General features: G+C 42.9%; 73 protein-coding genes (1 of these 73 running past the window's edge). 8 read left to right on the forward strand and 65 right to left on the reverse strand.

Annotated features, from left to right (window positions below):
* Positions 1-165: 165 nt before the first annotated feature.
* The 10 genes from BM156_RS15820 to BM156_RS15865 form a co-directional block, all read right to left on the reverse strand.
* Positions 166-1653 carry a sulfatase gene (locus BM156_RS15820; protein WP_093920875.1) on the reverse strand — a complete coding sequence of 496 codons (1488 nt, stop codon included), beginning with the start codon at positions 1651-1653 and terminating at the stop codon, positions 166-168.
* Between the two features lie 30 nt (positions 1654-1683).
* Positions 1684-2772, reverse strand: coding sequence for a glycoside hydrolase family protein (locus tag BM156_RS15825; protein WP_139218311.1), 1089 nt, complete (start codon positions 2770-2772; stop codon positions 1684-1686).
* Between the two features lie 74 nt (positions 2773-2846).
* On the reverse strand, positions 2847-4415 hold the full coding sequence (locus BM156_RS15830) for a sulfatase family protein (RefSeq protein ID WP_093920877.1): 1569 nt from the start codon (positions 4413-4415) through the stop codon (positions 2847-2849).
* Positions 4416-4529: 114 nt separating this feature from the next.
* Positions 4530-5216: a vitamin B12 dependent-methionine synthase activation domain-containing protein gene (locus tag BM156_RS15835; RefSeq protein WP_093920878.1), complete on the reverse strand. Its 687-nt coding sequence runs from the start codon at positions 5214-5216 to the stop codon at positions 4530-4532.
* Positions 5213-6109 carry a CobW family GTP-binding protein gene (locus BM156_RS15840; RefSeq protein WP_093920879.1) on the reverse strand — a complete coding sequence of 299 codons (897 nt, stop codon included), beginning with the start codon at positions 6107-6109 and terminating at the stop codon, positions 5213-5215. Before BM156_RS15840 ends, BM156_RS15835 begins: the two co-directional genes overlap by 4 nt.
* Complete coding sequence (locus BM156_RS15845; RefSeq protein WP_093920880.1) at positions 6106-7455, reverse strand: uroporphyrinogen decarboxylase family protein; 1350 nt, start codon at positions 7453-7455, stop codon at positions 6106-6108. Before BM156_RS15845 ends, BM156_RS15840 begins: the two co-directional genes overlap by 4 nt.
* Before the next feature lie 5 nt (positions 7456-7460).
* Entirely contained in the window at positions 7461-8132 is a 672-nt protein-coding gene (locus BM156_RS15850; RefSeq protein ID WP_093920881.1) for a cobalamin B12-binding domain-containing protein, read from the reverse strand.
* Positions 8133-8203: 71 nt separating this feature from the next.
* Positions 8204-8527 carry an L-rhamnose mutarotase gene (locus BM156_RS15855; protein WP_093920882.1) on the reverse strand — a complete coding sequence of 108 codons (324 nt, stop codon included), beginning with the start codon at positions 8525-8527 and terminating at the stop codon, positions 8204-8206.
* A gap of 98 nt (positions 8528-8625) precedes the next feature.
* Positions 8626-9894, reverse strand: a complete 1269-nt coding sequence (locus tag BM156_RS15860; protein WP_212733533.1) for a uroporphyrinogen decarboxylase family protein — start codon at positions 9892-9894, stop codon at positions 8626-8628.
* Positions 9895-9907: 13 nt separating this feature from the next.
* The gene (locus BM156_RS15865) at positions 9908-10951 is read right to left on the reverse strand and encodes an L-rhamnose/proton symporter RhaT (protein WP_093920884.1); all 1044 of its coding nucleotides are present in this window, start codon (positions 10949-10951) and stop codon (positions 9908-9910) included.
* Positions 10952-11310: 359 nt separating this feature from the next.
* On the opposite strand from BM156_RS15865, the gene BM156_RS15870 reads away from it, so the two are divergent.
* On the forward strand, positions 11311-12114 hold the full coding sequence (locus tag BM156_RS15870; protein ID WP_170846985.1) for an AraC family transcriptional regulator: 804 nt from the start codon (positions 11311-11313) through the stop codon (positions 12112-12114).
* A gap of 243 nt (positions 12115-12357) precedes the next feature.
* Here BM156_RS15870 and BM156_RS15875 read toward each other — a convergent pair whose 3' ends face one another.
* From BM156_RS15875 to BM156_RS15985, 23 genes are all read right to left on the reverse strand, one after another.
* Positions 12358-14772, reverse strand: coding sequence for a right-handed parallel beta-helix repeat-containing protein (locus tag BM156_RS15875; RefSeq protein WP_093920886.1), 2415 nt, complete (start codon positions 14770-14772; stop codon positions 12358-12360).
* Between the two features lie 137 nt (positions 14773-14909).
* Positions 14910-16397 carry a Gfo/Idh/MocA family oxidoreductase gene (locus BM156_RS15880; RefSeq protein ID WP_093920887.1) on the reverse strand — a complete coding sequence of 496 codons (1488 nt, stop codon included), beginning with the start codon at positions 16395-16397 and terminating at the stop codon, positions 14910-14912.
* A 5-nt stretch (positions 16398-16402) separates the two neighbouring features.
* On the reverse strand, positions 16403-17830 hold the full coding sequence (locus tag BM156_RS15885; protein WP_093920888.1) for a sulfatase family protein: 1428 nt from the start codon (positions 17828-17830) through the stop codon (positions 16403-16405).
* Positions 17831-17892: 62 nt separating this feature from the next.
* On the reverse strand, positions 17893-20154 hold the full coding sequence (locus BM156_RS15890; protein ID WP_170846986.1) for a DUF4091 domain-containing protein: 2262 nt from the start codon (positions 20152-20154) through the stop codon (positions 17893-17895).
* A 117-nt stretch (positions 20155-20271) separates the two neighbouring features.
* A complete protein-coding gene (locus tag BM156_RS15895) occupies positions 20272-21813 on the reverse strand; it encodes a sulfatase (RefSeq protein ID WP_093920890.1) in 1542 nt (513 codons plus the stop codon).
* A gap of 20 nt (positions 21814-21833) precedes the next feature.
* Positions 21834-22916: an endonuclease/exonuclease/phosphatase family protein gene (locus BM156_RS15900; protein ID WP_093920891.1), complete on the reverse strand. Its 1083-nt coding sequence runs from the start codon at positions 22914-22916 to the stop codon at positions 21834-21836.
* 11 nt (positions 22917-22927) lie between these two features.
* Entirely contained in the window at positions 22928-25159 is a 2232-nt protein-coding gene (locus BM156_RS15905; protein ID WP_093920892.1) for an alpha-L-fucosidase, read from the reverse strand.
* 196 nt (positions 25160-25355) lie between these two features.
* Positions 25356-26258 carry an alkaline phosphatase family protein gene (locus tag BM156_RS15910; RefSeq protein ID WP_093920893.1) on the reverse strand — a complete coding sequence of 301 codons (903 nt, stop codon included), beginning with the start codon at positions 26256-26258 and terminating at the stop codon, positions 25356-25358.
* Positions 26259-26271: 13 nt separating this feature from the next.
* Positions 26272-27228 carry a metallophosphoesterase family protein gene (locus BM156_RS15915; protein ID WP_093920894.1) on the reverse strand — a complete coding sequence of 319 codons (957 nt, stop codon included), beginning with the start codon at positions 27226-27228 and terminating at the stop codon, positions 26272-26274.
* An 89-nt stretch (positions 27229-27317) separates the two neighbouring features.
* Positions 27318-28898, reverse strand: a complete 1581-nt coding sequence (locus BM156_RS15920; RefSeq protein WP_093920895.1) for an endonuclease/exonuclease/phosphatase family protein — start codon at positions 28896-28898, stop codon at positions 27318-27320.
* Between the two features lie 79 nt (positions 28899-28977).
* A complete protein-coding gene (locus tag BM156_RS15925; protein ID WP_093920896.1) occupies positions 28978-31473 on the reverse strand; it encodes an outer membrane protein assembly factor BamB family protein in 2496 nt (831 codons plus the stop codon).
* Positions 31474-31537: 64 nt separating this feature from the next.
* The gene (locus tag BM156_RS15930; protein WP_093920897.1) at positions 31538-33304 is read right to left on the reverse strand and encodes a DUF4091 domain-containing protein; all 1767 of its coding nucleotides are present in this window, start codon (positions 33302-33304) and stop codon (positions 31538-31540) included.
* 23 nt (positions 33305-33327) lie between these two features.
* Positions 33328-34872: an arylsulfatase gene (locus BM156_RS15935; protein ID WP_212733534.1), complete on the reverse strand. Its 1545-nt coding sequence runs from the start codon at positions 34870-34872 to the stop codon at positions 33328-33330.
* Between the two features lie 74 nt (positions 34873-34946).
* Positions 34947-36617: a beta-N-acetylhexosaminidase gene (locus tag BM156_RS15940; protein ID WP_212733535.1), complete on the reverse strand. Its 1671-nt coding sequence runs from the start codon at positions 36615-36617 to the stop codon at positions 34947-34949.
* A 183-nt stretch (positions 36618-36800) separates the two neighbouring features.
* Complete coding sequence (locus tag BM156_RS15945) at positions 36801-38543, reverse strand: RagB/SusD family nutrient uptake outer membrane protein (protein WP_093920898.1); 1743 nt, start codon at positions 38541-38543, stop codon at positions 36801-36803.
* 19 nt (positions 38544-38562) lie between these two features.
* Positions 38563-41937 carry a TonB-dependent receptor gene (locus BM156_RS15950; protein WP_212733536.1) on the reverse strand — a complete coding sequence of 1125 codons (3375 nt, stop codon included), beginning with the start codon at positions 41935-41937 and terminating at the stop codon, positions 38563-38565.
* A 224-nt stretch (positions 41938-42161) separates the two neighbouring features.
* On the reverse strand, positions 42162-43172 hold the full coding sequence (locus tag BM156_RS15955) for a FecR family protein (protein WP_093920900.1): 1011 nt from the start codon (positions 43170-43172) through the stop codon (positions 42162-42164).
* Positions 43173-43278: 106 nt separating this feature from the next.
* Positions 43279-43836 (reverse strand): sigma-70 family RNA polymerase sigma factor, encoded by a 558-nt coding sequence (locus BM156_RS15960; RefSeq protein ID WP_093920901.1) that lies wholly within the window; start codon positions 43834-43836, stop codon positions 43279-43281.
* Positions 43837-43991: 155 nt separating this feature from the next.
* Positions 43992-45491, reverse strand: coding sequence for an alpha-L-fucosidase (locus BM156_RS15965; RefSeq protein ID WP_093920902.1), 1500 nt, complete (start codon positions 45489-45491; stop codon positions 43992-43994).
* Between the two features lie 12 nt (positions 45492-45503).
* Positions 45504-46520, reverse strand: coding sequence for a zinc-binding alcohol dehydrogenase family protein (locus BM156_RS15970; RefSeq protein WP_093920903.1), 1017 nt, complete (start codon positions 46518-46520; stop codon positions 45504-45506).
* Between the two features lie 140 nt (positions 46521-46660).
* The gene (locus BM156_RS15975; RefSeq protein ID WP_093920904.1) at positions 46661-47497 is read right to left on the reverse strand and encodes an amidohydrolase family protein; all 837 of its coding nucleotides are present in this window, start codon (positions 47495-47497) and stop codon (positions 46661-46663) included.
* 10 nt (positions 47498-47507) lie between these two features.
* Positions 47508-48551: an aldo/keto reductase gene (locus tag BM156_RS15980; RefSeq protein ID WP_093920905.1), complete on the reverse strand. Its 1044-nt coding sequence runs from the start codon at positions 48549-48551 to the stop codon at positions 47508-47510.
* Complete coding sequence (locus tag BM156_RS15985; RefSeq protein ID WP_093921007.1) at positions 48544-48939, reverse strand: L-rhamnose mutarotase; 396 nt, start codon at positions 48937-48939, stop codon at positions 48544-48546. Before BM156_RS15985 ends, BM156_RS15980 begins: the two co-directional genes overlap by 8 nt.
* Before the next feature lie 191 nt (positions 48940-49130).
* Between BM156_RS15985 and BM156_RS15990 the strand changes: the two genes are divergently transcribed.
* From BM156_RS15990 to BM156_RS16000, 3 genes are read left to right on the forward strand one after another with little or no spacing between them, the layout of a single operon-like run.
* Positions 49131-50180, forward strand: coding sequence for a LacI family DNA-binding transcriptional regulator (locus BM156_RS15990; RefSeq protein ID WP_093920906.1), 1050 nt, complete (start codon positions 49131-49133; stop codon positions 50178-50180).
* A gap of 24 nt (positions 50181-50204) precedes the next feature.
* Positions 50205-50657 carry a bacteriohemerythrin gene (locus tag BM156_RS15995; protein ID WP_093920907.1) on the forward strand — a complete coding sequence of 151 codons (453 nt, stop codon included), beginning with the start codon at positions 50205-50207 and terminating at the stop codon, positions 50655-50657.
* Positions 50654-51745 carry a hybrid sensor histidine kinase/response regulator gene (locus BM156_RS16000; protein ID WP_093920908.1) on the forward strand — a complete coding sequence of 364 codons (1092 nt, stop codon included), beginning with the start codon at positions 50654-50656 and terminating at the stop codon, positions 51743-51745. The genes BM156_RS15995 and BM156_RS16000 overlap by 4 nt, the downstream gene beginning before the upstream one ends.
* A gap of 60 nt (positions 51746-51805) precedes the next feature.
* Here the strand turns inward: BM156_RS16000 and galB are convergent, their stop codons facing one another.
* The 10 genes from galB to BM156_RS16050 all read right to left on the reverse strand — a co-directional run bounded on the left by galB (position 51806) and on the right by BM156_RS16050 (position 71989).
* Positions 51806-54241: a beta-galactosidase GalB gene (gene galB, locus BM156_RS16005; protein ID WP_093920909.1), complete on the reverse strand. Its 2436-nt coding sequence runs from the start codon at positions 54239-54241 to the stop codon at positions 51806-51808.
* An 82-nt stretch (positions 54242-54323) separates the two neighbouring features.
* Positions 54324-57380 (reverse strand): glycoside hydrolase family 2 TIM barrel-domain containing protein, encoded by a 3057-nt coding sequence (locus BM156_RS16010; protein WP_093920910.1) that lies wholly within the window; start codon positions 57378-57380, stop codon positions 54324-54326.
* Positions 57381-57508: 128 nt separating this feature from the next.
* Entirely contained in the window at positions 57509-59548 is a 2040-nt protein-coding gene (locus BM156_RS16015) for an alpha-L-fucosidase (RefSeq protein ID WP_093920911.1), read from the reverse strand.
* Positions 59549-59674: 126 nt separating this feature from the next.
* Positions 59675-61222 carry a sulfatase family protein gene (locus BM156_RS16020; RefSeq protein WP_093920912.1) on the reverse strand — a complete coding sequence of 516 codons (1548 nt, stop codon included), beginning with the start codon at positions 61220-61222 and terminating at the stop codon, positions 59675-59677.
* Positions 61223-61322: 100 nt separating this feature from the next.
* The gene (locus BM156_RS16025) at positions 61323-63617 is read right to left on the reverse strand and encodes a glycoside hydrolase family 20 protein (protein ID WP_093920913.1); all 2295 of its coding nucleotides are present in this window, start codon (positions 63615-63617) and stop codon (positions 61323-61325) included.
* Positions 63618-63735: 118 nt separating this feature from the next.
* Positions 63736-64536 (reverse strand): glycoside hydrolase family 16 protein, encoded by an 801-nt coding sequence (locus BM156_RS16030; RefSeq protein WP_093920914.1) that lies wholly within the window; start codon positions 64534-64536, stop codon positions 63736-63738.
* A 126-nt stretch (positions 64537-64662) separates the two neighbouring features.
* Positions 64663-66654 (reverse strand): RagB/SusD family nutrient uptake outer membrane protein, encoded by a 1992-nt coding sequence (locus BM156_RS16035; protein WP_093920915.1) that lies wholly within the window; start codon positions 66652-66654, stop codon positions 64663-64665.
* A 12-nt stretch (positions 66655-66666) separates the two neighbouring features.
* Complete coding sequence (locus BM156_RS16040) at positions 66667-70104, reverse strand: TonB-dependent receptor (protein ID WP_093921008.1); 3438 nt, start codon at positions 70102-70104, stop codon at positions 66667-66669.
* Between the two features lie 171 nt (positions 70105-70275).
* Positions 70276-71340 carry a FecR family protein gene (locus BM156_RS16045; protein ID WP_093920916.1) on the reverse strand — a complete coding sequence of 355 codons (1065 nt, stop codon included), beginning with the start codon at positions 71338-71340 and terminating at the stop codon, positions 70276-70278.
* Positions 71341-71395: 55 nt separating this feature from the next.
* The gene (locus tag BM156_RS16050; RefSeq protein WP_093920917.1) at positions 71396-71989 is read right to left on the reverse strand and encodes an RNA polymerase sigma-70 factor; all 594 of its coding nucleotides are present in this window, start codon (positions 71987-71989) and stop codon (positions 71396-71398) included.
* A 356-nt stretch (positions 71990-72345) separates the two neighbouring features.
* On the opposite strand from BM156_RS16050, the gene hrpB reads away from it, so the two are divergent.
* From hrpB to BM156_RS16065, 3 genes are all read left to right on the forward strand, one after another.
* Positions 72346-74832 carry an ATP-dependent helicase HrpB gene (gene hrpB / locus BM156_RS16055; protein ID WP_093920918.1) on the forward strand — a complete coding sequence of 829 codons (2487 nt, stop codon included), beginning with the start codon at positions 72346-72348 and terminating at the stop codon, positions 74830-74832.
* Between the two features lie 90 nt (positions 74833-74922).
* Positions 74923-75618 carry a DUF2293 domain-containing protein gene (locus BM156_RS16060; protein WP_093920919.1) on the forward strand — a complete coding sequence of 232 codons (696 nt, stop codon included), beginning with the start codon at positions 74923-74925 and terminating at the stop codon, positions 75616-75618.
* The gene (locus tag BM156_RS16065; protein ID WP_093920920.1) at positions 75611-76009 is read left to right on the forward strand and encodes a YchJ family protein; all 399 of its coding nucleotides are present in this window, start codon (positions 75611-75613) and stop codon (positions 76007-76009) included. Before BM156_RS16060 ends, BM156_RS16065 begins: the two co-directional genes overlap by 8 nt.
* Before the next feature lie 24 nt (positions 76010-76033).
* Here BM156_RS16065 and cysQ read toward each other — a convergent pair whose 3' ends face one another.
* The 21 genes from cysQ to BM156_RS16170 form a co-directional block, all read right to left on the reverse strand.
* The gene (gene cysQ, locus BM156_RS16070; RefSeq protein ID WP_093920921.1) at positions 76034-76861 is read right to left on the reverse strand and encodes a 3'(2'),5'-bisphosphate nucleotidase CysQ; all 828 of its coding nucleotides are present in this window, start codon (positions 76859-76861) and stop codon (positions 76034-76036) included.
* Positions 76862-76889: 28 nt separating this feature from the next.
* The gene (gene cysC / locus BM156_RS16075) at positions 76890-77414 is read right to left on the reverse strand and encodes an adenylyl-sulfate kinase (RefSeq protein ID WP_093920922.1); all 525 of its coding nucleotides are present in this window, start codon (positions 77412-77414) and stop codon (positions 76890-76892) included.
* A 374-nt stretch (positions 77415-77788) separates the two neighbouring features.
* Positions 77789-79015, reverse strand: coding sequence for a chromate efflux transporter (gene chrA, locus BM156_RS16080; protein WP_093920923.1), 1227 nt, complete (start codon positions 79013-79015; stop codon positions 77789-77791).
* Positions 79016-79105: 90 nt separating this feature from the next.
* Positions 79106-81346: a M1 family metallopeptidase gene (locus BM156_RS16085; protein ID WP_139218312.1), complete on the reverse strand. Its 2241-nt coding sequence runs from the start codon at positions 81344-81346 to the stop codon at positions 79106-79108.
* Between the two features lie 3 nt (positions 81347-81349).
* Complete coding sequence (locus tag BM156_RS16090) at positions 81350-84364, reverse strand: glycoside hydrolase domain-containing protein (RefSeq protein ID WP_093920924.1); 3015 nt, start codon at positions 84362-84364, stop codon at positions 81350-81352.
* Positions 84365-84541: 177 nt separating this feature from the next.
* Positions 84542-87661 (reverse strand): DUF5107 domain-containing protein, encoded by a 3120-nt coding sequence (locus tag BM156_RS16095; protein WP_093920925.1) that lies wholly within the window; start codon positions 87659-87661, stop codon positions 84542-84544.
* A 96-nt stretch (positions 87662-87757) separates the two neighbouring features.
* Complete coding sequence (locus BM156_RS16100; protein ID WP_093920926.1) at positions 87758-88780, reverse strand: sulfotransferase family protein; 1023 nt, start codon at positions 88778-88780, stop codon at positions 87758-87760.
* A 20-nt stretch (positions 88781-88800) separates the two neighbouring features.
* Positions 88801-90291 (reverse strand): aryl-sulfate sulfotransferase, encoded by a 1491-nt coding sequence (locus tag BM156_RS16105; RefSeq protein ID WP_093920927.1) that lies wholly within the window; start codon positions 90289-90291, stop codon positions 88801-88803.
* Between the two features lie 111 nt (positions 90292-90402).
* Positions 90403-91926, reverse strand: a complete 1524-nt coding sequence (locus tag BM156_RS16110) for a RagB/SusD family nutrient uptake outer membrane protein (RefSeq protein ID WP_093920928.1) — start codon at positions 91924-91926, stop codon at positions 90403-90405.
* 39 nt (positions 91927-91965) lie between these two features.
* Entirely contained in the window at positions 91966-95274 is a 3309-nt protein-coding gene (locus BM156_RS16115) for a SusC/RagA family TonB-linked outer membrane protein (protein ID WP_212733537.1), read from the reverse strand.
* Positions 95275-95490: 216 nt separating this feature from the next.
* Positions 95491-96510: a FecR family protein gene (locus BM156_RS16120; RefSeq protein WP_093920929.1), complete on the reverse strand. Its 1020-nt coding sequence runs from the start codon at positions 96508-96510 to the stop codon at positions 95491-95493.
* A gap of 90 nt (positions 96511-96600) precedes the next feature.
* Positions 96601-97176 (reverse strand): RNA polymerase sigma factor, encoded by a 576-nt coding sequence (locus tag BM156_RS16125; protein WP_166642760.1) that lies wholly within the window; start codon positions 97174-97176, stop codon positions 96601-96603.
* Positions 97177-97475: 299 nt separating this feature from the next.
* Positions 97476-98474 (reverse strand): L-rhamnose/proton symporter RhaT, encoded by a 999-nt coding sequence (locus BM156_RS16130; RefSeq protein WP_093920931.1) that lies wholly within the window; start codon positions 98472-98474, stop codon positions 97476-97478.
* Positions 98475-98552: 78 nt separating this feature from the next.
* Entirely contained in the window at positions 98553-100112 is a 1560-nt protein-coding gene (locus BM156_RS16135; RefSeq protein WP_093920932.1) for a RagB/SusD family nutrient uptake outer membrane protein, read from the reverse strand.
* Positions 100113-100161: 49 nt separating this feature from the next.
* On the reverse strand, positions 100162-103173 hold the full coding sequence (locus BM156_RS16140; RefSeq protein ID WP_093920933.1) for a SusC/RagA family TonB-linked outer membrane protein: 3012 nt from the start codon (positions 103171-103173) through the stop codon (positions 100162-100164).
* Positions 103174-103692: 519 nt separating this feature from the next.
* A complete protein-coding gene (locus BM156_RS16145; RefSeq protein ID WP_093920934.1) occupies positions 103693-104616 on the reverse strand; it encodes an SMP-30/gluconolactonase/LRE family protein in 924 nt (307 codons plus the stop codon).
* Between the two features lie 130 nt (positions 104617-104746).
* The gene (locus BM156_RS16150) at positions 104747-105535 is read right to left on the reverse strand and encodes an SDR family NAD(P)-dependent oxidoreductase (protein WP_093920935.1); all 789 of its coding nucleotides are present in this window, start codon (positions 105533-105535) and stop codon (positions 104747-104749) included.
* A gap of 139 nt (positions 105536-105674) precedes the next feature.
* Positions 105675-106835 carry a mandelate racemase/muconate lactonizing enzyme family protein gene (locus BM156_RS16155; protein ID WP_093920936.1) on the reverse strand — a complete coding sequence of 387 codons (1161 nt, stop codon included), beginning with the start codon at positions 106833-106835 and terminating at the stop codon, positions 105675-105677.
* 117 nt (positions 106836-106952) lie between these two features.
* Complete coding sequence (locus tag BM156_RS16160) at positions 106953-107651, reverse strand: RraA family protein (protein WP_093920937.1); 699 nt, start codon at positions 107649-107651, stop codon at positions 106953-106955.
* A gap of 5 nt (positions 107652-107656) precedes the next feature.
* Positions 107657-110566: a glycoside hydrolase family 2 protein gene (locus BM156_RS16165; protein WP_093920938.1), complete on the reverse strand. Its 2910-nt coding sequence runs from the start codon at positions 110564-110566 to the stop codon at positions 107657-107659.
* 66 nt (positions 110567-110632) lie between these two features.
* Positions 110633-113560: a glycoside hydrolase family 2 protein gene (locus BM156_RS16170; RefSeq protein WP_093920939.1), complete on the reverse strand. Its 2928-nt coding sequence runs from the start codon at positions 113558-113560 to the stop codon at positions 110633-110635.
* Between the two features lie 252 nt (positions 113561-113812).
* On the opposite strand from BM156_RS16170, the gene BM156_RS16175 reads away from it, so the two are divergent.
* Positions 113813-114700 carry an AraC family transcriptional regulator gene (locus BM156_RS16175; RefSeq protein WP_093920940.1) on the forward strand — a complete coding sequence of 296 codons (888 nt, stop codon included), beginning with the start codon at positions 113813-113815 and terminating at the stop codon, positions 114698-114700.
* Between the two features lie 85 nt (positions 114701-114785).
* On the opposite strand, the gene BM156_RS16180 is transcribed toward BM156_RS16175, so the two are convergent.
* Positions 114786-115343 carry the 3' portion of an alpha-L-fucosidase gene (locus BM156_RS16180; protein ID WP_093920941.1) on the reverse strand. The gene runs 495 nt beyond the window's last position, so only the last 558 of its 1053 coding nucleotides appear in the window; the start codon falls outside the window, past its right edge; the stop codon is at positions 114786-114788.

Here is a 115343-nt window from a genome sequence, read left to right on the forward strand (position 1 = left end):
AATACCAAATCGGGCTTCGGTGTACCAACTTGGAAACTCATATTGATCCCTTAATTCTTCCCAGGAACGTTCCTGCTCTTGCGAAAAACACGGAATACTTAAATAGGAAACCAATAATAAAATCAAAATCAACTTACGTTTCTTCATAGTATTCGTCTTATCTTTTTAGTTTCTTCCAGGATAAGCAAAACGCTTATTACTTCGTTTATCCACAGGGACCGTGGCCTGTACCTTCTTCAGATACTCTCCGAGCCTGCTTTTTAAATCAGCGGCTATCTGTGGTTTAATCTCAGCCAAATCATTTTGTTCTCCGATATCGTCTGGAATATTGTACAATTCAGACTTCCCATTTTTATACCAATAAATCAGTTTCCAATCGCCCCTGCGAATAACACTGTATGGCTCAAAATCGTAATTGTGTGGGAAATGCCATACAAAATCACGCTTCATAGCATTTACATTCTTCTGTTTCAGGAGAGGCACAAAACTTTTTCCATCCACTTTTCCGCCGGCTTGTCCATATTTTCTCACCCCAGCCATTTCCAAAATTGAAGGGAAAAAATCTTCAATGATAACAGGGACATTGGTCGCACTTCCCGGCTGTACTGTTCCCGGCCATCTCACAATCATCGGATCACGAATTCCCCCTTCATACGGACTTACTTTATGACCGCGCAGCGGCAAGTTTTGCGGACACTGTGAAGGCGAACCGTTGTCGGACATGAAAATAACAATGGTGTTCTCTTCAATTCCCAGCTGCTCCACTTTATTTAGAATATCTCCCAACGATTGATCCATACTCTCAAGCATGGAGGCTAAGGTTGCCTCAAAATCGGTCAGTCCCTGATCGATATACTTTTGATAGAAACGCTTGTCCTTTTCCCAGGGAGCATGCACCGCATAGTGAGACATGTATAAATAGAATGGCTCATTTTTAGCGACACTGCCCTCCATCTCTGTCAATGCTTCACGAGTCAACGCTTCGGTGAGGTTGATGTCCTTTCCATGATATTTTTCGAGTCCCGGCACATCCCAAATACGAGCTCCATTGCGCCAAACGGCACTATAATTCTTCTCGCCATGATAAGACCCGGGACCACCGGCTGCATGCCCGGCAATATTTACATCAAACCCTAGTTTCAAAGGATCTTCTCCAGGAGTATCCATGGCTCCCCAGTGGGCCTTCCCAACGTGGATGGTTCGGTAGCCAGCCTCCTGTAAGAAGCTCGGCAGCGTATTGGCAACGCAAGTATTTTCGATTCCTTCAACCGGACTTAGTCCATTTAGGTTCCAATCCGGAGCTCCAAAAATCTCATGCTGTTGATCGGGTGATTTTCCTTTGCGCAAGGTCCAATTTGTAACACCATGCCTGGCGGCGTTCATACCAGTCATTAAACTAACCCGCGATGGCGAGCACAATGGGCAGGCATAAGCTTGCGTAAATTTCATTCCTTGACTGGCCAAACGCTCCATATTTGGCGTCTGGTAGCGTTCATTCAACTTGGTCTTCTTAGTCCAAAATGGCACTGAAGTTTCCTGCCATCCCATATCATCCACTAAAAAGAAGATGATATTGGGCTTTTCCTGTTTGTTCTTACTACTGGCAGGCTGCCAAAAGAAAACAAAAGGAAGTAATGCGAGTAATTTATTCATAGTTCTTTTCCCAATTCACGCTTTAATAATCTATTCTACATACTTCAAGACATAGCTAACCGTGCAATCATCGCCATAAATGTTGGTTCCTGACGGCAGATACACATAAGCTGGCTTCCCGTCTTTCAGCAGCACTTGCGGCCGTTCAAACTTGGCATAGTTCTGCCCCCCAGGTCTATAGATTCGATTTACTTTTGACATCTCAACCGTTGTATAATCATTGATGTGATGAAAGCCTTTTTCAAACTCCGTAAAACGAATACCATTTTCCGAAGTCCACAAAATACCCCCTCCTTCTTCAATCATTCCATGGTTGTCGGTGGTAAGCAGCGCAAACTTTCCCTCATACATAAAAGCATAACCATCCTCAATATTCCGATCATTGGCGGTTACCGGAAAAGGAAGTTGGACATAAGGGCCCTCCAGGTTTTCGGCAACTGCCAATCCCATACGAGCTTTTTCTGACTTGAAATAGAGAAAATATCCCCCATCGGGATGCTGTAAAAATGCCGGATTATTAACGCCATTGCTGGCCTTGTAAGTCCAGTAATCAGGATTCTTTGAAGTCCTAAGAATCACCCCGTCATCACCGGCTTTTTTCCAAGGGCCAAATAAACTTTCTGAGGTCGCCATGCATATGTATTGGTTCGAAGGATGTTTTTCAATACCATCGTTAACAATATAAAGCAAAGCATACAAGCTGTCGACTTTATGAATGGCAGGATTATGCGGTGCATAAACTTTATGAATGGCGGGATTACAAGGAGCCTTGTCGTTGATATCTCCTTTTACCGCTACTTCTGAAAAGACAAACGGTCCTTCGGGCGAATCGCCAACATAATGGGCAATTTCGCTGTGTGTGCGCCATCCCGGGTCTACTTTTAGTTCTCCGGGCCAGCGAGCTACAAAAAGGTGCACTTTCCCATCATCTCCCCAAATAGGCGAAGTGCCCCAAATGGTATATCCCGGCTCTTCTACCGCAGTTCCGACAAATTCCAACTGATCAGCAAAACTTGTCTTCTCTCCAACAGATTGACATTTAGCATCACTAAAAACCATGGTCCCAGCAATAAGCAGCAAACCTGCAAAGAGCAAGGGATTAAACATTTTTCTTATCATTGTCTTTCTTTATTATCCTAAACTTATTTTTACACTATTGAGTAGAATCCAAGCGAATTAATGACTCTCACCCTCTAAAGATACCGCACAACTTCTACATCATTATCCTGCACTTCCCCGGGTGTACTTCGACCGCGCACAATCAGCTCTTCCAGCAACTTTTTCATCTCCTCCGCCTTTTCTGGATACTCCAATACCAAATTGGTTGTTTCGCCCGGATCGGTCGTAAGATTATAAAGCTGGATTTCCTGATCACTCTCACCTTTGGTCCAACCACCCGAGCCTGAATCCAGAATCAGTTTCCATTCTCCCTGACGTACTGAAGGCACTCCACGGATAGAGCTATTTACTGCATTATCTCTTACAGGCCGATCATTTCCTTTCAATAAAGACATCAAACTGAAACTATCTTCGCCTGCATTATCCGGCAGTTTCACACCAATAACATCCGCCAGCGTAGCCATAATGTCGACCTGTTGAACGAGCTGATCACTAGTACTTCCGGCTTTTACCACGCCCGGCCACTTCACTATAAATGGCACGCGATGTCCTCCTTCCCATACATCCGACTTATAGCCACGCCACGGACCACTGGGGAAATGGCCTTTAGCTTCCAATTCTTTCGCTCCAATATAAGGGGCACAGCCATTATCGCTTGTAAAAATAATCAGGGTATTGTCACTTTCGCCACTTTTCTCAATTGCATCCAACACTCGCCCAATCTGGGCATCCGTTTCCATTACAAAATCAGCATAGCGGTTCAGCTTGCTTTTACCATCCCAAGCTTCATTTACAGCCAAAGGCGTATGTGGAGAAGTCAAGGGTAGATAAAGCAAAAATGGCTCGTCTTTTTGAGCGGATTTGGTAATATACTTCGCCGCACGAGAACATAATTCAGGTAAAATATTTTCCAGTTTCCAATCGCTAACCGCGGGCCCAGCCATACTTGCCATATTATTCCCCAGCAGTTCTTTAGGAAGAAATTCGCTCGGAATTCCAATGGTACGATCATCCTCAATAAAGCAGTAAGGTGGCCAGTTAGGAACATCCGTTCCAAAATAGTGATCAAACCCAACGGCTGTAGGGCCACCATCAATCGAGTTAGCGTATACACTCTGCCAAGCCTCTTTTTGTTCGTCCGTAGCGACAAAGGACTCATCATCTTCGCCTTCGACTGTTTTATTCACTTTCCAAAGCGGACGCATCGCGTCATCAATTGGCCAGTCCCAGCCAAGATGCCATTTTCCAATACATGCCGTTTGATACCCCTGCTGCTTGACTAAACCGGCCACCGTAAGTCGATCAGGCGTAATCAGAGGATCATCGAAAAGCCCGACAATTCCTTTCTGGAGCCGCGAGCGCCAATGATAACGACCGGTGAGCAAGGAGTAACGCGAAGGTGAGCAAACAGCTGAAGATGAATGCGCATCCGTAAAACTCATTCCCTGTGCTGCCAGCCGATCAAGATTCGGTGTTGGGATTTTTCCACGTTCCGTATTGTAGTGTTGAAGATCTCCATATCCGAGATCATCAGCCAGGATAATAACAATATTGGGATCCTGAACAGCATCTGGTGCCTTTTCAGTGTTACATGCAACAGCTAAAGCGCCAATTGCCAACGTATAAATATTTCGTCTTCTCATTCTTTAAAGATTTTTGTAGCTATTCGTGTTTACTTCACGATACCTCCGGTACCGACCAAACTAATGGATTTTTAACACATTTTCCTAAAAAGCCCAATCAACGAACTCTCTGTTTTATTCATCTGACCTGTAAACGCAGTCTTTCATTGCACATAACGAACATTGATAATCCTGAAACTCCACATTTCGACCAATCCCAATTACTCCACTAACCGATTTCACCGGATTCATCAAGGCGGACTCCGTCAAAGAAACACCACATGGGTTCTCGTCGAACAGTGAAAATAGTTTATGCTGATCACTTACATTCCAATGACAATATCCCGGGCTATATCGGTTCGTTACTTTCGCTCCCAAGGGTAACATTTGTTGTTCAATATGGTGCTGAACTTCGTCAGCAACCGCTTCGGCAATGGCGCTTCCCATAATATCATAAACGTAACCCAACACCGGATCCTCGCCTTTTAGCAATGAGGAAGCTTTTTCACTGATTGTTTTTCCTGCCGTGCAAACAAAGAAAGCCATTTTATCAGCTTTCCGCAGTTTTTGAGCTATTGTTCTTCCAACTTTAAACTCTGTTCCACCTGCGAAAAACGAGCGTTTATTAGCTGCAAACTGAAGATCCTGACAAATGTAAAAAGCGCCGCAAATGTCATTTAGCTCCCGGCAATCTTCCTTTACTTTTTCCAAATAGTCGATAAAAAGCTCTGGAATTGGCTCTTCGGAATACCCTAAGCCTTTCCGAAGTCGATCCATGTCAATGACAAGTTCCTCATACTGATAAGTAAATTCAACCTTCATATTCCAACATATTCATCAAACACAATTTGAAGATTCTTCGTTCTGTCAAAATTACCGATCATCACCAGTTCCGCCGGACCTACAAAATGACGATGTTCTTCAATTCTAAATTCATCAAAAACGCCCTGTACAAATACCATTCTTCCACCCTCAATTTTTACAAAGCCCTTTGTTCGAATACAATCTTTTTTCATTTCCTGTAAAAACTGTTTGAGTCGAACTAAACTAATTTCCCGACTACTGCGGATAACTCCCGAAGCAATATCCGGACGTCCTAAGCTCTTATCCTCGGCAAGGTAAAAGCTTAAGGCTTTTTTTAATCCGTCTAAGCTTACCTTACCATATTCCCCCTGTAATAGGCGAGCAAAAGGGTTTATTTCTTGCACCTGAGTAATCACCTCATCTAATTTAAGCTTAGCCAAATCAACCTTATTAATAATGATCGTATCGGCCGTTCGTAACTGATGGTTCATTCGGAGTTTCAAGGCCGGTATTCTGTTATAGTTACAAGCATCAACTAAACACCAAACATGCTCCAGAAAAACCGTTCCTTTCAACTTTTGCGCCTGAAAAATTTGTCCTACACCAATAGGGTCAGAGAGTCCTGATGCCTCCATGATAATAAGATCCGGCTGTTTATTCTTTATAAAATCAGCCAGCGAATCGATAAATGCCCCCAGCAGGCAAACACAAAACACCGAACCATTATTAATCTCCAACAGATCGTAAGACACTGTTTCCCTTAGCTCCGGCCCATCCACATTAACTTCAGAAAATTCATTCTGAATCACTGCAATTTTCCCTTTGCCTTCAAAGCTTTTAAGAAAATGCTTGAGAAAGGATGTTTTTCCACTTCCCAGAAAACCAGTTACCAAATGCAATGGAATACTCATTCGGTCAATTCGTTCTTAATGGCCTCCTCAATTTCTACTTTAGGCGGAATTTGGCTAATAAACTTTACTTTGCCATTGATACAGGTCGTTGGCACATTTTGAACACCTAAGGCCAGCATCATCCTGATACCATCTACGTCTTTTATTTTGTGTTCGTTCACCATCACCCTATCGCCAAAACTCTGCGAAGCCTTTTTTACGGCCTCCACCATGTACTGGCAAGGAGCACAGGAGGCAGAATCCAGGGTAATGATATCAATCACCACTTTGCCTGTTTCAAAATGACCATTCAAATCAGCCGGCTCCAAAGTCGACTGATGATCCATCTTTTTAGCCACCTGACGGGCATAGTCATCATAAACAATTTCGGCTACCGCCTGTAAGTTTGCAACTGGAGTGTCCATCGGCAGGTCACATCCCGGAGCCAGCACAAATCCTTTATTTCCCCCTTGTTCAAGACAGGCTACCGTTTCTTTTTTTGCATCCATTTCATTACCCAACAAAAGGACACTGGTTAGTTTCATATTCCCCCCAAAGCTGATGCCTTTAGCAAGTGCCACATTCTTGACATAGTCCAAAGGAATATTTTCATCGATCGACACATTATCTGGCTTGCAATCACACATCACCTCAATGTTCTGCTGAGCATGGCCACACACGAAAAAAGAACTGTACTTATTTTGAGAGCGAACAAATTCAAAAATATTCGTTGCAAACGGGCTTACAAATGTTTCAAATGATAACGGATCGATTTGGCTGGTCATAGGATCAACAACTGCAATAACATCACAACCAGCATTCATCAACATTTCGGCGTGTTTACTTCCAACCTGGCTGCAAAATTCCATCAGCTCATTTACGTATTCCGGATCCTCAAACAGTTTCATGAATATGTCGGTCCCCAACAAGTGCAAAGCCAAGGTAAAAGGGCCTGTTATCAAGCCATATAGTGCCAGATCCGGAAATTTTTTACGCAAAGTCATAGCAGCATCCAAAACAACAGGAATGCGCCCGTCAGTCTCTTTGGGCAGCTGAAGTGAACTAAGCTCCACCCCTTCGCTTAACGGATGAGAGACCACAGCTGGAGGGTTATCTTTACTCCACACTAACTTGCAGCCCAATACTTCTGCCTCAATTTGTAGGTCGAAAGCAACAGGAATGCCATCAGGATGATACAATTCCACGGCCTTACTGATACCAGCAACAAGCTTTTCTGCATCCTTCAAATAGCTTTCTGCATCAACCCCAATTAATTTGCCTCCATGAACTCCCACAAAAGGGACCCAAGGCACTCTCTCAAGTTCTTCTAAATGAAATGCCTTCTCAAGCAACTTAAATCCTTCCATGATAACTATGCTATTTTAGTGTTCAAGAAATCGACCACTCCCTGAGGATCAGCCGAGTAATTATCAGCTCCTATTTTCAAGCAAAAATCATCATTAACAGGAGCTCCTCCAATGGTTACCAGTGTTTCCGGAAAGACAGCCTTAATATCCTTTGTTATCTGCTCCATGTTTACCATCGTTGTCGTTAACAAAGCTGATAGGCCAACTGCAGCACCCGGATTTTCCTTTATCGCAGCAATGTATTTCTCAGCCAGACAATCAGTCCCCAGGTCAATGACTTTGTACCCACTTCCTTCAACCATCATGGCCACCAGGTTTTTGCCAATATCGTGCAAGTCGCCTTGAACAGTTCCAATAATAAACGTTCCTTTTTGCTTGGCTGCCCCTGATGTGAAGAATGGTTTTAAATGAACCATCGACATACCCATGGCCTTTGCCGACATCAATACCTGAGGTACAAAAATTTTATTCTCCCGAAACTTAATTCCAACTTTCTCCATTCCTGGCATCAAGCCTTCCGTTAATATCTCTTGTGCGCCAACGCCTACATCAAGCAATTGGCTGGTAATTTCATCCGCTCCATCCTCGCCTTTCATTTGCGGTGGATAAAGCGCGGCCTTGTTCGTCTTTCCAAACTCAACACAAGCCGATAGTTTCTTCAATAGTTCATCTTTCATTAGGTATTCAATTTAGATGTTAGATTTTAGATGATCTGAATTGTCAAAGAGACGATATCGCCTGTAAACGATTAGTCTAAATGAAAAACCTCTTCCATATTGGCCCACCATTCACCCTCCGAGCGATTTTTCACAGGTTTTTGCATCGGTTCCATGATGGCCCACCATTCTTGTGTTTTTGCATCTGCAGCCATTTTCTTCATGTCCGCTTCAAAATCATCGCCCGTATATTCGAAGTAGGCAAACAGCTGATTATCCTTGTGGAAAATAGAATAGTTTGAAATATTACACTCTTTGATTTTTTCAAGCACTTCGGGCCATACCTCTGCATGGTATTCACAATATTTTTTGAAGTGCTCGGGCTTTATTCCTATTACTTGTCCAAAACGTTTCATCTCTAAATATTTATAAATTTATCAATCACCGACTGTCCGAAATTTTCATTGTGCAAGTCCTACTTATCCTGCTGTCAATGCTAAAATTATTCTCCGTGCTATCGGTTGTTAAACTCTTGAATAGCATCAAACATAGCAACAATGTTCTGCGGAGGAACATCGGGTAAAATATTATGCACCGTATTAAATACAAAGCCCCCTCCATTGGAGAAGGTTTCCAATCGCTCAAGAACCTGCTCCCTGACTTTCTCCGGTGTTTCAACATTCAACACTCCAGCCGTTTCAATTCCACCACCCCAAAACGTACAGTCTTTACCAAATTCCTTTTTCAGAAATTCAGGCTCCATTTGCCAGGCATTGGTTTGTATGGGGTTAAAAATCTCGATTCCCGCCTCAATCAGATCCGGCATTAACGATGAGATGGAACCACATGAATGAATGAAGGTGTGCATCTGGCTGTGTTCTTTCACATAATCGCACAATATTTTATGACGTGGTTTAAAAAGCAACCGGTAAGTATCAGCATCCATAAACGGACCGGAAGTCATTCCCAAATCATCGCCAAAACGGATGATATCCACTAGATCTCCTACGGCATTGCATACTTTCTCTAAGGTTGCTAAATGACGCTTCAATAATTCATCCAACAATCTTTCGACATTTGCCGGATCGCACAGTAAATCCATTAGGAAGTTATCCATACGCCTGAGAAAAGTTCCCCATTCAAACAGGTTGCAGCCGCAAACCACCAACAAAGCCTTATCCGTTGTTTCGCGTAAACGCAAGGTTCGCTCTCGCAGTTGTTCCCAAAAACGATCTTCTCCTGCATGATCCCAGGGGCTATGAGCATCACGCGCCCACATGATCCGTCCCATTTCAGCATCGAGGTTCTCATAGCTATCCGGATAACCGTCGACATACGGAAAATAAGTTTGATCAAAAAAGGTTGCTCCCACAGGCATTCTTGAAAGCATTGTTTCACCGTCATCATCAAACGTTACGTACGAACCATCTTCCCTTTTTACGGGCTTAAACCATTTGGGGTAAAAAGCAGGCGCTCCGTTAGCCAAAATCGTAGGTTCCCAATCCGTCGGTTTTTCATTAAATGTTCGGCCAATATCCAAAACATCAACACTAAACCGATCAAGAATCGTCCTATCCGGTTGCGCCAGCTGTTGCACTACGTCGTATATTTGCACAGGCAATTCGGTGTTCCCGATATGGTTTACCAGATTACTGTACGCAATCGCAGAAATACCAGAACTGGGAGTGGCCCCCAAGTCCACCGGAATCCTATCGGGAGTTTGGTGGTTGATTGCTGCCAACACTCTTTCCCTTGATGTCATTGATTTTTTATTGCTCATCATATCATTTACTTTATTATTCTGAACCACTAATTCCGATCATAAATGAGGCTGCTATAAGGATTAACAGCGAACAGGCCATCAATACATATACTTTTACTGAAGCTCCCTTCCATTCTTTTCGGATAAGCCCCCAAACCGTAGCAAAGGCAATTGTAAGCGCCATTAAAATTCCCCACGAGGTAAAGGTAAACGGCCCCATCTTGCTCTTTCCCATACTGAAAAATATGAATTGACTGAACCACAAAAATCCTGCGAGTAGGCCAAAAGCATAGTTCAGCGTTAATATCCGTTTGTTTTTAGGCCTTACATAGTTTTGGAGCGATTTATTTTTCACGCCAAGAAAAACACACCAAATAAGGGTCGTAATCAATGTGCCAACAAGAAAAACAACGTAGACGGGCATCATCGAAAAAAGAGGATCAATCCCAGATTCTTCAGCAATGGTAGCGATTGGCATACCTTCTTCAAACCCAAGAGCCATAGCCGAACCGGCAAAGCCAACCAGCAGAGCTGACAAGATTCCTTTTACAAGGTTAAACTCTCCAATGTTTTCCTGCTTCTTTTCGGCAGACAACGTTTTGTCTTTTAATATTCCGGCCCAGGCCGAAAAAATAATCCCCACTACAGCAACCACCACACCAGCGATAAGCAAAGTGCCTCCCGAAGATTGAAGCATTAACTGTAAGCGGCCATCTAAAAGAGGAGGAATTAAGGTTCCAATAGCCAGCATTAATCCGAGCGAAAGCGCATAGCCCAATGAAAGCCCCAGGTAGCGCAAAGCCAATCCAAAAGACAGGTTTCCAACTCCGTAAACAGCTCCTAATAGAAAGACTGAGAGTAAAACTCCGGATCCGGTTTTAGCAAATACCGAAAACATTCCCGGTGCAAAAATGCAGCAGGCAATCCAAGGGAAGATAATATACCCTCCGAAGCTGAAGATCATCCAATAAGTTTCCCAGTTCCAGCTTTTTATTTTGCTAAACGGAACGGCAAAGCTTCCAGATGAAAAAGCGCCGATAGCAATCAGCAAAATTCCAAATACCACGCTAATACTCATCAAGTTTGGTTTTAATTAGTTAGTTGACTAAAGTTTTTTCTTTGCTCTATGGTTTGAACTCCTTCATTCTGTTGCTAGTTTCCTTTCGAAACGGGTGATTAAAAGCTTCGAAAGGAACACGTTCACAAGAAGTCAGCTCCATGGAACTGAGTTTTTTAACTTTAGTTCATAAAATTAAGAACGCAACCAATGATATTACTGCATTAACCCGTCGCTTTATTGCACAAATGCGACTTTCACAATCCCACATAAATTCTGTAATTTTGAAACTCGAGGCTATAACTATTTTATTTTAACAGGAAATGCACATAGAGAAGATTGGGCAATCGATAAATTTTCAACTAAGAAATATTGCATTATTGAAGTTTAGTACAGATTCGCACTATAACAATATTGTGAGTCCGTTTACTCGGTTGTATCTTATTACCAAAGGGACAGGGCTGCTAGTTTTGGATAGTAAAAAATATGAATTAACAGCAGGGCACATGTACCTGGTTCCGAGCTTTGCCCCTTGCTCCTATTTTTTCCATAAAGACCTTGCTCATTACTACATTCATTTTAGCATGGAAATGCCTTCCGGACTAACACCTTACAATTTGTATTCGATATCGAAACAGGTTGAAGCAACTGCTTTAGATGAAGTGTTATTTCAACGTTGCGTTGAGTTGAATCCGGGGTCTGAGTTACCGCATCACGACCCAAATGTTTACCAAAGTAAACCGTGGGTAAACAAGCAAATGCGTTTTAATTCGATGGGACACTATCTGGAAACAACCGGAATTATCAGGCAGCTCTTTTCCCGCTTTATCTGCGACGAACTAAATACCGACATCAGTCAATTGACAAACCACAACATGCAGGTTATTCTTAAGTACATACAGGAAAATATAGCCAATGAGATCCCCGTAATTAAGTTGGCTGAAATAGCTTGCTTGTCAAAAGATCACTTTACCCGTTTATTCAAATCGATTACGGGATTACCCCCCAGTGAATTTATCATTCTTAAACGGATTGAGAAGGCTAAGTTATTATTATTGACAACCGACTACCCTCTTGATGAAATCATCACGCAAACGGGATTCAAAACATCGGCCTATTTTTGCCGCATATTTAAGCAATGGACCTCATACACGCCCATGGCCTTTCGAAAAAACAGGGAATAAGAATCAAGATGATAGACATTAGATTTTCGGATTCTCAGATTTTCAGAACCAAGAGTCAAGGACCAAGACTTTGAAACTTTAAACTGTGGCCTGTGCACTCCGGACAACAGAGACAACAGAAATCTGAAATTCCAAGCCCTCCAAACTATTTCAAATAACCTCAAACAATATCAAACTTGAAACTTGAAACTTTGAACTTCGAACTTTAATCCAACTTCCCTGTTTGGCACTGACTTGTCCGGCTTAGAAACTAACTGTTAGATCTTTTGCTTGCTGATTACGCATCATGTTGATGGTGCAGTTCTTTTTGGATTGTAGTCCTTGAAATAACTGCAACAATTGCTCGAAAGTTTTTACTTCCTGTTTGTTCACCCCAACAATCACATCGCTGGTATTAAACCCTCTTTGGCCTAACTCGGAATTGGCTGGAACATCCAGCAACAAGACACCACTCATGGATGAAAGTCCATTAGCCGACTGCTCGCCAAGAGTCTCAACATTTTTCACTTTAGCTCCTAACCAAGTGTAAACTTTGCCGGTAACGGTATTTCCTGATACGATTTTCTGTGGGATATTCGGCGTTTTAGCAATTTTTCTCAGCTTTTCAGAAACAACCCCAAATTGGGTCATATCGAAGTTTTTAAATCCAATCTTTAAGGCCGGAGAATCCTCTTTCACCGCGAAGTTTCCTTCTTTCGGATTAATAAACATCGGATCGCCAACCATAGAGTTTTGATCACATCCATTAACTTGGAACTTCTCCCTATCTTCCTGGTTGGTTGCAAACAGGTTGTAATCCAATTCCTGTCCCCATTTGCCATCAGCGGCAATTGCCCGCTGCATAACTGCTGGTCGGTATGCGCCAAAAACAATGTTATGCATAAACACATCGCCACTTTCAGGATACCAAACATGAGGATGCAAACTGTTATTTATAATGATGTTATTGGTAGCTGTGCGATGATAGCCTTCGCGCATTTTCAAGCCACCATTCAACAACAGGTTATTGTAAATCGTGTACCACGATGAGCCATCATCCAAGTCAATATCCCAGCCATGATCACAACGCCAGCGACTGTTTCGGATCGTATTTGGAGCAAGCATATCGAGCTTGAAAAGATTCGGATCCTTTTTCATTTCTGCATCAGTTTCCCGGATATCCGGTGTCCAAAAACGGTCGCGCCCCCATGAGTTAAAGCTCCCATGATCTCCGGTTTCCAACACCGTATTGAACACATCGCAGTATTCAATAACATGCCCACCAAAGGTTCCTTCACTAATGTTTATTCCGGCACGCGGAACATCATAAATAGAGCAATGGCGAACGGTAATTTTATGCGCCATCGAAATCTGCACAGGTGATGTTTGCTTTTCATCGCGTCCGGTCATGGTTATCAGGCAATCTTCCACCAGACAATCTTCTGGATAGTTGTCTCCTTTTGGTCCAGGCGTACGATCAATCTTTTCAAAATCCTGCTTTCCATAGCGGAACAACGGACTGCGTACCATAGCCGGATCACCAACAAATGCGATTCCGTTAGCACCTCCATGATGAATGTAGCACGACTTAAACGAAAGCCGGCGGTTGTAGTTATTCACGAAAATGCTGTTCCCACCCAATTGATCAAACTCACAATCCGTCACAGAACAGTCCTCAGCTCCATAATAGACAATGGCTCCTCCACGATAAACAGTCCAATCGCTTCGTAGCAGCTGCTCTTTATTCTCCATAAAACTACGGGCAGCATGCTTAAATACCAACCCCTGCAGATTAATAAAACGTACAGGTTTTTCTTTAGTCCCACGAAATTCAATCAAGTGTTTTAGCCGAACAATTTCAACCTTTGCTGAAGCAAGATTCATTTCTTTTGAAGGATAGTAATAAAGCATTCCTTCTGCTTGATTGAAAAACCACTCGCCCGGAACGTCCAGCTCTTCAAATACATTTTCAACCATCCGGTAGCGTGGATGCATTGGCGAGGGACGGTTGTTTTGCCAGCCACCTTCCAGGTCAAGCGAACCATCTTCATTCTTTCCGTTGACCAACCAATGCATGTCGCCCCACAAAGCACTATGCATCGCATGGACATAAGCTCCCTCTGGATTGCTCCAAGAGGCAATACGTTCCGGATTTAAAGGATCGTTTTTAGGATCTGGTTCTTTGGTGTGAACCAACTCCCAAGTGTCAAACACATTTTTCCCTTCAACGGCATTAGGAAAACGAGCCATCCGCTGACGCTGCCCATTGATGTAGAGCTGGTCAATATTGATATCACCATTTACCTTCGCTTGGTATATTCCATTCTGGTATGATTGCCAGCTCAGGTTTAGCTCTTTTCCTCCGCTTACAACTGCTTCTCCTTCATGAGCCGCTCGAAAGTTTATGGGGAATTCCTCAGTCCCGGAATCCTTAAAATCAAATACCAATGTTTCATCCAGGTAATAAGTCCCATCTTCCAAAATGATGTTTACCTTTTGTTTCCCAGCATAGCTTGATGCAAGGTCTTTGGCCTTTTGTAAGGTTTTTATTGGCTTCTCTGCCGAGCCATTCTGATCATCATTCCCTTGAGGAGAAACGTAAATGTCTAGAGTTTTTGGTTGGCAAGCCACCAGGCCAATCAAAAAAAGAAAAGAGAGAAAACGAAAGTTTAGTCGCATGAGTTAGTAGTTTTAATAGGTCACACAAGATAAGCAGAAGTGTAGAACTTCTATAAAAAAAATGTTTCGAAAAAGTTTCTGATATGCATTGCAATCAAAAACTTCTTCGAAACAAAAGAGTAGTTTACCATTCGTTATTAATGAACGTTCAATTGTCCTTTAGAGTTAGCATCTTTCAGGTTACGAACTCCCGTTGTGCCACCACCGTTTAAGGTGATATCTAAAGGTTTATTCGTTTTCCATGCACCGCGAGTAAAGTCAGGAATATCAATTGGTTTCGAACCATTGGCAATTGACCATTCACTCAATGGAGTAATACAGCTCCAAGCCGCAGCGTCGTATACATCCATATCCATTGGCAGACCATTACGCAAACAGTCGATCAAACGCCAATCCATCATGAAGTCCATTCCTCCGTGGCCACCCACTTGTTTTGCCATTTCTCCTACTCGACTTACGATTTCTGGTTGGTATTTTTCCTGCAGTTCTTTCATTTTTGCTTCATCAGCTACATTGTGACCGAATGCAATGTGTTGCAAAGGCCATTTTTGAGCAAAACACTTGGTTCCGCTTAGCATGTGAATACGTGAGTAAGGACGAGGAGAACTAATGTCATGCTGAATCATGATCGTCCGCCCTTTTACGGTACGAATCATCTGCATATCCATATTTCCACGCATCTCTTTACCAAGGAACTGTTTTAAATCTGGACGCTCTGGAGCCAATTCTTTAATCCGTCTTTCCAAGGTAAAATCATCCGACATCATAGCGGTCAGGTAGTCCAAACGGTCACCACGGTTGATGTCCATCGCTTGACAAATTGGACCTAAACCGTGTGTTGGATATACGTTGGCTTTACGGGTATTTTCGTGCAAACGCCACAATTTATCGTAAGCACCATCACCACCTGGCTTATCATCTTTTGGCTTATTGAAATGCCAGTAATCCAAATCGTGAATGTAAGCACCTTCACCATGAATCAAATCACCAAAAGCCCCTTGGCGAACCATGTTCAAAGTCAACAGTTCGAAAAAGTCGTAGCAACAGTTCTCCAAAATAACACAGTGCTTACGTGTACGTTCTGAAGTTTCCACCATTTCCCAGCATTCATCCATGGTTTTAGCGGTTGATACTTCGATGGCCGTGTGAGCACCTCCATTCATAGCAGCCAACCCAACAGGTACGTGCCATTCCCAAGGAGTAGCCGTGTACACTAAGTCTACCAATCCACTCTCACACAGGTCTTTGAAAGCCGTGTCGCTACCGGTAAATTCCTTTGCTTTAGGCAAACCTGCTTTTACTAATTTAGCTTGAGCTCCGTCCAAAGCAGCTTGACGTGTGTCACAAATTGCTGTTATCTCAACACCTTCGATATAAGTCATGCGCTCCACAGCGCCGATACCACGGTCTCCAATACCAACAAAGCCAACGCGTACTTTATCTAATTTTGGAGCAGCATAACCGCACATGTTAAAACTCATAGAAGGTACACGTTCCGCAGATTTACGGATGAATTTCATTTCTTCTTTTCCTGCCGGAGCAGATGCAGACATTAGAGAAGTTGCAGCTACGGCCCCTGAACCCAGCGCAATATTCTTTAAAAAATCTCTCCTGTTGTTGCTCATAATTTCTATTTTAAAGGTTGATTATTTTTAATTGCTATTTTAGCGTTTTCCGCCATTTTCATGATCTTCTTTACCACTCCCGGATGTTCAGAAGCCACATTGGTTGCTTCTCCCATATCCGCTGTTAGATCATATAATTGAGGTGAATCAAAATTTCCAGTCCAATGTTTTCCGCTCAAAATCAATTTCCAATTCTGATAACGAACACTCATCAATCGACCTGTTGCCGTGAAACCATAAACTGCCTCGTGTGGAGATTTAGCACCTTCCTTTCCGAACATTAAGTCCCGGATATCTTTACCGTCGATGACACGATCGGTCGGGATTTCGGCCCCTCCAATGTGTGCAAACGTCGTGAACAAGTCCATTCCGGTAATCGGCTCATCCGACTCAGTTGCAGCCGGAATATGCCCCGGCCATTTCATGATACACGAAACTTTTATCCCTCCTTCAAATCGCTCTTGATACTTTCCTTCGCGAAGCACATGCTCCCGATCAGGATCAGTAAATCCGAATCGGCCATAGCAGTTTTCAAGCTCCTCATCTTTATGGACCAACGGGCCATTATCCGAAGTAAAAACAATAATGGTATTGTCCTCTATTTTCAAGCGTTTCAAAGTATTCAGAATGATCCCCACGGAGGTATCCAGGTATTCAACCGCATCGCCATAAGCAGCCGCCTTGCTCCTGCCTTCAAATCCTTTGGGTACAAACCAAGGCGTGTGCGTTTCAATATTTGCATACTGCAGATAAAACGGTTGGTCTTCCTTCGCGGAGCGGTAGATAAACTTACAGGCTTCGCGCGTAAAAAGTGCCGGCAGCTCAGCTAAATCATTGTTATCGCATCGTTTGATTACCTGCGCCTGTTCAATTAATGGAATCGCCGGATCGCTGATTCCATTGGGACGCCAACCGGAATTACCGATACGTTCAGGCCCGTGATCATTCGGATAAGGGATTCCAAGGAACTCATCAAAGCCATGCACACAAGGCAGGTATTGAGGCAAATGCCCCAGATGCCACTTTCCATACAGGCCAGTCCGATAGCCCTGCTCCTTCAACAGCTCTGTAATCGAAACTTCCAACTCATCTTCCAAACCATGTTTTGAATGAGGGAAAAGCACATACAAGCCAGTGTTGTTGTTAACACGTGGCGCATAACGCCCCGTCAGAAGCGCCGCCCGAGAAGGCGTACAAGTTCCATGCGGTGCGTAAAAACTGGTAAATTTAATTCCACTTTCAGCCAACGCATCCAGATTAGGCGTGTGGATATCTTTTGAGCCAAAACAGCTCAAATCATCATAACCAACATCGTCGGCCACAATGTGGACAATATTAGGTTTTGATTGATTCTGGGCAATTCCAGAGAACGCAATTGCAGTCAATGCAAAAACACTTAAAGAAGTCTTTGGTAGTAGTAGGGTTTTGTTCATTTTGTTCTATTTGTATCGTTCATTTTCTATTGTTACAGCTTCTACCCAAAAATATTGCTCAATTACCATTTTTCGGAACCTGCACCCAACAGTTCGATGTATTGGGCTAACTTCTTCCGATAGGTCAACATATCTTTCGGGTTTTTAGAATAGGTTTGTTCATCTGTTATAATTGAGGCCGGAAGCGTTAATAGCTGTGCAGCTTCTTTCGCTAATTCTTTATCTTTTCCTGAGGCTTTTTTAATGGCATTTTGCAGCAAAATCAGATAGTCATAATCTTCCAATCCGTCTCGCAGGATTTCAAGTCTCAGGGATGGAATAGGACCAGCAATCCACGGTTTGCTTTTTTCATTGGGCTGTTTATTGGGTGGATAAAAGAACCGGCCATCTCCATTTCCCCAAATCGTTTGCTTTCCCTGTGGCCAGCCGTAACCGGTCACAAAAGACATCGGTTCTTCCCATGGATTCTGGAGGTAATCTTTAGGCGATGCAGAGCGAGAATTCCAATAGTTGGTTGACCAAATCAGGATCCCTTTAAATTGAAACTTCCACGAAGCCCAAACCCACATTCTGAGATTTACGGCGTCATGATCAATAAACTCTGAAATCCATGGAGACTTTGGCCAACAACAGAGGTAAGTCCAATACTCCAACCCGCGTTCGTTAAGTTTTCGAGCTTTCTCGTGATCCAGCTTATGCCAGATTGTACAGCTAATATCGGTTACATCCGAAAGGTCCTGTCCCTCCACATGTTCCGTTAGAAAAGTCGTTAGCTTGGGCGCATACTTTTTGATCGTCTCGTTGCCTTCCCTCACAAAAGGGTAATCTTTAGCATTGGGTTCATCAAACCAATAAATATACTCTTTACCCAACCAGCCTTTTTCTTCGAGGTGCTGTTCTATTTGCACCAAGTAGCGCTGCATGAGCTTCTCATATTCTTCTGTTCCTTGCTCAAAGCCTTCAAAAACACCCGGTGTCCGGTCGTAGTAGGTTCCACTTCCCATGCCCTTCAGTGCCAAACGAAAGCCATTAAATCCAAAATCGTCTAAATAACGCTCGCCTGCCCGATCAAAGTCACTAAAGTCCAGTTCAATATTAATCTGATCCAAATCGACTTCGAAATTGCCGGCCGTTAACTGATTCTTCTGTGTTTCATCCTTCAACGTTACTTCATCAAACCAGCTCACTCCGGTATGTTCTCCGGTGTAAGAATGAAAAACTGGGTATAAAAAGACTTTCACATATCTAATTTCGTCAGCCAATTTGCCCAAGTTGAGCGAATACGCTTTCCAAGCTTCATTCCCTGTGAAAACTTCCATCCGGTTTTCGTAAACCAACAACTTCTTCTCCGCATTATAACAGGCTACTTTCACACAAAACTGCTGTTCTTCTTCCTGTGTCTTAGTCCACCACGATAAGTCATATTTATCACGGTTAACCTCAATAAAGTCTGATTCGGCATAGGTATCCTCGCTTCGATTTTCGTCTTCAACTTTAAACGCATATTTTCCGGCTTGTTTTTCCTGACTATCGTAAAAACCGCCCTGCCAGAAAACACCAGAGATACTTTCTCTTATAGGAGCAAATTCGAAGGGATTGTATGGAGCAACCTTGTAATTCTTAAATGCTTGCATGTACCGATCAAATACCTGTTTTGAATCGGCTGGATTGGTTAATTGATGATACTCATTAACCGTATTCATGTTTAAGCCAAAGCCCGACCGCATGCTCGTTACTTTGGGAAGTGTAAAATCCCACACATTCAATTGGATAGGAATACTTAGGTTCCACCCTTCAGCACCTAGATGCAAACTTCCATGATAAGTCCCTGCGGGGGTTCCCTCCGGCGTTTTGATGGTCACCCAAAAAGGCTGATTCTCGGCACCAAAAAGAATTGCCGGTTCATCATACAACGGCAAGGGATCAGGCCACCACCCTTTAAAACTGTAATCATCCGTTGGCTTAGTCACCTTCACATAGTCCACCTTTCGAATACTAGCCTGCTCGGCCTCGACCCGACTTCCATCTTCATTTGTTAAGGAAGAAACGGTCAATCGAAAGTTCTCTAACCGTTGATTAGGCTTAATAACCACCAGAAATGATTCATACTCATTCTTCGCAGACCAAATTTTAATGGTATCACCATCTTGATCTGGAACAGGCGTATTCCGCATCACCTTATAAGCACCTTCAGCCCACCAAACGGCACACTGCTCATTGTTTTCAATTAAATATCCATAGCCACCAACATCACGATGATAAGGATCAACTAAGGTATTTTCTTGTGCCAAGCCCGAAGATGAGTAAGCTACTAAACTTAGCACGAAGCATAAAATATTTAGGTTTTTGAAGATTAGCATGGTGTTTATTCTTTTCTGAAATTGAATTGCTGGCCAGACAAATAGTGCCGGCCAACATCAAAAAACAGTACTCCCGAAACCTTAAAGAGCTCTGGCCTCATCAGGCCATGGCACTATCTTTCCGGTAGCTTTCAGAGTCGGACGCTGAGCATCTACACTTCTTAGGTAGTCGCTCAACTTTTGAGCCAGTTCATTGACTTTCTCAGGATTTGATTCCACTAGATTTTGCTTTTCACCAATATCCTGAGGAATATTAAACAGTTCAAAATGCTGATCGCGATAGTAATAAATCAACTTCCAATCGCCACTTCGAATGGTACTTGTTGCTCCAATTCCAGGACCAGTTGGGCCCCAATTGTTTGGGAAATGCCAGAAAAGATCGCGGCCATCTGCCGTAGTTCCCTCATTCAGTAGCATGGGCACAAAACTTTTTCCATCAACAGTTTGTACTGTTTGGTAATCGTTTACTCCAGCCATTTCTAAAATAGAGGGGAAAAAATCTTCAATCAGCAGGTAGTCATCACAGCTTGATTTTGGCTGCACTTTTCCGGGCCATTTAACAATCATTGGCTCCCGGATACCCCCTTCGTAAGCAGAGCCTTTACCGCTTTGCAAAGGGCTGTTATGGGTAAATAATTCTCCGGCTCGTGGACGAAGACTAAAACCACCATTATCGGACATAAACAGTACGATCGTATTATCGGCAATCCCTTTTTCATCCAGATAGTCCATCAAATCGACCAAGCTCTTGTCCATCGCTTCAACCATGGAAGCGTACTTTGCCTCAGACTCCGGCAAGCCCAGATCCAGGTATTTCTGATAAAAACGTTGATCAGCATTCAACGGAATATGCACAGCATAATGAGCCATGTAAAGGTAGAAAGGCTTTTCTACCGACAATGCTTGATCCATCGCCTTCTTGGCCTCTATTGTCAAAGCTTCGGTTATAAAAATCGAATCGCCATGGTATTTCTCCAATCCGGGAACTCCCCATGGCTCGGTATGAACACCTTTTTCTTTATTGCCAAAATTCTGCTCACCTAAATAACTTCCTAAGCCTCCGGCAGCATGTCCTGCAATATTTACATCAAACCCACAGGTTAGCGGATTGGCTGATGGTGTTGTCATAGCTCCAAAATGTGCCTTCCCACAATGAATGGTAAAGTACCCGTTGTCCTTCAATATTTGTGGCAGCATAGTTGCCTGAATCGAATTTTCGATACTATCAACCGGTTGCACCCCATTGACATTCCATTCAGGATACTCCAACAGCTTGTGTTGTGCATCAACAGAGGCATTTAGGCGCAATGTCCAGTTGGTTACCCGGTGCCTTGCAGCGTTCATTCCACTCATCAAACTTACGCGCGTGGGCGAACACACCGATGAAGCATAAGCTTGTGTAAAAAGCATTCCTTCCGATGCCAAACGCTCCATTCCTGGCGTATGATAACGTTCATTAAATGCTGTTTTTTCTTTCCAAAAAGGCACTGAGGTATCTTGCCACCCCATGTCATCAACTAAGAATAAGATGATATTTGGTTTTTGAACTTCCGGCTCGGAACATCCTGCCAACAGTGAGGCTGCTGCCAAACAAGCTCCAGAATAGGCTTTAAGTAGTTTCATTTTGAGTAGTTATTTTGGGTTTAATTCAGTTCAAAGGTAGCTAAAACTGCTTTATGATCTGTTGCCCAAATACCTTTTGGTACCATTATTGGGTCTTCTGTTTTATCAGGCACCCGCTCATTTCGCTCAATAGATCCCTTGGGTCCCACAATAATAACACGTTTCAATTTTATTTTAGCATTCGGTTTATAAAAGATAAAATCGATCCGATCCCGATCATCCGCATCCGGGCTCCAAGCCAATTTGCGAATGTCCACCAACGGGTTATCTGCCGGAAAGGTAAATCCAGGATGCGTAACCGGATTGGGATAGACTTCCCGATAAACATCCTTAAAACCTGCGCGTTCCAGAGCTTTGGTATTGTGCCACTCCATGACCACACCATGATGGTCAAACAAGTCTTTTGTCGCTTCTGTCCAGTCGAGATGAGAAGGTTCATTAAAGTCGCCTCCCAGCATAGCCAGGCGTCCATTTCTTTGTTCCTTTTCAGCATCTTCAATGACCGCCCGAATCGCTTCATCACGCATTGATTTCAGGTTGTATTCAGCAATCACCGCCGTATCGGTAACAATTGCATCCAACTTTTTCCAGGTTGATCCATCATATCCACGGGGTAGGTAAAGGCTACAATGCCTGTAATCGAGATGGGCACTGTAAAACGCGATTTCAGTACCCTCCACATCAATGATTGCCTTGGTTACTGATCCCTGATCATTTTTAACCGGAAATAAAGCCTCTTGCTTAACAATTGGATAGCGCGATAAAATACCCGTGTCCTGGCTTCTCTGAGAATAAAAGGTATAACCACGATCTTTCAAATCCTTGACTAGCCGTCCTGCTAAACTGATGTCGTCATAGTTTCGAACCTCACTTAGTGCAATCAGATCAGCATCCAGTCGAATCACTTCATCTAAAATGGCAGGGTAACCATTTTCGACCACAGTACCTTCCTGCCAAATATTAAATTGCAAGACTTTCAGTTCTCGTCCTTGAGCGGTATTTAAATAACCGCTCAAGGCAAAGAACAATAACAAAAAGAATGTTTTTATATTATGAGAAGCAAACCATTGTTTTCTCCTCGAAGAATCTATTTTTTCGAACATCTCCCAAACAATTACTTCGTTTTCAAAAAGTCAATTTCGGCAATCGCTGCAGCTTTATTTCCTCCGGCAATAACCCGAGATTCAATCCGGAAAAAACGTGTAGATACGGACGCATTAAAATAATGAGTCCTGGGAGTCGGATCATTGATCAAGTTCCCAAACTTGAAGGTTTCAAGCGTTCTCCAGCTTTTACCGTCCGTGCTTGTTTTAATCAGCCCTTCTTCAATCATTCCATCAGCATTGGCTGTTTGAGGCGTATAAACGAAACCTGTCAGGGTTTGTTCCTGTCCCAAGTCAATAGCTAAAAAGTGAGCTCCATTTCGTGTCGAAGTCCAGTAGGTTTGGCTATTTTCATCGAAAGCCATTGTTCCGGCATGTCCGTCAGCTTCCTGATCGGCACCAACCAGTTTCCAGTCTTTCTTGATAATACCGAAGGTTTTTTCGGCCACACTACCTGACTGGTCTTTGGTGAATGAGCGGGCTTTTACTTGTCCTGACTCATGTAAGAATGGAGCGGTATACAATTTTGAAGTGTTGGTCGGCTCACTTCCATCCAGAGTATAACGAATTTCCAGGTCACTATTGATATTTTTTGAAATGTCCTCACCATGAGGTTTCCACCCAAAATCATGTTTCTTCGGCTCAATGGTCAACTGACCATCAATGCTTCGGGTGAAAGCGAGTTGTGGTGGACGGTTTTTATAATAATGAACAGAAACTTTGGCAATAGCTGGGACCATACGCGATTCTAAGATTCGCAAACGCCATTTTGAAGTGGTCACTGTAGGGAAACGTAAAATACGTTTGTAGCCCACATTGGTCGCCGATGCAACTTCTTGCCACTGATTATCAATCCAAGCATCCAACGCGTGTTTCTCAATACGCTCGCTATGGCTGGCTATAGCCTCCTGAATAACAAAGCGGTTAGCTTCCACTTCCGAAGTCATGGTAATTTCAATGGCCTTTTCATCATCTGCAAGCAGTTCGTATGAGTTTGGATCATCATCCAACACCTCTGCAGGACCTTTAGCTCCTTTTAGCAGATCGGTGCCATAGGTTTGCTCAATGCGTTTCCCCACTTCTTCCAAAACCTGAACATCCTCGTCAGAAAAACGACCTTGACGATTCGGTGGAATGTTAAGTAAGAAAATGGAGTTTCCACCAACTGAACGCTCGTACATGTCAAACACATCATCGGCACTGCGCACTTTTTGCTTGGTGTCATCGCGATAGAACCAACCTTCGCGAATAGACGTATTGGTTTCTGCTGGTTGATAATGCAAAAATTTGCCTTTGACCAGATCATCACGGCTACCCAATGACTTTGCAGTAAGATCGCCAAAACGCCCCATCTTATTAGGATCTTCTTGATAAGGAATCACGTTCCATTCAGTATCGCGCGTTTGTCCGGCTTCGTTACCACACCACCGAATATCTTCACGGCCAAAAATAACCGCTTCTGGAGCCAATTTATGAATTAGCTCTTTCCAAGCCATATAATCGTAGGTTTGACCGCCTTTACGCTTTGGGTGTGCCCCATCAAACCACACTTCATGCACTGGACCATATTCAGTCAGCAACTCAAACAATTGGTTCAGGAAATATTCATTGTAATCGTCCACCGTGAATTTAAAGGTGGTTTTATTGTCGAACGGACGTCCTTCTACCGGGCGAGGAATGACACGCTCCGTCTTTTTACTCAAGTTTCCATACAATCCTTCCGAGTTTTCAATCTGGAACAAATCGGCAGGAGAAAGGTAAACCCCCAGTTTTAAATCATGCTTTTTACATGATTCAGCCAAACTCTTTAACACATCGCCTTTACCATTTTCAAATGGAGAAGACATGATTCCATGCTCGGTATATCGGCTTTGCCACAGGCAAAAACCATCATGGTGCTTGGCCGTAAAGATCACTTTGGTCATTCCGGCTGCTTTCATCGCATTACACCATTGGTCGGTATCCAGTTCCCGAAGATCAAAAATCTTAGGATCCTCCATCCCATTTCCCCACTCCATTCGGGTAAAGGTATTGGGACCAAAATGAATAAAAGCAATGAATTCATCGCTCAGAGCATCCATTTGGTTGGGCGTAGGCACCACATGTGCAGCTTTAGCAATGATTGAATCTTTGGTATCGTTGGTTTCAATTGGAATGGTACTAGCGGTCTTCATCGTAAGCCCCGAAGGCTTCGAACAGCCTATAACAAGGGCTAGAAGAAAAAGAGGAATTATTCTTTTCATTGAGTAGTTATTTGTTGAGTAGTTTGAGCCTATAAAACTATCTTTCTATTTTCAATTTTCAAAAATAAAATCAGGGACTTTACCTATCTTTAGTCCGAGATGCTTATAATCAAATTAGTATACACTAATTCGAAGTGAATTTTTGATGCTGTTCGAAGCTTTCTCTTTGCTGCAAGACAAATAAAACTCCACTAATCTATTCAAATGCATCTTCAGCGATTTCGCCAATCCAGGCAGCAGGTAAATCGCATTGAAACAAGTAGGCAATGGTTGCAGCAGTATTCACGGTATTGTTGGGAGCTGTCATTTGTGCACCTCGCTTGATTCCCGGACCAGCAATACACCAAGGGACTTCCATCTCTGTCGGACTTACGCCACCATGGCCATTTCCTCTACCACCATGATCAGAAACAAACAGAAAGTGAGTATCCTCATACAAGCCTTTGGCTTTGAGCTCGTCCAGAAATTCCCCAATATGTACATCTGCCTCTTCAATAGATTGAATGTATTCAGGCGACATCCAGCCATGTCGATGTCCGGCATGGTCAGTATGGACCGAGTATAAAAACACGCAGGTTGGCAACTCCTTATTGGCATCAATGAAATCCAACGCTTTCTGATAGTTCTCCACATAACCATCGTTTTCTAAAAAGCTAACTTCATCAATATAGTCTTGATTATAGGGAAATACCAGCGGCCCCCAGTTGTAGTAAAAAGCCGTTTTGGCTTCGGGAAGCTGCTTTTTCAAAACTTCAAAAATTGAAGGGTAATAACCCGCATTGTCCTTCTGAACGGCAGGCAGTTTAATATTTTCAAGCGTCCAGTCATTTCCAACAACTCCGTGTTGTTCAGGGCCACTGCCCGTTAAATGGCTGGTCCAGTTTGGAAGTGTTACCGACGGCATGACAACACGTGTAGCGAGAGACAATACGCCCTCTTTGGCTAAACGGTCAACATTAGGATGTTTAGCCGTTTGGTAGCCTTCAACGCTAATGCCATCCAAAGCAATCATCACCACCCGCTTTGCTGTGGGCTGTTTCGTACAAGAAGTCAGTATTGCGATACCAACCAGTAGTCGTAAAATAGTTTTTGTTCGCATTTGATTTATCGTTTTAGTACTTAATTTTTCGATTAGATATTACCGGCACTACGGGACTGTTTTTCGCCTGCTCGGGAAAGCCCAACTCGTTCGGACCTGGACCAACAAACTGGCTCTTAGCCCCTTCAATTTGAATATTTCTTTTGTCAAGTTCAACAAAAGCAAACAAAGGTTTCTCGTATGGTACCGTATACTTTATCCAAGGATATTTTTCATCAATCTCCTTGCTGTAGCGGATCGTTTGATAATCGCCTCCCAACCAACTGTACGACATGCTGTTTATCTGGATGTAGTATATCCCATTGATGGAGCATGCATAGTCGGTATGGTGATGCCCACTGAAACAAGCCACCACTTTATTCGCTTTTTCCAGAATAGCCCGAACTTGCACTTGATTTTCAATGCCCGAATCTTCGTTCTCAAAACTTTGATGTGAAAATACGACACAAGGCAAATTGGTTGCACCCAAATCGTTTTCCAACCACTGAAGTTGTTCTTTCCCCACAAAACGGGCATAGCCTTTCGCCTTATCAGGAGATGGATTTTGATCATTTCCATCCAGTACAATGAAGTGAAAGCCGTTATGGTCAAACGAATAATATTTGGAGTCTGCTCCCCAAAAATCCAGCACCTGCTCTCTGGAGAAGCCACCGTCCATATCATGGTTGCCAATTACATGATATTTTGCTCCCTGATACCCGTTAAAAATATCAAGAAACTCTTTGTTGTGCTGATAAGGCCGGCAAAAATCACCCAACTGAATGATAAAATCCAGGTTTTGTTTGGAGGCTTCGTCGATAAAAGTTTGCAAGCGCTCATCCGTGTCATGCATGATGTCTTTATGGACATCAGCACACACCCCAAATCGAACCCGTTTTTTGGAACCACTTGTCAATGCATTTACTCCAAGAGGCAGCATCAGAATACTTGCCCCTCCAAAACTATATCGTATAAATTCTCTTCTTTTCATATTTTTTATAAGTCTGTAGATTTTGGGACTTTAAAGATCTGACACCTAGCACATCAATCAACCCCAAATTTTTATTAGTATTCATCCAACTAGTCCAACTCAAAGACCGTCAACACCGCTGCATGATCGGAAGGGAACATGATTGGGTGGTAGTCGATCACGTTGGATTCAATTGGGCTTAAATTACCTTGATAATAGATGTAGTCGATACGATCACGTAAACCATATCGATCAGAGGATGTGGCAGCACGTGGCGTCCACGTAAAGCCAGGATCCAACAAAGGGTTAATGTGAAGTTCACGGTAACTGTCTTTAAATCCGGCTTTCAACATTTCCTGACTAACCGGCCATTCAACCGTGTAATCGTAGTGCAGCTTTTTAGTGGCTTCTGTCCAATCGAGATGAGAGCCACTATTAAAATCGCCCAACATGATCACCGGCCGTTTTGATGCTTCAGAATATATTGGCTTAATTTCCTTCAGAATACTTTTTACTTCAGCATGCCGCGTTTTCCCCTCAGCCTGAATTAACGCTTGAGAAGACAGCTCCATTTTAGCTACATCAGCACAATAATCGGGAAGATAATGCAACCAGGTATCCAGAACAGTTAACTCTCGGTTACCGCCAAGATGAAGGATGGCACCCCCGAAATTAAATGGACGAAAAGCTTTCACCGTTTCTTTGATCGGAAAGCGGCTCATAATGCTCAGGTTAGAACTAATCAGGTAAAAATAATACCCCAGCGAATCAGCAATCGCCTCCCCAGACCCGTAAGTCTCAATCAAGCCAACCACATCGGGTTGAGCCTCTTTTATTGTTTCAATGACCCGCTCCAAGCCAACATGCTTACCATAGCGTCGTCCGCCATGCCAAATATTCCAAACCATCACCCGAAGTGGAGCGATGAGTTCTTCTGGACGTTCTAAAGTTTTAAAGCGATCATAATCTGCCTGAATCATCTCAGCAGTCATCAATTCATTATCGATCACTACTTCATCCAAGAGCCCATTAAAAGCCGTCCACTGGCCAAAGGAACCATACTCCCAATACTCATCGGTTCCTCCAACCACTGTCCTGTTTGTATTTTCCAGGCTTCCAATTCCCGGACTATTGTAAATGGCTACATTCTGCCCATCCATATAAAACCAAAGCTCCCCTTTTTCCCTATTCAAAACGAAAGCTAGTTGGTGCCATTCGCCATTGTTAATCGCCTGACGAGGAATATTGGGCTGATAAGTGTAGCTGTTCTTTCCATCAGAAATTACAGCACCCCACGCACCTGTTGGCTGGGTAAAAATACTCCAGCCTACTCCTTTTAAATCTCCATCTGTCTTATTGCCAATAATTGCTGTTCCCTGCTTGGCGCCGGGCAAAGTCTTCACCCACACACAAACAGACAAATCAACTGATGCGCTGTAATCCGGTGTCTCCAAACTATCGATAACCAACGGCTGACGAAGCACTGCATTTTCAGACAAATCGAGCGCACGCCCCGATACGCCATCAGCCCATGTTGGTCGCTGCAATTCGGTGACATATGCAGCCGCTTCCTTTTCAACTTTGGGATAGTACTTTTCGGCATCACCTTCAAACCCCGTGTAAAAACGTGTTTGAGCAGAACAATATAGGGCCAACGCAAACAGAATCGTTGTAAAAAGTAGCTTTTTCATTTTAAATTATATTTGAAAATCAGGATGTTAGATCCTATAAATTAGAAACATATACTTTAGTCAGCTCATTCTATCTTTTTTAGTTTGCTTGGAAGCAATATACATTTCCGGCAAAGTCGCAGATATAAAACCGTTTTCCATCTACGGCAGCCGATGTTACCACCGGTGCTCCCAATTCTGTTTTCCACAACAGCGTCCCGTTGGTCGCATCCAAGGCATAAACCCGGCCATCCATCGCTCCAAAAACCAGTTTATCGCCAATCAACAAGGGCGTTGATTCAATACTTTGTTGGCGATCGGCATAATATGAAGGCGTGTAGAGCAAAGCCGGCTCCACTTCAAACCGCCAAAGCTGTTCTCCTGTTTCGCGGTTAAGAGCAGCAACTCCCGGGTGAGAACCAGCAACAATAAAACGATCCTTCAAAATAATTGGTGCCGATGTTCCACTTTGCTGCATGCCTGTTTCATAGGTCTGAATTGTTTTTCCGGTTTTCAGTTCCAACTGGTGCAAAATGCCTGGAACTGCTTTCTCCGTTCCCTTTCCGGTTACCCAAAACGAACCATCTTTATAGCTTAAAACGCCATCGCGAAACCGCAAGCCCGCATCGCCTCGTTTCCACAATAATTCGCCCGTGTGCCGGTTATGGGCGTAAATAGCCCCCCATTGGCTTGATGCAATCAACACATCATCGGCAATGGTCATGGTTGGCGTTGTTCCGTTACCACCACCCCAGGCTTTATTTCGCCACAGCTCATCTCCCGATTCCACATCCAACGCACAAAGAGCTTTTCCAAAGCCGGAGTAAACCAGTTGTCCATCAGTTACGATGCCATTGACAATCCCCGGCAAACGATCATGGTTCAAATCTCGCTTCCAACGCAGTTTTCCGGTTAAAACATCAACTGCATAAGTAACTCCCAGCATATCTACCGCAATGGCAATTCCCTGTGCCACGACTAGCTGATTTTTTACACTATTTTGAGTCTGGTAGCGCCACCGCTCAACTCCGGTTGTTGCATCCATTCCGACCAGGTAACAATTTTGAGCATCGCCATCATCAAAGCTTGCCATAACCAGCATGTTTTCATACAATACCGGTGAACTCATGAAAATGTTACTTCCGATATTGCTTGTCCACAGCAATTGGTAAGGCATTTCATGTTCCTCATCAACCACCGCATGATGAGCCGGATTTCCAGCCAGGTTAAACCATTCGCCATTTACATTGGTCTTTTTCGGTTGTTTAGCCGAAAAAGAATGTTTGGCATTGAGTATTTCACCACTGTGTAAAAAAGCGTTGACCACCAAGGTATAACTGTCGCTTTCTTCGGGTTTTAATGTTGTTCCCCACGTCCAGTCAGATTTCTGAACCATCTTTTGCCATTTGCTCTGATCCAGTGCTGAATTCCAATTAAGTCCTTCATCGCCATAAAGCGCATAATGTACGCTGTCAACAGCCGATCCGGTATGATAAACATTCACCGCAAGCTGAATTTCTCCCGCTGCATTCTGAATTGCCACGTTCTTTTGTGGACTCACAATTTTAATTTCTCGATTGAGGTTGGTCCACTTAAGATGAGAGGACGTATTTCCTTGCTTATCCACATCAACCACCCGGAATCCCGAGGGAGAATGATCAATCCCTCCCGCAGCCAAGGTTGATGTACCATATGACATGACACCCGACGAACCGTGTTCTTTAGCCATGTTGTTATGCCAATGCCCATACAACCAAGCTTTCAAGTTAGACTCATTCAAGCTGATTACTTCGTGTTCATTCACCTTAAAATCGAAAGCTTCGCCATTGGTTAGTAAATCATGATTGAAGAAAATTTTGGGTTGCTCTGCAGGATAAGCTTTCAGCAGGTTCTTCAACCAAGTACCAATATCTTCCCGATTAAAAGAAGGCTTATAATCTCCTCCCATCATAGGCGTAACAATGAACAAGGTATTAGCCTCCTCAAAGGCATACCATGCGGGGCCGAAACACTGTTCAAAAAACTGTTCGCCATAATCACCTTTAATCAGATCGTGATTCCCCAAACAGTAATAGACCGGCACCCCAAACTTCTGGGTCGTGATGTTTTCTGCATGCCAGGCCATCCCACTTTGGTAGCAAATATCACCGGTATGAATAATAAAATCAGGCTGATGTACCTGCGTATACTGCTTCAACTGATCGGCCCAGTCCCGGTATTCATAAGTTTCTGTATCGGAAATCTGCACAAAGCGAACTTCCTTTTTTCGCTCTTTTGGAGTAATGGCAAAAACATACTCCTTTTGCGACTCAACGATTGGATAAAATGATTGAGTGCAATTAAAATCAGCACTCGGATATAAGGTCACAAAGCGTTGTTTATCCCATCCGGGCAAACTGAAGTTTCCCTTTTTATCTGTTTTTACAATATGGAGACCATCCGACACGACACAATCCACTGCGCTACGCTCGCCAGCATCCATTTTCCCGTTATTGTTGGTATCGACAAACACGCGTCCGTTGAGTTGTGCCCACGATACGGACACACTCAATAAGACAAATAAAACTGCTAGTCGTACTCCTATAAGTTTATTCATGATCAATTTCTTTATTCGGTTTTTAATTTATCAGACAAATTTTCCCGTAGGAAATGACTGAAAACTACTTTGAAAGATCTTTTAAGGTTTGTTTTCCTTCATTCATCAATTCATTGAAATGAGCTGGTTTTTGAGTTACATTAAATCGAGCAACAAGCTCATTCAACCTCCGCAGTTTGTCCTTGGATTCAGCTGATGAATCATCCTGAAACTCTTCTCGCAACAGGCGAATCTTTTCAGCATCTTGAATTCCTTCACGCAAACGTTCAAAGCGAATCGAACTTCTTGCATCAGGATAAACGATGTAGGTATCTCCAGCAGGCCAAGCCCGGAACCGCGAATCTAGTAGAGGATCTTTTACCCAACTGTTGTATGCCCAACGTAAAAAGCCATCGAAGTCAGCCGCCAGGGTGTACCAGCCAACAAACGCAGCTTCGGCAGGCTCAGAGAAGGTAAATACGTTTGGAAACTTGTCGGTGCAACATACATACCAAGTTGAGATATAGCCGCGATCTTTACGATATTGTCTAATTTCCGGTTCAATTTCTGCTCCAAAAGCGATGCTCAAATCAGTTAATTGATCCGGGAATTTTTGGTAATTGCGATGGTTGTCTGCAAAGCCAACTCCTAACTCCGGTGCTTGCTCTTTAAGCAACTTCATGGTGGCGCTCATTTCGGCGGGTGAACGTTCATCCATTGACATGCAAGTAATGTCCATCCATCCCTTTTGTTCCAAGTGATTAAGAAAGTCCTTCAGAAAAGGAGTCCAGACTTCTTCAAACTCTTTGGTTCCGGCCTTTGCCACCATTTTTACTTCTTCACCACTGGCAACATCATAGTAGTAAAGCTCATTTCCCCATGGAACCATTGAATAGCAACTAATTTGTTTGTCAATTCCCAAATCCATCATGAATTGTACCCACTGGTCAAAGATGGAGTAGTCATATGTCCAGCTTCCATCGGCCTGCTTATTCCAGGCAATCATAGAGCCAAAAGCATCTTCGGTTTGTCCACCCCAAGGACGGTTATTTAAGGTTGCCGTGATCACTTTCTGCCCGGCATCGGCCAACATCTTCATCAGAGGCTTTAGCAAGTCCCAGTGTGCTTCCGACCACAGCTCCACCTTGTGCACCCGAGCCACAGCATAAGGGTTTTGCCATAAATCCAAGTGGAATTTCCACTCCGACGTTTCCGGCAGTAGGCGATCTGAAATTTCAATGGTGAAGGTAAACTGACTATGTTTCTTTCCATTTAACTTCAATTGCATGGTTGATGTATACGTTCCAGGGGCAGCATCAGCAGGAATGTCAAACGTAAGCCAAACTGGCCGGGTTGATTGAGCTTCCATTTCAAAAGCAGGAAGCAGATCAAGTGCATCCGGACTAATTCGGGCAATAAAATCTTCAGGTTTGCGATAGCCACATCCGGGCCCAAACTCATCGGTTAAAACATAACGAACATAACGTGCCTGAGCAATCTCTGCAGGCAAAGTATTTCCATCTGTTGATTTGAAATCAGCAAATTGGCACTCCACAATTCCTGCTGATTCATTATTCCACAGAACCAGTTGTGCCGAAATTACTTCGTTACGCCAGGCAAATCCACTCCATGCGGATTCCGAAGCCAAGTTTGGAATGGAGCTCTTTTCGTAACGAGAATCGATTGATCCGATGGAAGCATGCAAACCTGCTTTCACGTCATTCCAATTGGCTAAAGTGTCCGGAGCCGGGTCAAGTGCCTCGGCATATGTCTGGGGGCGTTCAACCTTTGTGTTTGTTGAACATCCCAATAAAAAGACAAAAAATACAGCTAGTAGTAATACGTTCTTCATTTTATTTCGGGTTAAATTTATTATCAATCAATTGCAGGAAACGGATGAACTTCGGAGCGTTCATGCTCTTGCTTCATAATCTTCTCAATCTGTGCTACAATTTCCGGGTGTTCAGAAGCAAGGTCCTGCTGTTCCTGCGGATCTGTTTTCAGGTTGAACAGCTGAGTCGTCAGGTTACCATCATTCATTTGAGAGCGATAGCCTTTCCAATCTCCCATTCGTACCGCTTGTTGTCCGCCATAAGCTTTCATCGGAAATTCCCAGTAAAGAAACTCTTTTTCGCATTGTGTCTCTCCTTTTAGTGTTGGTAAAAAACTAGTGCCATCCGTTTCTGTCTCAGTCTGGAGACCAGCAATTTCATTCAAGGTCGGCATCACATCCCAAAAAGCAAATGGACTGTTGGTTTCTGATCCGGGGGCTACCACTCCGGGCCATGAAACAATTAAAGGAACCCGGATTCCGCCTTCCCTCAGAAAGCCTTTTCCCCAGCCCCATTCACTTTTAAAAGGCTTGGCACTATCGAAAAACGGAGAGTCTGTTCCCCCGTTAAAAGTTGGGCCATTATCGCTGGTAAACATGATTACCGTATTTTCATAAAGTCCTTCTTTCGTCAGTTTGTCAATCAGTTTTCCAACCTGCATATCCAGGTAACTAACCATGGCAGCGTAAGTTGCATGTGGTGTCCGGTTGGGAAAATATCCTTTTTGCCCCAAGTAAGGCTCTTCGTCACCGAACTGCTCCTGGTAGTAACTTAGGAATTCAGAATCAGCTGGCACTTGCAGCGGTGCATGTGGCAAGATTGGAGCAAAATACAGGAAAAACGGATTGGCTTTGTTCTGCTCAATAAACCGAAGGGACTCATCCAGCATCAGGTCAGGAGCATATTCTTTGGAAGTATACTTTTTATAGCTCGCCGGATCAAGTGGGTCACTCCCTTTGTCTAATGAAGTCCAAACTGGCGTGTACTCATTATCTAACAAAACTTGCTGATCATTCTTCCACAAATGTAGGTTGTAATAATTATGCCCTTGCCGCTGACACATGTCTCCATAGAAAAGATCAAAGCCCTGCTTATTCGGATGTCCTTCTGTTAACGGGCCTCCCAATCCCCATTTTCCAACACAGGCTGTACGGTAACCAGCTTGTTGCATTAATTCTCCAACAGTCACAATCGTATCCGGAATTGGACGTTGTCCTTCCAACCTGGGATCTGTGATCACTTCCCGAAAATCCCAGTTTTTCTTTGTGGCTCCCATCTCATCGTTGTTCCTTACATACGCATGACCGGAGTGTTTGCCCGTAAGCAGCACACCCCGTGATGGTGCACAAACCGGGCTTCCGCAGTAAAAGTCAGTGAAGCGAATTCCCTGAGAAGCCAACTGGTCAATATTGGGTGTTTTAATTTTTTGCTGACCATAGGCACCGAGTTCGGCATAGCCTAAATCATCAGCCAAAATAAATATGATATTGGGTTTAGTCTGCTCCTTTTCCTGCACTGCACATGAGTTGGCAGCCAGAGCTATGGGCATCATCAAAAAACCGAATGAACTTGCTTTTCCTAATCTCATTTCTTTTTGTTTTATATAGTCCAAGGCAAATCGCTGCAAAGAAAACTTCTTTCCTCGAAAAACTATATTATTTGTTATTCCCAGCTATAATCAGCTCCAATTTCGTCTTTCATGCCAGGACCAATATCAATTCCTTTTTCCCTTAACACGGGATATTTTTCTTTTACAATACGATAGAACGCATCAAAGGGCAATCGCTCCCCGCTGTTCCACATTTGTAATGCCAATGCAAATACGCGGGGAAAAACCCGTCGATCAATCATGTGTTCGTACACATACCAATCAGTCCACAAAGCACATCCCATGCCAAGAACCAAAGGATCAGGATCATCCAGATCCGATGGATTATTTTCATAAACGGTGCGCATATCAAATGTTCGGTCAGCAAAATACTTGGACCATGGACTTACCGGAAAGTTTAAATAACTATAATAATTGGTGTTCGCGATAACTTGGTAACCGTGTTGAATGGCATTCTTTAACGCCAGATCTTTGTGTCCTCGCCAATTCCACCAGTGAATAATCACATTATCCGGTAACTGGATATCATCTTGGTAAATAATATCGCCCCAAAAGATAGCTTTTTTATTTTTCGTTTTTAAATAGCTAGCTAATCGAGCTGAAAAATACATTTGAAGCTCATGGCTATTGGCCAAACCTTCCTCTTTAATTTTCCCCTGACAATGAGGACATCGGTTCCATCTTCCCTTTGGTGCTTCATCGCCTCCTAAATGGATGTATGATGACGGGAAAAGCTCACAAACTTCATCCAACACGTTTTCTAAAAAGGTATATGTTTCTTCTCTTCCCCCGCAAAACAAAACGTCTGAAAAGCTCATCACTGTTTTTGGAGTTTCTCTAAAACAACTTAACTCTGGATATGCTGTCAATGCTGCCTCTGAATGTCCCGGAACATCAATTTCCGGCACAACGGTTATGTGTAACTTTCGGGCATATTCAACAATCTCTTTAATCTCTTTCTGGGTATAAAATCCTTGCTGTTCTTTTCCTTCAGCCACCTTCGAACCAATCTCGGTTAGCTTTGGGTATTTCTTTATTTCAATACGCCAGCCTTGTCCCTCGGTCAGGTGCCAGTGAAAAACATTCATTTTCAGCATGGCCATGTGGTCCAGGTAACGCTTGATAAATTCAGGCGTTTGGTACTGCCGGCCAGAATCCAGCATAAAACTGCGCCAGGCATATTTGGGAGCATCAGAGATGAGGACTCCCGGAATCTGATAGCCAAGCAAGGAGTATTCATTTCCTGCCTGAACTTCTGCGGGCAAAAGCTGAAGCAAACTCTGTACCCCATAAAATAGTCCGGCCTCCGTGTTGGCTTTAAGCTGAATGGCTTTTTCATCAATTTTTAACTGATAGCCTTCCTTTCCAAATTCCTGCGGCAACTCGGTTAGTTGCAACTGAATGTCGCAAGAGGTACCCGATGTTCTTTTAATAGTTACATAGGCTTTCAAGCGTTCTGTCAGGTATTTTGCTACTTCTTTTTCTTTACCAGTGTAACCAATTGACAACTTTTCGCCAAACTGGTAAGCACTGGACGACATTTCAGTTTTTAAAGGGGTAGGTAGCACATGCTGCCCAAGAGCTGCAAAAGAACTAGTTATCATTAAAGCTCCAAGAAATAACCATTTTCCAAAACTCTTTGGTAAACTCAAGAAACGACTACCCCCATCATTGTATTGATGTAGATACAGTAGTCTATCAATAAAAATAATCAACCTTTTCATAATAGATTTAACAAACAGAAAGGACGAGCTCCAAACTCCTCCTTCATTTTTTACAATATCTTTTCTAACACAAGACTATGCTTGCCTTTTCTCCCCAATAACAGTTGACATCAACCTAACAGTCGATGCCTTTTATTTACAAGTTTAGGAGAGCTAAAAGCCCTCCCAAACTTTGAAGATTTACTATTCCCAACCGGGATTCTGTCCCAATTCAGGATTAAGCGTCAATTCGTTAGTAGGAATTGGTATAAGATAGTCACGTCCTGGTTTAAATTGATAACCAGACGGTAATACTTTCAGATAAGGATCGATGTAACCATCGCCATCAACCAACAAGGTTTCACCAATCACAATATCATATTCATTTTCCAAGTTACTTCCGATAAATTTAAAACCTTTCAGGCGTTTTCCCACAAAAAGATCGTGTGCACGCCAACGCATCAAGTCGTCAAAACGAAAACCTTCGCAAGCCAACTCAACTCTCCGCTCTCTTCTAATCTCATTGATAATTGGACTCAGACTTGGGAATTGCCAGTTTGAGTCGTTCGCAATATTATCCAATTGCAGGTGAGGCATGTTAACGCGGTCACGAAGCAGATTGACAGTCATGTCTAGATCTGCTTGAGTCAAGGTTCCCAACTCGGCCTTAGCTTCAGCATAAATCAACAGAATCTCGGCGTAACGATAAATGATCGAAGCTGTGGTTCCAACGCCTCCGGCTTTTTGTTGCTCATAATCAGGGCTACCTCCTTTGCGCAGTTGGAAACCGCTTGTATTACGGGCACTTCCTGTTTTTTCCAGGTCAGGCTTTTCAAAAACGACAGTCAATTCACCATTTTTAATTTCTTTAGCTGCTCCTGGCAAGTAAAGCGTTTGAGACAAACGAGGATCACGATCAGCAGTGATATCTTCCAGGCTTCCTTCACCTTGATATAAACTACTTGAAGCGATTGGTTGTCCGTCCGTATCCAAATAACTATCGACTAGCGACTTTGATAAGCCAGTATTTCCACCAATACGAGGGATATAGCGATGAACATTATGCGTGACGCCCAAATCGACATCATACTTTTTCCAGAAAATAACTTCACTATTTCCGGACAGGTCAACTTGATTGAAAAGCGTGTAGTAAGTATCATCTACATTCCCTGTGTTGTATAATGAATAATGACCATCATCAATGATCTTCTTAGCAGTTTCTGCAGCCAATTCCAAGTAATTTGTTCCATCAGATCCACTAACACCATAGTCCGTCCCGGCATGGTATTTCTCCCATGTTCCTTCAAAAAGGCAAATTCTGGCTTTCAAAGCCAAAGCAACATCTTTGTTTACCCGAAAAGCTTCCGCCTTATCTACAGCCGGTAGTTTTGCAATCGCTACATCCAAGTCAGCGATAATTGAATCTACAACAGCTTTCCTTGGTGTTCGCGCATCATATAATTCTTCTGAATCCGTTGACAAAGCTTTACTATCAAAAGGAACATCGCCGAACTTCTTAACCATTTTAAAATAAAGCAGAGCTCTAAAGAAATGGCCTTCACCAACGTAATTGTCAATGAGCGTTTGATCTCCTTCTACCGTAGCTGCACTTGTCAAGTAATAGTTTACCGAACGAATGTCTCCCCACTTCCAATCATCATCAGAGGTTGAAATATTCCAGTTGCCCGCCAAGCGGCTGTTGTAGGTTCCCGGAATCATGTTATCACTATTATTATCGAACCAGAAAACGCCACCACTCCAGCCACTATGAACCGGAAAGGCTCCATAAAAGCTATTGGCATACAACTTTAAATCGTTGGGTGTTTTCCAGAATGTCTGCGGAGCAATCTCATCCAACGGATAGCGATCTAAATAATCTTCAGTACAAGCAGACAAAACCGCCATAAATGCAATAGCTAAACCGATATATATTCGTAATTTCTTCATAATTATCAAGTTTTATAGATTAAAAGGATACATTCATTCCAAATGCTACACTTTTCTGTAAAGGATAGATTTTACCTGCTCCCCAAGAACCTCCCGTTGTTTCAGGATCAAAAACATCGCTCAGATCGGTGATTGTAAACAGGTTTTCGCCTGTGACATAAAAGCGAACTTTCGATAGCTTCAACTTCTGAACAAACATCTTAGGCAAGGTGTATCCCAATTGAATATTTTTTAGACGAACGTATGCTCCATTTTGCAAATAACGGGTTTGCTTATTTTGGTTTTTTCCACCGTTGGTTAAGTATGGACGAGAATAATAAGCATCTGGGTTATCTTCTGACCAGTAATCCAAGTGTGATTTGAAACCAGCTGACTGCCATACACCGCCGGTACCTCCCCAGAAATATGGGCCAGTAATCCAAAGATCACGTTTAGCAACTCCGGTCCAAAGCATTGAGAAATCAATCCCTTTCCAGTTTCCACCTGCTGACAGTGCATACTGGTATTGAGGCGTGCTATTACCAATGACCTTTTTATCACCAGGATTACCAACGGTATCATCCCCCCAATCAATCACACCATCGTCATTCAGGTCTTTGTACATGATATCTCCAGCTCTCCACTCTTGTCCACTAAGCTTTGACTGATCATGCCAATTATCAAAATCACTATCCTTTTGGGCGATACCTTCAGTTTCGTATCCCCAAATATCGCCTAACTCCTGACCTTCGTAGTAGGTAGTAAGAATACCAGTTGGGTTGCGGTATTTAGCGACTTTGGTTTTCGCGTTTGACAATGTTGCTTTTACGTAGTATGAGAACTCACGAATCTGATCTTTCCAACCCAATACCAACTCGAATCCACGTCCTTTCAACTCAGTGTTGTTTACCAAAGGAGCACTTGTTCCTAGTACTCCAGGCAAAGCTTCGGCTGGTCCAGGTAAGTCGCTAATGTAACGTTCAAACACATCTAACGAACCAGTTAAACGGTTATTTAACATTCCCCAATCCAAACCTACGTTAGTTGTTTTAACTTTCGTCCAAGTTAGGGTTGGGCTAATCAAACCAGGTAAAGAAGCATAGTTTGGTCGGCTATCTCCCATAATCCACCAGTTGTTAGTCTTAACAGGAATTGTTGGCACATACAGGTAAAGGAACTGGCTTTTATTGCCCAGTTGATCACCAAGCGATCCCCATGAACCTCTTATTTTCAGAATATCAATTGGTTCAACATTAAAAAAATCTTCTTTAGCCAGGTTATAACCTACCGATACAGAAGGGAACAATCCCCAACGTTCATCTCCTGGGAACTTAGAAGAGCCATCATAACGAGCATTCACTTCCAGCAGATACTTCTCTTTGTAGTTGTAATTGATCCGGCCAAAGAAACCACGGGTAGCCCAATGCCATTTGCTGTCGTTTACATCATCTTGCTCACTTGTTGCAGTGCTAATTGATGGTACTTCATCCGTAATCAAGCCTTGCTTTGAAGCAGACACCCACTCGTATTGTTCCAGTTCTTGTTGGAAACCAGCCAAAACACTAAAAGCATGTCCTGAGTCAAATTCTTTATCGTAAGTTGTAAAGATGTTTGGAGAAGAATAGGTCTTTTTACTGGCACTAGCTGAATAACTCGTATTTGTTCGACCAGTATACGTCAAATCGTTAGGACCATGCAGAATAACTGATCCATAGTGATTGTTGCCCATGTTCGACCTTACTGACCAGTTGTAGTCCAAGTTAATTTTCCAGTCCTTAATAGGCTCCAAAACAGCACCTGTTGAAATCAAAAAGTTATCTGTTGAGCTTTTACTCCGTCCTGACAAAAGGAAGGGAATCTCAGAACTTTGATGGTAATCCCCATCAGGCGTGTATAATGGGTTGGTTGGCCAGCGACGGGCAATATTGTGATAAAATAGAAACCGGTCATAGCTCGGACGATCGGTTACACTCCGTGTGTATTTTACATTGGCACGCAATGACAAAAAGCTATTCACATCACTCGTGATTTTTGAGTTCATCGTGTAGCGTTTGTACTCATCATCGCCATACTTCAACAGTCCTTTCTCATCATAGTAACCTCCGGATACATAGTAATTTACTTTATCCTTTTTCCCTGAAACACTCAAGGTATGGTTTTGGCGAGGGCTCGAATCTTTATAAAATACATCAAACCAATTGGTATTGGCATTGGCCGTCATGTAAGCTCCCCAACGATCAGGGTTTCCTGGTTCAGGGAATGTTCCATCAATGCTTGACGGATCCTTTGCGTATTGCTTAATGCGGTCAAGTACTTCATCGGAAAAAACCGGAGCAGAATCGCCGTCATTTAAACTAGCTTCGTTAAAATACCCTGCAAACTCCAAAGAGTTCATCATCTCTGGCAGTTTTAGCGGAGATGAAAAAGTAAAGGTGTTTGAATAGCTTACCTTAACGCCTTCTTTTCCTTCTTTTGTTGTAATAAGCACAACCCCATAAGCGGCGCGAGCACCATAGATTGCGGCAGAGGCAGCATCTTTCAAAACAGAGATGCTTTCAATATCATCAGGACTGATATCGTTGATGTTGTCAACAGGAACACCATCAACCAAAACATATGGGGCATCGGTTCCTTCAAGTGATCCAACCCCACGAATGCTCATTCCCATAGACGAACCGGGCTCTCCACCACCATCACCTACGCTAAAGTTCATACTTGGCAAAGCCCCCTGAATCGCCTGCTGCACGTTAGCAACCGGGCGGTTTTCCAAGGTCTCAGAAGTAACTTGTTCTACAGCTCCTGTTAAGTTCACCTTCTTCTGCACACCATAACCAACAGCAACCACTTCCTCAATGCCAATGGTTTCCTCTTCCATAACCACATTGATAACAGAATTACCTGACACAATGGTTTCGTAACTTCTCATTCCTACAAACGAGAATAATAAGGTAACGCCCTGTTTTACATCTTTCAAGACGTATTCTCCGGCATCGTTGGTGATTGTTCCCGAGGTCGTTCCTTTTACCATAACGGTTACACCAGGCAAAGGCAAACCAGAACCATCGGTAACTACCCCTGATATTGTTTTAGGTTGTTGGGTTGCTAACCATGCCTTTTCAGTGCTCAAGGCAATTTGGCGGTTGTTAATGATGTAAATGACATCAGAGTCTGTAAATAATTGATCCAGGACTTCATCAACAGTCCTGTCCTGTACGGAAATATGCACCTTCTTATTGACATCAATCTTACTTGCTTCATACATGAAGTAATATTCCGTTTGATTCTCAATTTCACTCAATACATTTTTGATGGTTACATCAGACATCTTAAGACTCAATCGGCTGTTTTGCGAATACGAGTCGATGGCGAATGTTTGACCAATAAAGATGCAAAGCATTATCAGCGTTATTCTCATTACCATAAACGGTTTAGAATCCCAGAAACTTCGTCGTTCTGAGATCGATAAAAAATCTTTTTTTTTCATAAATTTGTTTCGATTTGGAATTATTATTCAAATTGAATTATGCCTTCTGTTCGTCCAAAAGCTGAAGGCATGATGAAATCAAAGGGAGATGTTGTCGCATCTCCTTTTTAGTTGTTTTTGTGTTTTTTCACATAGGCAATCACGTTTTACACTTGTTAATACATGGTTATTTTAATGGGTGTATCTGGGTCTTGACTTAAAACGATGTTATAATTGATCGAGCAACTAAACCGAATTAGTTCCAGAATCTCTTCCACATCTTCGTGTAGAATTGTAGCAGTAAATATCAGTTCATAGATCTCTGGATTTCTAACATCAATTGAAACATTATACCAACGCTCTAGCTTTTTAACGACTTCCCTCATCGTCTCACCTTTAAAAATGAGCAAGCCTTTTTTCCATGAAGTAAATTGGTAAGTATCAACTTTCCGAATTGTCAAATCTTGTGTTTTCCGATTGTAATCTGCTTTTTCGCCAGGCTTCAAGTCATACTTTTGCGACTTGAGTTCCGGGCTTAGCTCAACAGCTCCCTGCTCCAGCACAACGCTTATGGTTTCATCATCAGCATAATTGCTAACATTAAAACTAGTTCCTAAAACGCGCACTTTTAGACCGTCGCAGTCAACCACAAAAGGAAGTTTCCGATTCTTGGCTACCTGAAAATAAGCCTCTCCATCAAGCGAAATCTCCCGGTTATCAGCAGAAAAATCGGTACTATATTGGATTGATGTTCCTCCGTTCAGCCAAATTGTAGATTGATCAGGCAAAGTTATTTTGGAGCTCTCACCATTGATTGTCGATACGGTTGTAAAATTGGAGGGCGTATCTTCGAAAGATGCGTCAATAATGGCATTTCCAATAAGGCCCCCGATCCCGATGATAAAGAACAGAATGGCAGCAATTCGCCACCTGAAAAGGCTTTTCTCAAGCTTGTACTGCCTAATTCGCTCTCGATACTTGTTCCAAGCCCTTGAAGTATTCACCGAATCATACTGTTCTAGCTGAGTGGCAATTTCAGAATGACTCGTTAGCTTTTTAAAAAGCTCTTTGTTGGCAGAACCAGCTTCTGTCCAACTCTTCAGTTCTTGGTGCTCTTCCCTTGTTTCCTTTCCAGTAATGTACTTTCCGAGAAACAGTCCTTTCCTTATCGCATCCTGTAGTTTCATTCCTTCTTTAAAAAAGTGTATCAATCCTAATTTTGTATGTACAACGACATCAAGAATGAAAAGGACTACAAGTGAAGAAAAAAAATTCTTTTTTTTAGAAAAGATGTTATTTCCCTCTAATCCAAGAGATAAAAAGCAACAATAAGTTATCCAATCGTTCGCGAAGAATTTTCATTGCGCGGGCTTTATGTGTTTTCACAGTGCTAATGGCAATCCCAATTTTATCAGCTATTTCTTTGGTTGAATAGTCTTTCAAAACCAATAGTAGCACCTGTTTCATTACTTTTGGAAGTTTATTGACTTCCTCATAAACAATATTAAAGGCTTCAACCCGCACCATCTCCCCAAAGAAGAAATCTACTTCTGCCTCCCCTTTCAGCTGATAGTCTTTATATTTGTTAGTTACTTTCTGATGTTTTATATGATCCAAACAATGATTACGAATGGAAGTGTAGAAAAAAGATTTGACCTGATACAGATTTTCAAAGATTCTTGGCTTCTCATAAAATGCCAGGAACACATCCTGAACAATGTCCTCGCATACAGCAAGGTCAGGAATGTATTTTGAAGCAAATGATGTAAACCCGGCATAAGTAGAATGGAAAAAGTCATGGATATCGACCTGTTCTCCCCCCTTTAACCGGATCCTGTTACTACTAATCATGTCAACACGTTCTAACTGAATTCATGTTCTACCTTAAGCAAGAATAAGCAAAGCTTCAAATATAATTCACTTTTCCTATTCTACCACAAAAGGGCCTCACTCTTCTCCAAATCAGTCACCACCTTTCATCTACAGCTAGTTTGACTAGCAGGTCTTTAAAACTGAATTTTAAAAACTTGCGCCATATCATCAACCACAGGAAAACCTCTTTCAATTTGCAAACCTTCAGTGGTCATTTTCCAAACAACATCCTGCTCTGAACCTAAAACAGACACATTTTTGATTTTCAAATTTGTTTTGGCAAACGCTTTCATCAGCAAGGATTCTTCAGCATTTGGACTTCCCAAAGTAGTTGCATAAACAACATCATTTTTCATTGTATAGCGAATGTCTTTTTCCGAATACTTCACATTCAAAAAATCCTGGTGATTATTGAAATGCCCTTCCGGTTGCACCGTTGGTCCTTCGCCATACGAAATCCAAAGACGGGTGTCATAAATAGCTTCACCATATTTTTTAAGCCAATCTCCCATTGATAGCAAAATTTGCTGTTGTCCATTGGGAATGGTTCCATCCGATTTTGGAGAAATATTAAGTAGCAATACACCATTCTTACTAACGATATCGATTAGCACATGAAGCACATCCGCAGCAGGCTTCAGAACCAAGTCTTCGGTGTAGCACCAGCTTCCTGTGCTCAATGTCTCATCAGTCATCCAAACCTTCTCACCCATCTTGTTTTTGCGCGACTTTTCCAGATCATCAACACTAACGGTCAGCGGCAAATCATCCTGCTTCCGGACAATGACAACTTCCTTATCCTGCTTTTGCGCTTCATTCAAGTAATAAGCGCAAAACTTTTGGCGATAGCTTTCCGGGATTTGGTCTAACCACGAATCAAACCAAATAATATCGGGTTGATACTTATCGATGACTTCTTTCAACTTTCCAAACCATACTTCTTCCAGCCACTTCTCTTCCGGAATGTTGCCATACAAATAATCCAGCTCTGGATCATGTTTGGATTGAGGCATTCCTTCAATCAGCGGATAATGGCTATTCTCAAAGTTCTTCTCTCCTTCCTTTCCCCAATAACGTTGAAGATTTCGGGCATGATGGAAGGTTGTAATAAACTTCATCCCCCGCGCTTTAATCTCCTTTCCCAACTCCCCGGTTATATCTTGATGCGGTCCTTTATTCATCGCATTCCAGGGAGTAATTTCGCTATCCCACATCGAAAAGCCATCATGATGCTCGGCTACCGGACCAGCAAAACGAGCGCCCGCCTTTTCAAACAGATCAGCCCATTGGCTAGCATCAAAATGCTCGGCTTTAAACATGGGAACAAAGTCGTGATAGCCAAATTCGGATGGATGTCCATACGTTTTTAGATGATGCTTATAAACGAGTCCATCAGACCAACCATGTTCAAAATGCATGTGTCGCGGATACCACTCCGTTTTAAAGGCTGGCACCGAATAAACACCCCAATGAAAATAGATGCCAAATTTGGCATTTTTAAACCAGTCAGGCTCCTCATTGTGCTTAGCCAATGATTCCCAGCTATCCTCATAACTTGAGGTTTGTTCCGATGAGGTTGTTCCACAACCAAAGAGAACAACCAGCATTATCAATAGAAAACTATTTCGTTTCATTTATCAATATATCTAGAATTGCACTAAAATCTTCAATAGTGAGCCGGGGCTTTCTGCCCATGTTTTCATCATCAATCCAGCTTTTTGCACCGTCACCACTTTCGACACTAACAGATCCAAGTTGGGTGACGTTTTGCTCAGGTATTTAATGACCGCTTCAAAGTCAGCCGGATTAGCATTGCGTGAGCCCATAATCTCCAATTCTTTCTGCACCCACAGTTTGGTCGGAATGGGCACATCGGTTCCGGCATAGCCAATACATACCACTCGACCAGCGAAAGCAACTTCTTCAATGGCACTTCGATAAGTATGTGGATCTCCTGCAGCCTCCACTGCTACGGAAGGGCCATCGCCATGAGTCATTGACTGAACTTCGTCGTGCAAATCTTGTGTCCGAGAGTTGATTGTAAAGTCAGCTCCCAACTGTTTTGCAACGGTCAGTTTCTCATCGTCAATATCAACGGCAATTACTATTGCGCCTCTACGTGCAGCCCGAACAATTGCACCGGCCCCAATCATCCCACATCCAAAAACCATGACTGTATCCGAATCTGTCACCCGGGCATTGTCAATGGCGTGAAAGCCCACTGTCAAAGGCTCCACTAGGGCTAATTGAATTGCATTCAATGCATTAGCGACCAATACCTTCTCCCAAGGAACAGCAATAAATTCAGACATGGCACCATCGCGCTGTACTCCAAGCGTTTGGTTATACCGACAAGCATTATATCGTTTCTGCTTACACGATGTACATTGCCCACAATGAGTGTATGGAACGACCGTTACATTTTGCCCAATAGCTAATGAATCTGGCACCTGATTCCCAAGAGTAACAATCTCAGCAGAAATCTCATGGCCAGGAATCCGGGGGTAAGTCACCATTGGATTCTTTCCTAAAAATGTACTCAAATCTGATCCACAGAATCCAACGTATTTCACTTTCAATAAAACATCCCCGCTTCCAACTTCCGGCAATGGACGTTCAACGATCTTTATTTCACCAGCTTTCGCTATTTCTATTGCTTTCATTTATTTATTAAGACATTAGATGTTAGAATTTAGCTATTAGATGCGCTATCCATACTCCGAAACCCAAAGCCCAAGCTTCAACCTTTCAAGAAACTATTGCCCTCCAGAATGAGCTTTGCTTCTGGGTATTTCCGGACTTATCATGAGGCCGACAACTGATAAATCTTCACGGCATTTTCATAAAAAATCTGATGCTGTTCCTCGCTGGTTAACTGCTTCATCGCTTTGTTAACTACTTGAATCCAACAAGCATATCGAGTAGCTACCAAGCATACCGGCCAGTCAGAACCGAACATCAAGCGTGAAGGTCCAAATGCCTCCAATACCATATCAAAATATGGCTGTAGCTGGGCTTCGGTCCAGTGCCAGTAATCTGCTTCGGTAACCATCCCACTGAGTTTACAGGCAACATTAGGGCGAAGTGCCAACTCCCTCAGATTTTTACTCCAGTTTTCAATTTCATTATTTCGAATATTGGGTTTGGCTATGTGATCCACGACAAACTGCTGCTCTGGATGTTGATCGACAAACCGGATTGTTTGTGGTAACTGATGTTCAAAAATCAGGATATCATACACCAAACCATAGTTCTTCAATAAGGCCACCCCTCGATTAAACGCTTTCCCCAAGATAAACTCAGGATCAGGTTCTCCCTGTACCACATGCCGTACCCCTTTTAACCAAGGATTGTGCGAATACTTTTCCAGAAGAGATTCAATTGCGGCATCACGCAAAGGCATCCACCCAACAACTCCTTTCATGAATTTATTTTCGATCGCCAGTTGCAGCAACCAAGCTGTCTCTTCCATGCTTTGCCTGGCCTGAACGGTAACAACACCTTCAACACTGTTCTCATCCAATTCAATTGCCAGATCTTCTGGAAAGTAGTTTCTCCGAATCGTTGCCATGTCGTCATCAATCCATCCAAATTCTTCGGAATTATAGGACCAAAAATGATGATGTGAATCAATTATCATAGTCTCAGTTTTATACGAAAGGATACGTAGGATCAATCACTCCTCGTGTTTTAAGCTCGTCCCAAAAAGCCCGCGGCAATTCAGTTTCCAACACTCGCTTATTATTGGCCATTCGCTTGGGCTTACTCGGATTAAGAGCTACGGCCTTAATCTGAGGTGCAGACAAGGCAAACTTCAAGCAGGCATCGCCAGGCTTCACCTGATACTTTTGGCAAACCTTGAAAAAGTTTTCTCGCCATTTAAAAAGTTTTTGGTCAGCAAGATTCGTTGGATTCGGAATGCGGTAATCGAAATAGGCTCCTCCAGTTAGAAATCCGGCATTAAAAATTGCCGAATTAATCACACAGGTTCCATTGTCATCCAGTTGCCGAATAAAATCAACGATAGCCTGAGGATGATGATAAAGCGTAAATTTATTGGCAAACATCACCCAGTCAAAATTGACGTACTGGTACAGCTCCAAAATAACAGACCAATCCTTTGCACCAATTCCAACGGCCTTAACTTCTCCCTTTTCCTTTAGCTCAAACAAAGCCCGATAAGCACCTAAAATATCGGTCATCCGTTGCTGACGGTCATTTTCATTTTTGGCGGCCGCTAAGTACTCATCCGGATCATGAACAGATACCACTTGCTGTTTATACTTCGGCCCCAGTAGTTGAGCTCCTTGCTGCCAACATTCCAGGATACCATCGTAACTGATCTTCTGAACAGCATCGTATTTCAAATTAGCCCACGCCCCCGGCTCGAATGTTGGTTCAGTGGTTTTCAAGGGTACCCGATACCAAGCTAACTTATTACTAATGGTAATCTGCCGGGGATCAATTCCCAATTCATCCAATCCTTGACCAATGACTTCCAAAGCCAATCCAGCTCCGTATTTCCCTGCACTATCAATCATCACAGGGCCATCCGCTACCTTGAACCATTCCTTCATCAGGGCTAGTTTCTCACTCTTACTTAACGCTCGATACAAATTACCTAAATAGCTTGTCCCATAAATTATTCGCGGGAAATTCAATTGGCAATTAGCCTTTGTATTTATCTTACTCATGGGCTTGTTTTTGCCGGCCATCAATCGCATCAAAAGTCTGCCGTTGATCCATCTCATAAATACGTTCCATCAACACCCACTTTTCGCCAGCGGTTGCCTCAGAACTGGTGCGTTGAAACTGAGAAACGTAAGCCTCCCATTCCGCTTGTCTTGGTTTCTCCGCCAAGGCCTTCATTGCCGCGTCATGATCAAAATCCGCAACTGTATCCATAATCATAAACAGCCTGTTTTCGTGGATGTAGATTTCCATATCGAGGATTCCAATCTCCTTCATCCCTTGGCTTATTTCGGGCCAAGACGCTTCAGGCTGATGCACTTTTTTATAGGCTTCAATCAATGCTGGATCATTTTCCAGTTGAATTGTTTTACAGTATCTCTTAAACTTCATTGCAACCTGTTTTATCAACTTCAAATTTTCAATAAAGAATTCATTGATTCCAAACGACATATCCAGATATTATCATGCAAAGCTTTGCGCTAAGCTTTGCAATTTAAAAAAACTACTAAAGAACATATGCAGTTGCTTTTCAACACCTCTTCATTGAAAGAAAAAACTATTTTTGTGAAAAGAGGATGACTATGACGAGCAGGCACATTTCATTAAAAGACCTGGCTAAAGAACTAAATGTATCCATCTCCACGGTTTCGAGAGCGCTGAGAGATCATCCCGACATTAGTTCTGAAGTGAAAGAGAAAGTAAAGCAATTAGCTCTCTCCAAAAACTACACGCCCAACCCGCTAGCAATGGGTTTACTAAAACAGGAAACCCGCATGATTGGTGTGATTGTTCCTGATTTGGTTACTCATTTTTATGCTTCCATTATTTCAGGGATTGAGCAAGTAGCCAATGAGATGGGCTATTTTATTTTACTCGCCAGCTCAAATGAATCGGTTGAAAAAGAGAAACAAGCCATTGAGAATTTGTTAAAAGCCAGGGTTGAAGGTTTTATTATTTGTCAGACACAGGAAACCCAGAGCACAGAGCATTTCGAAGCCTTGATCGAACGGAGTATTCCCTTGGTCTTTTTTGATCGTATTTGCCTTTCCGATCGGGTTCCTACGGTGACTGTTGACAACAAAGCCGCAGCCCAGAAAATTACGCAGCATTTTTATCAGCAGGGCTATCGCCGAATTGCCTTTATATCAGGACCCGACCAGCTAAATATTACGAAGGAGCGTATGGCTGGCTACCTGGAAGGGCTAAAACAATCTGGTCTTCCCGAAGATCCAGAACTAATTGAGCACTGCAACCTATCATTTGAATCAGCCAAACAAGCAATGGCCCGACTGCTGGATACTGCCAATCCTCCTGATGCTGTATTTGGCATTAACGACACAGTAGCTTTTGCAGCGATGCAAAAAATTAAAGAACGGGGATTAAAAATTCCCGATAACGTTGGCTTAGTTGGGTTTACAGACGATTTTCATGCGATGGTGGTTGATCCTCCCTTAACCTCAATCACTCACCCTACTTATGCTATTGGGCAAGAAGCAGCTCGCCTGTTCTTCCAAAGCAAGGACAACAAGCAGTATTCCACACCCGTTGTATTACAAACCCAATTGATCATTCGGAAATCTTCTCAAAAGACATGTCATGGAGATCATGATGATGCAGAAACGGCTTGGTGATAATAGAGAACTAAACACAACGATATGACTACAACTACTAACGACAATGAAAAACGGTTAAAGTGGCATAAAGCTTACGAAACCGGAATTGAAAGAATTGACTTTGAACACAAAGTTTTTCTGGAGTTGATTAACTCCTTTTGTTACGCCATCAATAATCAACTAGCGGCTAAAGATTTGAGCCGACTCATCTCTGAAATAGAAAAATATGCTGAGTTTCATTTCATCAGCGAAGAGAATTTCATGAGACGTATCAATTATCCCGATTACAATAAACACCAGAAAGACCATTTTGAGCTGCTGGAATACCTCAATCTTTATAAACACAAAGCAGAGGATTTTGGTCAATATGCCCGTTTCCTGCACCAATGGTTTGTGAACCACACCATTCATGAGGATATTAAAATAAAAACCTTCATTCAGGAAAACAACATTGATGTCGATCAATATTATTATAACCTAAACATTAGCAAGTGAAAGACTTTAGGCAACCCAAACTTCTAATCGTTGATGATAAACAGGAGAATACCGAGCTAATTACCAAATTACTCCATCCACTGGATTTTGAGGTACTCCAAGCGACATCGTGTAAACAAACACTTGACCTATGCGAACAAATTGAATTTGAACTAGTCTTACTCGATGTCAGAATGCCAGTCAATAGTTTTGAAACATGCCATAAGATAAAATCATCAAAAAAGAATCAGGAAACGCCAGTGATTTTCCTGGCCGAGAAGACCGATTTCGAAAACATTTCTGAAGCCTTTAAACACAGTTGCAGGGATATTATTTTGAAACCTTTTCAAGCCGAAGAACTTCTTTCGAAAGTAACGATCCATACATTGATTCAGCAGCAACAAAAGCAACTTAACCAGCTGATTGAAACGCGCAATCAAATCTATTCGTTGATTGCCCATGATCTTCGCAATCCATTCAATGCATTAATCGGTCTATCTGATCTAATTTTGAAAGACCTGAATGATTCAGATCCACACAAGCAAAACGTTAAGCTAATCAACGGGATTTCGAACCAGACGTTAAACTTACTGGATGAGCTTTTAAGTTATTCCCGAAACATACAAACAGGACAAATAGCAAGCAGTCAAAAGATTTTAGCCAAACAAATCATTGAGGAAGCAATCAATACAATTTCTTGTTCTGCGGCATTAAAGAAGATCACCATCACCTTTTCCTGCGAACCAGAGGTGAAAATTTCTGGCGATCGAAATATCTTGCTTAGCGCCATTAGGAACCTATTGAGTAACGCCATCAAATTCACGCGTATTAATGGGCACATAGCAATTGACACCAAGGCAACCAATGACTGTCTGGAAATTGCTATTTCGGACAACGGCATTGGCATGGATGAAACAACAATCAATAACCTGTTCAACTTAAAAAATCGTGTTAGCCTGAAAGGGACAGCCGGAGAAGCAGGAACAGGCTTTGGACTTATATTAACCAAAGAACTAATCAACTTACATCAAGGGGAGATTGAAGTCAACAGCAAGCTGAATGAGGGCTCTACCTTTACGCTCAAATTACCAATTCAAGAAAGTAACTAGCCGAAAAAAGGGTAACAGCTCATTCGCAATTACCCTTTCCCAATTGAGATTCTCCCAATATTATTCAGCCTTAATCGATAGTTCGGCTGCTTTCAGGCCTTTTCCTTTTACTTTGAGTGAGATCTCACCGGCTTCATCTTTTAAGGATTGCAGGGTAACCACCAGCTTACCACTAAAAGCCTGCATAGTTGGCTTGTGAAACAACTCCAGCGAAGTGGCATCGCCATTGCAAACAGCCCGGAACTTCCCTGCTCCACTCACACTAAAATTCAGCTGATTCGTGGCATTCGGACAAGGATTTCCGTTTCGGTCAACAACCGTCACTGTTACATAGCTCAGGTCTTTTCCATCGGCGTCAATCACCGTTCGGTCAGCTTCCAACTCGAGATGATGCGGTTTTCCAGCCGTATGAATCTCCTTTTCGGCTACCGGATTGCCAGCCTTGTCAAAAGCAACTACTTTCAGGCTTCCGGGCTCATAACGAACATCCATCCACATCAACCGGTAACGGTGCTGGTTGCTCTCCCGGCTCTTGTGCTGAATCCCCTGGCTCACCCCGTTAACAAACAGTTCTGCACTGTCGTAGTTGGTGTAAACAAACACAGGAGTTACTTGGCCTTTGCGACCTTCCCAGTTCCAGTGCGGAAGTACATGTAGAGTTTCATCCTTTGTGTTCCAGCGGCTCCGGTAAAGGTAATAGCGGTCTTTGGGAAGTCCGGCCAGGTCGCAGATGCCAAAGTAGGAACTGCGCGAAGGCCAGGCTTCATCATAAGGAGTGGGCTCCCCCAGGTAATCAAATCCAGTCCAGACAAACTCGCCAATCACCCAGGGCTTATCATCCTGCAGTACAAAATCATCATCCGGGACATTGGACCAACTACAGGCTTCCAGATCATAGGAGGAACACTGCAGGTCATCATAGGTCTTGTTTTTACCAGGCTCCACTGGAAATTTGTAAATTCCACGGGAGCTGACTGTTGATGCCGTTTCCGATCCCAGGATAAACCCCTGCGGAAAGCGCTCATAAGCTTCCTCATACAAATGCACCCGGTAATTCAGTCCGGGGATGTCCATTATTGCTCCAAAGCCACTTTTCATCGTGGCATTCACCTGGTCCATCCCAACTGTTACCGGTCGGGTCGGGTCTTCCCGGTGAAAGATCTCCTGCAGCCACTTGGCTCTTTTCACGCCCACACTGCCATGTTGGTCCGGCACTTCATTACCCGAACTCCACATCACAATACTGGGGTGATTGCGGGTTGCATGAACCAGGTTCACCACATCCTTTTCGGCCCACACATCAAAAAAGCGGTTATAGCCATTCTTCACCTTGGGCTTAGCCCATTCGTCAAAGCTTTCGGCCAAAAACAAAAAGCCCATCTCATCACAAAGCTCCAGTTGTTCCATCGAAGGCATGTTGTGTGAAGAACGGATGGCATTGCAACCCATATCTTTCAAGATCGTTAACTGCCGACGCAAGGCAGCCGTATTCACGGCAGCTCCCAAAGGCCCCAGGTCGTGATGCAGACACACTCCTCTAAACTTGGTGGACTCTCCATTCAGCAAAAAGCCATGTTCAGCCGTGTAGCTGATTTCGCGTACACCAAAGCGAATCGTTTCTTCATCTTTTAGTTCATTGCCCTGGTAAAGCTTAAGTTCGGCATAGTATAAATTCGGGTGCTCCGGCCCCCATAATTGCGGAGACGAAATCCCCAGGTTCAGTTCAATTTCATCGCCAAACTGCTGCGAAGAAGCGTTGGAGGCAATTAGCTTACCGGCTGCATCTTTAATCTGCGCTTCAACCCGAACGTCCTTTCCATTCACCCGCGATTGAATCTGAACCTTAGCCTGATCGTCAGAAATAAACGGAGTAGTAATAAAAGTTCCCCAGTGCTTAAAGCTCACTTGATCCTTTACAATCAACTGAACTTTCCGGTATAAGCCGGCTCCGGGATACCAACGCGAAGCAAAAGACTGGTTTTCCAGGCGAACAGCCAACAGGTTCTCTCCTTCTTTATTCAGGTAGTTGGTAATATCGAAATAGAAGTAGCTGTAGCCGTAGGGGCGCTCCCCTACTTTCTGACCATTGACATACACCTGAGCTTCGCTCATGGCGCCATCAAAAACCAGCAAAGCCTTTTTATCCGAAGTTAAATCAGGCACGGCAAATGTTTTTCGGTACCAGCCCACGCCAATATGCGGCAACGCACCGGTTCTTCCGGTCTTTTCAGTAGCTACCTTTTCCTTGTTTTGGGTAATCAAAACGGTTTGTTTATCCACCTCCGGGTCAAACGGACCGTAAATCGCCCAGTCGTGCGGAACCGATACCGTCTCCCAGCCTGCTGTTGACAGGCCTGGCTGTTCTGCGCCGGAAACATCTTCCCGCGTAAACTGCCAGTTAGCATCTAATTGGGAAACCTGCCTCGGAGGAGGAGAAGCAGAGCAAAGCATAAGCCAAATGCTCAAAATAATAGTTAAATGAGTTAGTAGTTTCATCTTCTAATTTTTAATGACTCAGCTAAATTAAAATGAAACGGGGGCTTTCCAAAAAGAAGCCCCCGTTTCTTAAATCTTGCACTTATTCAATCGGTCGAATTGTAAACTCAAATGAATAATCTTTTACCTCCACCTCGTATTGGGGCAGTACGCCCGGACCACAAGTTGCGGTTCCAACACCGGTTTGTTCGGCATCCAAATGAATGGTCACCTTTCCGGTGCGGTACAATTCGTTGATATGTTTGGCCTTTTCGATTACCTCATCGGAATAAGGACGAACACTAAACTGAAACAGTTTCTCCGAGTCAAAAGCCAAACCTTTTCCGGCTTTGTTTGTCAGGTTCATCCAACGGGTATCGGTTCGGTTACCTGTAGCCTGTGGAACCACATAATAGTGGAACATACGCTCGGCAGTTGTTTGGTAAATACCAATGCGTCCCGACTGCTTCCTGTCAGCTTGTGTTTCATGGTCACCACGGCCCAAGTAGCTCACTTGGTTGTAGCTATCCTGCATTTCAAAAGTCAATCCCACACGAGCAAAGGTTTTCACCAGGGTATCCACCGGAGTCAATTGTGTTTCAATGCTGAGTTTTCCAGCTTTATCCAAGGAGTAAACAAAAGTTACATCACCCACCTTTTGATCTTTTGCATTGGTCAATTCCACAACGGCAGTTCCGCCTTTCGAGTTCGTTTTTACTGAACGGGCAGTCTGCTTCAACTGATTGATTCCAGCCGCTTTCCATAAGCGCGCACTTTTCCTGTCCCGGTTGTCGTTTTCCGTAATCGGACGATACAAACTTAAAACAACAGGTGATGCCAGCATCTCTTCGCCATTCACTGTGTATGATTTTAAGGCACCGGTTTCCTCATCAATTTGAATCGCCACTTTTGCATCACTTTTCACAGTGCTTTTCTTTTTGAATGACTCTTCAGCGATTACAAATTGATCGTAAGCCACCTCTGGCAATTCGTCGCTCCAGCTTGGCTGCTCATTGGGTGTCCAGCTTAAGTCCAGGTAAGCCTCACCAGTCTGTTTTGGAAGCTTCACTTTTCCCAAGGTAACTGTAACCAGTTCCTGAGGAGCAGCGTCAATCACCTGGCTTCCTGTCTCAATGACTTGTCCATCATCACCCGTAACTTTCCAGTTCAGCGTGTAGGCATTCAGGTTCGTAAAATCAAACCAGTTTTTAACCGAGATGGTCAGGTTTTCCGGATCAACCAAGGAACTTTTGATATTCTGATACACCTTCTTCACTTCATACAAGTGCGGATGTGGCTCACGGGCTGCATTAATCAAACCGTTGGCACAGAAACTTCCGAAACTGGGAACATTCTCGGGACCATAGTCGCCGCCGTAAGACCAGTACCATTTACCATTTTCATCCACTTCGCTGAAGGTTTGATCCACCCAATCCCAGATACAACCTCCCTGAGCCATTGGCTCACTTTCGAACACATCCCAGTAGTCCTGCAAACCACCAACGCTGTTACCCATGGCGTGAACATACTCACACAAAATAAACGGACGGTAGATATCGTCACGCGAAACATATTTTTTAATGTCATCCACGCTGCGGTACATGCGGCAATAAATGTCGGTATTGTAGTTTTCCTCGGCCCGTTCATACTGAACCAAGCGCGAAGGATCAGCAGCTTTTAGCCAGTCGTAAGTGCGCTCAAAGTTGATGCCATTTCCGGCTTCATTTCCCAACGACCAAATAACAATGGCCGGATGGTTTTTAGACCGATGAAACATACGCTGAACACGATCCATGTGAGCAGGCAACCAGGTAGAATCCTTCGCCAATGAAGCTGGTCCGTAGCCCATTCCGTGTGACTCAATATTGGCTTCATCAATCATGTAAAGACCATACTGATTACACAGCTCGTACCAATACGGATGCGTTGGATAGTGCGAATTTCGTACCGTGTTAATGTTGTGCTGTTTCATCAACAGAACGTCCTGCAACATTAGTTCCTTGCTCACCGTACGTCCTTTTTGTGAGTGCTCATGACGGTTCACCCCTTTCACCAAAATCGGTTTCCCGTTCACACAAAACTGTCCGTTCTTAATTTCCGATGTGCGGAAACCAATCTGGCGTCCTGTCAGGTGCTCGTCCCCTTTCGCAGTTTCCAGTTCCAGTACCAATTGGTACAAGTAGGGATTTTCAGCACTCCAGGCATTCACCTTCGAAATCACCTGATCGTTCAACTGGTAACTTCCGGTTCCTTCAGCAAAGTTGCCGGCAACTTTTCCGGAGAATACCGTTTTGTTTTGCTGATCCAGTAGCTGGTACTTCAGCACGGGTTGATCTTCTGAAAAGCCTTCAACCAACACATCCAGACCGAAAATACCATCCTGATAGTTCTCCTTCTCCAACGAAGCCGTTACGGTATAGTCTGCAATATGTGCTTTTGGCGTGCTGTACAGATACACGTCCCGCTCAATACCACTCAGGCGCCAAAAGTCCTGACACTCCAGGTACGATCCAGCGCTCCAGCGATAAACTTCAACCGCCAAAGTATTGTCTCCTTCAGTCAGGTAGTCCGTAATGTCCCATTCTGAAGGCGTTTTTGAGCCTTGGTTGTAACCCACCAGCTCGCCATTCACCCAGACATAATAAAAGGAAATTACCCCTTCCAAACACAGCACCACACGGCGTCCATCCCAGTTTTCAGGCACAGTAAACGTCCGTCGGTATGAACCCACTTCGTTTTCGGCATAAGGCACCAAGGGAGGATTCTTCTTAAAATTGAACAGCTCGTGATCAAATTCGTAGTTCTCATTCACATAAATTGCCGTACCATATCCTTGACGTTCCCAGTTTCCGGGCACCTGAATATCTGCCCATCCGCCGGTATAAAAATCAGGTTGGAAAAAGTCTTTGGGCCGGGTATCCGGATTTTTCACCCAATGAAACTTCCAGGTTCCGTTCAAACTTTGGAAGTAAGGCGAGGTTTCATACTCACCCGACAAAACAGACTCTTTGTTTTGATAAGGCCACACGTAACTGTGTGGTGCCAATTTATTGAGTCCAACAGCGTACTGACTTTGCCACTCCGGCAATTCCTGCGCTGCAAGCGGGAACAAAGCCATTCCCAGCAAACATCCCAATAATAAAAAGCTTAGTTTCTTCATTCTTTATTCTCTGGTTATTAATTACAATTTGAATGACACAATGCTTCCCTCTAAAAAAGCTTTTCCCGGGATGAAGCCCATCGAATGAGTTTTCATCTCGGGAAAAACATGAAGAACAAAGCAGGTGCCTACTCGGCAAGAATATCTAGTTCTGCAATTCCAAGGACTTCCTGTCCATCAGCAGCAGTGTTTGTCGCAAATTTTAAAAAACGGGTGGTTACTTTCTTTCCAAACTGAATGGTTTGGGTAATCGGATTATTCCGAATATTTGAAAAGTCGCCTGCTGTCAGTCTCGTCCAATCTTCTCCATTGTCACTGGTATAAATCTGGTAATTGAGTGCGATACCTCGGGACCAACGCGCCTGATCAGGTAAGTAAGTTAATCCAGAGAAGGCAATTGCTTCTCCAAAATCAATCACCACTTCCATCTCCTTCTTCGGACTTACCCAACTGGTATTCGGCTTACCATCAAACAAGTTTAAGTTGGAAGAGCTGGACTCTTTTAGCGTCCATTTTTCTTTCGACAGTCCAAATGTTTGGGTTCCCACTTCTCCGTGGTTTTCACCACTATAAACAACTGCTTTAATCGTTCCTTTTCCATCGAAAGAAAATGGTGCCGTATATTTTTTCGATTGACGAGATGGGCTTGAGCCATCAATGGTATAAAAAACTTCGCCAAATTTTTCGGGAGACAAGATGCTCACCATGCCTTGCTGGTCGCGACGAATAGTTGGTTCAGCCAAAAGGACTGGTGCATTGTAAGCAGCTACTTTCGTAATCATTACCGGAGCCAGGGTTTCTTCAAAACTTATCCGTACTTTTTGCGTGGTAATCGGAAGAAAGCGCAAAATCCGTTTGTAACCGATTGTGGTTTCTTTAGCTAATTCAACCCACTCGTTGTCGTTCAAATAATCTACCCGGAAACTTTTTACTCGCTGTCCTTCAGGAATGTATTCTTGGATAAGCAGACGGTTCATTGTTACCGGCTTTTGAAAATCAATCTCCAGAAAGCTATTCTCCTCATTGCCCTTCCAGTATGAATCGTAGTTATTGTCAAAAGCCTTTTTAAGTTTCTTCTTATTGTTTGACGAGAAACGGCACTTTGATGTCACTAAGTTTTCTTTGAAATCCAAATCCAATTGGCGCTTCCACTCCAACAAGCGCAAGGAGTCAATTGGATAAACCAATCCTCGCTTATCAGGCGTAAGGTTAAGTAACAGCAAACTGTTTCGTCCGACACTTTCATAGTAAATATCCATCAATCGAGGCAATGACTTCATCTGGTGATCTTCTGATGCATGGTAATACCATCCGGGTCTTACCGAAACATCCGTCTCTGAAGGCAACCAACGGGTTCCGTTTTCATGGCCTTCATTCAATTGCGCAGGCAAACTTTTGTCTTTGCTAAACTGATCTTTCGGCAACAAGGTACTCCAGTGTTTTTTCCCAGCGTGTCCTTCTTCATTGCCAACCCAGCGGATATCAGGCAAGCCGCCACCATGCACAATACAATTGGGCTGCAACTCTCTCACAATATCAATAAAACCTTGCCAGTCGTAATAGTCTTTGTCGATTTTCCGTGTATGTAGCGAATCTGTTCCATAGTATCCCCTTCCGCCATTGGCTCCATCAAACCAGATTTCGAACAACTCGCCATAATTGGAAAGGAGTTCTGTCAATTGATTTTTAAAGTACTGATTGTATTCTGGCTTGCCATAATCCGGATGATTACAGTCCCATGGGGAAAGATACAAGCCCATTTTTAGACCATGTTTTTTACAAGCTTCAGCAAATTCACGGACAACATCTCCCTGCCCGTTTTTCCATGGTGAATTCTTCACACTATGTTCGGTATAAGCGGAGGGCCACAAACAAAATCCATCATGATGTTTGGCCGTTAAAATGACACCTTTCAGTCCAGCATCCTTGCAGATCTTTACCCACTGTTCGCAATTGAGCGCAGTCGGGTTAAAAAGTTGTGGAGACTCATTTCCATAGCCCCACTCCATGTCGGTAAACGTGTTGACACTAAAATGGACAAATGCAATCGTTTCCATCTTTTGCCAACGCATCTGTAGATCCGTAGGCTTTGGAAGCTTTTCCTGAGCGGTCGCTCCAGCTATTGAGGAGAAGAGGAGTATCGACCATAAAAATCGTAATAATTTCATGCGATTGTTTTTAGGACGCACAAAACTCCTGTTGAGATCCAAAGCCCCAGCTTATTTGTCGCCAGAAACAATAGATCTCACAGTAGTTTTATGAGTAGTAAGTAGTCGTAAAAGTTATAAAAATGATTAATTCAATATTGGATCCTGATATTGTTGCTGCAGCTCTTTCAACTTTGCTTTAAGTCCAGCAGCCAGTTCTTTGTATTCAGCCTGACCATACAGGTTATTCATTTCTGCCGGGTCATTCTTCAAATCATACAGTTCCCACTCATCAATATCATTGTAAAAATGAATGAGTTTGTAGCGATCCGTGCGAACACCATAATGCCGTTTTACAGCATGCTCGCCAGGATATTCATAATAGTGGTAGTATAAAGCATCGCGCCATTCAGCTGACTTTCCATCTTCAACTAAAGGCAATATTGATTTTCCCTGAATATCGGCAGGAACAGGAACTCCGGCTAAATCCAAAAAGGTTGGTGCATAGTCGATGTTCTGAACCAGTTGATCAATCTCTCCATGCGCATCATAACCTTTAGGGAAACGCATCAGCAAAGGAGTGCGGAACGACTCTTCATACATGAAGCGCTTATCAAACCAACCATGTTCTCCCATGTAAAACCCTTGATCAGAAGTATAAACAACCAAGGTATTTTCAGCCAAACCATTATCATCCAAGTATTTTAACAAGCGTCCCACATTGTCGTCCAATGATTTTACGCTGGCCAAATAATCTTGCATATAACGGTTGTATTTCCACTCTGCCAATTCTTTACCTTTCAAATCGGCTGCTTTAAAATCAGCAATAATGGGGTCATAAACAGCATCCCAAGCTTTGCGCTGCTCATCAGTCATGCGGGCATACTCTCCGTTTTCATAAGCTTTTCGATACTTGGTTTTGATCTCCCCTTCTTTATCCAACATTTTCAGGTCGTACACCAAATCCATATCTTCAATAATGCTCATCTCTTGCTCCGCAGCTGCCGTCCGTCCCTCATAATCATCGTAGAAAGTCTCAGGAATTGGGAATTGCTGATCTTTGAAAGCCGTCAAATTTTCAACGGAAGGCATCCAAACCCGGTGCACTGCTTTGTGGTGTACCAACAAACAGAAAGGCTTCTCCTTGTCACGTTTGTCCAGCCAATCGGTACTGAAATCGGTAATGATATCAGTCACATAGCCTTCGTAATGTTGCCGCCCATTGGCATCAATAAAATCAGGATTGTAATAGCTTCCCTGTCCTGGCAAAATATTCCAATGGTCAAAGCCTGTTGGATTACTTCTCAAATGCCACTTTCCGATCAAAGCCGTTTGATAACCCGCTTGCTGTAATAATTTTGGGAAGGTTTGTTGGTTGCCATCAAAGGTATCTGAATTATCTCGCTGTCCGTTGGCATGACTGTGTTTACCGGTTAGCATAACCGCACGACTTGGTGCACAAATTGAATTAGCCACAAAACTATTGGTGAAGGTTACCCCTTCGTTTGCCAAACGATCCAAACCTGGGGTTTGAATAAACCGATTGTCGTACGCACTCAGAGTTTGGTACGAATGATCATCGGTCATGATAAAAATAATGTTTGGTTTTTCAGGTTTAGCCTCTTTGGGTGCCGATGAGGTACATCCGCCTCCTAAAGCAGCCATTCCAAAGAGTAGTAATAAATTTTGGTTCATAGTATGTAAATTGTTAGTTCCTATTTGTCGTTCAACAAAACTAAAAAAAACAATCATTGGCTTTAGCCTCTAACTGAAACTAAAGCCAATAAAAAGTCTCTTATTCGACGATAATTTCATCGACAAACAACCAAGCTGGCTTTCCTTCGCCGTTGTGTCCCTTCGGACAAGCATTAGTCTTCGCACTTACACGAAGGTACCTGGCGTCTTTGCCATAGGTCGTTTTAAAGTCATGAATCACTTCTTCTGCATTTTCGTCAATTGGATTGCTAATTGTTTCAATAACCTCATAGACAACCCCATCCGCAGAAGCTTCAAAGGTAACTTCCTTCGGCATAAAAATCCAGCCTTTGTATTTTTGAAAACAGCCTAATGTGATATTCTTAACCACTTTGCTTTTGCCCAAGTCAATTGTAGCAACCATATCATTGCCATTGAATCCATGCCAGAATTTGCCAACAGTTGCTGTTCCACGCACCCCATCAGTCAATGAATTTGGGCCATCTGCCAAGTAGTAAGGGCTAACTGGATAAGTGTAGTTCACATCGCGACCAATCGCTTGATGCATCACAAATTGTTGTTGGGCTGGCACAGCTCCTCTAATTTGACCATGTAACACCACAGACGCTTTCAATAGCACCGTTGATTCAATTTCAATCGGTTGGGTGTATTTTTTACTTTCCAGAGTTGGTTCTGTTCCATCTAAGGTATACACAATCTCACCATTCAGAATCTCGGTAGATAGTGCCACCAACAATTTCCCGTCCTGAGAAACTGGTTGAATTGCTACCGTGAAGTTTCCTGGGCAATACCGTAATCCTTTCAATTCATATGCCCGGTATTCTTCCTGAATACGCGTGTTAAAGCTCTCCCAATCCTTCTGTTCTTTTGGCGTCCAAACCACTTCTGCCAAGGCTGCCATACGCGGCAATACCATGTATTCCAAGTGTTCAACGGTAGAGATATGTTCCGTCCACACATTGGCCTGAGCTCCGAGTACATAATGGGCATTCTCAGCGGGTAGTTCTTCGGGAATTGGTTTATAGTGATAGACTTTTTTCAGGTTGTTTAAACCACTAAAAGCCAAAGGCTCTCCTGCTGGTCCAGCCTGATAAAAGTCGAAATAACAGGGATTAACCGGAGTCATTACCACATCATGATTCATTTTCGCAGCTTCAATACCGCCAGCTTCACCCCGCCAGCTCATAACTGTTGCTTCCGGCGCCAATCCGCCTTCCAGTATCTCGTCCCATCCGATCATCTTCCGGTTTTTGCTAATCAAGAATTTCTCAATTCGTTTGATAAAATAACTTTGCAGTTCGTTCTCGTCTTTCAAACCTTCCTCTTTAATACGGGCTTGGCAGCGATCACACTTTTTCCAAGAATCTTTGTTTACCTCATCGCCACCAATATGAATGTATTCAGAAGGAAACAGATCAATCACCTCTGTTAATACATTCTCCAAAAATTCGAATACGGCATCGTTGCCCGCACAATAGTTTGAAGAGGTATTGGAGTAGTCGCCTCCGGTTAAAGGCAATTGAGGTTGCTGAGCACAGCTAAACTCCGGATAGGAAGCGATTGCTGAAGCAACGTGTCCAGGCATTTCAATCTCAGGAACAACGGTAATATTCCGCTCCGCAGCATAAGCAATAATTTCTTTGATTTGCTCTTGTGTGTAATAGCCTCCATAGGTTGGTTCCTCTCCTGCTTTAGCTTGTGGACGATCGCCCCAAGGAAATTGAGTTTGGTCAACTCGCCAGGCACCAACATCAGTCACCTTTGGATATTGCTTGATTTCAATACGCCATCCCTGATCATCAATCAAGTGCCAGTGAAAAACATTCAATTTATACGAAGCCATGAGGTCAATATATTCTTTCACGACCTCTGGCCCGAAGAAATGACGGCTCACATCAAGATGCATTCCACGCCATTTAAAACGAGGGTAATCTTCAATTTCGAGACAAGGAAGCTCCAACTTCGCGTTGGTTCTGATGGGGGGCAACAGTTGCAGTAACGATTGCATTCCGTAAATAATCCCTGCCTTTGTATTTGCTTTTATTTCGATGTGATCAGAAGTTACCTGTAACTGATAGCCCTCTTTGCCAATGGTATTAATTGGGTCGAGGCTCAAGCGTATGGTCTGAGCTTTTTTCTTATTGAAAGGTAATTCGTAACCGGAAATCTCGCGAATCGCTTTGCCGAAAAACGCAGCAGCTTCTTTCAATTCTGTCTGGCTTTTTTTGAATTCGATTGCGGTATTCTCCGTAATAACAAACTTTCCCGAATGCACCTGCATGGACACAGGCTGTGGAATAATTCCTGTTTTTTGCTTTGCCGACAACAACAAAGGAAAAAACAGGACTAAAAAGACTAAATTTTGAATTTTCATTTTCAAAATGATTTAAGGTTATACAATTTTATTCTTCACGATTTCAATCTTCTCAATGTCCTCCAGCACCATCAACTTCTGGTTAACCTTGCATCCATTCAAATGCATTCCGCGGGTATCAGTCTTTATTTCGTTGATAAACCCGTACCCAATCCACCTGCATCTCAACAGGTAAATCTTCAGCATTTACCGGTCCGGGCCAATTGCCACCCAGTGCCTGATTTAAAATGATATAGAAATTTTGATCAAAAGGCCACTGAACTGCATCTTGCCCCTCCACTTTGGGGTAAGTAAACGTTTTCTTGCCGTTAATCAAAAAATCCAACCGATCAGGATACCATTCCAATCCAAAAACATTAAACTCACCTTCCTTAAACGAAGCTTTTGCAAAATAAATTGGATTGTCTTTTTGCTTCAGCTCATCGACATGCGATGAATGTATTGTTTGGTAAAAATAAGGATCAAAATTTAAATGCTCCATCACATCAATCTCACCACTCTTCGGCCAACCGCCATAAACGCCTTCAGCAGGCATCATCCAAATAGCAGGCCAAGACCCCTGTCCTTTGCTTAATTTAGCTCTTACTTCAAGCTTTCCGTATTTAAAATCGAATTTTCCTTTGGTTTGAATACAACCAGTCTGAAATTGTGCGGTATCCTCCGGATTCTCATTAACGGTACCTCTCAGGTGAAGTACACCATTAAAAACCTCAGCATTTTCCAATTGGTCCGTGCAATAACAGGCCCAGTCCGGACTTCTTCGACCACTAAAACTCCATTTGGTCGCATCCGGAGCTCCATCGGTTTCGAATTCATCATTCCAAATCATTTGCCAATCCTTGTTATCGGCTTCCAATTTCGAACATGAACAAAGCATCAGTATTACGAACAAGTTCAAATAAATAATTTGTCTTTTCATTTGCTCAATCTGTTTATTTCCTACGTTCTATTTCGTCGTTAAATTTCGTAAAACAGGAAACAGAGGCCACAAATGTATAAATACATTTTGAGTGGCCTCTATTTCTTGTTCTAACTTAGTTTAAGCTTAATCTAAAGCACCGCTGTTAGCCTCTAAAGGCCAACCCGGATTTTGATAAATTACGGAAGTCGATAAATCGCTTGAATTTTCTGCAGTAATAATGAAATGCTGAATGGCAATGGGTTCTAAATAGTGAGCAGCAGTCCAACGGTAACCATCCCGTACCAAGTTGGAATTATTCATGTTGATCCGGTATGGACGCAAATATTGACTATCATCAGCCCCCGACACGTTGGGAGTTTGATCCGGAGTTCCGGCCCCAATCAATCTTGAAACACCATCTTCATCGTTGTACCAATCTTTCATTGGTCCCCAAAGTTTAAATCCTTCCACGATGTATGGATTTGTTTTTAGCTGATCTAAAGCACGCCAGCGTTTCAAGTCAAACATACGCATCCCTTCTGCTATTAGCTCACAACGACGCTCCCTACGAATGTTGTACAGAGTTTTATCGGTTAACAACTGGCCTGCCGAATAAGCTGCAAAGTCATTCTTCGCCTCTTCACTCATCTCTGTGGCGTTAACCGTAATGTTGTAGTCGGTGTTAACGCCTGCTCTGGCACGAATAGCTTTCCAATACTGATCTGCTTTTCCGTTGATATGGCCTTCCTTCAAATAAGAAGCTTCAATGTAGTTCAAATAAGCTTCAGTTGCCCGGAAAACAATGCTTCCAATTGATCCGGCACTTCCTTCTGATTGTGCTTCTAGATATGAAAAACCTTTTTTAATTGCGTATCCTGTTACATAACGCACTTCATTAATCCCTAAAATATCAGGATAACCTTCCAAAACAGGCGTTCCATCAACATTGGTTTTATCAATGTATCGTAAATCGCCTGGGCTTTTCATGAATAATTGCAAGCGGTTATCACGATCTGTTTTAACTATTTGAATGGAGTCGTCGCCTGCAAAGCCAGACTGGGCTGCATAAATTGGCAGTCCGTTGCTCATCAGGAAGTTATCGACAAAACCACGAGTGTAACCAGTATTTCCTCCATTTTGATTGATGTAGTGATTTACATTGTGATTAATCCCTTGACTTGGGTCATAGGCACGCCACAAAAGCACCTCGCTGTAGCCACTCATATCCTCATTCGCAAACATGGCGGCATATGGATTTTCAGAAGAATTGTAACCATCATCCATTGTATTCTCAACCAATGGCACATTGTCGGCTACCGTTTCTGCCGCTTCCATAGCCTCTCCAAGGAAATACTCAATTTCCGAATCAATATTGATGCTGAAATTATCCACCTTGCCATTACCTGGCCAACCAGACCCTCCTGGTACCTGAGCTGTTCCTTTGTGGTATTTTAGCCAAGTAGCTTCGTGAAGCGCTACCCTGGATTTAAACAACAAGGCTGCATTCTTTGAAATCCGATTTGTTCCATAAGGTGAGTTTTCCTTCAGCAGCACAATGGCCGAATCTAAATCAGAAATAATAAAACGAGCAACCTCATTCCGTGGTCGACGTTTCGACGCTAAGACGAGCTCATCAATCTGGTCTGTTAAGGTGTTTTTCACAATAGGGAAATCACCGAATGCTTGCACTTTATTGAAGTATTCATAGGCACGCAAGAAGTACATTTCGCCAATATAATGTTTTACATTATCGGCATTTCCTCCAATTTCTCCTGCTTTCCAACGAGGCAATACGGTTTCAAGAAAGTAATTGTATTGGCGAATGTTAGAAAATCCCCAACTACCTCCTGACTGAGGAACCCGGTATTCGCCTGGCACCCATCGGTTGTTATATTCACTGGTTACCTGGTTGTCAGTATGATTATCACGAGAAAATGTTCCAGGTCCCCAACCTCCATGAGTTGGGAAGTTGTACCGATTAATAGTATAAGCTGCCAAGTCAGCTTCATGCCATAAATAATCATTGGGAGTTACATTCGATAATGGCTCACGGTCTAAGTATTCATTGCAAGAAGTAAACGCGACTGCAAGCAACAAAATAACCGCATAAATTGAATATGTTGTTTTTCTATTCATCGTTTCAATCAATTAAAAGTTAACACTTAAACCACAAGAGAATACCTTAGCCAGAGGATACGTTTTTCCATCATTCCATCCTCCTAACCCAACTGTTTCCGGATCGAATGTATCGATCATATCTGTCAGGGTCAACAGGTTATCTCCAGAGATATAGAAACGCACTTTATTCATTCCCAATTTACTTGTTACGATCTTAGGAATAGTATATCCCAACTGCAGGTTTTTTAAACGTACATAAGCAGCACTTTGCAAGTAACGGGTTTGTGTTTGTTGATTTTTCTTAGTTCCGAAATAGGGTTTTGGGAAATAAGCATCTGTGTTGACGTCAGCATGTCCAGCCTGAACCATCACTGAGTTTTCATCGCGGAAATAATCCATATGAGTTGTAAATCCGGCCGATTGCCACATACCTCCACTAGCACCCCAGAAATAAGGACCGTTAGGCATCCAATCTCTTTTGCCAACACCTTGGAAAAGTGCTCTAAAGTCAAAGCCTTTCCAATTCGCAGATAAATCAAGACTAAACCGATAACGCGGAGTTGAGTTTCCAATGATTCTCCGATCACCTGTATCTCCTAATAAGCCAGATCCACCGTCAATCTTACCATCATTATTTAAGTCAGCATACATGATATCTCCAGCTCCCCATTTACTTGATAAGTTACTTTGACTAACATTAGTCAAATAAGTATCCATTTCGTCCTGGGTTTTTGCTATGCCAACCGTTGTATACCCCCAGATTTCGCCAACTTTCTTACCATTATACCATGTGCTAATTTTATTGGTTGGATTTGGATAGTTGGTAATTTCTTGCTGGTCATCAGAAAGAACTCCACGTACTGAATAGCTGAAATCGCGAATGCGGTCTTTCCAGACCACTTCCAGTTCAAAACCGTAGGATTCCATGTCGGCATTATTGATCTTTGGAACACTTGTTCCTAAAATGACGGGAAGTTCAGGAGCTGGCCCGACCATATCAAATGTTTTCCGTTTGAAATAATCAGCATTCAACATCAAACGATTATTTAGCATCGCTAAATCCAGACCAATATTCCAGCTTGTAACACGTTCCCAAGTTAGCAAGGTACTAATCAAACCGGGAGCGCTTGCAGTGTTTGGTTTTTCCCCACCTAATAGCCACGAACCATTATTGATTCCTACTGGCATCTGTGCAAAAAACGGATACCAATTTGATGTATTTTGGTTTCCAAGTTCACCGTATGAACCTCTCAGTTTAAATGTCTGAATCAAATTATCGAAGGTCCAAAAGTTCTCTTTAGCCACATTCCAGCCTAAAGAAAAGGAAGGAAATAAATTCCAACGTTTATCATCCAGGAAGCGTGATGTACCGTCGTAGCGAGCATTCACCTCCAACAAATAACGTTCTTTGTAATTGTAATTCAAACGACCAAAGAAACCGGCAGTTGCCCAATGTTGATATTGGCCTTCTTCAGCTTTGCTATTATCGGTTGCCGTATTAATGGTTGGTAAAGAAGGCGAAATCAAGCCACTTCGTGAAGCAGCCAAGGTTCGATACTTCATCAATTCCGAGTTGAAACCGCCCATCAGCTTAAAGTTATGTTCCTCGTTAATATCAAACTCGTAATCAGAATAGATATTTGAAGTAAAAAAGTTATCAGCACGGTCATACTCATACACAGAACTATAACCAGCCGAGTTCCATACAACACCTACAGGATAGGGATTTTCTTCCACATCATAGGCATAAGCCGGAGTTACATCCTGGTGCTTAGTATAGTACTTTACCCGATAGTTGCCGTCAACATAAATGTTCCAATTTTCAAGCGGGTTAATCACCAACTGTCCTTGCAGATACACCCAGTCAGAACGATCGTTCGTACGCCCACCATCACGAAGCTGTATAATTTCAGTTGGCATCGCATAATAACCATTAGGATCTTTCACCGGTACGGTTGGCCAGCGCCGTGCAATGTTATGAAAAAATAAGCCTGACTGCTGCGTGGCCTTTTCATAATCTTCACGAATCAACTTTGAGTTGTAGTTAAAGCGAACGTGCTTGCTCAATTTGGCATTTAGCTTAGCCGTAATAGCATAACGACTAAATTGGTCATCAGAGTGACGCGCTAATCCTTCCTGATCTAGAAAATTTCCAGAGACGTAATAACGAATATCGTCATTTCCACCGTTGATGCTTACTGAATGTTCCTGTGCAAATGCAGCATCGCGATAGTGTTCTTTAAACCAATCGGTATTGGCATTCGAACCTGTAAAATACTGCCAGCGATCGCCATTCTTATTGGCAATGGTTCCATAGTCAATCTCCCCTCTTTGATATTGCAAAATACGATCAATAACTTCTTGAGAGAATTTAGCACCTTGTCCATCGTTTGCCGATGCTTCATTCCAATACAAAGCAAATGTATAAGAGTCCAACATCTCAGGAAGTCCCAGAGGTGTTGTTAATCTGAAGTTGTTGTTGTAGTTGATGGTTGTTCGCCCTTCTTTCCCGGTTTTTGTTGTAATCAGTACAACACCGAAAGCTGCACGAGATCCGTAAATTGATGCCGCAGCAGCATCTTTCAGTACCGAAATATTTTCGATATCCTGTGGATTAATGGAATTCATATCTCCTTCCATTCCGTCAATCAATACCAAAGGCGATGCGTTGGAGCCATCACCAATTGTTCCGGCACCACGAATGTTAAAACTAAGGCTTTGATTTAATTCGCCCCCTAAGCCAGAAGTTTGAAAGTTCAATCCAGGAACAAGGCCTTGCAACGCTTGACCTACATTTTGTACCGGGCGAGATTCCAGCACCTCGGAAGTTACATTGGACACCGAACCAGTAAGGTTCACTTTCTTTTGAGTACCATAGCCAATCGCCACTACTTCCTCAATGCCAATTGTCTCTTCTTCCAGTGTCACATCGATTGCAGCTTGACCTTCAACAACAATTTCTTTACTTCTCATCCCCACAAAAGAGTACACCAGGGTTGCTCCATTAGGCACATCATGCAAGGTATAAACTCCGTCAAAGTCAGTAATCGTTCCGTTTGTTGTTCCTTTTACAATGACGGTAACCCCCGGTAAAGGAGCGCCATCCATATCAACAACCTTCCCCTTTAGCTCATCGATTTGAGCCATTACTCCAGTTTTATCATCCGCACGTGGAGTAATCAGGATCAAATTGTTGGTCATCACTTTGTAGGAAATCTCCATGCCACTAAATACGCCATCCAAGATTTCTTCCACACTCTTTTGTTCCTGCCTTACAGAAACCGTGCGATCCAAGTCGATGAACTTTTCATTGTAGAAAAAACGGAATTCTGTTTGTTCTTCAATTTGTTCCAGAACATCTTTTACGGTACAGTTATTCAGATTAATCGACAAGGTTGTGTTCTGCGAATACACCGTTGCCGATAACTGCGTCACTCCCAACACAATTAACAAAAATGTAAGTTTCATAGTCAAAACAAATTTCCTGGAAAGGCGCACAAGATTACCTTCCCGGCATTTCAGTTTTTTTTTCATAAATTTGAAATGTTAATGGTTTTTGATTTGTTACTGACAGGTTGAAATTTGACAGTAACATGATTTAACTTATACAAAGAGAGATCTGGCAGGATCTCTCTTTTTCTATTTTAGTAGTTTCTCATATTTCTTCAATTCTTCTGGGTTTATGGTTAGCAATACTTCGTTTTCATTCAATTTATAGTTAATCGGAGCCAGGTAAGTGATGGCAGTCAGCACCTGTTCCAGTGTTTCATCAGTAATTGTCAGGCGAAGTTCATACGTTTTAAGACGATCATCGGTAAACTCGAATTCAACATCATAACGGCGCTCCAAAAGTTTGGCGATCCCTTCCAAGTTGATCTTCTCAATCACCCATTCATCTTTAAACCAACTAACTTCAGAGCCACCATCAGTCGTTAGAACACTTAATTTTCCGTCATCTGAATTATAGACTGCTTTCTCTCCCGGTGTCAAGATCACTTGGCGATTTTCTCCAAACGCGATACCTTTGTTAACCGCAACAGAACCTTCCATCAAAATCGTTTCAACATGAATTTCTTCGGGGTAAGCTTTTACATTGAATTCAGTCCCTAAAGCCTCGACTGAAACTGAACGGGCGTTGACCACAAAGGGAAGCTGCTTATTCTTTGCCACATGGAAAAAAGCTTCGCCACTGAGCTTTATATTCCGATTCATTCGTCCGTAGTCTTCATTGTATCGAATCGTAGTCCCCGCATTGAGCCAAATCTGAGTTCCATCAGCAAGCTTTAGGTTGGTTTGAGAACCGTAGGGTGTGGAGTATTCAATCCAGTTGCTTGCCATTGAACTCCATTGCATTTGCCGATGTAGCAATTGGTATCCAACCGCACCAAACAACACTGCCAATACGATTACAGCTGCATAACGAACTGCAGGAGATAAGCGTTTTACACGCCCGGCAAGCCAATTGCGCTTATCCATCTGCTGCTCCATCTTTTCCCAAGCACGATCAACATCAATGCTTTTCTCTCGCTGCAGCATATGATCCACTTCCCAGATATCAACTAACCGGGAAAACAAATCGCTATTTTGCTCATCCTCTTCCAGCCATACATTCAAGTCTGATGCATCACAAGTATCCCATTGTCCGCTTAAATAGCTAACAATAGCAACTTTTATTCGATCTGGTATTTTTTGATTCTGTGTCATTAATCCCGTTTATATAGACAGGACACAAAATCAGGAGACAGGTATTACAACGCGATTAAAAAAAGTCAGGAAATTTTAATAAAAGTAATGGCAAGTAGTCTTTTAGGCCTTTTCGCAACTTCACCAAAGCTCTGTATATCTGAACTTTTACCGTATTTTCAGAAATATTCAGCTTTTCTGCAATTTCTTTGTGAGTCATCTCTTCAAATCGACTCAGGTAGAAAATTTCACGGCATTGCGGCGGAAGTTGTTCGATCTCGTATTTAATCTTTTCCTCAAGCTCTTTGCTCAACAAGTCATTAAGTGGATACTTATCCGAAATGGTATAAGTCATTTTCAAATCAAGCAATTGAACCTCATTCTCAGAAACCGTCTTTTTCTTGCTCTTTTCCCGGCTTAGATAGTTTAAACACGAATTTTTGACTGCCTTGAACAGGTAAGAAGAAACAGAGCCAGTTATCTGAATCGATTTTCTCCTCTCCCACAACTTTAAAAATATTTCCGAGACAATATCTTCCGCAATTTCTTCTTGCGAAACAAAACTAATAGCATAAGCACATAGTCTGGCGTATTGTGTCCGGAAAAGTATTTCAAAGCTTTTCCTATTCCCATTAAAAATTGATCTTAATAGCTCCTGCTCCAGATTCATTCATCCCTAATTTGCTACGAATATAAAGATGATTTTGGTATATATGAGCAACTTAGTCCAAAGTTATTCAAGTGGGATCTATTGTTGTAGGCGATTTGCGCTACAAATAAGTTCCAGAACCAATCAACCGAGAAGCCTGATTTTATCCGAACTAAAGACCAACAAATGGGATCTCTAACAGCCAATCAAACGGTTTTTCTATTTTTGCAGTCTTGTTTTATAGAAATAGATCGTCAGATTTTTAGGTTTCAGCATGGAAGCCATTTGTAATACCTAATTTTGAATGGATTAACAGAAATGCTAAACTAAGAATCGAACGACTACGGAGTTTCAACATACTATTGTCAATACATATCTTGAATTTAAATTTCCACCATATTAATCTGCCGGTAGTAACGATCCTTGATGAGATTCAGGAGAAACTACAAGCGACCAATACACTAATTGTAAACGCTCCTCCCGGAGCCGGGAAAAGTACCTTGGTGCCCTTGGCTTTACTGCAACAGGCAAAAGCCAGCAATCAGAAAATCATTCTGCTGGAACCTCGTCGCTTGGCCGCAAGAGGCATTGCCGAACGAATGGCTTCTCTACTCAACGAAGAAGTTGGCGAAACCATCGGATACCGCATTCGATTCGAAAACCGGATTAGTTCCAAAACGCGCATTGAGGTTGTCACCGAAGGCATTCTAACGAGAATGCTGCAATCCGACAATTCGTTGGAAGGTGTCGGCACAGTAATCTTCGATGAATTTCACGAGCGAAGTATTCATGCCGATTTGGCCCTTGCCCTTTGCCGGGAAGCACAGCAGGTTTTAAGGCCCGATTTACGAATCGTGATCATGTCGGCCACCTTGAACCTGCCTCAATTATCAAGCTTATTAAAAGCCCCGGTTGTGCAGTGTTCCGGGAAGCTTTTCCCAGTTGACATGATCTACACCGGAGAAAACGACATCCGGCTCATTGCAGAGCTAACGGCTCAAACAGTACTTCGCGCCATCAAAGAAAAAGAAGGTGACGTGCTGGTATTTTTGCCTGGCGAAGGCGAAATCAAAAAATGTGAGCGTTTGCTTCGGAACGAACGCCTAAATCTAGAAGTTCATCCACTTTACGGAGCACTTCCAAAGCATAAGCAACTGGCTGCAATCTTTCCAAGTCCGCAAGGCAAACGCAAAGTTATTTTGGCTACTTCAATTGCTGAAACCAGCCTCACAATTGAAGGCGTGCAGGTAGTTATTGATTCGGGCTATGCACGTGTTTCCCGTTTCAATCCCCGAACCGGCTTATCACATCTTGAAACCGTTCAGGTCCCCAAAGATTCGGCCGATCAGCGAGCTGGACGGGCCGGCAGACTTGGCCCCGGCAGCTGCTACCGCATGTGGACCAAAGCCACCCACGAACAACTTGCAGAACAACGTACGCCGGAGATCCTGGAAGCGGATTTAGCCAGCCTGGTTCTGGATTTGGCTCAATGGGGAGTGACCGCACCGGAACAACTCTGCTGGCTCAATGAACCGCCCCGTGGAACCTTTAAACAAGCCTCAGAATTATTGCATGAGCTGGAAGCGCTGGACGATGGAAAAATCACGGCATTGGGCAAGCAATTACACCGCCTTCCCTGTCATCCCCGCATAGCTCACATGCTGATTATGGCACAGGATAACGGCCATGTTTCACTGGCAACTGACCTGGCTGCTATTCTGGAAGAACGGGATCCGCTAGGCCGGGAAGCAGGCATTGATATTAACCTTCGCATTGAAGCTCTACGCAAGCAGCGCTCCTCTCAACGCATCAGTAAAAAGATGAAACGGATTGAGAAAGTTGCGGAGTCGTACCGAAACGTTATCGGTTGCGAACCAAGTAACGAAATGGTCAATCCTTACGAAACAGGTCTGTTACTAGTTTATGCCTACCCCGAACGTATTGCTTTTGCTCGTCCCGGAAACAATGCGCAGTTTCAATTATCGAATGGCAACATTGCCATGGCCGGACATAAAGACGAACTTGCCCACGAAGCCTGGTTAGCAGTTGCCCATTTGAACGCCCGCGAAGGCATGGGATCCATTTTTCTGGCATCACCCCTCAACCCAACTGATTTAGCCCCTTTGGTGAAAGAGCGGGAAGTAATTGCCTGGGACAGTAAGAAAGGCGGATTGATTGCAACAAAAGAACTCCGAATTGGGGGCATTGTTTTACAATCAAAACCACTCCCAAATCCAGATAGCGATCAAGTCTTAACGGTCCTTACAGAAGCCATATCCAAAGAAGGTAAACACCTGTTAAACTTTGACGAACGCGTTACCCAATGGCAAAACCGGGTGATAAGTTTGCGACACTGGAATCCAGAAGCGCAATGGCCGGATGTTTCAACTGAAAATTTGCTACAAACCAATCCGAATTGGTTAACGCCTTACCTTCAAAATATACGCAAGCCAGAAGATCTAAAAAAGATTGATCTCGAAAGTGCCTTGCATTATCATTTAAGTCAGGAGCAACAACAAATGCTTGATAAATTAGCTCCACAAAAACTGAAAGTACCCAGTGGCTCGGCCATTAAGCTGTCTTATCAGTCCAATGGCGAAGCCCCCGTTCTGGCGGTGCGCTTACAGGAAGTATTTGGCATGGAGGATACTCCCAAAGTCAACAACGGGCAAGTCAATGTTTTAATGCACCTGCTTTCCCCGGGATTTAAACCGGTGCAGATTACTTCAGACCTAAGAAGCTTCTGGAACAATGCCTATTTCGAAGTAAAGAAAGAACTGAAAAGGCGTTATCCGAAACACGCTTGGCCAGATGATCCATGGACCGCCGAGGCCCTGCGAGGTGTAAAACGGAGGCAATCGTGACAGGTACAGGAACAGGAAAAGGCGAAGGCACAGGAAAAGGCGAAGAGCGAAGAGGAAAACTACAGTTCAAAAATCTAACGATCGATCATCATGACTAGCAATATAAAAATAGTTGCTCCCGGAAAAAACGGACAATTAATTGGCGAACAGGGTGAGTTGGTCACTCCTCCCGCAGGCTGGAGCTTCCTTCCTGCGGGCGATGCAGGAGTTACCCGCAAAGTAACGGCACAAGGAAACTATTGGCGCGTTCAGTATAAAAAAGGAAGAAAGACCATCTCCAAAGGAGTTTGGGCTCCAACTGATACCATAGCAACAGCCAAACAGCAAGTTGCCGCCGTAAGAAGCACGGAAGGTTACCAAAAGAAAAGAGCTGCAGATATTCAGCGACGGGGAAAAAAGCAACAGTTGTATGAAGGCGAGTTTTTACAGGCAGTTGTGAACTACTTGAACTTTCATGCGTCTTATGCAGCATTTGCCCAGCAAATGGCTCAGGCAATTACCCGGCATGCCATTCCGGTGGGAAGTGGCACGGTTGCGCGCACACAACTCATTCCATTGGAAGAAAGAGCGGCCAAAGCAGTTATTGCCTGGATGCGACACCAGACCACCGCCTACGATAACCTAAAAATAGCGCGTATCAAAGGCGAACGAAGAGCTGTCCGTCGACAACTAGCCCAACAATCCGTCCAGCTGCTAAGCCGATACCGAAAGGGCGAAGCAATTCTCCCCAATTGTCCGCTCATGAAAGCCATTCAGAAACAAACAAAATTGAATCATCATGAATAAACTATGCCCTTGTGGCTCACAGCAAATGGCAGCCGACTGCTGCTTAGCGATCATCTCAGGAAAACGTCAGGCAGCCACCGCACAGGAACTGATGCGATCCCGCTACGTTGCGTTTACCCAAGCAAACGGAGCTTACCTCATGCGAAGCCACCACCCCAAAACCAGACCGATAAAAGAACAAAAAGCCATTGAAAACTGGGCTAAATCCGTTCAATGGATGGGCTTACAAATTCTGAACACCCAAGGAGGTCAAGCCAACGATTCAAGCGGCTATGTGGAGTTTAAGGCACTCTACCTGGAAAACGGGCAACTGCAACAGATCCACGAGAACTCCTTTTTCAAAAAAGAACAAGGCCAGTGGCTTTATTATTCAGGGATACACAAAGGGTAAGCCCCATTCTGACTCTAACCCAAATTACTTGACAACAAAAAACGGATTGAGCAAATTTTGCTTATTGTATTCGAGGGGAGTTCCGGTGTTAAGCTGATAAATGTTTTTCCCAGTCGCTTTAACGATAGCATGTCCGGCAGCGGTGTCCCATTCCATGGTTGGCCCAAAGCGCGGATAAATATCCGCTTTTCCTTCAGCAATCATACAAATTTTCAAAGAGCTCCCCCGGCTCAGCACCTCAATATTTGGATAGTCCTTCCTTAAGGTGTCAATAAAGTCCTTCGTTTCCTGATTCATAAAAGACCGGCTGCCAACAACCGTATAAACAGACTGATCTTTAGCAATGGGCAACTTCAAACCCTGCTCTTTCATTTCAACAAAGCTGATGTCCGTCTTGTCTGTCTCCATTTTGTAGGCTCCCTCTCCCTGAACGCCCACATACAACTCTTGGGTAACCGGAACATAAATAACCCCGACAACAGGTGTTTGATTTTGCATCAAAGCAATGTTAACCGTGAATTCCCCATTCCGATTTACAAACTCTTTAGTCCCATCAACAGGATCGACCAACCAAAAACAATCCCAATCTTTCCGCAACGGGTATTCGGGTTGCTGGTCTTCTTCACTCAACACAGGCACTCCGCTTTGTGTTAAAAGTTCCAAAATAATCCGATGCGAAGCTTTATCGGCCAGCGTTAACAGGCTACGATCAGCTTTTAACTCTACCCCAAACTCTCCTGACTTGTATATTCTCATAATTTCATGCCCCGCTTTAACTGCGGCATGAAGCGCTAGATCCATTCTTTCGACCAACTGGAGTCGACTTTTATGATCGTTTCCTTCAATATTCATCTTCAAACCCACTCTTTTAGTGTTCTATTTAATCACGAATATCTTTTAAAAGATGCTCCATGCACCCTTGTGTAGCTTCTTCGAGACTTAACGTTCCACAATCAATTGCCAATGCCATATTCCGTGGCTCCTCAAAAGGTGAGGTAATTCCTGTAAAGTTTGCAAGTTCACCAGCCTGCGCTTTTTTGTAATGTCCTTTGGTATCTCTCGCTGAGCACACCTCCAAGGGAGTTGACACAAACACCATCGTTAAGGCATGACCAATAATTTGATGCACCATTTCGCGTATTGCCTCAGTTGGAGTCACAAACGAACAAACAACCCAATACCCTTTACGCGCAAATAAGGCAGCTAATTCCGCTGCTCGCCTGATATTTTCCTGTCGGTCTGCAATTGAGAAGCCCAAATCTTTATTAATTCCCTTTCTTAACTCATCTCCATCAAATGAAATTGTTTTGACTCCCAGAGCCAACAGCTCATTTTTAACGCTATTCGCTAAGCTTGTTTTTCCTGCACACGGTCTTCCAAAAAACCAAATAACCTTTCCTTCCATCTGTTTAAAATTAGAAACAAGACACTAGATTTTAGATATTAGTAGATGATCGGATATTCGGATGCTCGGAATTATGTGTACCCTTCATTATGAATGTAATGAAGTTTGCCCTACTGGCAATAGGCCTTTTTTTAATGTTTCGAATCTCCATTTTTCCGTTCTCCAATTTAATCATTATCCTAGGAGTCAAAAAATCTTTGTCTTTGTTATTTTACATTTCCTATTCGTTAACAATAGTTCGTTGAGTTCCTTTTTTACAATCTTCTTATTTGCTAAACCATACAGTCCTACAACCCATTTTGACAAACCGTTTTTATCCAAGGTACTACAAATGTCTAACAGTCTAAAATCTGAAAATCTAACGATCTATTAAGTTAAAACAAACTGAATAAAAGTATCCCTATCAATCCCGACAACGGAATAAGGTAGGCAACATTAACCTTTAATTTGATTGATAAAAACAACACTCCAATGAAAATTAACCAAGTTGCCCAATGCATTTCCATTCCTTTTCCTATGGTATAAGCTGCGGAAAAAATCATCCCGATAACCGCGGGACGCAATCCTTTAAAAATAGCTGAAATTATTCTAGATTGCTTGATTTGATCCATAAATCCGGAACAAAAAATCATCAGAATAGCCGGGGGAAAGAAGATAGCAATGGTCGCTACCAAGGCACCCCAAAAGTTCGCAACCTTATAGCCAATAAAGGTTGCACTGATAAAAATTGGCCCCGGCGTAATTTGCCCCATCGCAATTGCATCGGTAAACTCCTTTGCTGTTACCCAATTAAGTCCTTCGACAACGATTTCATGAATAGCAGGAATAATCACGTACCCACCGCCAAATAAGGTGAGACTCATCCCCGAGAAAGTCATCGCAATATCGCGAAGCAACAAGACCTGCGTAAAAGTAGCCTCCTTATGAAACAGCAAGGGAAATCCCCATACGAGTCCAACCAAAACGATTAGAACAACGACCACAGGCAAAAACGATCGGATGTTTTGCTTACTGGTCTTTTGGACCAATTCCGGCTCAGCTTTCTCCTCAACACCTTTCCCATAAAACAAAAGCCCCAGAATTGCGCCACCAGCCATAATCAACACGGTCGTGTAAAACGAACGGAAAAAAATCAACGCTAAACCCGAAAGTATAAGAATAACCAGCTGCAGCACGTCTTTCATATTCTTCCGGGCCATGTTGAGGGCTACGCTAATAATGATTGCAGCTACGGCTGGCAACACGCCTAAAAAGAAATTGGTAAAAGCAGGAACTTCCTCATAAATCGAATAGATGTAGGTTAGTCCCAAAATCAAGCTAAAAGCAGGCAGCAAAATGGCCACCATACTCACCAATGCTCCTTTTATTCCCCGCAAGTGAAATCCCAGGTAGGCAACCACATTGAAAGCCACGGGCCCCGGCAAAACCGATGCCAGCGAGATGCTGTCCAGAATCACTTCATCAGCCACCTTTTTATCTTTCTCAACCAGTTGTTTTTGCACCACTGATATCAGCGCCATAAATCCGCCCCATGAGATCGCTCCAATTTTCAGGAAGGTGAGAAAAAGGTATTTTAACGAGGTCTCCTGATCTTTCTCCATATGCTATTCGTTCAATATTCAAGTTTAAAATTTCAAAGAGTCAACCCTTTGCCTAGTCCTGTTTCTTTGCCTGAGCCTGCGCCTTATTCCCTACTTCTCCACCTTAAAATAAATGTGCTCAATTTTTCGAGGCCAGTAATTGTTATTGGTATCAACATCGGCCGTTTCAAGGTATGGATCCAAGGTAACACTTTTAATTTTCTTAGTACACGTAAAAATCTTCGTTACTTCCTGATGGTTCTTTGTCCAAATTTCAACAGGGATACGCTGAATCTCCGTTGAGCCATCTTCATATTCAAACTGAATAATTAAAGGCATCAACATACCTCCCAATGCTGAAAACGTAATCTCATAAAACTTTTGTTCCTGATTGAGCAACTCCCGTTCTTCAGCTGTCAGTCTCTCATTTAAGTTCCGGACCTCTGCCTGTAACTGGTCAGCCTCCGAAGAAGAAATACTGTCATAACGGTCTTTTAGCGCTTCGTCCAACTCAATGGCTGGCACATACTGCCCTTTATCCCGAATAGTTGCAATATGCCCCTGCTGCGAAGCTTTCTTCTCTTCAGCCAGCTTTCGGGCCTGCTCTTCGCCAACCAGAGGTTCATACAGCTTGACATTTTTTATCGCCAGGTCAACATGCTCAGTTGAAAAATACCATCCCCGCCAAAACCAATCAAGATCTACACCTGATGCTGTTTCCATTATTCGAAAAAAATCGGCTGGTTGCGGATGTTTAAACTTCCACGTTTGTGCATACTCTTTAAAAGCCTGATCAAAAAGATCGCGGCCTAAGATTGTTTCGCGTAGGATGGTAAGTGCAACTGCAGGTTTTCGGTAACTATTCATGCCCGGCTGCAACAAAGCGTCAGCCTGAGTCATTATTGGTGTCAAAGTTCTTTTATCATCGTCCATGTAGCCAATCATTTCAACCGGCTGTCCCGACCACTTCCATTTCGGATTCCAATCACGCTCGGCAATTCCCTGTAGGAAAATGTTAAACCCCTCATCCATCCAAGCCCACTGTCGTTCGTCAGAATTGATAATCATTGGAAAATAATTGTGACCAACTTCATGATGCACCACCCCAATCACTCCCCTTTTCATTTGAGCAGTATAAGATTTATCCGCTTTAGGCTGTCCTTGATTAAAGCAAATCATCGGGTATTCCATTCCAGCAATTCCCTGTACATTCACTGAACTTGCCGTGGGATAGGGAAAATCAAACGTATAGTTAGAATAAATTTTAAGTGTGTGCGCAATTGACTTTGTCGAATATTTCTCCCAAAGCGGATTTGCCTCTTTGGGATAGAAGGACATGGCCAACACATCATTTTCAGAAAACTGAACAGCCATCGCGTCCCAAATAAACTTACGGGAACATGCAAAAGCAAAATCCCGTACATTTTGCGCGCTAAACTGCCATGTTTTAGTAGTCGAAGAATGGCTTTTTTCATTTGCCGATGCTTCCTCTTCGGTAATGATGAAAACTGGCGAACCGGATTTCCGAGCCTGTTGTAAGCGTTGTTGTTGTTCTGAGGTCAATACCTCTTTTTCATTTTTCAACTCTCCGGTTGCAGCAACAACAAAATCCGCAGGAACCGTAATTGCCACCTTGAAATCGCCAAACTCCAAGGCAAATTCAGAACCAACAAACTGTTTAATCTGCCATCCTAAATCATTAAAGACACACAGTCGTGGATAAAATTGAGCTATTGCAAAAACATCCCCACTCCCATTTTCTGCTTCATTGTAGCCTGAACGCCCCCACATCTTCTGAATATTATTTAATTGATAGTGCCATGTCATTCGAAGTTTAGTTGATTTTCCGGGAAGCAAGGGTTTGCTCAGTATCACTTTCAGAATCGTATGATTCTTTACGATCTGTAAATCATGACCATTTTCATCCTGCACGGTATTGATTTTAAAACCACCATCAAAGTCCTGACTCAAGCGTTCTATTGTTTTCAGGTTGACGCTTTCAGACAGTTTCCCCCGCTCAATTTTACTTCGGAATGAATTTGGTTCACGAATATTCTGATCAAGTTGCAACCACAAGTAATTCAATACTTCGGGAGAGTTATTGTGATAATGAATGATTGCCTCACCAGCCAAAGATTTAGCCTCTTCATCCAAGCTAACCGCCATGTCATAATCAACTTGTTGCTGAAAATAGGCTGGCCCCGGATGCCCAGTAGCTGTTCGAAACTGGTTGGGAGTGGGTAACTCCTCAACCAGTTGTCTGAACCTATTTTCATTGGTATGCTGCTGTGCCAACACATTCAGCCCAAAAGCCAAAATGAAGGCACTTCCTAATAACCACTTTTGTATCATCAACTATTCCTTTTCGCGAACGACAATTAAAAAGCCTTTTCCCTGAGGCACCACAATCCGGTCGTTAGGCATCCAGCTTTTCTCCTGCTGAAAACCATCAATTGCCGGTGCATACAGCTCTGCATTCGCCTGATCGATCCCAATTGCGTCCCAGTCAATTTTCAGTTTAACAGCGTCATCCTTTTTAGCCCATGTTGCCAAAGCAATAAGCATTTGTTTTCCTTTGCGTACATAAGCTGTTGCATAAGTATCTTTGCTATTCACTTTCACGGGGTTGTTGGAATCCCAATAACCAATCATTTCACTCTCTTCAATTTTGAAATCATCCCACGCGTTCCAAAGCGGCGTAACATTAACTCTTGGCGCCCGGCCTGTCATTCCAAAGACCATTCCCCGCCACGGATTGCCTCCATCCTGCAACATTTCACCCATCAAACCATAGGGAATCCCCGAGGTTTCAATCAGCCAAAAGTCGGGGGGCAAATTATAGTCGAAGTACTCGCCAAACCATAGCCTGTCGATGAATGGGAAATGTTCCAGGTATAAGTTTGCACTATTGGCAAATCCATCGCGCGGATTAAACTGATTAGCCGAGTGCAGATCGATAAGTGCCCCAGGATTTCCCCGCTCCAACACTTTTCGAATGCGCTTCATGGAAGTCCGGTCAAAAGCCAAGTCATCAATATAAACCCCATCGATGCCAACATTGGTTACCAGCCAGTTTAAACCTTCGATGTAGAAGTTGTGCCAACGCGAAATGCCTGTATTCACCAAAGCAGCATCTTTTATTGACGGAACAAACCAAGCGGCAATGTAATTGGAATCCAGGTGTTCCTGCAACCAGGAAAAACCGCCTCCATTACCGTTGGAGAAAATTTCATCGCCCAAACTTCGAAGCATAAACAATTCCGGGGCTTTGTTAGTCAATTCCCTTACGGTATAGTAAATCTTCACTTTCGCATCTTTATCGTGCGCTTCATCAATGTAAGCTTTCATTCTTTCAGGAATGAAGAATGGGTAGTTGATAAACGAATTGATTTTATTCGCGTGATGAAGGTTGATGGTATTTGCACCATGAGCCAAAGCTGTATCAACAGGCTGAGAGCTGTGATAGTAACGATTATGCCAATGTTTATTGGTATCAATCGGGCGGAATGGCGTAATCAATAAGTTGAAGTAGTAATGCAATTGGTCTCCTTTTTTCACCTTGCGCTTTCCTGAATATGAATTTAGCAGTACTGATCCACTTTTTTCAGAGGTGATGTTGATTCCTCCTTTTCCCTCATTATACCACGAATCGGGCATGTACAGCGGCTTATCCTGATAAAAATTGGTATTCAAAGGGCGTGCATAATGATTATCCGTAAAACGGGCCTGAAGTCCAGCATTGACAGTTCCAATCCATGGGCCATCCTGATTTTTCTCCACAGCCCACTTCCATTTGATGTTTTCGTCTCGAAAGCCACCTTTATAGCCCAAACCCATCATGTATTTGGCTGCTGCTTGCTGATAAGGGATCTCCAACCGAATATCATTCAGCTCCATATCTTTTGTTGCTGTCAGCACCAGTTGATAATTGATGTTTCCATCAAACTCCATCTGCGCCTTACCTTCCAGTTCAAATCCGGGCATCTCATTTTGTAGTTCCCAGGCTATAGCTCCCTCTTTTTGTTTGATCAGCTTAAATGATGGCTTGGTCCATTTTGAAGTTCCCTCAGCAGTTTCTACAACCAGCTTTACGGGAGCTGCCAGCAGTTCTTTTCCTGAACCCTGAATTTTGGTAACACTTTCAGAAAAATAGCTCTGAATACTTTCAGGAAAACCATCTTCACCAAAGGCCACTTGACGTCCCAAACATTTTACCGTATTCCCATCGAGTTCGAGAGCTGAATATGGAGCTACAATTCCGTCATCCTCTGCAATTCTTGAATTTAACCAGCGCAAACGAGACAAACGTTCCGGCTCATTATCGCCCGCAGCCAATACTGCAACCTCCGAAATAGCCAACTTAAGCGTCACTTGTTGTTCAGCCATTTGCTTTGGCTTTACCGTAATCACGGCTTCATACTCTCCGGCTTCAATCTCCAAAGGAATCTGCAGGCCAATCCACAAAGCTTGAACCTGTCCTTTCGCAACCGAGCATACTTTTGCAAATGGCTTTCCTTCCCAATCAATTCCTTCCGTATTAAAACAGGTAAATTCACCTGCCTCAACAACTGGTGTCCCACGATGATTGAGACTGGAAAACTCCACTTTTATATCCTCAATTGCGTTCTGCGCTGCAAAACATCCAAGTTGAAAGGTAAAATATTCCCCTTTTAAGGCTTTTGCTGAGAACTGATTGCTTACACCATCCTGAATCCATTTAAAGGGCAAATCCTTCGTCATTCGAATGGAGTTTTCCCTTGTTTCAGGGAAAAGCAGGTAATCGGTATCACCATGCTCCTTCAGAAGTTGGCTTACTTCATTTTGAGTAGCAATTACTTCCATCGGATAAAACGAATTAAAAGGATCAATCGACTGAAACTGCACCAACTCAGCTTTCGGTTGTGCCCCCAAGTCTTTCGATGTCGCTTTTGCTTCTTTCAACCAAGTCGGTTCTGCCTCATTTGAAAGCTTAGGGTAAGTCACTTTCGGGTAGTTACTCCTCCCGTGTTGCTGATATTTTAAGTAGTAGATGTAGTACTCACCTGGTACTGTTTGAGGCTGAAAAAGAATATCCCCAAATTCACGGTTAACCGCTACGGGATAGTTATTCTTCACCATCTTATTGGTGGTCGCATCAACAACAATGATCGATTTATTTTCTGGTTGAGCATCCCTCCTTCGCCAAGGAATATGCGCCCAAACCAAGTCCGTATTGTCGTAAACTTTTACAACGACCCGATGATTTCCGAGCGAGTCTGCGTCCCAATCTCCAACTCCGTATAAATCTGGGCTTGGGACTATATTGTCTTGTGTCCTTCCTACAAATAAGAAAAGACACACTATTGAAAGTGTCAAAATCAATTGTTTCATCTCATTAAAATTGTTTATTTCATTTGCATTCGATGTAACTCACGATGAATTTTAATATGCTTGTTTGTGAATTTTCACATCTTAAAATTCATGTTCGTTTCATAATGTATTTGTTTAGTCCGATTGTGTTATAAATGATGTTCCATTCCGGATCATCTGATCATGCAAAAAGCGCTATTAAAGACCTTTCATTTCTGAAATGGCCACAATTAATCCAAATTCCGGATTCTTACTTCTGGGGTTAAACAATGTTCCTCCACGCTCCTGTACAATCTCTTGCAGAATGTGCTCAGCTTCGGTCGATTGATCATTTAGCATGGCGTAAGACCAAGTAATCAATTTGTTGTCTGGCTCTTTGGTGCTCCAGGTTTGAAGAAAACTTGCAGCGTCCTGATCTTTCCCTTGTTTTTTTAGAAGCAGCGCCCCTAAATAATGGCTGGGAGAAAATTTGCTTGCGTTTAATGAATAGTCAATAACCTTCGCTTCCAATTCGCTCGCTTTATTCTTATCGCCATTTACTGTCCAATAGATGCTTTCCAAGAAGTCTTCAATCCGCTCATCGGTATCGTAAGGTTTACCAACGCCCAAGTTTTCGGGCCATTCCCGGGCTTGCTCCAAACGCGAAAGGGCTCGTTTGTTTATTTTACTTTCCATCAGCTTTAGCGCATCCATAATACAAGCCTGGCGGTAGGTAATTCGTCCTGCACTGGCCCCCTCATTTGGAAGAATGGTTGTTTTTGCCAGTACATCTAAGGATTTCTCATACGCTCCGTTAATCAACAGGTCTTTTGCCTTTTGAAACGCCAGCACATAGCTATCCGGAAACTTCTTAGCGCCGTCAACAGCCCAATCCAATGCTTTTTCGAACTGCTGTTGCGATTCGTAATAGTTTGATAAGGCCAGGTAGCAACGCCACTCTTCTTTATTTAACTCCCAGGCTTTCAACAAATCTTGTTCACTGTTATAAGCAGAGTCGCTATTAAGCAGGTTAAAACGGGTCAGGTAAAAAGCAAAATAATCGGGCTGGTTGCCACATTCAATAAATCGTTGCCGGGCACTCGTTTCATTTCCTTTAAACCATTCAATTAGACCCAAATAATATTGTGTTTTCCAACCTTCCTGCTGCGTCAAAGCCCATTTCAAAACTTCAGCAGTCTCGCTTCGGAAAGGATAAACCAAGTAGGGAGAAGCTTCAATCGCCCGGTCAAGAATGCCAGTATCACCGGATAACCATGCCAACCAATAATTCCCGACAGCATTGGGTTCAACTTTTTGTAGGATGTGGATTGCCTTATCGTTCAAGCCCAAATTAGCATAAGCAATCGCTTGCTCCAAACAGATTTCCTGCGGCATTTCATAATTCAAAGCTTTCTCCAGCCCAGCTCCTTTTTCAAAAAGGGCAAATGCACTGAATGGATCAATGGTAAGGATATCATCCAATACGGCATTCCGCTTTGCCTGGTCTCCTTTTTCATTTAGGCAGAGCGCCTTCAACTCTAAAGCATTGATGTTATTTCGATTATAAACCAATGCTTCGTTGGCGTATCTCAACGACTTGTTGATTTCTCCATCTTTGAAAAATATTGCAGCTAAATGGGTATAAGCTACCGAGCGATATTCCATAGACCGGGCCGCTAAACTAAAAGCATCCAAAGCATCATACTTTTGATTCAACTTCAAACTCGTTAAACCGAAAATATAATTGGCTTCTGCGTGGTAGGTATCATTCGATAAGGCTTTCAAGGCATAATTAGCAGCAGTTTCATAATCCATTTTCCGATACTGCAGGCCAGCCATTTTCACCAATGCACCTGTATGAAACGGATTTTGCAGAAGTACCTCCCGGTATTTATTTTCCGCTCCTTTGTAATCTCGTTGTTTCTCCACTTCCACAGCTGCCGTATAAATAGCATCTGGAGTATTCCAGTCAAATTCATCTGCTATTTTCACTGGTTTCGATAGTACCCGCTCCTTACCTTCCAGGGTGCTATAACTCATTAAGCCGCCAATTTTCACTTCAATATTGGCCGCTCCTGTTTCAAACGACAAGATAGTAGCCTCCGTTGGTTGCAGGTCAATTTTCTTCCGGCCAATTTCCTTGCCATCTCCCAACACAACTAATTCTTCGGAAACGGATTGGTTGGCACAAAAACCGATTTTTACGGCACCTGACTTTTGCTCAACATTCAGCGATCCATATTCATTGGCTTTCACCATTCCGCCAATTTGCTTGACCGGAAACCACAGCTCTGTAAATTGATGTTCAGCACCAGCTTCAAAGAATAAATGCTTGTAGGGCGTTTCAGCACTTTTTGCCGCAGCCTGGTTAAACAACAAGCCCGTTTGAATTTCTGAATACTGAATATTCCCTGGATCGGTTAGCAGATCTGTCCAGATAGCTCCTTCACGGGAAAGTGCCCACATCCAGATCTTCTGTCCCGGTTTTTCATCGTATGGCGACCAATGTCCCAAGCCAAAGTCCTTATCACGGAAATAACACAGAAAGTGTTCAGCATACTCACCTAAAACATGGTAAGATTTGGGACCACCAAAGTTGTTGTTTTTATACTTCGAGATATCGATGCCCTTGTCACTGACTGGCCAGGGAGTCACTTCTCCCCCATGCCCAATTTCAACGTTCCCTGGGAAATAGTACTCCAAATCCTCCGAAGCATCTACCGAGGCAGTCATCCAATTATAAAGTGAGGTGTTTTGATCGGATGGATTGTACCAAATAGCTTTGGTTTCAAAGTAGGATTTATCAGGAGCCAAACGAATCTCAACCCGCCATTCGGTGCGAGAGGTAATATCAGGAGCACCGACAAAGCAACTCACGCTCCCATCTTCATTTTCCTTCAAAAGATAGTTTACCGGAGAAGCTGTGGTGGGTGCATGTCCAATCGATCCGAAGTTAAATTCTATCCCGCCGGAAGTCCAGGCTCCACGCATGGCAATATCCCGAAACTTAACAACTTTATTGAAATAGATGAATTCCTCGCCTGTCGATTTATCAATCGCTCCAAGCACTTTACCTCCAATTTCCGGAGCAACCAACACTTTAATGTACTTATTTTCGAGCGTAACTAGCTTCCACTGCTGTGTTTGTGGCGTATTGGTAAACCCGTCAAAACGATAATATGGATAGTATCTTGTAGGCTGTGCAACCGGATCCGGATCAGCGTACGGGTAGGTTTTGAAACTTACCATTTCCTCGGATATGGAGGCTTTTTGAGCCCAAACAGACTGCCAGCACAAGAACATAATCACAAGAAAAATAGGTCTTATTTGTAATTTCATAGTAGGTCGTTTAGTTAGTTTATAAATGAAGTAGTCGTTACAAGTAATCAAGATTGCTGCCGCGAAACGCTGTTCGCTCCAAGCAGCAAATCAGCCTTACAAGGCAACAAGCTCTTGCTTTCGGATACTTCTGAGTAGCTCTTCCTGTGGTTGTCTCAATTTCATCCCCTCAGGATCAACAGCCAAAGAAGCTTCCTGTTTCAGGCGGTTATTTTCCAAATTAAACTTGCTCAACTCGGCCTTTGAAAAAGGAGCACTACCAAATATTCCATTATTCTCCAATGCGTAATTCAGTGCAAGAAGCATGTTTCCTGCTTGCTTTTCAAAAATGGCAATGTCCAACGCTGAAAGCTCTTTCTGGTATTTTTTGGAATTCCCTTTCAAAATAGGTTTAGAGACATTCGCCCACATCTGGCCAGCACCAGCGGTATTTTTTGATTCTTCAGATTTGTAAAAGTCAAAAACTGCCGGATTAAACGGAAGCCCCAAGAATGAACTTATCCGCTTCATCTCTTTTTCAGGCGACTCAATCAAGTCTTCGTAACTGACTTGAATAAAGCGCTCTGCTCCAACCTGGCTTTTCAATGCCAGGCATGCCTCTTGATTTCGAGCCCATTGTTTGGCGATATGATAAACGTGCTTTTCACCGACGATGGCCTTTCTAAATGAGCAGGCGACATCTCGCCCATCCCGGAACAGGTGAATGTATCGAGGGCGAATACCTGCCACTTCCAACTCTTCGGCATATTGAATATTGGCCATGCTCTTACAGGCCCAAAAAGAAGCCTGATCATTCCCTGCTTTCAAATCATAAATAACACGAAAGAGCTCAAACAAGCTGTTGCTTTTACACTGCGCAATCAATTGTCCCCGGTTCAACTCAATCCCTGTCCAAACAACAGGATTTCGCTCTACCAAGGTACACACATCATTCGTCAGCCGCCAAAAATTTGCCTCTTCTTGCAAGTTCCCATAAAAAGGTAATAAAGGCATGAGCCGTTGCAGAATATGAGGTGGATGTGGAGCTGTTATTTCTTCAAATTGATTAAGCATCAACCGCAACAGGTTTGAACCTGAACGTTGAGTTCCTATAATTTGTATGGGTTGAATTCGTGCCATTTTGCAATCTCTTTATTCGTTTATTCTTGGGTAAAATAATTGTTCCAACACGAGGCAGGGAGATACTCCATCCGATATGGAACATAGGGAGAATCCAGTTCCCACAAAATTTCACCCGCTCTGTCTGTAATGAGTACTGAACCTGTCTTTGAGCTTGTCTGCAATAGGTTACCATTGTCAAGCAAGTAAGCATTGCCCATCCGAGAAGTATATTTCTCAGTGGGCAATGGAGCATTTATTTTAGTGGTAGCAGTCATCGTTAGCGTATCGAGTTTAAAGGAAAGAGCACGCGACTCCTCTCGGAACAGGTTATTATCAAACAACATATAGTCGCCTTCAGCATTTACATGGATGGCATGTTGAAAAGAAAACAAAGCGGATGGATCCATCTTGAAGTCACCATTCTTCCCAAATTTCCACATGACTTCTCCTGTTTGGGCATTCACTTTCCAAATTTGATCTTCCATAGCTACTGAGAGTAAATAGTTTCCATCCCGATCAAAGTTCAGTGCATTCATATGAAAGCGGTCATAACCAAACTCATCCAGTAAGCTGTCTTTTTCCAAATCCCAATGATCCCAAACGGACCACTTCCAGATTTCATTTCCCAATGTATCCAGCACGACAATACCATCTCCGACAAGAGTATCCCTAACACTTTGGCCGTCCACTTCGTGCGAATAAAGTTTTTCAGTACGATATAAGGTGTGGATATTGTTGTTCTCATCCATGCGAATATCATGATGAATCAAATCTTTCTCAACCTTACCTTGTAACGATGTTCGCCAGCGGATTTTTCCGGTCAGGTCGATTTCTGCCATTGCCGTTCCTCCGGCAAAGCCAATCTTCCCTCGTCGCATAGGCTTTTGTATTTCTTCCAGAATTTTTCGATGCTCTTTCGGTTTGTCGTCAATAACATCCTTTTTGGGCGGCCGAAGCATCGCTAAAATAGTTCCTCGTGGCGTTAATGTTGCGGCACGAACACCGATGTCATCGACCTGCCAATGCCAGCGAATGGCTCCCTGATGATCAACCAGCGCAATATATCCCGGCATGCGGGCATAGCAAATCATTAACAGGCCATCGCCAAAAGCTTCGGGATCATGCGGGCGGCTATCCAACATCCAGTTAATATCCAACCATGGCGATTGCTCACGTGTTTGAAAAGAAAGAACTTTCGAATTTGAATTGATGTAACGATCAATAACAACCTGATATTCATATTCCGAATTTGTATCGAGCAGCAATAAATCCACACTATGCTTAATGGCTTTTGCTGTTGGTTTAGTTCGATATTTCTCTTGCTCTCCTTTTTTCCAATAACGCACATAAAGGCTAGCTGGCCTACTCAACTCAACATCTACTTTCTCTTGAAAAGCATAATTATGAGGAGACGTAAGCTTGATGCTCTTAATTGAAATGCTTTGTACGTACCAGATCCTAAAAGCCCCAATAAGAATTACCAGAAAAACAACTCCAGCGCCAATCCAAATTCTATTTTTTCGTTTCATCCAACTATATTGTCAATAAATACTCGTTTCAGTGTTTCCAAGAATAACCGTCGAAATCGTTATTCCGACAGCTATTCTATGCTAAACTTAACTCTCTCAATCGCTATTAACCTATGGTAGCCTGTTCAAATTTTCAGATGCCATATTGCTATTAAGCTGTGCATCAACCAGTGGGTATGGGAATAATCTCATACTTTCTCTCACAACTGGCGACATCCCTCTATATTCCAAGTAAGTGTTACAGATCTCTTCGTATTTTCCAAAACGGATTAAGTCTGGACGCCTTTTGTACTCAAAAACGAGTTCATAACCGCGCTCGGCCAAGATTTTGTCTGCCATTTCTTCCTTATCCGTTGGTTCTGGGAATCCAGGATCGCCATACTCCGGAGCACCTGCTCTAGCCCGCACTTCATTCAAATAAGGAAGTGCTGCTTGTGGTCCGCTCAACTCATTCTCAATCTCAGCTTTACAAAGGATTGCATCAGCCAAACGGAAAACCGGAATTGTTCGTCCATCGTAGTAGGAAGGATCAACCATTTCGTAAGAGTACTTTTTGGTGGCCACATTCTGCAACAATTTTATCGTATCGCTTGGAGGCACGGTTTGTCCTTCATCTGGCATCATATAGTAAAAACCATTTGTCGTTGACTGATCCCGAGGCGAACGTCCTTCGTAATTGTAGTAGAAGAATTCTTTTCGAGGATCGGCATCATCGTAATTTCTCCAGAAATAAAGCGAAACAGCATAGTACTGCCACTTAGCCATATCCGGATGGTCACGAGGGCCAAAGTGGTTGGTGATTTCACCTCCGTTTTGTGAAGCCTCATGCAAAATACAGAAGATCATTCCTCCATCCTTTTTATTGCTTTCCGACCAAACATCTTTAAAATCCGGATTCAATTGATACACTCCTTCGCTTCTTAGCTGAAGCACCATATCGATGTATGTTTTTGCATTGGCATAGTCATGAGCACGCATATAGACTTTTCCTAAAAGCATGGCTGCAGCACCTTTCGTTGCTCTTGACAATCCTTCTTCCAAGGTCCAGCTTTTAGGTAGATTATCAATCGCGTATTTACAATCCTCAATAATCTGTTCATCCACAACACTCACTGGCGACAGCGGCATATCATAAGTTTCTGAAGGATTGATGACCTCTACAATTAAAGGAACTGGTCCCCAAGCGTCCGTTGCATCGCGATAAGCCAATGCTCTTAAAAAGCGAGCCTGAGCAATCACCTGTTTCTTTTTTGTCTCATCCATTTCTACCGCTTCAATCTTATTGATCAGCATATTGGCATTACTAATGACCTCAAACATGTAGCGCCAATTGTATTTAAAATAGCGGTTATTGGCATCATAAGTAAAGTTACTAAGCTTGGTGGGGTCTCCCGCCGCTGTTGAAAAACCAATATCAGTCGTATAGTCAGTAGTCATGATCAAATAGCCGTTGTAATACATCCAGCCATCACCCGGGAAGGGAGCCAGGTCAGCATACACTCCAACCAAAGCTGCATTAATGTCGCTTTCGGTAGAATAAGCATTCGATGTTGTTAAGTCGCTATACATTTCCGGTTCCAAGTCTGTACAACTCGCGACAAAAACCAGAGCTAATAGTATTATTATATTTCTCATTTCTTTTAGATTTTTGTATTGAATAATTTATTAGCTGTCTTAAAAAGAAACATTTAACCCTACAGTAAACGATCTCATGCTAGGATAAGAGTTGAAATCCAATCCCGTTCCAGCATTTGCATTTTGAGATCCTTTCGACTCATAACCTTTGGTATCAACTTCAGGATCCCATCCAGAATAGTTGGTTATCGTAAAGAGGTTCTCTGCCGCAACGTACAATCTCATTGAGCTCAGGAACTTTATATTAGCTGGAAGCGTGTATCCCAAGGTTACGTTCTTCAGGCGCACAAATGAGGCTTTCTCAATAAAATGGCTATTGATGTAACCTCCAGACTTTGAATAGTAGAATCCATTACGAGGAATGTCCGTGTCGGTGTTTGATGGTGTCCAACGATCCAATGCTTCCGTGGTTCGTTTCCACTCCAGGTTCATGCGAGTCATGTTTAACAAGTCATTTCCCACTGATCCATGGATGAAGACGGATAAATCGAAATTTTTGTAAGCGAAGTCATTGGTCAAACCGAAAATAAAATCAGGCTGAGCGCTTCCGATAATCGTACGATCGTCGGAAGTAATCGTACCATCAGGAATGCCTTCAGGACCTGAAATATCACGGAATTTTGGATCACCTGGCTTGGCGTTGGGCTGTGGTGCATAAGTTTCACCTTCTTGTAAAACACCCTCGTAAACATAGCCAAATAACGATCCCAATGGTTCTCCTTCACGAATAACTGCAAACTGCTCTTCAGAAACATTTCCCACTGGTTTTGATGAAGTAATGTAAATCTCACTTTCACCACCTAAACTGACCACCTCATTCCGGTTAACAGCAAAATTGAAACGTGTTGTCCATTCCAAATCCCGGTTGGTATTGATTGAGTTTAACTCCAACTCAAACCCTTTGTTTTCAATTTCACCAACATTCGACTGAACGATAAAGAAACCGGAGTAAGTTGGCAAATTCTTCTGAATCAGAAGATCGGATGTATTCTTTTTGTAAGCGTCAATTGAAACGCCCAGTCTTGAGTTGAAGAAGCCCATATCCAATCCCAAGTTGTACTGCGAAGTCGTTTCCCATTTCAAGGTAGGATTTTCCGGAGTATTGGGGTTCAAGTGTGTACCTGCCGTATTGGTAGCAGCATCAAAAGTCAAGTGAGTATTACTCATCAATGCGTAAGAAGCATATTCTCCAACCTGGTCATTACCTGTTTTTCCGTAACCCGCCCTAAACTTCAGGTTCGAAAATACATTCATATCTTGAATGAATGGCTCCTGATCCAAACGCCAGGCTAATGATCCGGAAGGGAAAGTTCCCCAGCGGTTTTCTTCTCCAAACCTGGAAGAACCATCTGTTCTCAAAGTAAAAGTTGCTAAGTACTTATCTTTAAAGGAGTAGTTAAAACGGCCAAAGAATGATACTAAAAGACTTTCTTTTCGATAAGATGAAACACCTGTTATCGTTGAAGCAGCCCCAACATTGTGATAAGAGAATAAATCCGTAGAAAAGCCCTTTACTCCAATGGATTCGCTTTGATATCCAAATTTTTGATAAGAATAACCACCCATCGCACTTAATGAATGATCTTTATTGATGGTCGTCCGGTAGTTTACAACGGCATCAAAAAGTTGGTTGAGTGAAGAATACTCATTTCTACCTGCAACACCATCATCAATACTTCCCTGGTAAGTTGAACGTGGAAGGTATCTTCCCTGGAAAGTGTGAATCAACTCAACACCGCCGTTCATTCTCAATGAAAGATTTTTGATTGGCTCAATTTCCAAAAATACATTTCCATTGAACTTATCTTTAGTCATATCATTAACACGCTCCACCAAGTTGGCCAATGGGTTATCTCCACGTCCACCCGGAGGTCGGCCATAACTTCCATCTTCAAGCACTGCAGGAACGGTAGGATCATAGGTCAGAATCCCTAACAGAACGTTTTGATTCAAAATGTTTCCGGCATAAAGCTGGAAGTTTGAGCTTTCGCGTTGAGCAAAAACAGTTGCACCAGCCTTAATGTAATCATTCACTTTCTGGTCAACATTGATCCGACCTGAGAACCTGGAGAAATCCGTATTTTTCATCACCCCTTTTTGGTCGAAATAGCCTAAGCTAGCCAACACTTGTGTGTTGTCGCTTCCTCCTTTAAACTGAATGCTGTGGTCCTGAACAATCCCTTGGCGAGTAGCCTCTTCAACCCAATCGGTATTGACATTGGATTGCAGCTGAGATTGCGTGTAAACAGCATATTCCTGATTTTCCTGACCTTCAATCTCCTGGTAAAGAGCATTGGACAGTTCCATGTACTCTTTTCCGTTGATCATATCAAACGGATTCACAACCTTTTGGGTTCCCAGATAACCATTGTAAGTAATTTGGCTCTCCCCTTTCTTTCCGCGCTTAGTTGTAATCAGGATAACTCCGTTAGCACCACGCGCACCATAAATCGCTGTTGCCGATGCATCTTTCAAAATTTGCATGGATTCGATATCATTTGGGTTGATATCTGCGCCATTCGAGGTTGGAAAACCATCGACCACATACAAAGGCTCGTTGTTACTACTTATTGAGTTTGAACCACGGATACGAATAGAAATACTACCGCCAGGAGCTTTTGAGTTTTGGGTTACAAGCACCCCTGCTGTACGTCCTTGCAAGGCTTGAGCAGCATTGCTCACCGTACCTCCAAGGTTAATATCTTCACTGGAAACAGAAACAACAGCTCCTGTTAAATCACTCTTTTTCTGATAGCCGTACCCAATGGCCACGACTTCCTCGATTCCCACAGCATCAACGCTCAATACCACATTGATTACGGATTGATTTCCAACAACAATCTCCTGGGATCTCATTCCTACAAAAGAAAAAACAAGCGTAGCGCCTGCTGGAACTCCTGAAATCGTATAGTTACCATCTAAATCTGTTACCGTTCCGGTAGTCGATCCTTTAACCAAAACAGTCACTCCGGGTAAGGATTCGTTGGAAGTGTCAGTAACGCGGCCCGATACCTTGGAAGGTTGCTGGGCCAGTAAGTTTTCATCTCCTGCTTTCGAAAGCGCAATCAAATGTCCCTTAATCTTGTACGAAATTTCCGTATTTCTAAAAACATCATCTAAAATTTCAGGAACAACTTTATTGCTTGCTTCCACATCTACAGTTCTCTTTACATCAACATTCACTGCGCTATACATGAAGTAATAATCGGTCTGTTCTTCAATCATTCGCATCACATTCTCAACACTGATGTTCTTTTGGTTAATGCTTAACCTATAGTTTTGCGAGAAAGAGCTAATTGCAAATGATTGCAAGGCGCAAAGCAAAAGTATTGCGAAGGTTAATCTCATGATAAATACCATTTTACTTTTCCATACCCACGACAGGAGGAAAATCATTGAATACTCATTTTTTTTCATAATTTTGTAATGATTTGAATTAATGGTTCAGATTATTTATGTCTTTCGCTGACTGGCAATTAGAGAAGACATGAACTACTAGAAGGGAGGTGTTTTTACATCTCCTTTTTTTAGGTCTCTTTCATTGGCATTTTTTTAGTTCGGTTACTAGCTATTTTTCATAATCATAAGTTTAGTTCCATCATCGGTTTTTAGTTTTGAATATTTGAAGGGGGTTGAAAATTCAAGAAGATCAATAATTTGGTCAAGATTTTCGTTTTTAATGGTAGCAGTAAACGGAAAATCAACCACCGAGGGGTCGTTGATTTCAATCTCGACATTGTACCAACGTCCAAGCTTTTTAAGCACCTCTGCCAGTGGATCGTTTCGAAAAACCAAAGTTCCATCAATCCATGAGGTGTATTTCACAACTTCAACTTTTTCGATATGAAATTGGGACTCTTTCTTTTGGTAATCAGCCAGCTCGCCAGGCTTAATGCGTACCAGCTGTTTGTTTTGTCTAAAATCGCCTTTAAATAAATCGACCTGTCCGCTTTTGAGCACCACACTCACATGATCCTCATCTTCGAAATTCATGACATTAAAGCTTGTACCAACAACCTTCAAGCCGATCTCTCCCAGGTCCAAAATAAACGGGCGTAGCGAATCTTTAGCCACATCAAAGAAAGCCTCTCCTTTTACGTTGACTTTTCGGTATTTACTCTTCGTAAAATCGGAAGGATAAGTAATTTCGCTCCCCGACAACAGCCAAACAGCCGTTCCATCCGGTAACGACATCTTGCGAACTTTCTCATTCGATAAAGATTCTTTCAAGTAGACCACTTGCTGATTTGAATTTTGTGGATTTAGAAGAGTGAAATAGGTCAATGGCAGTACAAGGCCCAGTATGAAGATAGCTACAGCCTTTCTCAGGCTGATCATTAGCGGCTTTCTACCGGCCAACTGCTTTGCCTGAAGCCGTGCCGAAATTTTAGAATAGAGCTTCGCAGAATCAACTTTTTCAATCGCATCAAATTGTCCAGAAGTCCAGATCGCATCAGCTAGTTTTTCATACTCCTGATTACCTTGTTCGCTATTGAGCCAAACAAAAAGACTTTTCAATTCCGAATCTGAGATGCTGCCGCTAAAAAACTTTTCAAGCAGCTTTATTTTCGTTTCAGTTTGCATAGATCGTGTTTAATATCACTAGTAAATACACGCGACCTTAAAAAAACTGCCACTCCGAATTAAAAAAAATCAAAAAAAGTTTAAAATTGCTTACAAATAGAAGATATTTAGCACCATGAAGCTATATTTCCTAAATTCTTCTTTTAGGTACTTATTGGCTTTAAATAACTGATGATCAACCGTAATCACAGATATTCCCAGACGCTTTGCAATTTCATTTCTTGAAAGCCCTTCAACTTTTTGAAGGAGAAAAATTTCTTTTCGTTTTGGTGGTAAACCGTCCAAAATAGTTTCAATAATGCGTTGAGTTTCTTTAAACAGGACATACTGATCAGCCGACTCCTCGGAAAGATCAACAACCAGATCAAAACGACTCTCAAACACCTGGCGGTTCACTTTCTTCCGGCTATAATTCAACGAAGTATTCTTGGCGATTTTAAATAGAAGCGCTTCAAAAGGGTAATCTTCCAGAAAATAAGCTCGACTCTCCCATATTTTTATAAAGGTTTCCTGGACAATTTCTTCGGCATCCTCTTTCGATCTCAACATGGAAAACAAAAAGGCATACAACCGCTCATGGTACTGATCAAAAAGCAGCTTAAAAGCCTCCGCATCCCCTTTCTTAAAAGCCTTGATAAGATGTATATCCGATTCTATTGCGCCCAACTTCCCTTGAAAATAAATTTTTCTATTGCCCTAAATATCGGATATAATTCTTGAAAATCATTTTTCTAGAATAATTTATTTTAGACAAGATTAAAGTTACGAATAATCATAATTAAACGTCATAATGTTTAATATTATCCTCAAAACTATGACTAGCAACAAAAAAATAAAATACAAATATTTGCGATCCAATAAGTTAATCGTTACAAACAATGATTGTCTTAGCGAAGATTATGCAATAAAAACAGCTTCTGAACTCCAACAATTTGCAATAAAATATTTGCAACTACTGCGCTTAATTAAAAGTGATTGCTTGCGGCAATAATAAGAACGGCACCAATTAGAACAAGAATTCCGAGGTTAAGTGTTTTACGGGCTTTTTGAGGAGCACCTGTCCATTCTCCCCGAAATATCCCCCACAGATTTCCAATGACAATGGAAAGTGAGACCAACAGTGGCCATCCAACAACCAAGCCTAAATCGCCTAAAACGACAGCACCATAGCCATAAGCATAGAAACTTCCAATCCACATGGCTGACATGCCCAGGATCAGGCCCCAATTCATCGTTTTGTGCTCATTAAGAAATGCTTTCAATTCTTTTCCTTTAATAAGAACAAACAAGCAATATCCCATATTCACCAGAGATCCTGCCGTAAAAAACAAAGACCAAATTACATTTCCGGCCATCGCCTGCCCTACGCCATGCTCAACTGCAATTCGGGTAATATCCTGACTAAAAGCAGCTCCCAAATTAGGCAAACACGATGTGAAGCCTGAAATGATTGCCAGAACTAATCCTGCCGAAGTGTATTTAGAAAGGTTTGTACCCTCCTCTTTTTTTGCCGAGGCTCTTGCGCAAAAAATGATTCCCACAACAGAGATAACCGCTCCAAAGAGAATCAGCAGTCCTTTTAATTGCAAAAAGACCGAGGCTGAAAAAACCAAGGCAGGAACTAAAGTCCCCGTTATGGCATTAATGCCCATAATAACCGGATAGCCGATAGCCATCCCCAATAGATCCATCGCCTTTCCGAAAAGAATAGCACCAAGTCCCCACAACAAGCCAAAAAATAAGACCAAGAGTAACAATTTAACCGGAACTGCTGCCACAATAGCTCCAATGCCCGGAATTGTCAACCAGGCAATTCCCCAATTTAAGAGCAACATGGCCAAGAGCGAAAAAGCAAACCAACTATGGGCCCATTGCCATTTTTTGGTGTAAGTCATTGGCAGAAAAAAGGATCCCTGCAACACGCCTGCAAGCGCAACAATAAACAGTCCGGTAAGAAGATTCATAATACGTCAATTTTAGTTTAGTTCGTAGCAATAAAAGTAGGCTGCACCTAAGTCAACAGCAGGTGCAGCCCAAATATCCTAATTATACCCTGGATTCTGGGTCATGTTTGGATTTAAATCGATTTCCGATTGAGGAATTGGCAACAAGTACTTTCTGTCAGCATTAAAATGCCGCTCTTCAACAACAATGCGGTCACCTTCCCAACTCACTTCGCCAGTGGTATGATCAACAGTTCCCAAGCGAGTGCCTAATACCTGTCCACCCAAAGCTTCACTTCCAATGTCCCAACGCTTTATATCGAAATAACGTAAGCCTTCAAAAGCCAACTCAATCCGACGCTCATTTCGCACAACAGCCTCTGTCAAGTTCTCTTTAGGCGGCATATTCACGCCATTACGAGCGCGAATCAAATTAATGTAGTCCAACGCTTTATCGGTATCCTCCCCTGTGTAAAGGGCACATTCTGCAAAAATTAAATACATCTCGGCTAATCTAAAAATCATGAAGTCACCTGATTGGTTCCAAGCATCATCGTAAGGCTCAACGTATTTACGCACAGGCATACGAGTTGGGCAATTAATTGGGTCACCGCTTTTATCGGGGCCATTAAATGGATCGAAAAAGTCACCATAATAAGGAGCCCCCGGATACAAGACAGTCATTGCCAAGCGAGGATCTTTATTCTCAAACGGTTTATCCTCATTAAAAGGGCTACCATCCGTCGATTCATAGGCTTGTATCAAATCCCATGATGCTTGTAATGCAGCCCAGCCTCCTTGCGAGTTAGGCAGACATGTTAATGAGGCAATGTTGTTGTACTTGTCAGGCACAAACTGAAGACTCAAAATAGCTTCTTTATTATCGGATTCTGCAGCAGGTAAAAACAATTTGTCGTAACCATTTTGATACAACTCAAAGCAAGGCATTTCGATAACTTGTGCAGCTGCATTTTGAGCCGCAGCATACTCTCCCAAATACAATTTAAACCGGGCTTTTAGGGCCAATGCAGCGCCTTTGGTAACATGTCCGGAAGCTTCAATCACATTTTGCGTAGGAAGTGCTCCTCCAGCGATAATTGCATCCAACTCGTCAAACACAAATTTAGCTACCTGATCCTGAGGAGTCCGTGGTAGTGCAGCCTCATTAATATCAGTAATCACCTCTGTAACCAACGGCATATCACCATAGTGAATCACCTTATTGAAATAATCATAAGCTCTCAAAAAGCGAACTTCAGCTTTGTAGCGCTCTTTCTTTGCTTCATCCATTTCAACCTGATCAATCCGCTCCAGAAAATCATTGTACTTCCTTACTCTCGAATAAGTAAACCATTTCCCTGAGTTACCATCCGTCCAGGTAGTTGTCCCGTCAGTTGGCGTTAATGATCCATTGCCTAACTTTTTTGCACCATAATCATATTGCTCATAACCATTGTCTGAGGCACCATCAAAAAACAAAATATTACTCCATCCTTCCCATCCCCGATAACACCCGGTTAGAGCAAGGTCAGCGTCTTTTTCCGACTTCCAGAATGTAGCTTCGGACATCGCACCATTTGGTGCCAAATCCAGGTAATCATCATTGCACGCTACCCCAAACAATGAAATGGTTAGTATATATAAAAACTTCTTCATCATTTATTTCTTTTTTAGTACTTGATAAAATTTAACTATTGGTATGAGCGACTTAAAACGTAATGTCTATTCCGAACAAAAACGTTTTTACCTGAGGATAAGCATAACTAGCATAGCCACTACTCACCTCTGGGTCAGCATCATCAGAGAAATTAGTCAATGTAAACAAGTTCTGTCCATTAAAGTAGATTCGAGCGCGTTCCACCTTGTTCTTGGTTATGGTTGCAGGAATGGTATATCCTAACGTGATGTTCTTTAAACGTAGGTAGTCCGAGCGCATCACACTAAAAGTGCTTAGTGCTGAATTAATTGCATAGTTATTTGGTAAAACCCGGGGGAAGTAGCCATCTTTCACAACTGTTCCATTCTCAACAATTGTACGATCCAAATGCTTTTCCTGAGCATTGGCGCCGTCAATAAATCCCCACATTAACTCACGGTTGAAAGTACGATATACATCCGCTGCCCCTTGGAAAAAGGCTGAAAAATCAAACTGTTTATAATCAGCTTGCAGAGTAAACCCGTAAGTGTACTTCGGCTGTGTTGTACCAATTACAACCTTGTCTTTTGAATCGATAACACCATCGTTGTTCTGATCTTTATACCTCAAGTCACCGGCTTGTTCCAGCCCTGTTCTATGAGGAAGTGTCGATGCTTCTTCATCGGTTTGGAACTTTCCAATGCATTCGTAGCCATAAAAAGCTTCCCAAGGATCACCTTCCCTTCTCAGCAAGTCACCCGTTGAAGGATTGGGATAGGTGACGACTTCATTCTTGTTGTAAGTTCCATAAGCCGACACGGCATAGTTCAACGCTCCTACTTTTCCCTGGTGACCCAATTGTAATTCAACTCCTTTATTGCTCATCGCTCCAATATTAGACACGGGTGCTTCCAGTCCATACGCCGCAGATACCGGAATCTTCGTCAAAATGTCTTCGGTCAAGCGATCGTAATAATCAAATCCTAAGCTAAAGAGGCCATCAAAAACGGCTGCATCCACACCAACGTTCCACTCGGTTGTTGTTTCCCACGAAATGCTTGGATTATTTGCCGTTGTTTGGCTGGCTCCATCCTGCATCACGTTGCCAAAAGGATATCCCTGCCCGGCACTAATTGTACTCAAATATTGATAGCTATCTGTTCGGTGATTCCCCAGTTGTCCCCAAGAACCGCGAAGTTTAAGGTTATCAAGCCATTCCTTTTGCTTCAGGAAAGTCTCTTCAGAAATCCGCCAACCGGCACTAAATGATGGGAAAAAAGCTTCCCGAACATCCGGTGCGAATTTGGAAGAAGCATCACGACGGAGCGTTGATTCAAAAAGGTATTTTCCTTTATAATCGTAGTTAATACGGCCAAAGTACGATCCCAAAGCCGTTTCGTCAGATGAACCTTCTGCTTTCATTCCTTCAGAAGACCCTGCATTTAAATCAGTTAATGCGTTTGACGGAAAATTTTTCCGGTAAGCTTTTGTTACATGCGAGGCATACTTCTCCTTCGATGCTCCCAGCAATGCTTTTATGGCATGATTTCCAAACGTTTTCTCGTAAGTTAAGGTTGCCTGAAGTGTTGTGGTTATGGTACGTCCCAGATAGTCCTCTTTCGAATTTGGACCTTGTTCAATACCGCCAGCATAGGTAATCGTTTTGATATGTGTTCTTCCATCATCAATCGTATAATCAACACCAGCCAAAGTCTTTAATGATAGTCCGTCGGCTAAAAACATTTCAAGAAATGTACTTCCTAAAGCATGCGAATACATTGAAGTTCCTTGTCCGCCTGCTTCAATCCAGGCAATTGGGTTACCATCAACGTGCGATTTGATAAATTGTCCTCCTTCATTCTTATTGGCAATTGCATTGGGAATCCGGTTTGCCTGACGGAAAAACTGGTCAACTCCAATTCCGACAAAAGGATTGGTAGGCTGAACGATTTCGCGGCGTGATAAGCTTGAATTAATTCCAAACTTCAACCAATGAGCAAGATCGCTATCAAAATTAATACGTGCTGTGTACCGATCTTGATTGGTATTTTTCACCAACCCTTTTTGGTTATAGTAAGCCAACGAAATCATATAACGCGAAGTATTACTTCCTCCGGTAATGCTCAGATTATGATTGTGGGTAAAGCCTGACCCCTGAAGCAATAAATCCAACCAATCGGTGTTAGGAGCTTGCCCGTTTTTAAACGCTTCCAGCTCCTGATCAGAGTATTGAGGCGATTTTCCCTCGTTGGCTAAACCTTCATTCAGCAGCTTTGCATATTCGTAGGATGAAAGATGGCTGGGTAAGTTTAATGGATTCTGAAAACCAGCATAGCCACTGTAATTGAGTTTCGGCTCTCCTTTTTTTCCGCGCTTGGTGGTTATTAAAATGACCCCGTTCGCAGCTCTTGTTCCATAAATCGAAGCAGCAGATGCATCCTTCAAAGTCGTAATGCTTTCAATATCGGCCGGATTTACATCATTCATGCTTGCCTCTAATCCATCAACTAAAACCATCGGGTCTGAATTATTCATCGTTCCCACCCCTCTGATTCGGATTGTGATCCCTTCTTTTCCGGGTTGACCTGAATTTTGAGTGATCGTTACTCCCGGCATACGCCCTTGTAACAGGCTAGCCACATTATTGGCAGGCTGGCCTTTAAGCTCATCTTCAGCCACCGAACTTAAAGCTCCCGTTAAATTCAATTTCTTTTGAGAACCATAACCAACAGCAACCACTTCGTCTAATCCAATTGCATCATTTTCCAAACTAACGTTAAATTCCTTGTTGTTTCCGATTGCTATCTCCTGGGTTTTCATACCCACAAAAGAGAACACAATGATTTTAGCCTGGGGATTCACCTGCAAGGCAAATGCCCCATCAACATCGGTAATGGTTCCAATTGTTGTTCCTTTAACAAACACCGAAACACCCGGCAATGGCGTGCCGGTATCTGCCTCGGAAACAGTTCCGGTAAGATTAACCGGTTGTGCTTTCAAAAAGCTTGTTCCTACAAAAAGGACCAGGAAGGCTAGCAGTAGTTTTCGCCCCACCCTGTTCTTAAAGTCATGATTTTTTTTCATAAGTTTGAATGTTTTAAGTTTTATAATAGCCACTTCGGTGGCTGTTAACTTATCAGCATGATGTTAGAGCATCATGTAATCCACCGGCAAGTGTTTCCGCATTTGCCGGTTTTTATTTTAGTTCATCGGTCTTTTCAGTTTATACCTCTTAAATGCTTATTGAAGTCCTCTGTTTTTAATTTCGTTAGCCAGTTTATTTACTTGTAGCTGATAAAAAAGAACCAGTTTTCAATAGTAAGCGCATATCGAGTTTCTGTCTTAAATCAACTTTTGTTTAAAATGGATATCAACTCATATTCTCCTCTAAAAATAAGCGTTTTACCTCGCGGAATTGATGAACTCTATTTCCACATTTATGAACTATATTATCCAAAAAAGAATGTCAAATAGAATATATACTTTAACTCCGAAGACAATTAGCTCAGCTTCCAATAATTAGATGATCGACTCCATATCAAGAATCAGAAAGATTGCCTTACTCCTCTCACAATGACGTAAAGTGACAACGGTAAGTAAAAACTACCGATAGACTCCTGCGGGTAGTCCTTGCACATCAAGGGCAATTTGAAAAAGCGAGCCGCTTAAGGGGTATGCTTGCAATTGCTCTTCAGACAAGCCTTCTTTAGCTGTTGAGATAAACAAGGTGTTAAGATCAGCTCCACCAAAAGCGCAGGAAGTTACATGAGGGGCGGGAACATCGATTACCCGCAGTTGTTCCCCCGTATTTGGATTCCACTGAATAACGGCATGACCGCCCCAGTGGGCAACCCACAACATTCCCTCCGAATCAATGGTCATACCATCCGGAGCTCCAAGCTCATCCGGTACATTTATGGCGATCCTACGATTAGACAATTCTCCGGTCGCCTGCTTGAAGTCGTAGGCAAAAATGCACTGTTCAGCGGTGTCAATGTAATACATCGTTTGTCCATCAGAAGACCAAACAATTCCATTGGAAATCGTTACTCCTGCTTGTTTCACAGTCAAAGCCTGCCCATCAAAAACATAGAGATTGCCGGCTTCTTTAACAACTTTCTTGTTCATTGTTCCGACCCAAAAACGACCGGCCGAATCGCATTTCCCATCGTTAAACCGGTTCCCTTGCAATTCGTTCGGATAGTCGGTCAATGGATGCAAAACACCATCCACTGCCATTCCATAAATACCCGTTTCCAATGCGAGCAAAACAGTAAACTCGCCAGCGGCAGGAACGACAGTCCCAATCATACTTCCCGTTGGGTAGGTTTTATTTTCCTTCTTTACCGGATCGTAACGATGAAGTTTTTCTCCGGTAATATCCACCCAATACAATACCTTTTCAAAGGGGTGCCACACCGTGCCTTCTCCTAAAATTGCCACTGGCGTATTTTCAACAAGCTCGACTTTTTGTCCCATAAGTAAATTCGTAATCAACAATGTTGAGAGTAATAACAAAAGTTTCATAAATGCCAGATGTTAGACTTTGAGATGTTCGGATATTCAGACTTTCGGATATCCAAACAACCTGAAACTCACAAGCTGGACTCCCAAGGTCTATCTCTATCCGCAAATCAGAAATAATAAGTCATCAATTCTAACTGTCCTGCATTAAAGCCGACCGGCCTCCATCCAAAAGATAGGTTGTACCCGTAGCGAAAGCTGCAAAATCACTTGCCAGAAAAGCACACCATGCTCCAACTTCTTCTGGGGTACCAAGTTTTCCTGCCGGATGCAAATCAATTGTTCGTTGACGTTCAGCGGCTGCGTCCGGGAACGAGTTAAACCATTTATCGTTTCCGGGAGTATCGATAAATCCAGGAGCGACTCCCACAACCCGCACAGAGGGTCCCCATTCAATTGCCATGGCACGAACCAAACCAGTAAGTGCCGTTTTGGTCACATTGTATGGAAAACAACCAGGAATTGACGAGTAAGCATGATTGGAAGTCATAACGACAAAAACTCCTGAAGAACTTGCTTCTAAATGTTTCCGGCTTGCTTTTGCCAAGCGCCAATGCGAAGCCAGGTTTAGTTCATGATTGTATGTCCAATCTTCTTCGGAACACTGCGAAGCTCCTTTGAATACGTTTACCCCGGCATTGGAAACCACTAGATCGATCTGCTTAAATTCACGGGCAACACTTTCAACAAAAGAGGCAATCTGCTCTTTTGAGGTAACATCAACCGCTTGGTAAAAAGCTTTCTTCCCAAAAGCTTCAACACTCTTGATAAAATCTTTGACACTATCCTGATCTTCAGATGTCCTTGCACAACCAGCCACATGACAGCCAGCTTCAGCCAGCACTTTTGCGACTCCTGCACCAATACCACTGGAAACACCTGTTACAATAGCTACTTTATCGGTTAGATTAATCCCTAACATTTTTATTGGTTTTATCTGTTTATATTTTTTAAAGACACTTTTGTTAGAGCCAAGACAATAGATTCTTAGACTACTTCGAACTAACTTAAGGCTCACAAACTCTGTCAATATACTTTAGTCACTTCGTACTTTCCTATTGCTAAATATAAAAACCTTTTTTAGCAATACGGATACCCGGATGCTTCTCCATTTCTTGCTCAACCAAATCGACACCTAAACCCGGACGATCAGACAATACCAGGTAACCTTGATCGACCTCAATGGCATGATCAATTACTTCATCTCGCCAAGGGACATCGCAATAAATATATTCCTGCCGGAAGAAATTGGGAACAGCCGCACACACATGGGCACTTGCCAATGTTGACAGGGGCCCATTTGGATTATGCGGTGCCAACAACACATTGTAGGTTTCGGCCATGGTTGCCATGCGCTTCATTTCCGAAGGGCCACCACAACGGGTGATATCCGGCATAATAACATCAACCACCTGTTTCTCCAGCAGATCCCGAATTCCGTGACGTGTATAATGACGCTCTCCCACGCAAATCGACACTTTGGGATCGATGCGTTCGCGAAAGGCTTTCAAAGTATTGGCATTTTCAGGGCCTGCAGGCTCTTCATACCAAGTAATGTTCAACTGAGCCAATCGTTCAGCCATGGTCACTGCTGTTTTGAAATTGAGCATTGCATGTGTTTCGATCATCAAGTCAGCATCGGGACCAATCGCTTCGCGAACGGCCTTGCTCACCTCAAAAGCCCGGTTTTGCTGCTCCTGGCTCAAGCCCAAATCGGTGTTTAAGTCTTCACCATACAAATAGTTGACATGCGCAAAAGGATCAAACTTAACCCCCTTAAAGCCAGCGTCCATTACCTTTCGAGCCTGCATCGCATAATCCTCGGCATTGTGTCCACCTCCAGTGAACCAGTAGTTGGCGTACAACCTGATTTTTGTCCGAAACGCCCCTCCCAGCAACTCATACATTGGGACTCCCAGTTTCTTTGCCTTCAAATCGAGTAAGGCCATGTCAATACCCGAAATTGCACACATACTAACACCAAAAGGACCAACCCAATTCAAATCGCGATACAATTTGGTCCAGATAAAGTCAGTTCGCATCGGATCCAATCCGATAATACGTTTTCCTGCTTCAATTGCAGCAGCTTCGATCATTTGACTTCCGGGCCAGTTTGTCGCTTCGCCAACCCCTGTAATTCCTTCGTCGGTATATATTTTAAGTAAAGTCCAATTGTACTTTACACCTTCAACCAACCATACTTTTACATCTGTAATTTTCATTCATTTCAAATTAGAGCCAAGATACAAGAACCAGGAACCAGAATTTTCAGACGACCATATCCGAACCACTGATTTTCAAATCCTTTACTCATGGCTATTTCTTATTTATACATTGCCTTACATGATTCCGTATTTGTCCCAGGCTTCAACAGCACTCATCCCTTCCTGAATGGCTTTTAATACCGTTTTCTCCCCTCGAGCCTTTTCCAAAGAGCGCGCAAATACTTCCTTCTCAACCGACTGAGGGACCACACAAACGCCATCAATATCACCAACAATAATATCACCTGGATTGATACGAACCCCGTTCATTTCGATAGGCACCCGAAAGTCAATCACTTTACCACGAGGTGCCTGATCCTGAGAATAGGGTCCATAAGAAAACACCGGTAAATCAACATCATAAATCCCCTTGGTATCGCGCGAATAACCATTGACAACAGCTCCAGTGCCACCACACATTTTGATGCGGGTAAGCATCAGTTCGCCAACTAAAGCATAGGCAGGAGAAGAACCAGAGCAGATGTAAACCTCGCCCGGCTTGATATCATCCAAAGCTTCCAACATCAAGCCAAATGGTTTATCCATTAAGGGGTTTTGTGATCCGGGGCTCAATTCTTCGAAACAGTCAGCTTCCAAAACAGTCATCGCCCGTCCAACCAGCATCATCTCCTCTTTCAGCGGCCTGATTTGAGGAGGTAAAAACTGATGCTGAAGCCCCATCTTGTCCATAATGTCGCCAATTACAGCTGTATAGAGTTCCTTACGGATAAAACCGAAAAGCTCTTCGTCGTCTTTCCAATCGTTTGCAGTCATCTTATTTATTCGTTAGTAATTAATAGTTTTATTTGTCCACTTAGCTTTTGTCCTCTGGTTAATGGAATGTCATACAAAGCTGCATGAGAACTAAATCCCCGCAGGAACCGTTCTGACCCCGGATTATCGTACCCCGCCACCAGCCAATGAATGTTGCCATTCTCAAGCCAACTACGTACATGCTGGCTACCGTCCGATTTTAGCTGAATGGTACTTGCACCTTTAGCAGCTAAGGCAGCTTGAAATACATTGCGCTTGGTTGAGCGGAAATCGTTACTTCCATAGCGCGTTTGATCCTGATGATAAGCCCAGAAAGGCTTTTTCGAAGGGCCTGCTAATCCACAGCGCTCATCGTTGTAAAAAAGTTTCGCTTCACCTTTCAGCCGTCCAATATGATCTTCGGGGTAAACGGTCCACAGTCCTTTTTTCTCCCAACTCAGGGTATTGAATGTTTCAGGCAATGAAAATGCCACACCCCATTGACGGAAATTCTCATTTTTCAGCATGCTGTAATCGTACGAAACAGCTATGGAGCCATTAGCCTGAACAGTGATTCCCATCGCTCCTGTTGCCTCATCGTATCCTTCAGTCAGAACAATTTTAAGCTGCTTCTCTCCTTCTTCTACGTCCACAGAATGAATGCTACGATTTGATGCAGCGGGAGAATACAGCGTATAGTCCGGCGTTTCTTTGGTCATCTGTGTATCGCCTTTATTATTGGCAGAAACCAGCATTAGTATTGGCCAATCATTTAACACATCGTGTCCTTTTGAATCTGAAATACGGAATCCTTCAGGGCCAAACTCAACCTTCAGCTTTTTACTTTCTGCAATTTTTTGTTTCCCTTTTCGGCTCCATTGAAAACGATCCTCATTCGCTTTAATAATCTCCATTTCAGGCATCGAAAAATCAAAAGCATATTCATCAACAGCCACTTTGCTGTCTTTGTAAACAGTCAACTTCAATTTTCCTAGTTCTTTGTAAGTGAAAGGAAGCATTGCTTCGACTGATTCTCCGGGCTTGGCCTCAACTCGTAGTTGTCCTTTGGCTTGATTATTATTCCAAGTAATCCGGCATTCATCCAAATTTGAAAAGAAGTAGCGATTCTCCAGTGTAAGCTTTACAGGCTCATCATTCAGTCCACTTTCAAGTTTGATTTTTACCGGTGAATAGATTTTCTTCATATGCCAATATTCTGGTTTTGGCCTTCTCCAGCCATCGACAGGCCCCCAGGTTCCATAGCCAACAGCATGTCCCGACGGTAAAAAGAAGGTATCATCAATACCAGCCCATAGAGCGCCGCCCAGTACGCCTTTTGCAGCATACATTTTCTCCCACATATGATACAAAATATCTCCCCAGAAATCACGAATTCCAGGATCAGTCATCAACTCGAACCGGTTGTAGGCATTCAAGTGTACGTATTCATCAAAAGTAATTGGACGCTTGTGGTTGCGGTACTTATCAGGACCTCCAGGCCCTGGATAGTGATGATTGGCAAGCTCCAGGTATCCGCCATCTCCATCAGGTCCGTATTGACTAAAAATACGAGGTCGTGAAGGATCAGCAGCCTTTACTAAGTCAGCGGCTTCTTTAAAAAGTTCATCAAAATCATACGACTCATTCGCAATTGACCAATGCAAAACCGATGGATGCGATTTATTCAATTCAACCATTTCGAGGATGGGCTGCACGATGGCTTCAAAGTAGTTTGAATTGTTAACAGGCTTTTTGCCAGCCCAGCAAAATGGGCCTTCCACCTCAACAAACATTCCCAGCTCATCGCATGCATCCAACAATTTTTGATTTGGAGGATAGTGCGAAGTTCGGATGTAATTGACATTTCCTTCTCTAAACAGTTTAACATCCTCAAACCATTGGTTTCCATTTAACGAACGTCCCCGCAAAGGATCAACTTCGTGGCGACAAACCCCTCGAAGTTTTATGGGATGATTGTTTACAAAAACCTGGTTATCACGAACTTCAACTTGCCGAAAACCAAATCGTCGTGACACTTTTGTTTGCTCTACGCCATCCACAAGCAGTGAACAATGCAGCACATAAAGGTTGGGATGTTCCGGATCCCATTTTTCAGGTTTCCGAACATCCACGCTTGTTTCAATCTTTTTTGTTCCTGCTTCCAGCAAAACAGCCAGTTGCTTGTCGCCCTCAAAAGCAATTTGCTTTCCAGACAGATCGGTAAGTTCAAACTTTAGAACGGCATTCTTACTGCTGTTGCTTTCATTAGACAATAAAACCTGGGTTTCAAGAAGAGCATTTTCATATGTCTCATCAAATGTTGTTTGGACATGCAAGGATGCCACATTCACTTCGGGAAGGGCCATCAAATAAATTGGACGGGAAATGCCTCCCAAAGGATGAACAGCATATTGAGAACCAGAGGACAGACTATCGGCCACACTTTCGCTACGAACAGCCAACGCAATTGTATTGTTCCCTTTCTTAACTGCGTCGGTAACATCCAACTCAAAAGGGGTAAATCCGCCTAAGTGTCCACCAACTTCTTTTCCATTCATCCAAATGGTACATTCACTGTAAACAGCTTCACATTTTAGCTTAATACGAGCTTTTTTCCACGATTCAGGAAGCTGAAACTCCCGATAGTAACCGGCATACTGTCCGGCATCTACTTCAAAGCCTTGCATCCCCCATTCGCCCGGGACCTCAATATTTTCCCAGTTTGTGCTGCCTATATTTTTCCAAAACGAGTCCGCTGGACTTGGATTAAAGTTCCAGGTTCCATTCAGGTCAAGTTGTACCCCATCAATCCCCTTAACTTTCTCGGGAATGGGGCTCCAACGGATAGTTTCCAACTTTTGATGATCAAAAGTAAATTGAGCCTGGATATTTACTGCAAACACCAGGATTATCATTAATAGACTTAGTTTTTTCATTATTCTAGAGTTTTCAATACCTGTTTAACAGAGCCTGTGCCTTTTTTATCCTTGTCTCTGCGCTTCCTACTTCTTCACCAATTGCAGTTTTACGGAGGATTTGATCACACTTCCTTCTTCCAAAGGTTTACGCTCATCATTATAATGCCCGCTAAAGAACATGTCGCCGCCACCGGTTGAATAACCAGCCACCAAGAAGCTGATGTTTTCGTTAGCATCAACAAAAGCCCTAAAAGCCTGCTGGCCATCGCCAACAACCGTTACCCCATAACCATCGGCATTGGATAAAGCAGCCCAGTAAATATTCTCACGCGTTGCTCTAAAATCATTTGTTCCCAACGAAATAGCATCAAAACGCCAATCATTGACAGGCTTTTGCCCAAACGATTCAATTCGAAAAGCTTTGTCGCCAAAAGGTACCACTTCTCCATTCGTACGTCCAATATGATTCTCAGGATACCAACTCCAAAGTCCTTTCCGGTACCACTGCAAATTTTGGGAGCTTTCGGGAACTGAGAAAACCAATCCCCATTGACGTGGATTCATTTTGATCGTTGCCTTCATCTGGTAATTGACGACCACATCACCTCCGGCTGTGAACGCGTAGTTGATCTCCCCCTCGGCCATCGTGTAACTAAGCAAAACTTTAACTTTTACCGTATCGTTTACTTGCTCCCAGCTAACATCCTGCACCTTCTTCCCGGTACAAAGCGAGTTATGAAGAGGAATTTCGAGGCTATGTTCCGTATTGCAAGGGCCTGTTCTTAACTCGAGCATCATCAGTTCAGCTCCGCCATTGAGAACTTTTTCATGATTGATCTGAGCTCCATTAATCACTCCTTCTTTCAAGCCAAACTCCCATTCAAATCCGTCTCCTGCTATTTGCAAATGATCATCAGCTTGTGACACTGCTAACTGGCGAGCCAACACTTTTTGGAAGGGAAAATCATCGCGTTTTACCTGGCCTATTTCGATAGCACAGGCTTCTACTTCAATATTCTGAGGAGAGACCACACGAACTGTCAAAATTTCTCCATCCAACTGCGTGTTTGTCGGCCAAATATCCAGGATGCCTGTTTTTTGTGGAGGTAAATCCATGTTTACCGTACCTGACTTATTTCCAACTTGCCAGGAGATACGGCACTCACTTAAGTTTGTAAAATCAAAGCGATTCTCTATTTGAAGACGAATAGGCTTTCCTTTTTCAGGAACTTCAACATGCTGATTATGTATTTTTACCGGAGAATAGCTCTTTTTCATGTGATAGTACTCCGGTTTTTCGCGTCGCCAGCCATCAATTGGCCCCCACTCGCCATAACCAACAGCACGTCCGTCGGGCAAATAAAAGACATCGTCAATTCCTGACCAGATAGCCCCTCCAAGGCATCCCCGGCTTTTATACATGCCTTCCCACATTTTTCGGAATCCCCGTCCCCAGGCATCACGCACGCCAGGGTCAGTTACAATCTCTTCGCGGTTGTAGGTATTCAGATGAGCGTACTCGCCAAATAACAACGGACGTTTAAAATCCTCCACCACCTGAGGCCCATTAGGACCCGGATAGTGCATGTTGGCCACCGGCATTTTCGTACTGCCGTAGTTGTTAAATCCGCCGTAAGCCTGATCATGAAAGGTAGCAGGTCGAGTCGGGTCTTGCTGCGCATAAAAATCGGCCAACCGCGACCAATTCGCTGTCCACATGGATTCATTGACCATTGACCAAATCAGGATACTTGGATGATTCCGGAAGAAAGCCAGATCGGCACGAGCAATTTGCTCAAAATAGTTGTACATGGCCGGATCCTTGGGATCATTGTCGTTCCAGTGCTCATTAGCTCCATGGCCCACCCAGCAAATTGGATTCTCCAGTTCGACATACAAGCCAAGACTATCACACAAAGCGATAAACTCTTCAGCTGGCGGGTAATGGGAAGTCCTGATGTAGTTCACGTTTCCCTGCTTAAACAATTCAGCATCCTGCTTCCAAAGCTCAGGAGTTAAACTCCTGCCTCGCAATGGATGAACTTCGTGGCGGTTCACCCCCTTCATTTTAATCGGAGTTCCGTTCACGAAAAGCTGATTGCCAACGACCTCAATTTGCCGAAAGCCTATTTTCTTCACGATCGTTTCAACGCCAGCATCAGTTAAAACATCAAGCTCAAGCCGATATAAATTTGGATGTTCAGCATCCCATTTATCAGGCTTAGCTACCGGAAATGAAAGGCTGATTGGCAACTCCTTTTCACCCTTCAGTTGGACGGTTTTACGAGAGTTTGCCAGTTCCACTTGCCTCCCATTGGGAGCGAACAGACGAACATTTACATCCGCACGTTCAGCAGCAACAGCATTTTTTAATGTTGCATTAATTGCTAAATCAGCATGCTCATAATTTTGATCCAAAGGAGTGGTTACAACCAAGTCGGCAAGGTATACTTCAGGAACGGCATACAAGTAAATCTTTCGTAGAATTCCTCCCAGTTGATGGGCAGCATATTGCGTTCCCGACATCAAGGTATCAGCCATTGTTTCTGCTGTAACAGCAATTGTCAGGCGATTTTCCTTTCCACGCTTGAGCAAAGAACTAACCTCTTTTTCAAACGCAACCATCGGGCCGGTATGGGAACCTGCACTTTGCCCATTAACAAATAAATCAGCCTTGCTAAAAACGGCATCGCAACGTAAAAAGATCTTGCAGTTTGTCCATGTCTTTGGAACAGCAAAAGATCGGGAATAAACTCCGGCCTTTCCAGGTTCTACCTCAAATCCCTGCATGGCCCATTCTCCAGGGACTTCAATCTGAGGCCATTTTTTTGCTCGATTGCCCACCTCAGCAAGGTTTCCGGAAAAGGAATCATTGAAATTCCATCGCCCGTTCAAGTCAACTTTCACAGGACTTACCGAGGAGTTTCGAGGAACAACAGCTAATTGTCCGTAACCCGACGGAGCAATTAGCAAGAACATGAATAAACAAATTAAAAAGTGTAGATTCTTCATCTCATTATATATTATTAGTTGTAGTAGTAATCATCACATCTCATTGTACTTTTTATCTGAATCTTACCGGAAATCGCTTATCCCTTTTGTTGAAAAGAAATAGTGCTTTCCTGCACAGTTCAAAATTACACTGTTCAGCTTTAAAGTAGTTGAATCATTTTACCTGTAACTTGAACTATATTTTCAACAGATCAATAAATCCAGTAAATTTGCTTCAATTTGTGATTCGGTATTCGCACAAAATGACATTTTATGCAGGCACAATATTTTAAACTGACCAAACAGGTTCATCAATCCATTTCAATTCGGAAAGATACCCGTACTGCCTTTTACGACCACTGGCACTATCACTCTGAATTGGAACTCGTGTATATTATTCAAGGTGAAGGGACCCGTTTTATTGGTGATGATATATCACGCTTTGGCAGTGGAGATTTGGTGCTTTTGGGAGTTGGATTACCCCATGTTTGGAAGAGCGATGACAGCTACTTCGACCACAACTCAAGAAAAAAAGTTAGTGCGATTGTACTGCATTTTGGACAAGACTTTTTAGGGCCTGGTCTTTGGGAATTGCCTGAGATGGCTCCTATAAAAAAGCTTTTGGAGCTTTCTCCTCGCGGAATCAGTTACCATTTACCCGAGGGACATCCGGTAAAACGGAAGCTCCGAAAAATGATAGACCAACAGCCCTTTGACCGACTCACACACTTGCTCACAATGCTACACAAACTAGCTCAAGTGGAAAATCAGACCATTCTATCAGGTATTCCGTTTGCCGATCATTATCAAAAACACCATTCCAAGCGAATTGACAAAATCTATGATTATATCCTCACCAATTTTGAAAAAGAAATTAAACTGGAAGAGCTCGCTCTGCTTGCCAATATGACTCCTGCATCCTTGTGTCGTTTCTTTCGTCAAAAGACACGAAAATCGGTCAGTGAATTTATCAATGAAGTGCGGGTAGGTTTTGCCTGCAAGCTTTTAATTGAAGGGAATCTTTCGATTTCTGAAATTTGTTTCCGATGTGGCTACAATAATCTGTCCTATTTTAACCGGCAATTCAAAAAAATAATCGGGCTAACTCCCGGCAATTATCAAAAAAAGAAAAGTCTGTTTGAGGAAGAAAAACAAGCGTAAGTTTTCCATCCTTAAACAGACTCATGTCCCGTTAGAATTCATCCTAATCCACAACAGGAACCTTTCTACTGAACAAGCTCAAGGACTATTTCTTCTTTAGTTTCTTTCCTACTTCTTTTAGGATTTGAACACTTTCTTCAGGAACATTACCTTCCCCATCGGGCCCAATGTTTAGCAAGAGATTTCCTCCTCTTTCGTTGATTTCCATGAGCTGGGTATAAACTTTATCAGCGCTTTTCCAGTTATGATCCTCTTTTTTAAATCCCCATGAATCATTCATGGTATAGCATGCCTCCCAGTAGTGCTCCAATGCATCTCCAGGGTGTTCCTGTTCCGGTGTTCCAAAGTCTCGTTTAAACTGGGCTCGTTTGGCCACTCGATTATTGATGATAATCGACGGTTTTAACGTACGAATGTATTGGTACAAGTCCTCGCCACTCTCCATGTCCCACCAATTCACCCAATCGCCATCAAACCACAAAATCTCAGTATCATACTTTTCAACCAATTCACGGATTTGATTTTTCATATAAGCGATGTACTCTTGTTTCTTCTCAGGAATCATAGCCACCTGGCCCCAACGATTCCATCCATCTTTTCCAGAATCATTGCGATGTTGTGAAGGGTGATGCCAATCAATAAT

The sequence above is a fragment of the Sunxiuqinia elliptica genome (assembly GCF_900113005.1).
Taxonomy (GTDB): Bacteria; Bacteroidota; Bacteroidia; order Bacteroidales; family Prolixibacteraceae; genus Sunxiuqinia; species Sunxiuqinia elliptica.

Coding starts and splice junctions, on each gene's coding strand:
- BM156_RS15820 (WP_093920875.1), bottom strand. CDS start 1,653: ATGAATAAATTACTCGCATTACTTCCTTTTGTTTTCTTTTGGCAGCCT.
- BM156_RS15825 (WP_139218311.1), bottom strand. CDS start 2,772: ATGATAAGAAAAATGTTTAATCCCTTGCTCTTTGCAGGTTTGCTGCTT.
- BM156_RS15830 (WP_093920877.1), bottom strand. CDS start 4,415: ATGAGAAGACGAAATATTTATACGTTGGCAATTGGCGCTTTAGCTGTT.
- BM156_RS15835 (WP_093920878.1), bottom strand. CDS start 5,216: ATGAAGGTTGAATTTACTTATCAGTATGAGGAACTTGTCATTGACATG.
- BM156_RS15840 (WP_093920879.1), bottom strand. CDS start 6,109: ATGAGTATTCCATTGCATTTGGTAACTGGTTTTCTGGGAAGTGGAAAA.
- BM156_RS15845 (WP_093920880.1), bottom strand. CDS start 7,455: ATGGAAGGATTTAAGTTGCTTGAGAAGGCATTTCATTTAGAAGAACTT.
- BM156_RS15850 (WP_093920881.1), bottom strand. CDS start 8,132: ATGAAAGATGAACTATTGAAGAAACTATCGGCTTGTGTTGAGTTTGGA.
- BM156_RS15855 (WP_093920882.1), bottom strand. CDS start 8,527: ATGAAACGTTTTGGACAAGTAATAGGAATAAAGCCCGAGCACTTCAAA.
- BM156_RS15860 (WP_212733533.1), bottom strand. CDS start 9,894: ATGATGAGCAATAAAAAATCAATGACATCAAGGGAAAGAGTGTTGGCA.
- BM156_RS15865 (WP_093920884.1), bottom strand. CDS start 10,951: ATGAGTATTAGCGTGGTATTTGGAATTTTGCTGATTGCTATCGGCGCT.
- BM156_RS15875 (WP_093920886.1), bottom strand. CDS start 14,772: ATGCGACTAAACTTTCGTTTTCTCTCTTTTCTTTTTTTGATTGGCCTG.
- BM156_RS15880 (WP_093920887.1), bottom strand. CDS start 16,397: ATGAGCAACAACAGGAGAGATTTTTTAAAGAATATTGCGCTGGGTTCA.
- BM156_RS15885 (WP_093920888.1), bottom strand. CDS start 17,830: ATGAACAAAACCCTACTACTACCAAAGACTTCTTTAAGTGTTTTTGCA.
- BM156_RS15895 (WP_093920890.1), bottom strand. CDS start 21,813: ATGAAACTACTTAAAGCCTATTCTGGAGCTTGTTTGGCAGCAGCCTCA.
- BM156_RS15900 (WP_093920891.1), bottom strand. CDS start 22,916: ATGTTCGAAAAAATAGATTCTTCGAGGAGAAAACAATGGTTTGCTTCT.
- BM156_RS15905 (WP_093920892.1), bottom strand. CDS start 25,159: ATGAAAAGAATAATTCCTCTTTTTCTTCTAGCCCTTGTTATAGGCTGT.
- BM156_RS15910 (WP_093920893.1), bottom strand. CDS start 26,258: ATGCGAACAAAAACTATTTTACGACTACTGGTTGGTATCGCAATACTG.
- BM156_RS15915 (WP_093920894.1), bottom strand. CDS start 27,228: ATGAAAAGAAGAGAATTTATACGATATAGTTTTGGAGGGGCAAGTATT.
- BM156_RS15920 (WP_093920895.1), bottom strand. CDS start 28,898: ATGAAAAAGCTACTTTTTACAACGATTCTGTTTGCGTTGGCCCTATAT.
- BM156_RS15925 (WP_093920896.1), bottom strand. CDS start 31,473: ATGAATAAACTTATAGGAGTACGACTAGCAGTTTTATTTGTCTTATTG.
- BM156_RS15930 (WP_093920897.1), bottom strand. CDS start 33,304: ATGAAGAACGTATTACTACTAGCTGTATTTTTTGTCTTTTTATTGGGA.
- BM156_RS15935 (WP_212733534.1), bottom strand. CDS start 34,872: ATGAGATTAGGAAAAGCAAGTTCATTCGGTTTTTTGATGATGCCCATA.
- BM156_RS15940 (WP_212733535.1), bottom strand. CDS start 36,617: ATGAAAAGGTTGATTATTTTTATTGATAGACTACTGTATCTACATCAA.
- BM156_RS15945 (WP_093920898.1), bottom strand. CDS start 38,543: ATGAAGAAATTACGAATATATATCGGTTTAGCTATTGCATTTATGGCG.
- BM156_RS15950 (WP_212733536.1), bottom strand. CDS start 41,937: ATGAGAATAACGCTGATAATGCTTTGCATCTTTATTGGTCAAACATTC.
- BM156_RS15955 (WP_093920900.1), bottom strand. CDS start 43,172: ATGAAACTACAGGATGCGATAAGGAAAGGACTGTTTCTCGGAAAGTAC.
- BM156_RS15960 (WP_093920901.1), bottom strand. CDS start 43,836: ATGATTAGTAGTAACAGGATCCGGTTAAAGGGGGGAGAACAGGTCGAT.
- BM156_RS15965 (WP_093920902.1), bottom strand. CDS start 45,491: ATGAAACGAAATAGTTTTCTATTGATAATGCTGGTTGTTCTCTTTGGT.
- BM156_RS15970 (WP_093920903.1), bottom strand. CDS start 46,520: ATGAAAGCAATAGAAATAGCGAAAGCTGGTGAAATAAAGATCGTTGAA.
- BM156_RS15975 (WP_093920904.1), bottom strand. CDS start 47,497: ATGATAATTGATTCACATCATCATTTTTGGTCCTATAATTCCGAAGAA.
- BM156_RS15980 (WP_093920905.1), bottom strand. CDS start 48,551: ATGAGTAAGATAAATACAAAGGCTAATTGCCAATTGAATTTCCCGCGA.
- BM156_RS15985 (WP_093921007.1), bottom strand. CDS start 48,939: ATGAAGTTTAAGAGATACTGTAAAACAATTCAACTGGAAAATGATCCA.
- BM156_RS15990 (WP_093920906.1), top strand. CDS start 49,131: ATGACGAGCAGGCACATTTCATTAAAAGACCTGGCTAAAGAACTAAAT.
- BM156_RS15995 (WP_093920907.1), top strand. CDS start 50,205: ATGACTACAACTACTAACGACAATGAAAAACGGTTAAAGTGGCATAAA.
- galB (WP_093920909.1), bottom strand. CDS start 54,241: ATGAAACTACTAACTCATTTAACTATTATTTTGAGCATTTGGCTTATG.
- BM156_RS16010 (WP_093920910.1), bottom strand. CDS start 57,380: ATGAAGAAACTAAGCTTTTTATTATTGGGATGTTTGCTGGGAATGGCT.
- BM156_RS16015 (WP_093920911.1), bottom strand. CDS start 59,548: ATGAAATTATTACGATTTTTATGGTCGATACTCCTCTTCTCCTCAATA.
- BM156_RS16020 (WP_093920912.1), bottom strand. CDS start 61,222: ATGAACCAAAATTTATTACTACTCTTTGGAATGGCTGCTTTAGGAGGC.
- BM156_RS16025 (WP_093920913.1), bottom strand. CDS start 63,617: ATGAAAATTCAAAATTTAGTCTTTTTAGTCCTGTTTTTTCCTTTGTTG.
- BM156_RS16030 (WP_093920914.1), bottom strand. CDS start 64,536: ATGAAAAGACAAATTATTTATTTGAACTTGTTCGTAATACTGATGCTT.
- BM156_RS16035 (WP_093920915.1), bottom strand. CDS start 66,654: ATGAATAGAAAAACAACATATTCAATTTATGCGGTTATTTTGTTGCTT.
- BM156_RS16040 (WP_093921008.1), bottom strand. CDS start 70,104: ATGAAACTTACATTTTTGTTAATTGTGTTGGGAGTGACGCAGTTATCG.
- BM156_RS16045 (WP_093920916.1), bottom strand. CDS start 71,340: ATGACACAGAATCAAAAAATACCAGATCGAATAAAAGTTGCTATTGTT.
- BM156_RS16050 (WP_093920917.1), bottom strand. CDS start 71,989: ATGAATCTGGAGCAGGAGCTATTAAGATCAATTTTTAATGGGAATAGG.
- BM156_RS16060 (WP_093920919.1), top strand. CDS start 74,923: ATGACTAGCAATATAAAAATAGTTGCTCCCGGAAAAAACGGACAATTA.
- BM156_RS16065 (WP_093920920.1), top strand. CDS start 75,611: ATGAATAAACTATGCCCTTGTGGCTCACAGCAAATGGCAGCCGACTGC.
- cysQ (WP_093920921.1), bottom strand. CDS start 76,861: ATGAATATTGAAGGAAACGATCATAAAAGTCGACTCCAGTTGGTCGAA.
- cysC (WP_093920922.1), bottom strand. CDS start 77,414: ATGGAAGGAAAGGTTATTTGGTTTTTTGGAAGACCGTGTGCAGGAAAA.
- chrA (WP_093920923.1), bottom strand. CDS start 79,015: ATGGAGAAAGATCAGGAGACCTCGTTAAAATACCTTTTTCTCACCTTC.
- BM156_RS16085 (WP_139218312.1), bottom strand. CDS start 81,346: ATGATACAAAAGTGGTTATTAGGAAGTGCCTTCATTTTGGCTTTTGGG.
- BM156_RS16090 (WP_093920924.1), bottom strand. CDS start 84,364: ATGAAACAATTGATTTTGACACTTTCAATAGTGTGTCTTTTCTTATTT.
- BM156_RS16095 (WP_093920925.1), bottom strand. CDS start 87,661: ATGAAATTACAAATAAGACCTATTTTTCTTGTGATTATGTTCTTGTGC.
- BM156_RS16100 (WP_093920926.1), bottom strand. CDS start 88,780: ATGGCACGAATTCAACCCATACAAATTATAGGAACTCAACGTTCAGGT.
- BM156_RS16105 (WP_093920927.1), bottom strand. CDS start 90,291: ATGAAACGAAAAAATAGAATTTGGATTGGCGCTGGAGTTGTTTTTCTG.
- BM156_RS16110 (WP_093920928.1), bottom strand. CDS start 91,926: ATGAGAAATATAATAATACTATTAGCTCTGGTTTTTGTCGCGAGTTGT.
- BM156_RS16115 (WP_212733537.1), bottom strand. CDS start 95,274: ATGAGATTAACCTTCGCAATACTTTTGCTTTGCGCCTTGCAATCATTT.
- BM156_RS16120 (WP_093920929.1), bottom strand. CDS start 96,510: ATGCAAACTGAAACGAAAATAAAGCTGCTTGAAAAGTTTTTTAGCGGC.
- BM156_RS16130 (WP_093920931.1), bottom strand. CDS start 98,474: ATGAATCTTCTTACCGGACTGTTTATTGTTGCGCTTGCAGGCGTGTTG.
- BM156_RS16135 (WP_093920932.1), bottom strand. CDS start 100,112: ATGATGAAGAAGTTTTTATATATACTAACCATTTCATTGTTTGGGGTA.
- BM156_RS16140 (WP_093920933.1), bottom strand. CDS start 103,173: ATGAAAAAAAATCATGACTTTAAGAACAGGGTGGGGCGAAAACTACTG.
- BM156_RS16145 (WP_093920934.1), bottom strand. CDS start 104,616: ATGAAACTTTTGTTATTACTCTCAACATTGTTGATTACGAATTTACTT.
- BM156_RS16150 (WP_093920935.1), bottom strand. CDS start 105,535: ATGTTAGGGATTAATCTAACCGATAAAGTAGCTATTGTAACAGGTGTT.
- BM156_RS16155 (WP_093920936.1), bottom strand. CDS start 106,835: ATGAAAATTACAGATGTAAAAGTATGGTTGGTTGAAGGTGTAAAGTAC.
- BM156_RS16160 (WP_093920937.1), bottom strand. CDS start 107,651: ATGACTGCAAACGATTGGAAAGACGACGAAGAGCTTTTCGGTTTTATC.
- BM156_RS16165 (WP_093920938.1), bottom strand. CDS start 110,566: ATGAAAAAACTAAGTCTATTAATGATAATCCTGGTGTTTGCAGTAAAT.
- BM156_RS16170 (WP_093920939.1), bottom strand. CDS start 113,560: ATGAAGAATCTACACTTTTTAATTTGTTTATTCATGTTCTTGCTAATT.
- BM156_RS16175 (WP_093920940.1), top strand. CDS start 113,813: ATGCAGGCACAATATTTTAAACTGACCAAACAGGTTCATCAATCCATT.